The organism is Pseudoxanthomonas sp. 68-E7, from assembly GCF_057773145.1.
This window is the reverse complement of record NZ_JBYMTI010000002.1, coordinates 1-111,010: the sequence shown is the minus strand read 5'-3', so window position 1 is coordinate 111,010 and position 111,010 is coordinate 1. Positions and strand designations below refer to the sequence as shown.

The following is a 111,010-nucleotide window of genomic DNA, read 5'->3' as shown; positions in this document are numbered from 1 at the left end:
GCCGTTCCAGCTCCATGATGTCCTTCTGCGTGGTCATGTCGAATCCCGAAATCAAACGGACTCTCGATCTTTCACGTCGAGCGTTCAGGCGACGTCATCGCGCCGTGAGGCCGGGTTCCACGGCCAAGCCCGGAACCGAACACGTTCAATGCAGCCGAACGCGACCGGCAGAGACGCGGACTCGATCGCAGGCAAGAGCGGTCATGGTGCGCCGGCGCGCAGGGTTGATTTGAACCCGTTCGTGGGCCAGACGAGTTCAGAGACCTGGTGGCGCGGGATCGTGCCGGGAATTTTGCAACGACCGGTCCAGCGCCAGGCGCAGCAGGGACCAGTAGCACCGCCAGACCCTCTGGGCACCGCGATATGCCTTTTCGCATAATGCATAGTTGTTACGGCTTCGCCTAGGAAGGGGTGAGCCGACTGCATGACCTGTGACGCGCCGTTCGCCGCATGCGCAACGCTGGGAAGCGTCGCCAGGACCGCGATGAGGGCAACGCCTACGGACGCGGCCAGCTTGCGCCATACGGCCTTTTCCTCGCGGCTTATCGCGCGTGCTTCGCCAACGATGCCAAGCACGCGGGCGAGCGGAATCCCGGTTAGACCCGCGAGGGTGGCGCACGTCACGGTGTCGGGGAGTGAGACGCCGCGCTTCCAGTTACTGACCGCACCACGGGTGATTCCCAGCTTCTGGGCAAAGGCGTTGTCTGATTCGACGTTCAGGGCCTTCTTCGCGGCTTCGATTACGTCGTGCACGGTTTCCATGTCGAATACCTATTGACATTAATGTCTAAGCCCAATATACATGTGCCCGATGTCGAAGGCTCTTCGACATCACCCCGCCGGGCCGCGAATCCCGCCGGGGTTCCCCTCCCCGGTCGCCCTTGGCCGGGGCAGGGGACTCTCAAGGGCACAAGGGCAGGGGACAAGGGCTATGGGTTGGGTACTCATCGCATGCGCCGGACTGGTGTTGTACGGGCTGCTCCGCGCGCACGAAATTTTCCAGCAGTGGCACCTGCGTAGCGAGCGGGCGCATCAGCAGTTCATTGCCGAGTGCGTCAAGGCGGCCGTGCTGCATCACAAGGGCCAGCCGGAGGACGTGCAATGACCGGCGAGATGACTGCTGACCAGCAATTCATGCTGTTGCTGATTATCGTCGGCGTCGTCGCCGCGTGGTTCTACGTTCGCAGTGACCGGTGGCGCAGATGAGAGAGGACCGCGCCCCCAAGCCGCGCCCGCCGCGCATGCTCACGCCGGTCAATACACCGGTCATCACCGCCTTCGACATCGCCGACCGAATCATCATCGTGGACGGTGAAGAGGTTCGCCTGGGCGACTACTGGACACAGGCGTTCGTCGAGGCCGCCTTCTCGCGCCGAGGTGATGAATGAAGCTGTGGCAACTGTACGCCGCGCGCAAGGTCGCCTTGAAGTGGGGTGCCATGCGTGAGGTCGCCCGCTGGGACGCCGCAATCGCGGCTCGCATCATTGCCATTGGAGCCAAGCCATGAGCGCCGCGACCTTTTCCCCGGTCGGAGCGGTGGGAAGCCAGATTGGCCCGAGGAGTAACACGGGCCAAAAGTCCGCCCTCCCGACCCATGGCGCACTGGTGGACTTTTTGACCGTCGTCTTTTCCCAAGACCGCCTCGCGGAGCGAGGCTTCACCCGCATTTCGCTGCTGCTGCCCGGCATCTTCGGCCTGCGGCCTTCTGACGTGAGGGCAGGGGAACTGCACGCCAAACGTTGGCAGTTCTATCGGTCCAGCGCGGTGATTGTGGATAGCGAAGGTGAGTTGGTGGGACGCATCGGCTGCGAAGGCAACGGCGATACCGTGTGCGTAAGCCTTTCCGGTGCCGCCTGCAAGTTCATCCGCACGAAGGATGAGTGGCGCAGGGTGCGGATGCAGATTGAGGCCTGTGGTGGCCGCATTAGCCGCTGTGACGTCGCCTATGACGATTACGACGGCCTCATGGGCACGGTACGGAAGTTGGAAGCCAAGGCCCGTGAAACGCTCACAGAGAGCGGCGGATGCCTGCTGTTCGCCAACGGCGGAACCCCGCCCAAGACGAAGTTCCTTGACGACCACGGCGGCGGCTCCGGCTGCACGCTGTATGTCGGCCAGAAAGGCCACAAGCAACTATGCGTCTACGAGAAAGGCAAGCAGCTCGGCGTCACCGATTCGCCCTGGACGCGATACGAAGCGCGCCTGTACGGCAAGCACTGTGAAGTGCCGACCGACATTTTGACGGAGCCCATGAAATACCTGCGCGGATCCTACGGCTACATGGAACTGCTGCTAGCAAAGGTGTCTGAGGGCATCGCCTGCGCGATTGAGTATACGAAGCGCGCCGTCGAAGCGACCGGCATTGCGATGAAACGGTGGTCTAAGCGCCAGTGGGGCAAGTCCGCATGGCTCCTGATTCAAGTGTTCGGCGTTGAGGGCTTTGCCCGTTACGTCAACGAGGAAATTGCGCGTGAGGGGATGCCCACGCGCTTCCTGAAAAAAGGTAAGGCATCCGTAATCGTCCAACAATTGAGGGCTGAACTATGTCCATCGTGAGGGTCAAAGATGACCGCGTTATCGAGCGTCAAATCAACGGCAAAAACGGGCCGCAAATCATCCGTGAACAGCGTGCGGTCATCCTGCTGGGTGGCGGGTATGAAACCACCTTCAATGTCGGCCTCGGAACTGGCCCCGTGTATACGGTGGGCGATTACCTGCTCCATCCGGACAGTTACGGGCACAACAACTGGGGCGAGGTTGCGCTGAAGCGCGTGAAGCTGTGGCCGCTCGCGCTGGCGTTCAAGGAAACCGGCGTCACCGTGCCGGTTGCGGCGAAGTAAGGGGTCGCCATGCCAGCTGCATACGTCCTGCTGTGTGATGAGGAAGATTTCTCCATCACCGTCGATGGCAACGGCCAGCAGACCGGGACGTGTGCGGCTCCGTATTACGGACCGTTGCCCACGATGATCCCGGAAATTTCCATCGATGAGGGAATCCAGATTGCTGCGGCGATAGGGGGAGTGTGGTGCATCGGCCTAATCGCGCGACTGCTGATACGCGCGGGTCAACAAGAATATCAGCGCCCATGAAAACCAACGAAAGGAGTATGGCTATGAAGATGTTGAAGAAGTGGAAGGCTGCTGCGGTGGCCGGTGTGACCGCGCTGGTCGCCGCGCCGATGGCGTTCGCCAGCACGGGCGGCGGTCTGGGTGCGCAAATGCTGGCGAAGCTGGCGGGCGTGGAGGCGGACGTTCAGTCCGTCCTGGTGGTGCTGGTCGGCGTCATCGCGCTGTTCATTCTGTACAGCCTCATCAAGCGCGCTCGGGCCTAAGGCCCAACATCGGACGCGGCGCGGCGCGTCCTTCTCGGGAGAATGTCATGGGTGGTTACTTCGCAATCATTGCAATCCTCGGTGCGCTGTGGCTGGCGTTTGACGCCGTATGAACATCGGGCGCATCTTCGCCAATGCCATCGCGCGGCGCGTTGCTTACGTGCTGGTGGCGATGTTATTGGCGTGGTTGGGCATCGGTAGCGCAAGGGCACAACAGAGTTTCCCCGACCAAGGGAGCGCGTACGCGGCATGTCAAGCGGACATGGCGGCTCACCCGTATGAGGTAAGGGATGCGTGCTGGCATCAGCCATGGGGTCAGTACGGTTGGTACTACTGTCGTGGCTTGAATTCCAATGGCGTAAGCATTGTAAATTGCAACGGGGGGCCGGGCTCCTACGTTTACCCGATAGCCAACAACTGTTCGTCTCGACCGAACTATGTGGGGTCTGGGCCGGTGTCTACAGTGCAAAGTACGGCGCGAAACGGAAGTATTTCCTGCGTCAACGGCTGTGATGCGGTCTGGCAAAACAATGGCGATGGCACGTGGACCGGAGATTTTGCGCTGGGGCAGGCGTGCACCGCCGATACGTCCAAGAGTAAGTGTGAGCATACGGCCGGCTATCACTGGAACGCATGGAATCAGACGTGTGAGCCTGATGAGCAGAAGTGCGGCACCAATCAAATTACCGATTCGGCCACGGGTGCATGCAAGGATGCCTGCCCTGCGGGCATGGTGGTAAATCAGCAGGGGCAGTGCGACAAGGCCAAAGAGGAGTGTCCGGCGGGAAACATCAAGTCGCCGGACGGCGCGTGTTTGCCCGGCGAAGGCCAGTGTGCGGCAGGCGAGGCACGGCGCGACAACGGCACTTGCGGCAAGGATTCGGATGGTGACGGCAAGGCCGACGAAGACGACGATGACCCGAACAATGACCCGGACAAGGAATCGGCGTCCGGTGGCGATACCTGCAACGTACCGCCGTCCTGTTCGGGTAGCGCAATCATGTGTATGCAAGTCAAAATCCAATGGCGTATCGACTGCAATACGCGAAAGAACCGCAACATTGCGGGCGGTGCGTGTGCCGCGATGCCGGTGTGTACCGGTGATGGCTGCGATGCGCTTGAATACTCGCAACTGCTGATGCAATGGCGAACGGCCTGCGCGGTGGAGAAGCTCTCAAAGGGCGGAAGCGGCTCTCCTTCGGATGGGCAGCCGGAGTGGACGAAGGTGACCGGCGACGGCACGGAAGGGGCAGGGGAGGAGCCGGAAGGGCCGGTCAAGACGGTTACGGGGGATCCGACCAGTCGCCTGGACCTGAGTGGTTTCGGCGGCGGCGGAAGCTGCCCGCAATTGGGCGTCATCAACCTGCCGTTCGGCGTCGCGTTCGACTTGAACAGTCTGCCCTGGGCCTGTGACCTGTTCTACGTGACGCGTGTCTTTAACCTGTTGCTAGCGGCCTTTCTCGGGACGCTGATTCTCATGGGCAAACTCTGATGGAATCCATCATCCTGAAGTTCGTTGGCAAGCTCATCACCGGGCTAAAGCTGGCGGCATCCTCCATCTTCGGTCGGTTGTTCGCCGGTAGCGCGATGTCGCTGGCCACGTTTCAGTACGTCTACCCCAACATCAGGGGATTCCTGCAGTCGAAGTTCTTGGCGCTGCCGCCCAAGGCGGTTGAGCTGATGACGTACTGCGCCGTGGATGTGCTGATTACCGTCATCGTTTCGGCCTACGTGGCGCAAATGGGCCTGAAGCTGGCGCTGGTCAGTTCCACCGTGCTGCAAAACCAAATCAACGGGGCCAACTGATGTATTTCCAGTTCACCGGCCAGCCGGGGCACGGTAAGTCGGTTCTTGCTATCGAGCGCGCATTGAAAATGCGCGATGACCACGTAAGGCACCAGCAGGAGTGCAGGGCCAAGGGCAAAGAGGTTCCACCGGACCGGACGCTGTATGTCTGCAACGTGCGGGATTTCGACTATGCCGCCGCTGGGGCGGTGCCGCTGACGCCGGATGAACTGCGGACCTGGGCGGACCACCCGGAGTATGTTGCCAAGGTCGAGGAAATAACCCGGCATCTGCGGAGTCAGCCCATGCCTGAGCGCATGTTCGCTGAGCGCCTAGAGGAAGCGCTGGAAGCACCGGAAGTGCAGAAGCTGGCGAACGAGAGGATCAACCCCGCGTTCGAGAATGCCATCATCCTCGTGGATGAGGCGTACGAGCATAAAATGTTCCCGAAGCGCTCGCCCAGCACGAAGGTGCCGCGTCACGTCGAGCGCGTGGCCAAGCACCGGCATTTCGGCATCGACTTCATCATGATTTGCCAGTCGCCCAAGCGCCAGATGGACGACTTCCTGCATGACCTGATTGAGGAGCATTACCACGTGCGGCGGCGTTTCGGCCTGCCGTTCGTCCACGTCAAGCGCTGGGACAAGTTTGAACCGTACCCCGACAAGGCGCTCGCGCTCACGGTGTCGCGTCGGAAGTATCCGACCCATATTTTCAAGCTGTACACGTCCACGAAGTTCGACACCAGTACTTCGCGCGTGCCGTGGTTCTTCCCGGCTGCTGCCGCGTTACTGCTAGCCATTCTCGTGGGCGCTTACTTCACCGCGGCCAGCGTCCGCGCGAAATTCACGCCTGCTGCCCATGCCGCCCCTGCAAAGAGCGCGCCCCCGGCAGGGGCGCCTGCGGCAGCAGGCGCACAGCAGGGGGGCGCGCCGGCCCCCGAGAAGTGGGCAACCGCCACGGATTATGCGCGGGCGCACCTGCCACGGTTCGGTACGATGCCCTGGACGGCCCCCGTCTTTGATCAGCGCTCGGTGACCGCGGACCCGCAGGTGTTCTGCATGTCGTCCAGTCCGGGCCGGGATGCTGGCGGGGAAGAGCAGGACTATTCGTGCACCTGCTACACCGAGCAGGCAACGGTCTATGACATGAGCTCGCCCGAATGCCGCCGTATCGCGCGCCACGGCTCGATATATAACCCGTACCGCCAGCGGGAGGTTCAGCCACCGCGTGAACCGCCACAAGCGCCTGCAGGGGTAGGGCGGGTACAAGCACCGGTCGCCATGACGCTGCCAGGGCAGGTGACGGATGTTGGTGCCGTGAACAATGTCGTCAGGGCTCCTGTGCCTCACTTCTAAGGGCTACGTATGACCGTCCAGGTTGGACACATGGATGATTGCTTCCGATTCCTGCGCTAAAGCAGCAGATCTAAATCTTTCTCCGTCTAGTCTCGACGGAAGTATCTTCCAGTTGATTCGAATGCTTACATCGTACGGCTCCCCGTTGAGGGGCTGAGGCTTATTGAGCGCGTAGTTCCAGACCATCAGCTCAGGCTGGCTTTCATGGTATTGGCCTTCGCGGGCTTCCAACTGTATTTCCGGAACCTCTTTTGTTTCTTCCCGTCGGACTAGCTGGCGCGGGTAAAGATGGAAATGAGGCCTTGCCGGCAGAACTCCGCGCTCCGTGAGAAGTGATATCCAATCACGGATTGCAAAGCAAATAACTTCGTCCGCAAACCATGTTTCTCCATTGAGGAGGTCCACTAAGATAGCCTTCCCCGTTTGATAGTAATCGCCCTGCTTATCTGTGAATTTTGTTATCGTCCATCGCTCTCTAAGTGCAGACGAGTCTTCAAGCAGGCGTCCTTCTCTCGTAATCGCTCCGTGCTTGTATACGTTCGCAATGTCTCTGGTTATTGCGAAATTCTTGCTCATGCTCGTTAAGTGATCGACGTAGCCTTTACTCTTGCGCCCATTTCTCGCGAAGCCTATATCCAAGCTAGGTGTGTTATAGGCGCGCTCCGCGAAATTTAGGCATGCCTCGGCAGCTGCGCCGAGACGCCGGATGTCAGCCTGCGTTTCCACCACCCTGTTTGAAAGGCCGAGGATGAAATCTTCGTAAGTAGAAATGACTGTGTGATTAAAGTATGAGTCTAGTGAATTGCGCGTAGTCACGTTCTAGGCTTCAATGTTGTCAGCAGGGGTCATGAGCTCGCTGTTTCCAGCCATTCTCGATACGCTCGAAACGTTCACCTTTGATGCACCTCTCGCCGGGGCGTAGTGGTGCTCGATAGCGCTCCGCAGGTGGCGATCCGACGCGAATGACGCGTACAGGTGGATTCTCCTTGAGGAATCTCTCGTCCTCGATGCGTTCCATCTCTTGTCGCTTCAGTTCTTGTTGGAGCATAACCTCGGCGTCTTTCCGGTCTTGATGGCGTTCGTAAGCATTGAACAGTAAGAGCGCTGCTAGGACAGCAATGCCTATGCCTAAGCTCAGTTTCCAGACGAGACCATCATGGCTGACGGATGGTCGGGTAGGGCCTCGATAGCCGGTTGGCCTGAATTCCAAGTCTGCCATTTCGGGTTTAGAAATCTTCGGTTCTTCTCTATCCATGAATTCCCCCAGGTGCTTCCCCGGGGCGATGGTATCAGGGCTCGTCCAGTGGGTGCTTTTGCAGATACGCCCGCGTCCACCGCTCTGCGAAGCGTTTCCCCTGGGCAATGCTGGCGGCGCGCCCGGAAAGCCATTTGTACTGGTAGCAGTGCTGTTTGAGCTGTAACCGCACGCCACCGTCGCATTTCATCATGGAAGCGACGCGGTAGATGCCGACGTGGAGCGTCCAGGTCGCGAACGGTTCGCCGGGTGGTGGGTCTCGCCATTCCATGCGCATAGGCTACCGCTAGTCGTCTCCGCAGCTGAGATGACTACAGATGTAGTTATTCCGGTCTTTTGGGGTGTAGGGGCAGCGCCCCTACGGTGGCGCCTTCAACCGGCGCGGGTTCCGAAGCGCTGGGCCTGCCAGTCGGCCAGGTCTACCACGACAACCTTCACCATCTGCTGCCGAACCGCTTTTCGTGACGCGTTACGGCTCCGGGCAGCGGTCAGGCGTTCTTCCTGTTCCAGCCGCCATAGAACGCCTTTCATGCGCTCGGGGCTGATGCGGTCACCGGCTGGCGAGACTAGCCAGCGGCCACGCTGTTTCCAGCCCAGCCAATCGGCGGTCAGGTCGGTGTGGCCGTTCACGACGCGGGCGTAGTGCGCCAGAGCGCAGGGATTGGGTTTGGTGCGGTCCTCGGGCCAGCACGGGGGACGGTTCATAGGCATAGGGCCTCCATGGCTTGGGAATCGTCCCGGTTTCCCTGCAACAGCCGGTCCAGCGCCAGGCGCAGCAGGGACCAGTAATAACGCCAAACCCGGGCCATCCGGAGCCGCGCCCGCCGGATACGCCTTTTCGCATAATGCATATTATGTAAAATTTGGAATAGCGTGAGATGCCTAGCTGTGGGTTTCGGCAATTGCTGTCCCTTTTGTTTTGGATCGTGCTCCTCCTTGATTAGTAAGAGGAATTTCCCAAAGGAAGGACAGCATCTAGCGTGATCCACATCTACGGAGAACGCCGCTTGGGTCTTTTGGACGGTGCTTTTGGGGAGACTACAGTTGGCCCGCTGCGCCGCCATGCCGCTTCCAAGGCTGCCGGTAGATCGTGCAGTTTGGCTAGTTGGACTTCCAAGGCATTGGCACGAGCGCGTTGTATGTCAGCATCCCGTTGGATCTCGTTTGCCTTTAGTCTGAATTCTTCCGCAGCCGCTACCTGTGACTTCTTAAGAAGAACCTGCTCCTTCGCGGCATTAGCGAGATGAACCTCAAGGTCTTTGACCTCCTGGCGCGCGCGGTCGATTTCAGCGTGGGCGCGATCCTCGACGGTTCGTGCATGTTGGATTATGGCGTCGCGTTCTTTGCCGGCGGATTCCAGCAGCTCCTGGATACGCACCTGGGCCGCCTGCCGCTCGTTCTCAACCTGTGTAACCCGCAGGAGCGCCGCATCACGTTGTTGGGCCATTTCCGCAGAATGCTTCTCCAACTGGTTAACCAAGCGCTGCAGCTCAGCGGCTTGGGTCGAAGCGACCCGTTCGGCGTGGATGGCTGCGTCGGTCTGCTTCCGGAGCGACGCAATCTCGGCAGCTAGGCCCTCGCGCTCCCGCTGGAATGCCCGATGTTCTGCGTGCAGGGCGGAACGCTCATTGGCCAAGGCTTCTAATGCTTCGTTTCGGGCATGCTGCAGCGCCAAGGTCCACCACTCTCCTGCCAGAACAGCCACGGCTTCTGGCGCGTCGGGGACATCCAAGCGGGCGCGCTGCGCCTGCAATCGTCCGCCGAGCGTCTTCCACCAAACTGGAAGCGATGCTGGCCACCTGCGACGACGGCCTCGAAGGCCTGCGCGACCGAGCCCTGCTCTGCTTCGGGTTCGCCAGCGGTGGCCGTCGTCGCAGCGAAATCGCCGCGGCGGACCTACGCGATCTGCGCCGGATCGGCGACAGCGGCTATATCTACCGGCTGGAATACAGCAAGACCCAGCAGGCCGGCGTCACCGCTTCTTCCACGCCGGACAAGCCGGTGCTGGATCGGGCTGCCCTCGCCCTCAAGAATTGGCTGGAGGCGTCCGGGATCACCGAAGGTGCGATCTTCCGGCGCCTCTGGAAACAGCGGGTGGGCCCTGCCCTCTCCCCGGCTGCGGTGGGAGAGATCGTCCAGCGGCGGGCGCGCCTGGCGGGATTGGAGGGGGATTTTGGGGGCCACAGCCTGCGGTCCGGGTTCGTGACCGAAGCCAGTCGCCAGGGCGTGGCGCTGCCGGCGATCATGCAGATGACGGAGCACCGATCTGTCAGCAGCGTCATCGGCTACTTCCACACGGGCACGGCTTCTGCCAATCCAGCCGCGCGATTGCTAGAGGACTAGCCGGCCAAGGCGATAGGTGCTGTCGCAGCGGCTGAGACTCGCTCATGCTTTAGTGAGCATTGGGGAAGAGCTCAGACGGGGCCTCGCTCGCCCACGCCTTTCCAAGCGACCAGTGCTAGATTTTGTGGAGCACCAGTCCGGAGCGGCTTCGGTCGCAGGACGCTCGCTCCGCTCCAACTTAATCCGCAGCTTACTCAGGAAGAGCCCGGCCGTGAGACAACTGGAAATTGAGAACGAACTCAGAGATGTAGTCAGTCGAATCATTACGCAGGTTGAGCTGTCGACTAACCAAGGCAGGTTGGACGTCAACTTTTCCCTAGAGGATGCTCTGATTCCGATCCTGCGGGCGGCCTACAACTTGCCAAAGCTCATTAATCTCAATCGGCGGCAGAAAAATTTCCCAGGCATTGATCTGGGTGATGACCATGATCGCGTTGCGTTCCAAGTCACCTCGACGACGTCTTTGGAGAAGGTCAAAAAGACCCTGGCTAGCTTCATGGACAATCAGTTCTTCAACACATTTGACGAGCTGTTTGTGTTGACACTGACCAAGAAGCAGTCTTCGTACAGTCAGGCCTCCTTGGACCAGATCACATGCGACCGGTTTGAATTCATCGCCCAGAAGCATGTTATCGATCTGGGTGATGTACTTGCCAAGGTGGCCGGTCTTAGAATCCCTGCACAAGAACGCGTCTTGAATGATTTCAAGATCATTTTAGGCGACGTCAAGGTATATCAGGATTTTACGTCTAGCGACACGCCACCATCTCATGCACTGACCACGAATCTGATTCGGCTTCGACCGCCCGCAACGGTATACGTCGCAGAGGTTGCGCTGGACGAAAAACAGGTGGTTCGCGAAGCTCGTCAGAGCCTCGGCTTTAAGAAAAACAGCGCTGGAAAATCGCTCTCAGTGAAGCTAGCGCTCCTGTTGAATGGGTGTGAGGATGATGCCTGGATCCGGTTTGAGAATCGGATCTTCGCGTTCGACGATATTGCCCGCAGTGCATTGGTCGGAGTAGTCGACGCCGGATCGATCGAGACGCTCGACTTTGAGGACTTGCTGGCCTCCGGCGTAGAAGACAACATAAACCTCGCCAAACAGCTTCTCGCTGCCTACGTAAGACAGGCGTTGAAGCCGCATGGCGTGTTCTTCTATCGCGAAGACCGGTGTTTCTTCTTTAAGCCGCATAATCCTGATGACCTCCAACGCAGGGAGGTATGGCGTGGGAAAAAGAAGTCCACCCGGCGGGTCTACGAGCGGGTAATCTCACAGAAGGATCCTGCCAAAACGGCCCATCACGTCCACCTCGCCTTTGGACTCTCCTACATCCCCATTGCGGGGGTCTGGCATGCCATGGTGGTCCCAAGCTGGCTCTACACTTACGATGGTCATCGTAAATCGCACTTCCACGACAAGCTACTCTCCAAACAGAAGCGATTGGAATTCAATCAAACTGTTCGCAACATCGTCAGGTTCCTTGCTTACTTCCTCGGCTCGACCGATACCCCTGGCAAGCATGGTCGCTTGTTCGGCGAGCTGATCGAGCTTACCTGCGATGATGCCCTGGTCGAGGGTCATCCACTCGAGGTGGAGCCCCAAGAGGAGGACGACGATGAAGGTTAAGTTACTCAAGGAGCCACTGCTCGAGTTCGGCAACGGAGCGCACATCTGCCCCAGGACAGGCATTGAGACGCTTGGGGTATACGACAAACGCGATGAGTTAAGACGCAGTGAACTCCGAATTGGAATCGTGGGTCGGGGCGAAGGCGTTGACCTTCTTGATGAATGGCTGGATCACTGCAGGCGTGGGATTCCATCTAAGGCCGACAACAAATTTCCAAACTTGTTCAAAGGCTTTGGCGGGATCAGCGAGCACTATGGCTTTTTTACCCGCTTGCTTTCGTCGCCTCAGTACACCAGAACGCTGCAGAAGTCCGAGATCAACAAGATCTCCCAGATCACCTCTCGTGAAGACCGGGTCGTCAAATGCGTAGATTTGTATTACGAGCAAGCCAGATTCATTTCGGAGAACAGGTCAGTCGATGTGATCATTTGTGTGGTTCCCAATGATTTGTTCGATTCGCTTACCAAAGCCAGTGGCACCCAAGATACTGAGCTATTGGATAGTTACATGGAGCACAATTTTCGCCGCTTGCTAAAGGCGCGCTGCATGCATCTTGGGATTCCGCTACAGCTGGTTCGCGAGAAGACGATTCTTTCGCTTAAGCCCTCTATCGACCAGCAAGACTTGGCCACTAAGGCTTGGAATTTCTGCACCGCTTTGTACTACAAGGGAAATCGAACCGTACCTTGGCGTCTCGTGGAAGACAAGTTCAAGCCAAAGACCTGCTACATCGGTATTGGTTTCTACAAAAGCCGTGACGGGGAGACGATTTCAACGAGCTTGGCGCAGGTGTTCGATGAGTTCGGTCACGGTGTGATCCTGCGAGGCGCACCTGTGTCCATTGATAAAGATGACCGACACCCCTACATGGATGAAGGTCAGGCCCACGACCTGCTCCAGAGTGCCTTGGCGGAGTATGAGAACGCGCTCATGCAGAAACCGGCGCGAGTGGTCATTCATAAATCCAGCCGGTTCAGGGCTTCCGAAGTTGCGGGATTCAGCAAGGTGCTGGATTCAAAGGGAATCGCCACTCGAGATTTTGTTTCAATCAGCTCGACGGACATCCGGCTCTTCAGTGCAAAGGAGTATCCACCCGCTCGAGGAACACTCCTCAGTCTGACAGAGCGCGAGGGCGTGCTGTATACCAAAGGGATCGTCGATTTCTATAAAACCTATCCAGGTATGTACATCCCCGGTCCCCTGCGGATTGAGATGTTCGACAGCGACTCGTCCCTAGAGGACATAGCGAAAGAGATCTTGGGGCTAACGAAAATGAACTGGAACAATACCCAGTTAGACGGACGACTGCCCATTACTCTGGAGTGCGCCAACAAAGTCGGCGATATCATGAAGTATGTTGACGCATCAGAGAAGCCGCAGGTCAGCTTTAGCTTCTACATGTAGCGCCACTTCCTGATCGTCCACTGCCACTACTCTCTCTCGGCGTTTGACTGACGAAACGCCTCGACAGCTTCTGCCACGGCTTCTTCAACGTTTCTGGGGATGATGTTCATAGGAATGACCACCTCGCAGTCCACTGGTTCACGTCCATCGATGCTTAGTTCCACCACAGCATTTCCAATCACTCGATGGAACACGGTATAGAACTCACGAACGTCATCCTCGGTCGGTCGATGCTCGTCGTTCTGCAGCAGCCCGCTCTTGTCGAGTTGCGTATGGATCTGTCCCTTCCGGAAATCGATTACGAATGTAAACACCATAGTCATGCGGTCGTTGAAGAGGAGGATCCTAGCGGCTCCTTCATGTACGGCGTCCTCCCTCATTGTGAGCCTGGCGAGGCCTTGCATAGGGTTGTCCGGCCACAAGCTGAGCGCCACGGCTAATCCATCCAGTCCAAGTTGGCCTTCTGGAGTTTCCCCTGCCTTCAATGCATTGAGTGACTGTTCGGAAATCAGCGTCTCCCAAGGCTCAACGCGGTTTCGGGTTCGGTAAAGATCTCGCGCTGTTGGTACCTGCAGTTCCACAGCGATGTAATGTCTGGCCAGCTCCCGCATCAGTACCAAGTCGGCCGCGATCCGCCGGCGATCGGCTGGGATGTCTGGATCTACGATTCCGCCACCGAAGGATGCGTGTGCTACAGCATTGCGACCGCTATCAAATAAATGCCGCCCCACGTCGATGCCGTCCGCACGCAACTGGGCCACTCTGGCTCCTGCTTCACCGGTCATTAGCACCAAGTGGCGAGCAAACCAATCTGCTCTATCGGCACCCTGTTGGTATTGCGATTCGATCACCTTGAAATAGCTTAGGAATGCATAGCTATCATGGACTCTCGTCAGACGTTGCCCTTCACGCCAGAACGCCAAAGCAATGCGCACGTTCTCCGACTCGACTATCGGCATATGGTTGCAGCTAAAGCTTCGATCTCCGAACTGGCCTACTTCGGAATAGGCCTGCCGCATTTGCACGCCAAACCCCATCGGATGGCTGCCTTGGACAGTCTCGACCACATCTACATACCCGTCCAAGAACCACCCAAGAACGGATGTCAGGCGATAGATCTTCGCCAGTCCTTCTTCAACCTGCGGCGAGTCTCCAGGTACAGTGATCGCTGGTGCGGTGGGTAGCTGACCGTTTTCAGTGCCGCGAAGGATGAAGTCGTCTCCGGCGTACTTGATCCAAACGTCCTTTTTTGGCCACGGTATCGAACTTGCCACCGCAGCTGATAGCCACCCTACTCGGCTGCGGAGCCTACGACCCACCTCCTCGCCGAACACGTGGGGCACATACGGAGTGCGCATCGTCTTCCTCCTATTCGGGACCTTTTGGGTAATCTTCCACCCCGTGAGCAAATGCTAGTAGAACTTAGGATTCCGCCCTGGGCGCACGGCCTCTAAAGTTGCCGCACTCTGGCGTTCACGTCGAGATCCAAAATGGCTTGAGCTTGTTTGAAAGCCGCCCTTCCCCTACCCCCGATAAATCAATCTAATCCGCCGTCCCGCCTGCTGGGCGGCACAAGAGAGGTTATGTGTAGAAGGCGAGCTGATCGAGGGTCAAGATCGCCTGCAAGGCTCGCGTCATGGTGTAGCTATCCTGCGTCGCGGCTCCGTGGCCGACAGCATGACGCGACCCTGCACTGCCAGTACCTGTCACGGGATCGAAATTTGCGAACGTATGGGCTACGAGGTAGCGCCCAAAGGCGGCGGGGAAGAGGAGCGTGTCGGACCCTCCTGCGCGTTGCTCCGCGGAAGCCTGGGCGAAGGTCAGCAGGTCTCTGATCTTCGCGCCCTGACCGTTATGTGAGGCCTTGTGGGCATCGTTCAGGATGCCCTCGATCTCGGTCAGGATGATCTTGATGACCGAGGCGGGCTTCTGAGCCGTAAAGGCTTCGATTGCTTCTTTGAGGAGCGCCGCCCTTGCCGCGAAATGCGGCTTGGCGGCCCAGCGCTCAAAGAGATGCCCAAGGCGGGCGGCATCAAACGCAGCAATGATTTTCGGTTCGATTTCGACGATGCTAAACCCGGCCTCAGCTTGTCGGGCGAGGTCGCGAAACTCGGCGGTAATGATCTCGATGAATGGGAACCATCCCGCCGCGACCAACGCGTCGAAGACAGCCGGATCGGCAACTGCCTGGTATAGATGTCGGTAGCGCAGCCTTCGGTGCAGCGTCCCGAGTGTGGTCTGAAAACCTTCAAGGTCGAGCTGGCCCTCAGGGTTGAAGTCAAAAGCAAGCCCGAAGCCCCAGCCTTCCCGGAAGAGGCACAGTACCTTGTCCTGAACATCGATCTGAACACAGGGAAAGCTCATGCCGATGACGTCCGCAATGTCGCCCTCGAAAACGACAGTGCGCGCGTTAATGGCGCGCTTGACGGTGCAGCGTATGGCGACTGCAGCCGTGTCCACCCACAGCTCGGCGCTATTGTCCGGCTTGAGGACGAGCAGGATTGTGCCGGCCCGTCGCAAATTGACCTCCGCGCTAGCTTTTCCGGCCATGTGGCGGATGACCCCTTCCAGGCCGTCAACTAGTCGGTGAAAGAGCGGTTCGTCCGAAGTCAGGGCGAGTCGCGTCCAAACCTTGACGGTCTGGCCAGGCTGTGCCGCTTCGGCACTGACGCCCCCCAACGATTCGACATCCTTGAAACGCAGCGGCTCGCCGAGGTTACTAATGCCTAGCGCAGCCATTGAGACTGGCGATGTTTCATCCATTTGGTCTGCCATTTGCTCCTTTCTGCCTAGCCACTATGTCATATAAGCCGTTGGGACGCTCTTTCGCGTCGAGTGCCGTAAGCTGCGGGACAGCTTTGGGTAAGGAGGTACCCCCCTAACCCCGATAAACATCCCTAATCACGAACTTAGGTATGCCTAGTGGGCACGCCTGATAAAAGGCATTGCTGGCTGATGCTCGTTGGCCGCTACCAATACGAAAGGCTGGCTGGTCCACCAGTCAATCCCTGCCGATCAAATCACGCACGTGCTCAAAGGCTGCTAGGGCGCCTGATTTTCCTTCCGACAGATCGTCAAAGAAGAATTTTTCCAAGAATTCCCTAGGCCACATTAGGACGCTATTAGCATTTCTTTCGACTTGCCAAGTACTCGAAATATTGCTATCGACAATTTCAAAAACATCAATGGGAACAGACACCAGATTCCCGTCATCGTCCACCACTTCACATAAGGTTACGGGCCTTGGATAGATCTCGGAATCCGGATGCCAGCTCAAACCATACACCACGTATTCCTTCTTGCTGCTAAGGAAGAATGTCATCTGCTTTCGATTTTTATGGGCGAGTTCAGCAAGAACATTTCGCCAACCATCGTTCAATTTGACGCGCATCGCGTTATGACCTTTCAGTTCTCAAATTTTGTCTTTGGCTCTACGACTTGGCCTGTGGACTGATTCTGATATGCGTGTGTGGAGAACTTCTGTCCATCAGGAGCGGTATGTGTCGAGCTCGTTACTTTCGTCCAATCCGATTCTTGTCCTCCATGGACTGCGCTTAAGCGTGGTGAGTCTCGGAGTTCCTTTCCGCTAACTCCACCTGCTATGACCGTTCCCTCTCCCGACATCACCTCGGCCAACTGTTGTTCACTGGCCATCTTCTTATTCAGCCCAATAGCATCTGCTACATCGTCGGAACGTTTCAAGCCTTTTCCGACAACGTCTCCAACGGGGCCAGTCAACCCTACTACGGCCGCAGTAACATTTGCTGGGGTGGGAGTGCGGGTTGCCTCAGCGAACGCCGCTCGGTCACCGAAAATTGGACTGAATTCAACCAGCGCCCTAAATATCCGTTCACCTAACCCTCCCGCCGGAGGGCTACTGGCCTCGCTCATTGCCTGTATGTTCTCAATGGTCTTGCCACAATACGGGCTGCCAGGCATCACGCATCTGCCATCGGGATCGGTGAACTTATACGGATTGTTGTTGGCGTACCAATACCGGTTAAAGGCCCCGACCGGATTGCTGTAGGCCATCACCGGGTCCACCGACAGGAACCGCCCGATGAGCGGGTCGTAATACCGCTGCTGCATGTACACAAGGCTGGTGTTGCCATCCTGCATATGCCCAGTGAAACCGATGCCGTCGTAGTTCGGCTTGCCAATGGCCGCGCCATAAGGCTCCCACTTGGTCCGCTCGGTCACCTGCCCTGTTGCATTGGTCACCGCCACCGGGCTGCCTAGCTGGTCGGTGTGGTGATAGCGGGTGACGAAGACATCCGCATTCCAGTCGTACTCATAACTGGCGATGAGGCTGCCGGCCAGATAGACGTTCTCGATGGATTTGGCCTTGTCCTCCGACTCCTGGTACAGCAGCGCCCCGGCCTGGCTGTACATCGAGTAGTCCATCCCCCCGACGTCCTTCCACGCCAGGATGCGACGGCCGTGGCCGTCGTAGTGGTAGCCGCCCTTGCCCGGCACCTCGCGCAGGCGGTTGCCGAAGTCGAACTGGTAGGCCTGCCCGTTCTTGTTGCTGAGATTGCCCTGGACGTCGTAGTCCAGGCCCAGCACCGTCGCCGCGGCGCTGTTCTGGATGGACATCAACCGGTTGCTGGTGTTGTAGACGTAGTTGGCGTAGTCCTTGACGCCGCTCAGCTTCCACGAACGCAAGTTGTCCAGCACGTCGTAGGTGAACTGGTGCGTGCCATTACCACCGAAGTGGGGACTGGCTACGCTGGTCAGACGGTCCAGGCCGTCATACTGCATCTGCCGCTGATGCGTCAGCCCGTTCACCCCGTCATCAATGCGGGTGATGTTGGCGTTGGCGTCGTAGAAGTATTGGTAGTCCGACACCCCCAGACTGTTGAGCGCCCGCGCCGGGAATTGGCGGGCGTTCTGGGTCATCGAGAAGACGACGCCATTGCCGTAGGTGAACCCCTTGATGGAGCCGTTGGGGTAGTAACTAACGTTAGTGGCAAAGTCACCGACCCGACGCGGCTGGCCCAGGGCGTTGACGTCATAGTCCACGTACAGGTCGTTCGGGTACGTCTGTCCGGCAAGCTGCCCCTTGCCGTTGTACTCGTACTCAACGCCCATGCTGTACCAACCCGGCTGACTCAACGTCTCGTGCGTCAGCAGGCGGCGCTTGTTGTAAGTGTACTCGTTGACCGCCGTATCTTCCCCTTCGCTGTTGACGGTGGTGATGCGCTGGGGCAGGCCGTCCGGGGTATAGAGCCACGTCTGGTTCCCGTTGGTGTCCGGGAAGGCCAGGGTTTTGAGGCGGTTGCGCGCGTCGTAGGTCCGGGCCGCCTTGCGCGCCAGCACGGGGGCGCTGGTGCCATTGGTCTCGCAGGCGGTAGTTGCCGGCAGTCCCGATGCGCTCCAGGCCAGATTACCTGCCGCGTCGTACCCCATCAGGGTCGCACCAGTCTCCGGTTCGACCGCCCGGCACAGCTCCTGGTAGCTGTTATAGGTATAGCTACGAGTTACTGCGACGCTACTGGTGCTGTTGCTGCGTTTGATGCTTAGGGGCTTGCCGTACTTGTCCCGGACGATAGTGGTATAGGCCCCTTCCGGGTGGCTGACGCTGACGGGCCAGTCGTAGGTCGGCTGGTCGAAAGCCATGTAACCGGTGATGGTGCTCTGGTTACGCGGGTTGGTGACCTGGGTCAGGAAGCCGGCCAGGTACTGGGTCGTGGTGGTGAGCGGCCCCAGTTCGGAGTCTTGCTTGGTTTGGGTGACCCGGCCCAGTGCGTCATAGGTCGTGGCCGTGCCCCGCATGGGGGTGTTCAACGGCGCGCCCAGTGGGGCTCCCGTGTAATCGGCCCAGCCGTCCACATAGGGGTTACGTGGGTAGGAAGCAAACACCACCCTGCCCTCGTGGTCATAGCGGCGCATGGTCCAGCGCAGCGTTGACACGTCGTCCGTCGTGTCCTCTTCCTGTTCGATGACTGGCCGCCATAGGGCATCAAAATAGGTGACCTTCAGGTAGTCATCGGTAGTCTCGGTCAGCCGCCAATGGCCGGCTGGAATACCGTATTCCTCCTCGTTAACCTGGGTGAACACCCGTGTTGTCGTATCCCAAGCCACGGTGTCGGCGGACGGATAGACGATGCTGGACAGCCGGCCCATGGCATCGTAGCCATATCCGGTGGCAAATCCGTTCTCGTCGGTGACCGCGGTAATCCACCCGTGGTCATTGACCGCGGCGGACTGAGCCTTGCCATCCGCATAGGCAACGGTTTGCGGAATGCCCCGCTTCCAGCTTCCGAACGTGGTGACCTGACTCTTGCCGTCGGTGACGGTTTTCAGCGTCCCCAACTGACCTGTGGTCACTGCCGAGGTGCTGTCGTAGGCCAAGGTCTGCTGCAGCTTGCCAAAGCTGTAGGTTTTCCAGGGCAACGCCTTCCAGCCGTAATCGGTCTTGCTGGTCTCCACCCCGTCGGTGGTCGTGCGCTTGACCTGGCCGAGTACCCACAGCGTGGCGTCATCGTGGTACTCGATGGTCTCGACTTTGCTGAAAGTTTGGGCCTGTGCCGCCAAAGGCAGCGCCAGCAAAACGCTCAATGCCGCCCCTTTTACTCTGTGCTTCCGTATCCGATACATGCGTAATTCCCTGTAATGACGTGCTTGTGATCCGATCAACCAAATCTGGTGCCACGACGCCTCATGGCGTCGGCGCACTACTCTTGGTGACACGAATCGGGCGCGCGTAGGAGTCGAATTCCGAAACCGTCGAACTGAACCTGGTGCCGTCCTGGATGACTACCGAGTTCAAGACCGGTGTCCACGTTCTGTTCTTCCACCCATTGGCCTCGAAGTCGTCCAATGCGGCGCCAAGATCCGCGGGATAGGGCCCATGGTTGGGCGCCGCATACGTAAAGAGTTCAGTCCTTTTCAGGACCCCGCCTTGGGAGCGCTCCACCTTGACGGTCTTGCCTTCCGTGGCTCCCCAGCGCGTGGACAAGGTGTGCCGTTCCTTGCTTCCGTCAGGATTGGTGACCTCCACCCAACGGGTGTCGGCGCAGGTACCATTTTGAGCACACGCATCCTGGGTCGTACTGCCCACTGCAGGAGAATAGGCGTAGTTCCACACCATCTCTGGAACACCAGGGCCACTGAACGTCTTCCGTATCAGAGAGCCCGTCCCGAATAACGGAAAATAGTCCTCAGCGTAGAACCCCGAAAAAACCCTGCACTCGCTGGGAACATAGCTACGGGCGTGATAGGTCCCCGACAGCAAGAATTTACCGGTCAATCCGCTGGGCGTCTTGAGCGTAAATGTACCCTCTGGCCCAAGGATAGAAGCAGATGTGCGGGTCAGACAGGAGTTAGTCAACGTCACGGGCCTGGGAGAATTTGTGATGTTGAACTCCCAGCGCGAGGAATCTGGGAGCGTGACCCCTGTCAATTCGTTACCACTGTATTGATACTGCCATACCCGCGTCGGCCCCGTTGCAGGCTGCACCGTAATTGAACTGATGCGATGCACACCATCCTGCCGCCATTGGATGGTCACTAGCCTGCCATCGCTTGCGCTTATCGAGGCCAGCTTGGTCCCTGTGTAGTTGTAAGTCAGGTAGTTTCCAAATTTGTCCTCAATCCGAGTCACGAGCATGGCCACAGCCATCCGGCGATGCGTGATTGGCCGGTTTACGTCCGGTATCTGCTCATAGACCGAACTCGCAGGGACCCCTGCCAGATGGTCGAGATAGTACTTCGTCCCGTCAGGCGAGACCGCTAGGAACCCCTCCCCAATCTGTCCATTGCTCGTACTTGCCAAGCATCCAATCTGCCAGTTCTGTTGCGTCACGATGGGGAACACGTAGGGTGTTCCATCTGGCTTCAACATACTTGGCTTCAATGTATTTCCGGCAACACGCTTTAGCATCTGTTGCTTCTGGCCACTCTCAGTCGTGAATTCGTAGCCTTCTTTCCACCACACCCAAACGTCTTCATTCGCATCGTACGGCACGCCAAAATTGGTGCATCGGGTGGGACTCCGCGTGCGTTCTCCAGTCGGCGAGTAGACCGCCACTTGCCAATTGACCCCAGGCTCCAAGGACGTCGATTTCACCAATGCTTCAATGCGTGGGATACTAAGACTCCAGCGCCCGAAGGTATCGAGGGGAGACGCGCTATGGTTGAACGCGTCAACAGGCGAAGAAACCATATCTCGTGCCAGGACGATAGCTGGGCCATTCCCTTCCAGCTTGATATCCGTCTGAAGAAACGATAGTTCACCGGTATAGAGGTTGATGTTCTCGCCGAACGGTGTATCACCCAGCGGCTGGATAGTTTCATACATCTTGATACGCTTCGCATAGTCAGCTTGCGCCGCAACCGTGAATGGCATCAAAGTCAGCGCTAGTGAAACTGCTGCCACGATGCGTCGACCAAATCTGCAGCGACCGGCACTCCCCTTGTGCGCCTCTTTTCTTATTCCCTTGAGCATCCTTTCACCTATTTTGTTTTTACGTTGCAAACCATCGCCCAACCCAACGCCGATGCGGCCCTAGAAGCGTTGCACTAGATACGCCCACTGCACCCTGGCAGGAGCCTGATCAACCATTCAGCCATACAACACGCACTTCTTTTGCTTACCGCGGCAGCATGGCCGGACGTGCCTTATAGTTAGAAAGTGTCCAGTACCCAGTCGCTGGAGAAGTCCCGCAGACACAGGCTCGCGCGACTCAATTTTGAAGCGGAGCGTTCCACAGGTAGTGCGTTGTTCCCGCGCAGTCTGACGTCGGTGACGGCGAAGGACAGGCTGCCGGTGTAAAGATTGACCTGTTCGCCGAACAGATCATTGCCCAGCGCGCCCACGGCTTCGGCCGTTTTGATCTGCTTGGCGCACTCTTCGTGAGTTTCCTTCTGCACTTGGGCCGCCACCGGCTCCCAGTAGCGTGCATACGCAACCAGTCCGCCCAGCAACATATGCGCAATGCGACGCTTCGACATCCCTGCCCCCCATTAGAACATCCTGATTCCTATACGGCGGCATCTCCGGTTCACCGTATATCGCCATCTTCCGTTTCCCTTACACAAGAGCATCCTATCCCGGCCAACCGAAGTCAACCGGGCTTCTTTGAGGTCACTAGAAAGCCGCACCTTGCAGCCTATCCGGGAAGTGTGGCGCGCGCTGTTCGGCTTCAGTCCTCTTAACAGAGCGCGAGGTATTGAGAGTTTTTCTGGCAGCTCCAGGTTACTTGGCCCCAGAACACGTTCCTTAACCTAGGATGCGGTACGGCTGGGAGTTGAGCGGGTCGGGCGAATCCCCTGCCGGCCTGCTTTTCGTCGTAGCCTCGCCTGGCATTTTGTTATGAATGGCTTGCATCGTCATCTAGCATCCCCGATGCTTCGAGGCAGGAGTCAGGGCGTGGAGGCACTGCACAAGGTGTCTTCGCAACCGAAGAGGGGAATCGGATGGAAGTCTCCGTCAGGGTCGCGCCGCTGTGCCTGTTGGCCGCGACGATGTATTGCCAGAGCACGCAAGCGCAGGAAGTCCGCCCGCAGGACGAATACATGAAGCGCCTGAAGGTCTATCAGACCATCCAGCCGCTCGGTGATACGCCGTTCGGCGAGAACATCAACCTCTATACCGGCGAACTCAGCTTCAGCCAGACCGATATCGCCCTGGAGGGCGCGGGCCCGGCCATCGTGCTGACCCGCGAGACCACCACGGTCCAGACCCGCGACACGCGCACTCAGCCCAACGCCTTCCACGACTGGACGCTTAGCATTCCCCGCATCGAATCGCTGATGCCCATGCTCACCATTCGCACGACACCCGGCATGGATCCCATCGTTTCAACACCGGGCACCTACTGGAAAACCCAGACCGCCGCCAACGACACGGTGGGCACTGTGGCACGTTGCACCTACTTTGGTTTGCCGGTGAAAAAGGGAACGTTCGTTCTCGATGACTGGTGGCAAGGCTACGAACTGATCACCCCGTCAGGTCGCCAGCAACTGCTCAAGCGGACCGCGGAAAACACGCAGGCGCCCGCGACCGGCGGCCCCTATCCCGCGGTCACCCTGCAGAACTGGCAGCTGGGTTGCCTGCCCGCCACCAGCAATGGTCAGCCCGGCGAGGGCTTCCTGGCCATCTCGCCCTCCGGCGAACGCTACTACCTGGATCATCTGGTCGGCGAGCGGGCGGCCGGCATCGTCCAGGACATCCCGCCGGACGGTAGCTTCTACCTGCAGCGCATGCTGGGCACGCTGTACGTCTCCCGTGTGGAGGATCGCGTCGGCAACTGGGTCAAGTACCACTACTGCCCGCCTCCGGCGTACGGCAACGCCTGCGGTGATCTGTCCGGCAAGCTCTATCGCATTGAAGCCAGCGATGGCCGCCTCGTCGACCTGACCTGGCGCAGCGACGCCCGCGTCATCGACCACATCACCGTGCAGGCCGCCTCGGCCTCGCCGCGTACGTGGCAGTACGAATATGTCAGCGAGACGCTATCCGGCGTGACGCGATACAAGCTCTCCGCCGTAGTGCAACCAGACGCCAGCCGCTGGAGTTTCAATCTAGCCGATCTGGGCGGCAACCCTGCGCCCGAATCCTTCAACGATTGCGCCAGTGGTGGCAGCCACGCCCAGGCGGCCGGCGGCCTGACGACGTCCACGCTGACCCATCCCAGCGGGCTCGTGGGCACCTTCGAGACTACCGCCACCTGGCACGGCAGGAGCTACGTGGAAAGCGCCTGCCTGCAGCAGAGCGCTGAGACCTTGCCCTATGAGGCCATTCCCGCCATCTACGGCACGTTCGCTGTGCGGCAGAAACAGTTCTCAGGCCCTGGCATTCCCACCCGCACCTGGACCTACACCTACCCCGACGCGCAATACAGCACCGTCCAGCACCCCTGCGCGGCAGCGGGCACCTGCGTGGAAACCAAGACGGTGGCGGTGACCGATCCCGAAGGCGACGTCACTCGCTACACCCACAGCACGCGCTGGGGCGCGGGAGAAGGCAAGCTGCTGTCCACGGAAGTGTATGAAGGTTCGACCCAACTGCTCCGTCGCGGCGACCGGTTATACGCGGGCTCATCGGCGGGCCCCTACCCCAGCCGGATTGGCGACTCGATGCAGGGCTGGCGCAGCAATCTCGCCAAATCCGAAACCTGGACGCCATTGCGGCAATCTACCACCACCCAGGAGGCAACGCGCTTCATCTGGCAGGTCGCCGGCAACTGCGTCGCCAATGCCGCCTATTGCTTTGACCAGCAGGCGCGTCCCACCAAGGTGGTCAAGACCAGCGAGGCTGTGCCGTAGTAACCGTGTGTACGGAGTCCGAGGTGTACCAAGCGCCGTGAACGGCCGATAAGGCTTGCGGCCGGAGAAGCCGGAGATTGGACATTCCAGTGGAAGCCTACTAACGCCCTCCCGAACCCTTTGGTGATAAAGCAGCGCATTGAGCTGACTAGGACGCCTTGGCTAGAGGGTGCACGCACGGAGGACAGCGCGCATCTATCATCGTCGAGCGCCTGGACTTGGGTTCCCGCACATGCAAAGGCAGAACCGACCGGTTGCAGCCTTACCCTCGATAACACTGCCTAATCGGCGTCCTGTATTTGAGCGCCAGTCGGTTTGACACAATAACTCTGGCTGAGAAATTGACTTTCGGAGGGCTACTATATGAGTGCGTCCTGCGCTTATCCGGACGACAAAGAATGGGATGCCTTCGTCAAGCTGGCATCTGACGATGACGGTGAGGCTGTGACCTCACATCTCAGGGCGGGGCGGCCTGTTTACTATGCCGAGAGTACGACGACGCCAGGCCTCCTGATTAAAGAGTACCCCTGCGGGCGCCGAGAGCTGGTCCGCTTCGACCCCAAAGGCGATGTGGTCATTGACGTCTTGGAGTAGACGGGAAAAAGGCCGCCAGCATCGATGGACACTGGCGGCCGCCCGTGATGGGCACTACAGAGTACCAAGCGTTAGCGATTACACGTGCGAACCTGAACGGATTTTACCCTTCCGGGCACACACAAGTGGACGAGCTATCGCGCGTAAAAGTCCCACAAAGCTAGGACGGCAGTGCTCGTGCACGTCGCCCCAGCCATGCCCAGGCCTGATTAGGCCAATCTGGGAGGTTCGAGCCGTCGGCGCCGCGAAGCACCTGCCAAGCACGATAGGCACCGAGCAAGGCTGCCGCCCTATCCACCAAGGGCAGCTCTCCAATACGTACGGGACCGAATGGTGGATAGGCACGACGGGATCTCGGTAGTTGCCAGCCCATCCCTTCAATCACCCATGTGAGCTCACTGCTCGCGATGCCGCCCCAGCTGGGATCCCAGTTCCTGCCTGACGCGATGACCAAATCCCGCCGTAACCTGGCATCAGCACGCTCAAGATCTCCATTTCGCCACTGTTCGAGCCATTCAAAGAGCGCCTGCAACTCCGGATTCGATGAGACGGGTAGCGCAGCCCTGGGGACGTATTGGGACAGGAGGAGCTGATGTTCTCGGCAGGCGATTGACCTGACATCTAGCCAGTCCACAAGTACTGGATGTCGCTCACCGGCCTCATCAGAAATACGACAACGTGGGCAGGCAAGTTCCCTCCAAGAGCCTCCGACCCTCCACGCTGCTGGGACTTGTTCAATCCGTCCCAACTCATCCGGGAGTCGCCCCCACTTCTCTCCTGTTGCCTTACGCTCCGGCTCAGAGAGGCAGCACCCACACCATGCCCACCATTCGAACTCCGGTAGCTTAAGAACGCGTCTGGTGGCGTGAAGCCACGAGACGATACTTTCACCGGGATAAGGTCGTGCGATCGCAGGAAGGTCGTCAACCATCATTGGCAGCCTCCATTGAACCGGCCCACCCGATCTTTAATGCTTCATCAAGAATATCGACGGTAATGCGGTCACGTCCCTTGATATGGACCAAGCGGGCTGCCCTTATCAGAAGTTCCACGAGTTGCGAGGTCACACAACAGTCATGAGTTATCAGCCATCGTATGATTGTCTGGCTGTCAAGCTGAGAAGCGGCTGGCAACTTGAGCGCCCCTTCAATCCCCGCCAAGAACTGTCGGAACTCTGTTGTCTCTTTCCACACTGGGATTTCGATGTGCTTGAAGCGCGATGCCAGTTGCTCGTCAGCAGAAAGGACATTCACCATGTTCTTTGTCGTGGCGATACCGACCGTGATTCCCAGGTTGCATATGAACTTGATCATCGCGAGGGTATGCTGCTGCCCCGCTCTGCCTGCGTTAAGTATGTTTCCCGCCTCATCAATAAGAACCTGCTTAACGCCAGATGTCATGAGGATATCTGCAAGCTTCTCATGAACTATTCGAGCATTTCGCAGAGGGAAGCCGGGCAAACAGGCATGGATGATGGCGCCACACAGCTTCATGCAGTTTCCATCGTAAGGGGCCTCGACCAATACGACTTCCCGATGACGAAGCCCGTTCGCCCCTGGATCGCCCACTAGCTGAGACATGTAGTGTCGAAGAAGGCGAGTCTTGCCACTACCAGCGGCGGCGGATATGTGCAAGCACAACGGGCGAACTCTGCGAAATTGACTGGTGCGAAGGCGGCTAAGCGCTCTGAGTATTCCGACAGAGTGAGCACTAAGGACAAATGGGAGATCATTCTCCAGATGCGCGGGAATTGAGACGCTGGCGCCTGCTTGAATACTGTTCATTCCACGCCCCCGCGCTCTTCCGACAATGCAGAAACTGGCTTAGAGTAATCGAGCTCGATAACTGTATTCACCGCAGAATCTGCAGCTGGTAGCCTTGCGACCTTGCGTCTGGCCACCTTTGAATCTGCGGCAGCGCTCCGCAATACATGGCGTTGCTGCTCAATTGCCTTGAATAGTTCGCTCTCGGATGCTGCCTGCTTCCCTTGGTCCCGATAGTGCTGCCTGACGTCGCGCAGCTCCCATAGTGAAAATTTCTCTACGGTTCGATTCAATAAAGGTATTTCTACATATCCGTCAACGGTGTGAAGGTAGATCTTCGTTAGATCGCGCTGACTGTAGTGAATCCGGTGTTCAATTCCGTCGTTAATGAAAGGTGTGAGTGCGGGATCCCAGTAGCGCAAGGAGTTCAACTGGATGCCCGACCTGGCCACTTTCCGATTGACTACGGGCAGGAATCCAAGGGTGAAGTCACGAGGATCGCCGATGATGGGCGGAAACCTGCACTCCCCGTCCTTTGTTTTCCATGATTGCTCCCAGACTTGTCCGGGGGTGCGACCACCAAGGCCTCGATGAGGGCTGTTGTGATAAACGCCAGCTATCTGCAGCGCAAGCCATTGCTCAAACTCAGACAAAGTCAAGGTCGCTTTTTTTTCGGACGGATAGTCCCGGCGTTTGCTCGGATTTGAGAATGTGGTTCCTGGCAGGATGTGAACTGCTCCCATCATCGTGCCGATATAACGCTCGATGTACGCCCCGTAGTGCGGGCGCTTCACGGGGCGTGGTATCACCTCAATCCCGTACCGTTCGCATTGGACCTGGACGGCCCTGGCTCGGAATGTCTTGGCATTGTCCCAGGCTACCCGCGACATTTTTCCGAACATTGGGTACGTAATCTTGGTCTCCAACCCAAGTTCTTTCAGCCATTTGTCCTTAGGTAGACAGCTGTGCTCCATCGTGAGCGCCACAGATGTTTGATCGGGAGGATCAAAGCTCATGTAGTAGCCCACGATACAACGCGTGTACACATCTATAGCCACCGTAATCCATGGCCGCCCAATTACTCGTCTTGTAACAGTGCTCACTATGATTAGGTCTACCAACGCGTGGTCGATCTGGACGATCTCCAGTGGGCGACGTACATCTAAGCCACTAATCGACGGAGCCTGCTGCGCATAAGCCTCATCTGTGCCGCGTCGCTTGATCGCCAATTGCATGGGATCTCGTGCTTTTATCCGCGCAGAGATTGCCGTGTAACTCGGGGCCGTGACCTTTGCCTTGTTCGAAAGCTCGTCACATCTTCTCTTGACTGCTGCAACCGTGCTTGGTTCGCGGGTCAGGTAGACCTCATCTATGGCCGCAGCAATGAGATTCTCCACGGCCGGCGGAAGAAGTCGGGAGTTAGGAATTGGGCCAGGGAGGCTCGGTAGTTGGGCTGCGGGTAGAGGATTCGCTCTGTATAGCCGCCAGCGCCTTCTAACCGTCTTGGTGGATACCTGCATGCGAGCGGCCAGCTCCCGGCATGCATGAGCTGGCAGCCGTCTTCCGTAGGTTCTTGCCGCTGTCGCCAGAGCGTTGGTCCATGTCCTTGCCGATGTCTCTTGCTCGGGATTGCTCTGCGTCACCTGCCTTATTCGGCCTTTTGGCACAGCCCGCACATAAGGAGAGAGCTCTCCCACCCCCACCCAGCGATATTCATGGGTGCCTTCGGCTTTGATTTGAATCCTTTCCGGCGCTTCGCAGCTCATGATCCTTGAGAGCTTTCCCTCGCACATCACCAGTTCACCGCTTCGGACCTTCAGGTCACGAACGGGCCGAAAACTTGCAATTGGGCCATTCATTGTTGGGTCTCCAAGACCCTAGGCAATAGACGCCCGCCCTCCTATTGACGTAGGAGAGAAAACATGAAAGGCTAGTCCCAATCGGCGGATCATCCGATTTCTCTGAAAGGCCTGGGTTGCAGCCCAGGCCTTTCGTCGTTCTAGCCACGGGCATCCAATTGCGTCAGGTCATCATTTAAGTCTGCCGATTGGGAATGTCGCCGGATTGCGACCGCGCAGAATTAGCACGCGGACTGGCATTGCGCAACTGTAACTGATTGAAAATAAAGCGAAAAATATAAGATATAGACCATATCTCGCGATCTGGATCCCAAGGTACATTTACGATCGTGTCCCCAGCCTAGGAAATTTTTCCGGATCGTGTCCCTGCCAGCGACTCACTTGTGCTTTTTTAGACGCTAAGTGCAGCTAGACCTTTGTGAGCGGGGCTTTGCAGAGGGGCAGGAACTTCCAAAACTGACACCGAACTTGGCTACCGTGTTCCGAATTTCTGCCTTCTTTGCCTAGTCCTTGCCAAGGCAGATTTCGAAGAGCACCTCCCGTGTAGCGCATGGGGAAAGGAGACAGTAGTCGAAGCAGCCGCTGGCCCTCTACCATCGCCGACTTCGGACCACCAGCTTGCTGCCGATGCAGAATGACCCGACACGCCGTCGTTTGTGTACCGCACTGCTCGCCGCGGGGGCCGGACTTATCGTGCCTGGCGCCCGAGGAGGCAGCCATCAACCGAAGGAATGCCAATCCCTGGCCGTCCTTCTCGAGGCCGAGCGCCAGCCGGGGATTGCCGCGGTCCTGGTGGAACGGGGGCGGATAGCGGAAATGGCCGCCGCGGGACGGCGCAACGACGCCAGCGATGCGCTGGTCGACCGCCATACGGTGTTCGAACTGGGCTCCATCACCAAGGTATTCACCGCACTTCTGGTATTCCGGCTTCGGCAGCGTGGCCTGCTTGATGTAGATGCTCCCATCGGTCGCTACGTGGACGACCTGCCTGTGGCATGGCAGCCGATTGCACTCTCCATGCTGCTCAGCCACACGTCGGGCATTCCGAACTATCTCAATGAGGGAAACTTCCTTGAACTGATGCCGACGGATCCTGCGCCCAGGGAATTGTTGGCGCTGGTCGCCCAGACGCCACCCGACTTTGCTCCCGGAACAAGACACGCCTATTCCAATACCAACTACATCCTGCTGGGACTCGCCATCGAGCAGGTGACGGGCGCGGACTACTGGCAGTTCCTGCAGGACGAGATCCTGGGTCCACTGGGCATGCGCAATGCCGGGCCGCGTCGTGCCAGCGATCGTCGTCTCATCGCCCAAGGTCATCTTTACCAGGATGGCCGTTGGCTCGACCCACCCATTACCGCCCCCGGCTCGGCCTGGGCCGCCGGAGGACTGCTCGCCAGCATCGACGACATGGCGCGTTTCGCCGTCGCCCTTGACCAGGGCACGCTGCTGCCCGATGCCCTGCTCCACGATATGTGGCGCGACGCACCGCTTGCCGACGGTGGCTCAGCCGGCTGGGGCGCGGGTTGGGAACTGGCTGACGGTGGTCAGGTGGTGGGGCATGGCGGGGGCACGGCGGGATTCACGGGATACCTCCGTCACGTCCCCGCCCTGCGACGTACTGTGGTGGTACTCATCAATCGTGCAGGAGACATTGGCCCGCAGGGCATCGCCGAGCGGTTGGACTCGGACTCGCGCTCATGCAGGCACGGGAATGACGGGCCGGCCAAGTGACCCACTCATCATTCTTGTAGTCCGTGCAGACCTGTCCGCTGGGAACCCTCAAACCGGATCATGGCGTCATGAAACATAGCTGAGCCCAGGGCGACCGGCATCCCGTCAACCGCCGCGGCAGCGCTGCCATCCTCCCGCGCTCGAATGTACCTGTTCCCAGCCATTGGCGAGCCGCTTGAAGGCTTGCCCGCCAATGCATGCATAGCCCAACTGTTTCGCTTCGGGCGAGCCCAGCGCGGGAAGTTCGACAATGCTCTCGGAGGGCCCCGGCCTGCCCGCACGACGTGCTTCATCGGCAAGCAGCGTGTTCTCCATGTTTTGGCAGAAGTCGTACATGCCGGGATGCGGATGGTTGCGGTACTGCTCGCATTTGAACGGCGTCGTGTCGTTGGCCATGGAGTTGTGCGATGCCTTGGGCGTTGACGTCACACGAGGCATGCCTTTGCCGCGCGCGCTCTGGACCTGTCCAAGGGCAGTCATCGAATAGACGGCCAGCATGGCCGCAAAGAATGTCCTTTTCATGCGAAGCTCCCCTTTGCCTGGCGCGGCGTATATCACCGGCCCCTACTCTGCCCGACTTTCGCGGCGAGGCGCGCCATGCGTGGCAGTCAGCCAAAGATGGCGCTGCTCCGCGGGACCATCGGGGGCTCCGGTTTGTCGTCGATGCGGTCAATCACACCGTGTTCCGCGGACGTGGGCATCAAGCTTTCGACATGGCCGCGTGGCAAGGGACAACTGGATTCGATGAAGCAAGGAAACAGAAACCCCATCAAGGCGGCGCGCTTGTTCATTGGTTCCTCCCCAGAACCGAAATTACGCGCGCCATTCTAGGCGCACGGCCAAGCCGGTCCGCAAGTGCCGCACCGACCCCGGGCATCCCGGTCTGTGCCGCCCGGCTGCTGACTGGCCCGCCGCATGTCGGACCGGGGACGACGGCGTCGTTGATCGCGGCGAACGCACCGCGTTGCTTCACTTGCCTGTCGAGACTTCCCGACCGGTCAGGAGCCAGGCGCTTTCAGCATGAAGTCGCCCGCGCGCGGTCCGGGCACCAGCGTCCAGCCTGGCTTCAAGGTCAGCTTCCAGCCCGGGCCACGCGGTTCGGGTCCGGAGACATCCGGGGCCGCGAGGATGACCGCCTTCCAGTCACTGCGCATGACCGCGCCGTCTTCCACTTCCAACCTGCCCCAGTCATCGGTGACACGCATGGTGGGATAGACGGTGCCCAGTCCATCCAGCGACTGCAGGTTGCTGGGATTGAACTGGACGCTCATGTGTTGCAGGTCCAGGGTCAGTACCGGGCCTTTGATGAAACGTGCCTGGTTTCGTTCGAGCTGGGCCAGGCGCTGCTGTTCGCGTCGTGTTTCCACATCGCGCAAGGTGGCGCCATCGTAGCGGGCGGCCGCAGCAGCGAGCCTTGCTTCGCCGGCCGCCACCTCGATGCGTGCCGAATCGCGAAGGCGCGAGCCGAGATCGGTCGGTGTCGTCCCCAGTTGCGTGCGCCACCCCTCGGCGAACTCGTCGAGCAGCATGCCGTAGGCCGGGCCGGTCGCATACGCGAAGGAGCGTACGAAGCTGGCGTCCCCGACATGCGAGCGCAGATCATGAAGCGCCGCCTCCAGGCGTGCCTCCGGCGTCGCATTGCCGATCATCACGCCGCTGTATTCGGCCAGCCCTTCGTTGATTTCCAGCGCGGCCTCGTCCTGGGCGGCATCGGGAAAACGGCGGTAGCGTTCGGCGCGAAAGGCCAGGGCATCGGCCGCCGCGTCGCGCCTGGCGGCGCGGTTATCCGCCTGGAGCGCCATGGCGAGTGCCCGCCACTCCAGTTGCAGCAGGTAGCGTCCTTCCAGGGTATCCAGATGGGGATTCTCGCCACCCTTCGCGGCGGCGATCGGCAAGGCAGGCTGCAGGCGGTGGAACATTTCGTGCGCGATCAGCGTGGCGCGCTTGCCTTCTTCTTCCGGCAATGGCCACAGCATCTGGGTCCAGCGCGTGCCGGACCATTCAACGGCCGTATTGGCCGCAAGTGCGTCCGGCGGCAACTGGCCGACGAAAACGTCGTCCAGCTTGCCCAATGCGCCCTTCGCATCGGCATGGGAGGCAACGATCCGCCGTGTCTTCGGATCAACCAGCATGATCGGGCCGCACAACGACGCACCCCATAGGCGACCGCCATCGGCGTCGCACAGCAATTCCGCCTGGGCAAACACGGCACGCGCGTCGGCAGTCGGAATCGGGGACTCCTGTGCCAGCGCAGGCATCACCAAGCACGGCAAAAGCAATACGAGCCGATGGATTCGAAACGTCATGATTCCCTTCCCCGCCTGGACCGGGCATTGAATACCATCGGACCGAGCTGCGCCCGGAGTGCCATAGGTTGGGCTTCGGGCATCAAGCACCGGCAAAATCTGATCACATTCCGGCAGTGCCGGAGACGCGCCGCTATCGCCAGCTGTTCTTGCGCGCAACCGGCGGAGGCGGCGTATCGTCCAGCACGGGCACCAGTTTGCCCAGTCCAACCCGCCTGAAATCGCCCGTGCCATGGAAATCGAGTTGTCCGAAACTCTGGGCGTTCAAGGATTCACTGCCGAGGAACACTTCCTTTCCTTCGCCCATCGGCCGGGTCGTGCTGCAGACCGACTGCGGCACCCTCAGGACGCTGATGCCGGCCTGTTTCCATTCGACATCGGGCAGCAGCCTGCGCACCACCGAACTGTCGACCCATACCTCGACGGTGCCTTCGGCGATGGAACGAAACTTCCCGATACCTATGTCGAATGCCATGTGGACTCCTCTAGAACGCGGTGTTCGTAAGCGTGAACCGATAGCCTCGCGCCATCAGCAGACTTCGCATCCTGGCTTCGGCGGACTTGCGATCGAAACGCTCGCCCACCCACAACCCATACGATGGAGGGCGCGCTCCGACCATCTTGCGATTGACCCTGATATCCAGTGACTCGCAGGCGGTCGCCCACATGACCCGGAGGTCATCGGGTCCGATCGATTGACCGGTGCCGACGTGAAGAACGAAGACTTGCCGTTGGTTCTTCATGTCTCTCCCGAGGCATTGATGACACGCCGTTGGCCGGGAGGCGCGCCCATGTCCGGGAACGAGCTCAGCTATCGCGCAGTGCATCCACGTATACGCCCTTCCCCTCGTGGAAGCAAGGAAGAAACGTATCCGCACATGCTTGATGACTGCGAAAGCAGGTGATTCCGAGGAACGGTAGCGGCGCTTTCGGCGACCCTGCCGCACAAGGCGCCGACCCTCGCACGCCTTTCACTCCCCCGCCGCTGCCTTGGAGAAGCCATCGCGGCCTGACGAATGGCATGCTGACATTCGGCACTCCGCGCTACTTCACGGAAGCCGCACCATGTGCGGGCTTTGTCCAGGCGGATGGGGAGACTGCTCGAATGCTGGGAAGAACATTGGCGTGGTTGCTGATGACGCTGCTGGCGCTGCTGGTCTCCTGCTATGCGATGGCGCTGCTGGGCGTCCCTGAATTCCGCCCGTCACTCGTCCGCACACTGATGAGCGAGCGCCCGATCGCCGCGGCTGCGCATTTCGGCGGAAGCGCGTTGGCGATGGCCATCGGTGTGTTCCAGATCAACGGCTGGCTGCGTGTCCGCCTTGTCGGCGCGCATCGCTGGATGGGGCGCCTCTATGTCGCGGGCGTCGCCGCCGGCGGCGTGTCCGGATTCCTGCTGGCGGTGCAGTCCTCGGGCGGCGTTGTCGCGCAAGCGGGCTTCGCATGGCTGGCGGTGTGCTGGCTGGCGACGACCTTCCTCGCCTACCGGCATATCCGGGCGGGCAACGTGGCCGCGCATCGCCAATGGATGATCCGCAGTTTCGCGCTCACGTTCGCCGCGGTGACCTTGCGCCTCTATATTCCCGCCAGCCAGATCGCCGGTATTCCGTTTCCCGTCGCCTATGCCTCGATCGCATGGCTGTGCTGGATCCCCAACCTGTTGTTGGCAGAATGGATCATCCGGATCAGCGCCTGGCCAGGGACAGGGCCGGAAAGGCTGCCGGCGACGCGCTCCGCGACGTGAGCCCGATGGACGCCGAATCTGCTGCGCGGCGCGCGGTGGTCAGGAATTTTCCGTGTCCATGGCGCCGACCGCCTTGCGCTCCCCGGTACGCTGGTTGACCTTGACCCGCCAGGGATAGTGGTCCCCTTCCCCGCCGGCGCCGCGTTGCTGGAGATGGTTGGTGACGGCCTTGCGCCAGGCGGGCCCCTGGTTGGCCGTGCTCATGTGGGGCGTCTTGGAATGATGGAACGCCACGTCGCCCCGCTGCATCGGGCAGACCACCGTGCGTGATTCATCCACCGCGCAGGTCAACAGATCGCTCTGCACGCCTTCGACCAGATGGTGCGGCAGGATGCCGATCCGGTGGCCTTCGTCGATGAAATGCATGCAGCCGTTGATCGCGTCGACGTCCTGCAGCGGAATCCAGCCGGTGATGCCGCGATCGGCCAGGTTGCGACCCCAGTAGCCTTCATCCTGGTGCCATTCGGTCACTGCGCCGTGACCGGGCGGTTTGCCCAAGAACTGGTCGTACCAGAAGGCCATGTCCAGCGCCATCAGCTGCGAAGCGAACCGCTCCAGCCATTGCCGGTAGGGCTGTTCGGCGATCTCCGCCCAGACCTTGCTGGGCGAGGACTGCACGATGCGGAAGGTGCGGTTTTCCCTGGACTCACCTTCGCGCCATGCCCAGTCGTTGGCCAGTTCGTGCTTCTGCGCGATCAGGGTGTCGCAGTGTTTTTCGAGTTCGTCCAGATCCTGCTGCGGGATGGCCTGCCTGACCACCAGGTAGCCGTGCGTTCGAAAGAAGGCGATCTGGTCGGCGTCTGCATCGGGATACATGGTGGCCCGCGGGGATGGCTCGGATGTGGCGCCAGTACATGCCTGCGGAGGCGGCGGATCAATGGCGCGCGCTTATATTGAGTCTGTAGAAAATGTTCCGATTTGCCGCCGCGGGATGCGTCAGTCGTCGAACCGTCCGGGGGCCACCGCGGCGATCAGGTAGTCGATGAAGCAAGTGATGCGCGAGGCCAGTGCCGTGTTTCGGTAGTAGACGGCATGGATTGGCTGGCGGACGTCCAGGGTCGCCTTCGGCATCAACGGGAGCAGGCGGCCCGCCTTCTGGTCGTCCCGGGTCATGAAATCGGACAGGCAGACGATGCCTTCGCCGGCGATGGCCAACTGGCGCAGGGTTTCGCCGCTGGATGAAGCGATGGCCGGGCGGATGTGCAGTGGATTGCCGCGCGGGTCGCGGACCGGCCATTGGTTCAGCGATTCCGGTTGGGTGAAGCCGAGCAGCGAATGCGCCGCCAGATCGGCCACCCGGCCGGGCGTGCCGGCGCGTTCCAGATAGGCCGGACTGGCCAGCAGGCGCAGGCGGCTGGTGCCGACGGGGCGTGCATGCAGGGTGGAATCCTTGAGCGGTCCGATGCGGAACGCCACGTCGGTGCGTCGCTCCAGCAGGTCGATGATGCCCTCGTTGCTGTTGAGCTCCAGTTCGACCTTGGGGAAGCGTTCGCGGAAGCCGGCCACCCGCGGAACGATCACGTGCAGCATGAAGGGCGTGGCCGCATCCACCCGCAGGCGTCCCACCGGCTGCTGGCGGCGAATGGCCATCTGCTCCTCGGCTTCCTCGACCGAGTCGAGGATGGCGCGGGCGCGGGCCAGCAGGGCGGCGCCTTCCTCGGTCAGCTCCAGCCGGCGGGTGGTCCGGCGCAGCAGGGTCGTGTCTAGCTTGGCTTCCAGCCGCCCCAGGCTGCGGCTGATGCCGGAGACCGTCTGCTCCAGTTGCTCGGCCGCGGCGGTGATCGAGCCACTGTCGACGACGGTGGCGAAGGCCTGCAGCTCGTCGAGGGTGATTTTCATTGTTGCCGCCAAGTCAAAAGTATTTGGCTTATTAGGGTGTTTTTTCGGGAATGTAAAGCGCCCAGACTGCACGGCGTCCGCTTTGCCTTTCCCGGGAAAGCCCGCTCCGGAGCCCCGCCATGCCCCTTGCCCTGTTCGCCCTGACCCTGGCTGCATTCGCCATCGGCACCACCGAGTTCGTCATCGTCGGCCTGATTCCCACCATCGCCGCCGACCTGGGCGTCTCACTGCCCTCGGCCGGCCTGCTGGTCAGCCTGTATGCCCTGGGCGTGGCGATTGGCGCGCCCATCCTCACCGCGATGACCGCGCGGGTGCCGCGCAAACCGCTGCTGGTGGGCCTGATGGTGCTGTTCACCGTCGGCAACCTGGTGGCCTGGCTGGCGCCCGGCTACACCACGCTGATCGCGGCCCGCCTGCTCACCGGCCTGGCGCATGGCGTGTTCTTCTCGGTCGGCTCGATCGTCGCCACCAGCCTGGTGCCGCGCGAAAAGGCCGCCAGCGCCATCGCCACCATGTTCAGCGGCATGACCGTCGCTTTCGTCACCGGCATTCCGCTGGGCACCTTCATCGGCCAGCACTTCGGCTGGCGCACGACTTTCCTGGCGGTCGCGGTGTTTGGACTGGTGGCGATGATCGGCGCGCAGTTGCTGGTGCCGCGGAACATCACGCATGCCGCGCCCGCGCCGCTGCGCCGCCAGCTCAACGTGCTGCTGCAGCCGCGCCTGCTGCTGGTCTATGCGATGACTGCGGTCGGCTACGGCGGCTCGCTCATCGCCTTCACCTTCCTTGCGCCCATCCTCGAGGACATCGCCGGCTTCAAGCCACAGATGGTCGGGCTGGTGCTGCTGGCCTACGGCGTCTCGGTCGCCATCGGCAATGTCTGGGGCGGTCGCCTGGCCGATCGCCGGGGTCCGGTGAGCGCGCTCAAGATCATCTTCGGCCTGTTGGCGGCGGTGTTGCTGGTGCTCACCTTCACCGCCTCGAACCCGTGGCTGGTCGTGTTGACCGTGCTGGCCTGGGGGGCGGTCGCGTTCGGCAACGTGCCCGGCTTGCAGGTTTACGTGGTGCGCCAGGCCGAACAGGTGGCGCCGGATGCGACCGACGTCGCGGCAGGCTTCAACATCTCGGCGTTCAATCTGGGCGTGGCGGGCGGTTCGTGGGCCGGCGCGCAGGTGGTGGCCCATCTCGGCCTGGCGCACACGCCCTGGATCGCGGCGCTGGTGACGCTTGGCGCCTTCGGCCTCACCGCCCTGTCGGGCCGCCTCGACCGGCGCGCTCCATCCGCCCTGCCCGCCCGGGCCTGATCGTCATCCCCTGTTCCCGAGCACCTTCCATCATCTTCCCCAACCCATCGGAGCCTTCCATGAATCTTCCTTCCTTCGGCGTCGGTACCTTCCGCCTCACCGGCCAGACGGTCATCGATTCGGTGCGCAACGCACTCGACGTCGGTTACCGCGCCATCGACACCGCGCAGATCTACGGCAATGAAGCCGAGGTCGGCAAGGCCATCGCCGAGAGCGGCGTCGCCCGCGACGAGTTGTTCCTCACCACCAAGATCTGGACCGACAACTACGCGCGCGGCCGGCTGATTCCAAGCCTGCGCGAGAGCCTGGACAAGCTGCGAACCGACCGCGTGGACCTGACCCTGATCCATTGGCCGGCGCCCGGCAACGGCGTCGAACTGGCCGAGTACATGGCTGCGCTGGCCGAGGCCAAGGCGCAGGGACTGACCCGCGCGATCGGCATCTCCAACTTCAACATCGAACTGACCCGGCAGGCCATCGAAGTGGTCGGCAAGGGCGAACTCGCCACCAACCAGATCGAGCTGAGTCCCTATCTGCAGAACCGCAGGCTGGCCACGTTCCTCAAGGAACAAGGCATCACCGTCACCTCGTACATGACCCTGGCCTACGGCAAGGTGCTGAAGGATCCGGTGCTGGCGCGGATTGCCGACAAGCACCAGGCCACCGTTGCCCAGGTCGCGCTGGCATGGGCGCTGCAACTGGGCTATGCGGTGATTCCGTCGTCGACCAAGCGCGAGAATCTCGCCAGCAACCTGCTGGCGCGCGATCTGCCGCTGGATGCCGAGGACATGGCCGCGATCGCGGCGCTGGAACGCAACGGCCGCGAAGTGGATCCCGCCGGCCTGGCGCCGGCGTGGGATTGAGGGCCCCATGATGTCCGAACTCCGCGACCCGCTGTTCCAGTCCCATGTCCTGGGCGGTCTCACGCTGCCCAACCGCATCGTGATGCCGCCGATGACCCGCTCCCGCGCCAGCCAGCCCGGTGATATCCCGAACGCGCTGATGGCCGAGTACTACGCCCAGCGCGCCAGCGCCGGGCTGATCGTCAGCGAGGGCACCTGGATTTCGCCGCTCGGCAAGGGCTATGCCTGGACGCCGGGCATCCACACCTGCGCGCAGGTGGAGGGATGGCGCGCCATCACCCGCGCGGTACATGGGGCGGGTGGCCGCATCTTCGCCCAGCTCTGGCATGTCGGGCGCCTGAGCCATGTCCGCCTGCTCGATGGGCAAGCACCGATATCTTCCTCGGCCTTGCAGGCCGAAGGCGTCAAGGTGTACGTGGACGGGGCCGACGGCCAGCCCGGTTTCATCCAGGCATCGGCGCCGCGTGCATTGTCGACCGATGAAGTCCGCGGGATCGTGGAAGAGTTCCGCCAGGCCGCGCGCAATGCGATGGAGGCCGGCTTCGATGGCGTCGAACTGCATGCCGCCAATGGCTACTTGGTCAACCAGTTCATCGACTCCAACGCCAACGACCGCACCGATGCCTACGGCGGCTCGCTGGAGAACCGGCTGCGGTTCCTGGCCGAAGTCACGCAGGCGCTGATCGAGGCCACCGGCGATCCCGCGCGCGTCGGCATCCGGCTGGCGCCGCTGACCACGCTCAACGGCTGCGCCGACGCGGATCCGGAAACGACCTATCTCGCCGCGGCGAGAACGCTGGGCGAAATCGGCGTGGGCTACATCCATATCGCCGAGGCCGACTGGGAAGACGCCCCGCACATGCCCGACACGTTCAAGCAGAAGCTGCGCGCGGCCTTTCCCGGCACCCTGATCTACGCCGGCAAGTACACCGCCGAGCGCGCCCGCGCCGCGCTGGATGCGGGCTGGGCGGATCTGATCGCGTTCGGGCGTCCGTTCGTCGCCAATCCGGACCTGCCGCAACGCCTGCGCATCGGCGCGCCGCTGGCGCCACACGACCGCACCACCCTGTTCGGGGGCGATGCCCGCGGCTTCACCGACTACCCCCGCCTGGCCACGGCCGCGTGAACGGGCACGAGCGCACCATGGACACCACCGTCATGCCGGCGCCCTTCGCCGGCCGCAGTTTCGAGGTCCGGTACGAAGGCCTGACCGCCATCAACCGGTACGATGCCGATGGCCGGACGATGCGCTACCGGATCACCGAAGGTCCGTTGCGCGGTGCCGAGGGCGAGGCCCGCTACCAATGGGCACCCGTGACGGCCGAGGTGTTCGCCATCTCCTGGCAGGAAGCCGATGGTTCGACCGTGGTGCATGTCGACGACTTCGGCCGGGGCACCTCGCTGTCCTTCTTCACCACGCCGGATGGGCAATTCCATCGCCTGAATGGCCAACTACGCGCTCTGGTGGATTGACGCGGATGCGCGGTGGGGACGCAGATGATCCGGACACGGCGCCGCCGTTCCGGACCTCCGCGCGCCGCGTGGCCCGCCCTAGCCGACCAGCTTCACCACCAGCTTGCCGAAGTTGCGGCCCTTGAGCAGGCCGAAGAACGCCTCGGGCGCGTTCTCCAGGCCTTCCACGATGTCTTCGCGGTATTGCACCCGGCCGTCCTTCAGCCATCGCCCCATGTCCTCCAGGAAATCGGGGAACAGGTGGATGAAGTCGCGCTGGATGAAGCCGCGCACGGTCAGCCGCTGGCGCAGGATCCGGTTGACGAAACCCGGCAGGCGATCCGGACCGGGCAGCACCCGATCACGCTCGTTGTAGGTGGCGATGGTGCCGCACACCGGAATGCGGGCGAAATCGTTGAGCAGGGGAACCACCGCGTCGAACACCTTGCCGCCCACGTTCTCGAAGTAGACGTCGATCCCGTCCGGCACCGCCGCGCGCAGCTGTTCGGCGAAATCCCCGGCGCGGTGATCCAGCGCCACGTCGAAGCCCAGCGTCTCCAGGTACTGGCGCTTGGCCTCGCCGCCGGCGATGCCGACGGTGCGCGCGCCTTGCATTTTTGCTATCTGTCCCACCGTCGCGCCGACCGGTCCGCTTGCCGCGGCGACGACCAGGGTTTCGCCTGGCTGCGGCTTGCCTATTTCGTGCAGGCCGGCGTAGGCGGTGAATCCCGGCATGCCGTAGACGCCCAGCGCAGTGCTCAGCGGCAGGTCGAGGCGATTGAGCTTGCGCGTGATCGAATCGCCCTTCACCACCGCCAGGCTCTGCCAGCCGCCGGTGGCGACGACCTTGTCGCCGACGATGAAATCCGGATGCCCGGAGGCCAGCACTTCGGACACCGTCCGGCCTTCCATGACGTCGTTTATGGCGACCGGAGGCGAATAGGAGCGTCCTTCATCCATCCTGCCGCGCATGTACGGATCCAGCGACAGGTAGTGGTTGCGCAACAGCACCTCGCCCGGTCCGGGGGCCGCGATGGGCACGCGTTCCAGACGCAGGTTGGATGCCTCCGGTTCGCCGCGCGGACGCGAGGCCAGGACGATGCGGGTGTTGAGAAGCTCGCTCATGGCGGAACGCTCGCGGACGGCGGGCCAGCATCGCATCCGGTCCCCGGCGCGGACACCGGCCGGGCGCGAAATCTGTGTTCCATCGTTGCGCGGATGCGCCATCAACCGGACGACACATTGTCCACAAGCGGCATCGCCTACCTGCAGGCATTCCAGACCGCGTCATCCAGTCGCCGCAGCAGCTCGAAATTGCGCTTCAGGCCAACCGTTTTCAAGGTCGATTCGCGCTGCCGTTTTGCGGCCTCGCAGGCCGCGGGAGCGCGCGCCGGATACGCCGGCAGGTTGGCCGCCGCGGGGACGGAAATGCGCGACGGGGTTGCAGCCCGTGTCGTGGGTCGGGGGCGAACCGGTGGAGATGGCTCCGGTGTCGTATCCCGGACCCAGGCTTGCTTGTGGCCGGCCTCGCAGGGAGCGGACTGATAGCTGGCGTGTCCATGCGGGTCCACGCACTTGTGCAGTTGCTGCGCGGCGACGGCCGCCGGCAACGCCAGCAGCAACAAGGTGATCATCCTGATCATGAAAGTCTCCTTCTGGAGGCCCAACCCTAGCACGGCCGATCACCCACCGGCATGACGCCGGATGTGCCTCGCTGCGTTTTTCATCGAGACGCCTTGGGCGGAGCCGTTCAATCCGCCGCGGGGTACCGGACAGACAGCTCCGCCACCAGGCGGCCGATGGTTGCGGGGCTGCGGCCGCTGCTGATGGCATCGCGGATCTTGTCCAGCAGCGTGGTGTCGGTCTGCACATGCAGGACACGGCTGCCGGTTTCCCGGCGATGGCGGCGATTGGCCCGGTAGTTGCGCGCGCGTTCGGCGGCGCTCATCGCCACGCCATGCAATGGTGGACGACCGCGGCGACGGGGGAACACCATTTCCAGGGTGCCGGGATCCTTTTCGTCACGCATCACGCCTGCTCCTGTCCGGTTGATGAGGCTAGTTTATGTGACGCGTCACTTATTGGAAATGATCGTTGGTTATGTCGATGGCTTCGACCCATCGGTTCCGATCAGTGCGGCGAATCAGACCCGCCCCGCTCCTTCGAGCGCGGCGTATTCGGCATCAGTGAACAATCGAGAGCGCACCAGGAAGCGCACGCCCTCGCCGTTTTCCAGCGAGAACATTCCGCCCCGGCCAGGCACCACGTCGATGATGAGCTGGGTGTGCTTCCAGTATTCGAACTGGGAGGAACTGATGTAGAAAGCGGCGCCGCCGATCTCGCCCAGGCGCACGTCGCGATCGCCGACGATGAAATCGTCGACCGGGTAGCACATCGGCGAGGAACCGTCGCAGCACCCACCGGACTGGTGGAACAGCACCGGCCCGTGCCGGGCGCGCAGCGTTTCGATCAGCTGCAACGCCGGCAGCGTCGCCATCACCTGCAAGGGAGGGGTATCTGCAGTCGGCGAGGCGTCGGTCACGGGCGGTGCCTTCCAGTGGGTGGAATCGAGGATCAGGCGGCCAGATCCAGCACCACGCGGCCCTCGATCCGGCCCTGGTGCATGCGCTGGAAGACCTGGTTGATGTTCTCCAGGCGATCGGTGGAGACCGTTGCCTTCACCTTGCCAAGCGCGGCGAAGTCCAGCGACTCCTGCAGATCCAGGCGGGTGCCGACGATCGAACCACGCACGGTCACGCCGTTGAGCACCATCCCGAAGATGTCGAGCGGGAACTGGCCCGGCGGCAGGCCGTTGAGCGAGACCGTGCCGCCGCGCCGGACCATGCCGATGGCCTGCTCGAACGCCTTCGGCGATACCGCGGTGACCAGCGCGCCATGCGCGCCGCCGATCTCCTTCTTCAGATAGGCCACCGGATCGAGGTTCTTCGCGTTGACCGTGACCGTGGCGCCAAGACGCCTGGCCAGATCCAGCTTGGCGTCATCCACGTCGACGGCCGCCACGTTCAGTCCCATCGCGCGCGCGTACTGCACCGCCATGTGCCCCAACCCGCCGATACCGGAAATGACCACCCAGTTGCCCGGGCGCGTGTCGGTGACCTTCAGGCCCTTGTAGACGGTCACGCCCGCGCACAGGATGGGCGCGATCTCGACGAAGCCGATCGCCTTCGGCAGATGCCCCACGTAATCGGCGTTGGCCAGCGCGTACTCGGCAAACCCGCCGTTGACCGAGTAGCCGGTGTTCTGCTGCTGCTCGCACAACGTTTCCCAGCCGCCCAGGCAGTGCTCGCAGTGCCCGCAGGCCGAATAGAGCCAGGGAATGCCAACCCGATCGCCCTCCTTCACGTGGGTCACGCCCGCACCGACCGCGACCACGTGGCCGACGCCTTCGTGGCCGGGAATGAACGGGGGGTTGGGTTTGACCGGCCAGTCGCCCTCGGCCGCATGCAGGTCGGTGTGGCAGACGCCACAGGCTTCAATCCTGACCAGCACGTCGCCGGCCGCCGGACGCGGCACGATGGCCTCCTCGATTACCAGCGGCTTGCCGAACTCGCGCACCACCGCGGCCTTCATCGTCTTGTCCATGTGTTCTCTCCTGTCTCTGGACCGGAACCACCGTAGCGCGATGGTTCCCGGCGCTCGTTGATTCCAATCAATCGTTTCCGGTGAGGAGGCGCCGTCCGTCGGACGACGCCCTCCGGGGAGGTCAGAAGAAGCCCAGCGCCTTGGGCGAGTAGCTGACCAGCAGGTTCTTGGTCTGCTGGTAGTGGTCCAGCATCATCCGGTGGTTTTCGCGGCCGATGCCGGATTGCTTGTAGCCGCCGAATGCCGCGTGCGCCGGATAGGCGTGGTAGCAGTTGGTCCACACCCGCCCGGCCTGGATGCCGCGGCCCATCCGGTACAGGCGCGATGCGTCGCGGCTCCAGACGCCGGCGCCAAGCCCATACAGCGTGTCGTTGGCGATGGCCAGGGCTTCGGCCTCGTCCTTGAAGGTGGTGACCGAGACCACCGGGCCGAAGATCTCCTCCTGGAAGATCCGCATCCGGTTGTGCCCCTTGAACACGGTCGGCTGGACGTAGTAACCGCCGGCCAGTTCACCCTCCTGCTGCTTGCGGTTACCGCCGATCAGCAGTTCGGCGCCTTCCTGGCGGCCGATGTCGATGTACGACAGGATCTTCTCCAACTGCTCGCTGGAGGCCTGCGCGCCGACCATCGTGTTGGGATCCAGCGGATTGCCCTGCTGGATCGCGGCCACGCGCTTGAGCGCGCGTTCCATGAACTTCTCGTAGATGGATTCCTGGATCAGCGCGCGCGACGGGCAGGTGCAGACCTCGCCCTGGTTGAAGGCGAACAGCACGAAGCCTTCGATGGCCTTGTCGAGGAAGTCGTCGTCCTCGGCCATCACGTCGGCGAAGAAGACGTTCGGCGACTTGCCGCCCAGTTCCAGGGTCACCGGAATCAGGTTCTGGCTGGCGTACTGCATGATCAGCCGGCCGGTGGTGGTCTCGCCGGTGAACGCGATCTTGGCGATGCGTGGATTGCTCGCCAGCGGCTTGCCCGCCTCCAGTCCGAAGCCATTGACCACGTTGAGCACGCCCGGCGGCAGCAGGTCGCCGATGAGCTCCATCAGCACCAGGATGCTGGCCGGCGTCTGCTCGGCCGGCTTGAGCACCACGCAGTTGCCGGCGGCCAGCGCGGGCGCCAGCTTCCAGCAGGCCATCAGCAGCGGGAAGTTCCACGGAATGATCTGCCCCACCACGCCGAGCGGCTCATGGAAGTGGTAGGCGATGGTGTCGTGGTCGATTTCGCTGATGCCGCCTTCCTGGGCGCGGATGGCGCCGGCGAAGTAGCGGAAGTGATCCACGCACAGCGGGATGTCGGCGTTGAGGGTTTCTCGGATCGGCTTGCCGTTGTCCCAGGTTTCCGCATGCGCGAGCACTTCCAGGTTCTGTTCGATGCGATCGGCGATCCGCAGCAGCACGTTGGCGCGCTCGGTGGTCGAGGTCTTGCCCCATGCCTCGCGCGCGGCGTGCGCGGCGTCCAGCGCGGCCTCGATGTCCTCGGCGTTCGAGCGCGGGACCTGGGTGATCACCTTGCCCGTCACCGGGCTGACGTTGTCGAAGTACTGGCCGGAACGTGGCTCGACCCAGCGGCCGCCGATGAAGTTGGCGTAGCGTTGCTTGAACAGGCTGGACGGATCGACGGCATGGGGACGGGGGGTGGCGACTGCGTTCATCGGAAGCTCCTGGTGGGTCCACGTGGGGGTGCAGGTCCCGACGCAGGCCGCATGCCAGCTTTTGTTGCTGCGCCGCGCCACGCAGCGGGCCCCGGCTGGATGCGGAAACTTCGCCGGAACTTCCGCGACGCAACATCCGTCATGCTTGCGGAGTGTCGCCGGGTGTGCTGTGTATCGGTACAGCGGGCGGTGTGGCTGTCGCAAAATGCGACACATCGTCCGGCGAGGATTCCGGCATGTCCCGTTCACCCGCCGCTCCCGACGAGCAGCGCATCGCCCAGGCCCGCCGCGCCTTCTTCGAATCCGGGCGCGCGCCGGTGGGCCAGGTATCCGCGGCCATCCTGCAATCCTGGCGGCGCAGCCTGGGCTTTGGCCTGGCGGCCAATGCGCGGCCCGCGATCGAACCTGTCGATGCGCCGCGCCTGCGCACGATGCGCGAGCAGCACGAACAGCTCTGGCGACTGGCGCGCGCGGAAGTGGAGATGCTTGCCGCCGATGCCGCCAACACCGGCAGCATCGTCCTGCTCACCGACGCCGAAGGCTGGATCCTGGATGCGGAGGGCAACGCCGACTTCCTCGACAAGGCGGGACGGGTCGCGTTGATGCCCGGTGCGTGCTGGAACGAAGCACGGGTGGGCACCAACGCCATCGGCACCGCCATCGCCGACGCCGTTCCGGTCGAGGTGCGTGGAGCGGAACACTATGCGGCGCCGCACCGCATCCTCAATTGTTCGGCGGCGCCGGTGTTCGATCCGCATGGACGCATGGTCGGAGTGCTGGACATTTCCGGCGATGCCGGGGTCGCTCCGATGCACGCGCTGGGCCTGGCCCAACTGGCGGTCGCCAACATCGAGCACCGCTATTTCGATGAAGGCATCGTCGATGCGGATCTGCTGCGCGTGCACGTCAACCCCGCCCTGCTGGGCAGTGCGCGCGAGGGGCTGCTGGCATTCCGCAACGGCCGGCTGGTGGCGGCCAACCGGGCCGGCCTGGCGCTGTTCGGCCTGGAACGCGGCGACCTGGGGCGCGCCTCCTACGAAGCGCTGTTCGATGGCGCATTGTCGCGACTGCACGACGATGGCGTCCTGCAGGATCGCAGTGGCCGCCTGCTGCACGGCCACGTCGACGGACCAACCCGTTCACGCCGCGCCCGCGCCGCGACGCCGATCACGGTATCGAACTCGACCACCGCCGCAACGGCGGAAGCGCCGCTGTTCGACACCCGGCTGGATACCGAGCTCGCCCGCGCCTGCCGTGTGCTCGATGCGGGCATTCCGGTGCTGGTCCTCGGCGAGACCGGTACCGGCAAGGAAGTGTTCTCGCGCGAGCTGCATCGCCGCAGTGCTCGCGCCGGAAGGCCCTTCGTCGCGGTGAACTGCGCGGCGTTGCCGGAGGGTTTGATCGAGGCCGAACTGTTCGGCTACGAGAGCGGCGCCTTCACCGGCGCGCGCAAGGAAGGCAGCACCGGCCTGCTGCGCCAGGCCGATGGCGGCGTGCTGTTCCTGGACGAGATCGGCGACATGCCGCTGGCCCTGCAGCCGCGCCTGCTGCGGGTCCTGCAGGATCGCGAACTGTCGCCACTGGGCGGCGGCAAGCCGGTGAAGCTGGATTTCGCCCTGGTCTGCGCAACCCACCGCGATCTCGAGGATGCGGTGGCCGAGGGCCGGTTCCGGGCCGACCTCTACTACCGCATCTCCCACCACCGGGTGGCGCTGACGCCGCTGCGCGAAATGCCCGCGCGCGACGAACTCGTTCGTACCCTGTGGCAACGCATCGGCCAGGGCCGTCGCCTCGACGACGACGCGGCCGTGTTGCTGGCGCAGTACGCCTGGCCGGGCAACCTGCGCCAACTGGTGGCGAGCCTGCGCACGCTGGCGGCGTTGAGCGAGCCGGACAGCCGGATCAGCGTGGACGCCCTGCCCGCCTACCTGCAGGCGCGCGTATCGGGCGATGCGATCGCTCGTGCGTCCGCATCCACCGGGGCGGAACCGCTGGATGCGGTCACCCGGATGGCCATGCGCGCGGCGGTGGAGGCCTGCGGAGGCAACTATGCCCGCGCGGCGCGCCAGCTCGGCATCAGCCGGAGCACGTTGTACCGCCGGCTCGGGCAGACGCCACGGCGGAATTGATCACGCCGGGTGACGGGCTTCAGCGTGCCCCCGCTCCTCCGATGAACAATCGCGCCGCGTCGCTGAATTCGCGCCGCAGCGACAGGCCCGGCACGGTCAGCCAGCGCAGCAGCGCGGCCAGGTATAGATGGTGGAACCAGGTGGCCAGTTGCGCCGGTGCGAACGCGGCGTCCAGTTCGCCGGCGTCCTGCGCCGCGGCGATCAACCGCTCCCACAGCGCGACGATGCCGCCATCCTCGATGTCCTCCTGGCCGGGCGCCTCCCCCAGGCTGGTGAAGCGGTAGCGCAGATAGGCCATCAGATGTTCCGGATGCGCGGTGCACCACTCCGCCGAGGCATCCAGGATGCAGGCGGCCCGGGACGCGAAGGTACGGCGCCGGGCGAGGCTGGCCTGGAGATGCGCCAGGTCCTGCGCCAACCGGGCGTCCAGCCATCGGGCCAGGATCGCCTCCTTGGTCGGGAAGTGGTTGTACAGCGTGCGCTTGGCCACGTCGGCTTCGGCCGCGATCCCTTCCATCGTGACCGCCTCGTAGCCCTGCCGCTCGAACAGGCGTGCGGCGGTGTCCACCAGCAGTTCCCGCATCTGCGCCCGCTTGCGCGCCCGCCGCCCGGGCTCACCGGCCTCGGTCATGATCTGCTCCGGAAATTCAAATACGACGTAAATTAATATACGTCGTATACTTTTTCATGTACAGGCCGGCGGCGTGCCGGTTCCCGGAGAAGATCATGAAGCTTGCGGTTGCAACCTACGGTACCGAAGGAGATACCCGCCCACTGGCGGCGTTGTGCATCGCGCTGCGGGCGGCCGGCCATGAGACCTGCCTGCTCGCCGACGCCAATACCCTGGGCAGTGCCAGGGCCGTCGGCATTCCCGCGACGCCGCTGTCCGGCGACATCCGCGGTGCGCTCGCACCGGGACAAGCCCTGGCCACGGCGGTGGATCGCAAGGGCGGTTTCAGCCAGACGGCGCGGGCGCTGGCGGATATCGCCAACGCCAATGTCATGAACTGGATGCAGGAAATCCGTGACGCCGCGGCCGGCAGCGATGCGCTCATCCTCTCCGGCCTGGCCGCGTTCGCCGGGTTCTCGGTGGCCGAAGCGCTGGATATCCCCGTGATCGGTACCGGCCTCATTCCGATCACCCCCACCCAGGCATTCGCCTCGCCATTCCTGGCGCCGGGCGCGGTTCCGCGCCCGCTTCGCAGGTTCAGCCACCAGGCGGTGAACGGGCTTCTGTGGCGGGCGTTCCGCACGACCACCAACGCCGCGCGCGAGCATGTCCTGTCGCTGCCACCGCGCAAGCGTCTGTGGACCGGACATCCGATGCTCTATGGAATCTCCCCCGCCCTGCTGCCGCGTCCACGCGACTGGCCCGACAACGCGCGGATGTGCGGCCAATGGGAACTGCCGGCGCCCGCCTGGACGCCACCTCCCGCGCTCGAGGAATTCCTCGCCGCCGGCGAACCGCCCGTCTACATCGGCTTCGGCAGCATGGCCGGTTTCGATCGGGCGCGGCTGGCGCAGGCGATGATCGAGGCGACCGCCGGGCGTCGCGTCGTGTTCCATCCCGGCTGGAGCGGCGTGGACGCAGGCATGCTGCCGGACAATTTCTTTATCGTCGGCGATACGCCGCACCCCTGGCTGTTCCCGCGCACCGCGATGGCAGTGCATCACGGTGGTTCCGGGACCTCCCATTCGGCGAGCCGCGCCGGCGTGCCTTCGGTGGTCGTGCCGTTCGCCGGCGACCAGCCGTTCTGGGCGGCCCAGTTGCATCGCCTCGGTGTCGCCGACGCCCCGGTGAACGGCAGGCGGCTGGAAGCGCGGGCGCTGGGCCGCGCCATCGCGTTCGCCGATCGCGCCGACACCCGTGCCCGCGCCGCCGAACTGGGCAGGCAAATGGCCGCCGAGGACGGCGCCGGCGAGGCGGTCGCCGCAATCGAGCAACTGCTGTCAACCTGATCCGGGCAAGGTGCCTGCACCGGCGGATTGTCGCCGCATGCGAGGAACTCCGACATGTCCATTGCCCGCGCCGCTTTGCGCTCCCTGCTCGTGCCCTGCCTGCTGATCTCCGCCGCCACGCAGGCGCGCGATGTTCCGGCGACACCGGCCACCTCCTCCGAGGTGCGCGTGCGCGATCTCTATCCACTCATAACCACGCCCGAAATGGCGGCCGCGCGCGATTTCCATGTGCGCCATTTCGGCTTCGAGGTGCTGTTCGAAGCGAGCTGGTTCGTCTACCTGTCCGGGCCGGCCGATGACGGGAGCCGCGGCGCCACGCTGGCGTTCATGACACCGGACCATCCTTCCCGTCCACCGGGGCCCGAAGCCTTCGACGGCGACGGCATGATCCTGACCGTCGAAGTCGCCGATGCGGCCGCCCTGCATGAAAAGCTGCGCGGCGAAGGCGCGCCGATCCTGCATCCCCTGACCGACGAGCCCTGGGGCCAGCGCCGTTTCATGACCCGGGATCCGGCCGGCGTGCGGGTGGACGTGGTGCAGCAGATCGCGCCGGAGGCCGGCTACTGGGAGCGCTTTGCCGCACCCCCGCGCTAAGGATCTGCTTGCCGCGCCGCTCGCACGGGCGGCGGCGGTCTTTGCGCCGCTCCGGCGAGGCTGTCGATGAGAGCGCGCGAGGCCGCCGACAGGCGTCGATGCGGCGCGTAGATGAGGGAGAACGGGCGCGACCGTCCGCGCAGCCTTGGCAAGACTTCGGTCAGGCGCCCCTGCCGCAGGGCGTCGGCCACGATGAAGTCGTAGGTCTGGCAGAGACCCGCGCCGCCGGCCGCGAGCGACACCACGCCGAGCACGTCGTCGGATACCGACAGGCGATCCGGCGGCATCCATTCGATGTCCTCGTCGCCGTCGCGGAACAGCCACGGCGCGATGCGCCCGCTACTGGGCATCACGAACGGAATGCAGGCGTGTCCCGCCAGGTCCTCCAGCCGCACGGGCGTGCCGGCCTGGCGCAGATACGCGGGCGAGGCGACCACGCACAAGGCCGCGTCCTCCAACCGGCGCGCGGCCAGGCCGCTGTCGGGCAGTGCGCCCAGGCGGATGGCCAGATCGAAACCTTCGGCGACCAGATCGACGTTGCGGTTGGAAATGTTGAGCTCGATCCGGACCTGCGGATGCTCGCGTGAGAACCGCGCCAGCATTTCGGGCAGGCGATGGTGGCCATAGGTGGTGGGCACGCTCAGGCGGACCCGGCCGGCGAGCGTGCCGGAGCGTCCCTGCACCGCGCGCTCGGCGTCGTCGAACAATGCGAACGCCGCGCGCGCCTGCTCCAGGTAGAGCTGGCCGGCCTCGGTCAGTCCGAGCCGGCGGGTGGTCCTTCGCAGCAACTGGTTGCCGAGATGGTTTTCCAGGCGCGCGATGGCGCGGCTGATCACCGAGGGAGTCGTGCCCAGCGTGACCGCCGCCGCGGTCAGCGAGCCCTGCTCAACCACGGTCACGAAAGCCTCCGCGTCGCCCAGATGATCGAACCGGCGCGCCATTATTGCTCCTTGAGGAAAAATATATTGCCTTCGCGCGAGTTTATACCCTCGCCGAGGCGGAATAGAGTGCCGGCCACTCCCGCCGCGTCCGCGGCTCCGTGTCGAAGGTCCGCTCCATGAAATCACTCAACGTCCTGGCCGCCGCGCTCGTGCTGGCGCTTCCTGCCGGCCATGCACAGGCAGCCAATGTGCTGGTCATCCTCTCGGATTCGGATCACCTGGATCTCAGGGACGACCGCGTGTTTCCCACCGGTTTCTACCTCAATGAACTGATGCAGCCGGTCAAGCGGTTCATCGACGCCGGCCACCAGGTCACCTTCGCCACGCCATCCGGCCTGGCGCCGACCGTCGATCGCGGGTCACTGGACCCGATGTACTTCGGAGGCGATGCCGGGGCATTGAAGGTGCACCAGGAGCTCCTCGACCGGTTGGCCCTGACCAGGCCGACGCATTCACCGGTGCTCAGCCTGGCGCGGGTGGAACAGATCGGCTACGGCCAGTTCGATGCCGTGTACGTACCCGGTGGCCATGCGCCCATGCAGGATCTGCTGAGCGATCCCGCCCTGGGCGGCCTGCTGGCCGATTTCCACCGCCGCGGCAAGATCACCGCGCTGGTCTGCCACGGCCCGATCGCGCTGCTGTCCACGCTGCCGGCCAATCCCGCATTCATCGCGGCGCTGGCCGATGGCAAGACCCCGCAGCCGCCTTCCGGATGGATTTACGCCGGTTACCGGTTGACCGTCATCAGCAACCAGGAAGAGGAACTGGCCAAGGGCGCGCTGCAGGGAGGACGGATGAAGTTTTATCCGCAGACCGCGCTGGAAGCGGCGGGAGCGCACCATGTGGGCAACGCGACCCCCTGGGCCGCCAACGTGGTGATCGATCGCGAGCTCATCACCGGCCAGAATCCGGCGTCGGCGAACGATGTCGCCGAGGCCATGCTGGAACGGCTCGACTGATGTCGCGATGCGCCATGTCCGGGAACGCGGACGCGGCGTTCCCGACCTCAATGCACGTGCGAACGGCGCCCCGTTTCCGGCGCTGTCCTCACCCGCAGGCTTTCCAGTGGCGCGCCCATGCGCAACCAGACCTCGCGGAGAATGGCCTCGGCTTTCGGCCAGGCCAGCATGTTCCAGCTGTCGAAGCTTTCGACGTATTTGTGGTGAAGGACGTCGAGCACGTCGGCCAGGGGCTGGGCGTGATGGTGCAGATAGGCGTCGTACGCGAACCGCAGCGCCGGCTCGTAGCGCGAGAATGGCGTGCCGGGTTCGTGGAAGTCGTGGGTTACGTATTCCAGCTTCCAGTGGCGCAGTTCGGCCTGGATGTCGACGACTTCGCAGCGGTACCAGCGGCGGGCCGGGGGATGGATGGATCCCATGGTGCGTTCCTCCTCTGACGATGGACATGGAATAGCACCGCCGCTGTATTCAGATCGTCAAATGCGGCCTGAACGGTGCTCCGCGATAACGCTTTCGCGACGCGGGATGCACCTGCTCTTGCCATCGCGCGCGGCATGGTGGACGCGTGGCACCGGCAACCCTCCTTTGACGATACGCCGGCCAGACCGAGATTCAGCAAAGTCCGTTTTCCGCAGTTTCCGGGCTTTTCGACCATCGGTCGCCACAGGAGAACCTCGCCGGACGCCCGCTTCTCGTCCGGTGCGAAGGGGGCCGGTCACGCGTCTGGATGGCCCCCTGGTTCTCCACAGGAGCCTTTCGCAGGGCACATGACAAAGGCGGCGGCCGGAAACGGCCGTCGCCTTTGGTTTGTCCGGGGACCCGCTCCCCGGCCGCGTGATGCGACCGGGGACAGGCGTGCGTCAGTTGCGGTCGAAGTTGTACTGCGCCGACGCGGCGTTGCTGATGATGCCCGACAGCGGCAGCAGCTGGGTCAGGAAGCGGTTCCAGCGGGTGACGCCGGCCGGGCCGACCCAGACCACGTCGCCGGGACGCAGGTGGAAACGATCGCCCAGCGCGAACGCCGCAGGCGAGCTGGCATCCAGGTGATACACGGTGGCCGGCTCGCGCTGCAGATCCTCCATGCCGCGGATCACGTAGACTGCGCTGCCCTTGGCGGTGATCGGATTCAGTCCGCCGGTGCGGCCGAGCGCCTGGGTCAGGCTCATGTCGGTGGTCTTGAAGTTGATTGCCTGCGGGCGCATCACCTCGCCGACCACGTAGACCTCCTTGCGATCGTTGAACGGCAGGTACAGCCGGTCACCGGGCTTGAGGTAGACGTCCGCGGCGACCTTGCCGTCGCGGTTCAGCGCATCCAGGTCCAGCGGATAGTCCTGGCCGTCGCGGGTCAGCACGAAGCCGGCCAGATCGGCTTCCTCCACGTTGATGCGCGCCTTGCCCACCGCCTGCGCCAGGGTCAGCGGCACGGTGGTGAATTCCTGCGGCGATGTATCGACGAATGCGCCCTGCAGCGCCACGCGACCACCATGGCCGACCACGTTGACGTCGATCTGCGGCGAACGCAGGTACTGGCCCAGGCGCGTGGACAGGCTGCTGCGCAGTTCCTCGATGGTCATGCCCTTGACGTTCATCTTGCCGGCATACGGGTAGAAGAACGTGCCGTCCGGCTGCACCAGCCGTCCGTTGGTGACGGCCTGCTGCTGGTTGCCGGCGGGGGTGGTCAGTTCGGGGTGATCCCACACCGTGACCAGGATCGTGTCGCCGGGCTGGATCTGGTAAATCTCGGGCTTGTAGCCGGCGAGCGCGGTCGGCAGCGTGACCGCCTGCCGGGGCGCGGCGACCAGTTCGGGCGTGATCGCGATCATGCGGGCATCGCTGCCCTCGACCGTGCCGTCGGCTGACGCGCTGACGTGGGTCATGCGCTGGCCGGCGCAACCGGCCAACACTGCCGCCAGCAACAACGAAGTGGTTAGGGATTTCACTCGCACACCTCTGTCTGCGGAAAACGATGTGCAACCCCGGCATGGCCGGGTTCGCTCGGTCATGGTGGCAAGCAGTGCGTGAAAAGAACGGCGGCGGGAAGACAATGGCGGATGAACGCGTGTCGCCGATGCGCGCACGCGCGGGGACCGCCTGTTCACAAACGCAGGTGCGCGGCGGTCAGGGCGACGATTTCCTTGAACGCCCGTCCACTCCGCCACAGCGCACGCGGCGACGGCAGCCAGTAACGCCACCAGCGCTTCGGCGCCCTGCCCTCCGGCACCGGCATCGGCATGACCTGCGCACCGGCCTGGCGGAACAACAGCGCCGCGCGCGGCATGTGCAGGGTGGAAGTGACCAGCAGCAGGCGCGGATGCGCGGTGCCGGCCAACGGCAGGCTGTAGCGCGCGTTGTCGCGGGTGTTATGGCTGCGTTCCTCCAGCACCAGCGCCGAACGCGGCACGCCCAGTCGCACGATCGCATCGGCCATCCGGCGCGCCTCGGTGGTATCGCCCTCGCCGCCGCCGCTGAGGATCACGATGGGTGCGCGCCCGGCCTGCCAGGCGCGCGCACCGGCGGCAAGCCGGCTGTAGCGCAGATCCTCCGGACGCACGTCGGGGCGATCCAGCCAGGCGTAGTGGCTGCCGCCGCCCAGCACCACGATGGCGTCGGCCGATGGCAGGAGCGCCGCGTCGCGCACCACCGGGTAGCGGTTTTCCAGCAGCCCGCGCAGGGTGTCGGACGCGAACGGGAACGACCAAAGCGCCGACCAGAACAACGCCGCCATCGCCACGCCCGCACCAAGCCTGCGCCGACGGCACAACCACAGCAGTGCCGCCAGCACCAGCAGCGTGAGTGTCAGCGTGGGTGGATAGGTCAGCGAAACCGCGAAATCCCTGAACATCGACATCGCGCCTCCACTCATATGACGATTCCGCGGCTGACGTAGACGTAGAACACCGCGCACGAGGCCAGCAGGCCGATCCGGATCAGCAACGGATTGCGCAGCGGCGCGATGCGCGCGTGGCACAGCACCGCGGCCAGGATCATCGAGACCGCCAGCCAGGCCGGCAGCAGGTAGCGATTGGAGAAGAAGCCCCAGCCGATGATGAAGAACGGCAGCGACATGACCAGATAGACGGAGGTGCTGTCCATGATGCGCTGGCGCCAGCCGGCCTGGATCAGCGGCGCCAGCAGGTGCGGCAGCAGGTACCAGAAGATGGTGAACACCGCGAAGTCGACCCGCACGCCCGAGCGATACAGCGGATTGGCGGTGTACTCCATCACCACGTCGTAGAAGCCCGGCGTGGCCATGCGCACCGCCAGCATCGACAGTCCGGATACATAGGCCAGGAACGCGCCGGCGGCCAGCACGCGCAGCCAGCGGGTGCTGAGCAGCAGCGCGGGCGCGCATACCAGGTACATCGCGGAGGAAAGGTGCAGGCTGGCCGCTAGCGCGCCGGCCAGGAAGAATCCGCCCCACTGCCGCCGATGGAAGGCCAGCAGCGCCACGAACACCAGTGGCGCCGCCAGCCCTTGCCGGATCGCGTTGATCGAGGCATTGGTGAACATCGGCGAGACGAACAGCAGCAGCAGCGAGGCGCACAGCAGGGTCTGCCAGGTGACCGGCGTTTCCAGGTAGCGCTGATAGCGCCGCACCGCCAGCGCCACCAGCACCAGCAACAGGGCGAACAAGGCGAACTGGTAGCCGGTGACGTCCAGGCCCAGTTGATACAAGGCGTAGCTCAGGTAGACGAAACCCGGCTCCAGCCGGGTCTCCGGCACGCCCTGCACCAGGTTCTCGAAGAAGCCGGCGTAGGTTTCGGTGTCGCTGCCGATGTCGAGCGAGCGCGTACCCACCAGCCAGCAGGCGAACAGTGCCACGCCGACCAGCAGGATCAGGCCCAGCCAGCCGCGCGCCATCGTATCGATCTGGCTGCGCCGGCTGGTCTGCAGATCGCGCGCGAGGACGGTGTTCACGAAGCCACTCCGGTCTGGCGCGAACGCATCGCCAGCAGCAGCCGCCGACGGGTGCGCCGGACGATGCCAACGCCGCGCGCGAACCAGTGTTCGGCCGGGCTGACCAGCCCGCGCCGCAGCAGTTCGTGCCGGACCTCTCGTCCGGCCCGATGCATGGCGTCCAGATCGCCGCTCAGGCCGCCGGCGCCGTAGGTGGGCTTGTGCCAGTACGCCAGCACCTGGTTGAGCTTGGCGCAGCGATAGCCGGAGAAGCCGATCTCCGCCCACAGCAGGAAATCCTCCACCCGCCGGAAGCGTTCGTTGAAACGGAATGGCAGATCCCGGCGCAGGATCACCGAGGCGGTCGGGAAAGGATTGTTGAGCAGGAAGCGGCGCCGGCCGATCGGGATGGTGCGTACCGGCGGGTGCAATGGCAGCGGCCCGGCCCCACGCTCGCGGACCGCCATGCGATGGGCGATCAGGGCCAATCCCGGATCCGCCTCCAGCGCGGCGATCTGCAACGCGATCTTCTGCGGCGCCCAGGTGTCGTCGGCATCGAGGAACGCGAGGTACGGCTGGCGAGCGCGTTCCCAGCCCAGGTTGCGCGCCTGCGACGGGCCGCCGTTGGCGGGCGCGGCGACCACCACCACCCATCCGGGTGGATAGGCGGCGGCGACGCCATGCAGTGCGTCGAGCGTGCCGTCGCCGCTGGCGTCGTCGACCAGGATCACTTCGGCGGGTCGCCGCGTCTGCGCGGCCACCGATGCCACCGAGGCGGCGATCGTATCGGCGCAGCGATAACAGGGAATCACCACGCTGACCGGCGCGGCCGCGGAATCCGGCGAAAGATGCGGGTTCATGCGTATGCGTGCTCCTGCGCCCATGGCGCGCATTTGAATATGTCTTCCGCCCGATCGGCGTATACACCGGGTGAAGAGCACTCCAACCGCCGTTCGGCCAGCAAGGTGGCGACGACATCGCTGAACGGATGGCCCTGCGCGGTGGTGATGCGGCGGCGCTGTGGCAGGCCGATGTCGTCGGCGAAGTCGCGGCACTTGCGGTGGTAGTCGATGATCACGAACGGCACGCCGCACAACCAGGCGACGATCGCCCCGTGCAGCCGCGCGCTGACCATCACGTCGCAACGACCAATCGCGGCCACCATCGCCAACGGATCCGGCTGGGTATAGCGCAGCACCTCTGCCGCCACCCCACCGGCGCGCAGGCGACTGGCCAGTGTCTCGGCCAGGTTGCCGTCGCCGTGCCGGGGATGTTCGTTGAGGCTGAACACATCGACCACCAGCCGGCGCGAGCGCGCTTCGGCCAGGATCGACTCGACGAAGGCGTCCTCCCATGCCCGCATCGCCGGTGCGCCATGCGCGCCGCCCTCGGCATACCGGCACGGCGCCACGCCTACCCGCATCGGCGCCTCCGGCGCCTGCTCCGCGCGCACCGGCATCGCGGCCAGGCGCGGCAGAAGCACCGCCAGATCACAACCGGGATGGGCGCGCGTGGACAGGCCCATGCGCTGGATCCATTCGTACGACCGGCGATCGCGCACGGAGATGTAGCTGAAGCGATCGAGGAAGGAGGCGGAGGCCGCTTCCTGCTGCGGGTTGGCGAACGGGCCGATTGAAACGCCGATCGCCGCCAGCTCCAGGCCGCGCCGGCGCCGTGCCGTCTGCATCATCGGCTTGCGGAAGGATTCGCGCGCGGTGATCACCGAACCGCCGCCCATCACCAGGACATCCGAACCCACCGTGGCGCTGGCGAAGCTGAGCAAGCGGCTGCCCTTGCCCAGCGCGCCCATCGCGCCGTACCAATCGCGGGGATAGAACGCCGGCACGGTGCTGACCCCGGCCATGCCCGCCAATGGCGGGCCGACCAGGCGCGGCGCCGCGTTCCAGTAGCGCTCGGCCGCCCGCGTGCAGATCACGCCGAACAGGTCGTCGCCGAAGTTGCGCATTCCGTAGTAACCGGTGAAGGCGATACGCGGTCTATCCATCAGTCCAGCTCCAGCGCGTCGACCCGACGGGCACCGCGGTACATGAGACCGAGCAGCAAGGCTTCGGCGATGACGGTGGCGATGGCCGCGCCCAGTTCGGCGAACGCGGGAATCAGCGCCAGGTTGAGCAGGACCGCCGCCAGCGCGGCCAGCGCCATCGCGCCGACCCGGTAGCGCATGTGCCCTTCGGTGAGCAGCACCGAACCCACCGCGGTGGACAGGAAACGCAGTGGCACGCACAGCGCCAGCACCTGCAGCAGCGGCACCACGGTGCGATAGCCGGCGCCGAAAATCTGCGGTGCAAGCGCCGCGCCGAACGCCAACGCGACGCCGCCGGCGATGCCGCTGGCCAGCATGGCGATGCCCCCCCAGCGATAGGCCTGGCGGAAGCGGGGCTTGTCGTGGACCGCCCAGCGATGCAGCTTGGACAGCAGGAACTTCTGGTACACGGTGGCCGGGAACAGGTAGATCGCGGTCATCACCGCCAGCGCGATGCCGAAATGGCCCGCCGCCGCATCGCCGGCCAGGTACTTCAACAACACCGTACCGATCTGGAAGAACACCGGGTACAGCACCGCCGCCATGCCGTAGGGCCAGGCCTGCACGCACAGCTCGCGCACCCCGGGAAGCGTCGCGGGCAAGGCCACCTCCTGCTTCGCGCCATGTCCGCGCAGGGTCCAGCGACCCCGCGCCATCGCCCGCCATTGCGGCCACGCGCCGAGGACCGCGAGCACCGCGATGAGGCTGTAGCCCAGCGCCACCATCTCCACCCGCATGCCCGACCAGGCCAGCGCGTAGCCCGCCACCAGCAACCGGCCCAGCGGCATCCATAGTTGCCAGGCGGCCAGCGCGCCGTAGCGTTCCTCCAGCCGCAGCTTGCTTCCAATCTGCTCGACCGCCAGCAATCCCACGACCACCGGCAGGAGCAGCCAGAGCAATTGCCGGGTGCGCGCATCGACCGGGGGGCCCCATTCGGCCCAGGCGGCCACGCCGACCACGGCCAGCGTGGTGCTGGCGGCGATGAAGCGCTCGGAAGCACGACGCCAGCGTTCGGCCTGCCAGCCCTCCGTGCCGAATGCCTTGAGCCGGAACTGGGACAGGCCGAACCCGGCCAGCGGCGCGACCAGGGTGATGGTCGCCAGCGAGGATGCGAACAGGCCGTACTCGGCGGGACCGAAACGGCGCGCGAGCAGCGTCTGCGCCGCGAACACCATCACCGCGCCGACGGCGGTGGCCAACCACAGCAGGGACAGCGCGCTCAGGGCGGGACGCAGCGGCATGGGCAGGATCCTGTGCATCATCCGGCCATCGCTCCCTGCAGCCGCAGCGGCAGCAGTTCGCCATAGACCTCGCAGGTCTTGCGGATCACCACCCGTTCGTCGAAGTCGCTGAGCGCGCGGGCACGGGCGCGCTCGCCCAGTCGCCGCAGCAGGTCGCGGTCATCATCCAGGCGGGCGATCACCTGCGCCAGCGAGGCGGCGCTGCGGGGTTCCACGTGCAGCCCGTCCTCGCCGTCGCGGCTGACCACCTCGCGGCAACCCGGCAGGTTGGTGGTGACCAGCGCGATGCCGCAGGCGCCTGCCTCGATCAGGCTCTTCGGGACGCCTTCCCGGTAATAGCTCGGCAGCGCCATCACGTCGACCGTGCGCAGCAGCGCGGGCATGTCGTCGACATGCCCCAGCCACTCCAGCGTGCCCTGCGCGTGCCAGGCCCGCACTTCCCCGTCGGCCACCGAATGCGGGTTGCCGGTGTCGGGCATGCCGGCGAGCAGGAACCGGATGTCCCTGCCCTGCGCCTTCAATTGCGCGGCGGCGGCGGCGTACTCGTGGATGCCCTTCTCGCGCAGCAGGCGCGCGGCCAGCAACACCCGCAGCGGGCGTCGCGTGGCGCCATCGGGCTCCCGCAGCAGGAACCGGGTGAGGTCCACGCCGGAGCCGCGGATCAGGCGGATGTTGTGCGGTGGCGCCAGGCGCGCATCGGCGAAGGCCTGCGCATCGTCGGGGTTCTGCAGGATCACCCGCGAACGCTCGCCACCCAGCGCGCCGCGCATCAGCAGCGAGACCAGCGGCCGCAGCATCCGCGCCTTGGCGCGATCACTGGAGAACACATAGCCCAGGCCGGTGACCGCGTTGACCACCGCCGGCACCCGCGCCACGCGCGCGGCCAGCGCGCCGTACACCGCGCACTTGAGGGTGAAGCTGTGCAGGAGGTCCGGCTGTTCCTCGCGCAGCAGCTGCACCAACCGCGCCAGGGTGCCGGCCTCGCGCCAGGGATTCAGGCTGGAACGCTGCATCGGCAAGGGCCGCCAGCGGATGCCATGCGTCTGGAAGCGGTCGCCGAAGTCGCCCGGAGGCGACACCATCACCACGTCCATGCCCATCGATCGGAGCTGCAGCGCGGTGGAAAGTCGGAAGTTGTAGAGGTACCAGTCTGTATTCGCGAACAGGATGAACTTCATGCAGGCGCCGTAGGGGAAGCGTCGTGCCGATTCTAGAAAGTCGAGTCCGCAAAACCGTTCACGCGCTCACCACCAAACCGGCGCGTCATGCAACAAACAGGCAATAAAAAGGCGGCCCGGAGGCCGCCTCTGCACGCGCTCGTCATGACGCTGAGCGCCGGCTCACCCGTGGATCATTTGGCGTAGCCGTTGGTGGTCACCCGGATGTCGTAAACGTCGCTGACCCGCGCCACGTGCGCGCCGTTGCCCTTGTTGCCGTCAACGAACCCGGTCATGTAGGTGAGCGGATAAACCGTCTTGTTGACGCCATGCAGGCGGGTGTTGTTGTTGCGCGAAATGTTGCCGCTGTACTGGTAGCTGCGGGTGGCGCTGCCGAACATCATGCCGACCAGGTAGTTGTGGCGGATGGTGTTCTGGGCGATGTAGCCGCTTTCCGGACCGATGGTCAGGATGCCGTGGCCGCCGTTGTACTCGATGGTGCAGCGCTTGATGGTGACGCCCTTGACCCGCTTGTACACCAGGATGCCGTTGCCGGCATTGCCGTGGATGTGGCAGTTCTCGATGTGCACGTTGGAGGTGGTGCGCAGGTCGCCGACGTCGGGTTCGATGTCGATGCCGCAGGCCGGCGCGATGCCGTTGCAGTCGCTGAATTCGCTGTCGTAGACCTTGACCCCGATCGCATGGCCGATGGTCAGGCCCTGGCGACGGTTGCCGGTGCAGACCACGTTGGCGATGACCACGTCGCTGCAGGCGATGGTCGGTGCATTGGTGACCATCGCGCCGCCAATCGAGATGCCGTCGCCCCAGCACTTGGACACATGGATGTCGCGCACGGTGACTTTCGAGGAACCCCGGATCATGATGCCGTGGCCCCATTCACCGGTCGTGCCCAGGTGGGTTTCGCGGTCGCCGATGATCTGGCCGCCGGAAATCTCCACGTTGCTGACCTTGTAGGCCATCAGCACGTAGGCGCGCTCCTTGTCGTTGCGCTTGGCGCGCAGCCGGGCGCCCTCCTGCAACAGCAGGTGCATGTTGCTGCGCAGGCGGACGTTGCGGGTCGGATCGATGACGTAATCGCCCGCCGGCACCACCACCGTGCCGCCGGTGGAGGGCAGCGCATCGATGGCGTACTGGAACGCGGTGGTGTCGTCGGTCGCGCCGTCGCCACGGGCGCCCCAGTCACGCACGCTCAGGGTGGTGCTGCCCCGCACGCGGGCGGGTGGCGAGTAGACCGCCGCCAGCACCTTGGGAACGCCTGTCGCGTAGAGCGCCGCCGGCAGCGCCAGCAGCAAGGATTTGCGCAGAAATTCGCGCCGAGGCGTCCCTGCCTCGCGCACGTCGTGCACGAGTGCATTGTTTTTCACAGCCATGACCCCTGCGGGTCAATTGACCCGTCACTAAAGGAAAACCAAGGAGATGTCGCGGGTACCCGCGACGGTGTGACTATAGGGGTTCCACGCGCGTCGTACAGATGCTGGTTTCGTATCTGTGAGCATGCTCAAAAACCGCGCGCAAAATGATTCAGGTTGAGGGAGGAAACAGCGGGTTTCCTTTACCCGATTCCATGGTCGAGTCCGCTGTTCGCGCGCTTTTTCCAACATGATTCGCCCTGCAGGAACGACGTGAGTCGCGCCCCATCAACCGCAGCGGCGTCGCGACTCACGTCGCTCCTACACAAGGGCTCCACCGATCATCAGCGGCCTGGACGGCTGCTGGCCTCTATGCGGATGCCATCCGCGCCGCGGGCGACGTCCACGTTCATCCAGCCGCGCTCGCCGGCTTCGCGCCTGCGTGCGGCCACCGCGCCGGAGTTGCCGCCGATCCGGTTGTCGCGCAGATGGAAGTCGCGGCTGGCGGCGCGGATCGCGATCCCGCGCAGGCCGTTGCCGCGGATCTCGTTGCCCTCGATGACACCGCCCCGCGCCGCGCGCAGGTGGATGCCGTCGCCGCGGTTGTCGAGGATGCGGCAACGGCGGATGGTGACGTCGTGGACGCGCTCGTACAACTGGATGCCGGCGCCGTGATTGCCCTGGGCCAGGCAGTCCTCGATCACGATGTCGCGCGCGTCGCCCCCCGGATCCGGTTCGATGTCGATGCCGCAACCGGGCAATATCCCGCCGGTATCCACGAACGAACAGCGCCGCACCCGGACCTGGCGGGAACGGCCGATGGTGAGTCCCTGGCGGCGGTTGCCCTGGCAGACCACGTCCTGGATCAGTACGTCGCGGCTGGGCAGTGGCGCGCCCCCCGCCACGCCGGACAGGCCGCCGACGGAAATGCCGTCGCCCCAGCAGCGGGTGATGTGCAGGTCGTGCAGGCGGATCCGCCCGCTGCCGCGCACCATCACCCCGTGGCCCCATTCACCGGTGGTGGCCAGGTGCCGCTCGCGGTCGCCGATGATGCGGCCGCCCGACACTTCGACGTCCTCCACCTGCTGCAGCAGCAGGACATAGGCGCGCGGGGCGGCGTTGCTCATGGCGACCAGCCGGGTGTCGGCCGCCATCGACAGGTGCACGCGGCTGCGCAGTCGCACGCTGCGCAACGGATTGATCAGATAGTTGCCGGCCGGCACGACGACTGTTCCGCCGGCATCCGGCAAGGCGTCGATCGCCGCCTGGAACGCGCGGGTATCGTCCTGGCGGCCGTCGCCGCGGGCGCCGAAGTCGCGCACGTCCAGGCGCGCACCAGCGGGCGCCGACGATTTCGCCAGGCCTGGCCACGCGGTGCCGGCGAGCAGGCCACCCGCCAGCAGGCCGTGCAGGCAGCGGCGTCGATGGCGGTCCACCGTCAGGCCGCTTCCTCGCGTGCGACCGGTGTCGCCGCCGCGCCACGCGCCGCCAGCCACGGCAAGACGATGGCCAGCAGGTAGAACTTGGAGGCGTGGTACTTGTTGTCCAGCCGGCGCCGGTTGCGTTCCAGCCACGGCGCCGCGCCCGGCAACAACTCCGCCAGCGCGCGCGCGTAGTCATGGACCTGGTCGAACCGTTGCGCGGCCAGGCCGCACAGGTCGAAGCGGAAGCTGCCCTTGCGCTGGACGTACGGCAGTTCCGCGAAATGGGTGGCGATATGGCGCCGGATCAGCATCTTGTTGACGCCCGTTTCCGGATCGACCTTCTGCCGCCGCGGCACCTCATGGTGGATCCACTCGCGCAGATCGTAGTCGCAGAACGGATAGGCCGCTTCCAGGCCCAGCGCGTCGGCGGTGTACAGGCCCTTGGCGAAAGCACCCGCCGAACCGGCGATCGACATCGACATGTCGCGCCATTCCCATTCGCTGGTGGCGGTGGCGATCTCTTCCTGGAACAGCGTCATCCGCGCCCGCGATCGACGCGAGATCGGATGCCCGAACAGCGCGTCCACTTCCGCATCGCTGAAGCGCGAGCCCGGGAACACACGTTCGATCGGGGTCATCTGCAGGGTGCCGAGCAGGAAACAGGCCTCGAAGCTGCGGTCCACCCCGGGCAGCGCGGTGAGATCCAGCGGTAGCCGCACGTCGCGCGCCAGCCTGCCCAGGACCTGGTGCTGCCGATCGACCGGAGTGCCGAAGTAGCTGTCGGCACCCAGGCCGTCGATCACGCCGTCGCCGCCGCGCGCACGTACTTCGGTACCGAGGTCGGCGTAAGACAGCAGGGCGAAGTCCGCGGTGAGCAGGGGCATTCGCTCCGCCAGCGCCAGGTAGCGGTCATAGGCACGACCCGGATCGCAGACCAGCGATTCGTGGCGCAGGCCCAGTCGCCGCGCGACCTGGCGGGCGGAATCGACCTCGTTCTCCTCGCGCCCGCCCAGATAGGTGATGCAGGTGGCATCGGGACGGGCGTCGGCCAGGGCGATGGCCAGCGTGGTCGAATCCTTGCCGCCGCTCTGCAGCAGCCAGGGCGAGGCCATCGATGCGCAGGATTTTTCGATCGCCTCGCACAGCTTGCGGTGATAGACGGCGATCCAGTCCTGCGGATGGCTGGCCACCTCGGGCACCTCGCCGGCATTGCGGAACTTGAAGCGGAAGCGCGGCGTGGTGTGCATGTCCTGCTCGGGCGAGAACCCGAACGTGACCAGCTTGATGCCTTCATAGATGGAGTGCGGCGGATAGACGAAGGCATTGCGCAGCAGGTCGGCCACCGACACGGGGTCGATGCGCTGCGCCGGCGCCGCCGCCAGCGGGGAAAAGTCGGGCTTCCCGTAGTACGGGGACATCGTGATCTGCATGGCGCGTCCTTGTGGGGGGATCAGCGGGAACCGGCGGTGCGTGGCGCGGGCAGGTACTCGTAGTAGGTGTAGGCGTACTGCCCTGCCCCGCGCTTCTCGACGCCGTTGAAGATGGCGCCCTTCACCTCGACACCGTTCTGCTCCAGGCGCTGCTTGGCCAGGGCGATCTCGCGCTGCTGGTTCAGGCCCCAGCGCACCACCAGCAGGCAGGTGCCGGCGTGCTGGCCGATCACCGCCGCGTCGGTCACCGCCAGCACCGGCGGGGTATCGATCAGCACGATGTCGTAGTCCTGCGCGACGTCCTTCAGCAACGCGGTGAAGTTCTCGTGCATCAGCAGTTCGGACGGATTGGACGGAATCGCGCCGCGCGAAATGAACGACAGGTTGTCGGCGCCGGCGACCCGGCGCACGGCATCCTCCAGTTCGATCCGGCCCATGATCAGATCGGAAAGTCCGCCCTCCCAGCGCACGCCGACCGCGTCATGCAGCGTGCCGCGACGCATGTCGGCATCGATCAGCAGCACGCGCTGCCCGGTCTGGGCGATGGTCACCGCCAGGTTGGCGCAGACGAAGGTCTTGCCCACGCCCGGGCTGGGCGCGGAAATCATCAGCAGGTTGTTGCGGGTCTTCATCCGGGCGAAGTGCAGGCTGGTGCGCAGCGTGCGCAGCGCCTCCATCGCCAGGTCGGACGGCGCGCTCAGGGCCAGCAGGCGCTGGCGCCGTTCGCGGCGGCGGTTGCCGGTGCGCTGGGTCAGCTCGTGGCCCTTCTCGCTGAAGGGAATCGACGCATACACCGGCAGGCCCAGCAACTCGATGTCCACCGGATCCTCGACCCCGCGGCGGAACAGCTGGCGCATCAGCACGAAGGCGATCATCAGCACCGCGCCCAGCGCGGTGCCGGCGGCCAGCACCGGCAGCGGCTTGGGCCAGGCCGGGCTGTTGAGGTTGACCGCGGCCGGATCGATCACGCGTGCGTTGCCGACCGCGCTGGCGCGGGCGATGTTCAGCTGCTGCGCCTGATCCAGCAGGTTGGCGTAGGTCTGGTTGGTGACTTCTACGTCGCGATTCAGGCGGAACAGGCCCTGCTGGGTATCCGGCAGGTTGTGGATCTTGCCCTGCAGGGCCGCGCGCTCGCCTTCGAACTGGCTGATCTGCTTCTGCAGGGTCTGGTAGGTCGGATGCGAGGGCGTGAAGCGGTTGGCGACCTCGGTCATCTGGATGCGCAGCTGCTGGATGCTCGAATCCAGCGCGATGGTCTGGTCCAGCAGCGCACGGTTCTGCACCGCCACGTCCAGGGTCTGGGTGCGCGACTGGAAATTGCGCAGCGCGGCCTGCGCCTTGTCCAGCTCCTCGCGCACGTTGGGCAGTTGCTCGGTCACGAACTTCAACCGGCTCGCGGCCTCGGCGGAGGTGCGGGCGACGTTCTGGTGCACGTACTCGCGGGTGACCTCGTCCAGCACCGCGCGGGCACGCTCGGGGTCGGCGTTGGCATAGGTCAGCGCGATGACGCCGGAGTTGCGGCCCTGCTCGGTGGCGGTGATGTCCTGTTTCAGCGCCGCCATCACCGTGGACGGATCGCGCCGGGTCACGTCGAAACGCATGCCCGGATTGGCGACCAGCCGCTGTACCTGCATGACGATGCCGCCGGACTGCGCCACCGCGCCGGCGCGGCCGCGCAGCAGCACATCGCCGCCCGAGGAAGCCAGCACGTACTGGCCGTTCTCGCCGGCGATCACTTGCAGGCGCGTGCCGGTCATCCCGCGCGGCACTTCCATCCGGCCGATGTCCAGCACCTCGCCACCCCAGCCATAGCGGTCGAGGCCGAGCCAGGGCGTGGCCAGCGTGCCGGGATGCGACTTCTGGTAGCGACGGGCGATGAAGTCGCCCAGCAACGGCAGCCGCGCCGGCTGCACGTCCACGTCCAGATCCAGCCGGCTCATTGCCTCGCCAATCACCCGGCGCGAAGTCAGCAACTGCACTTCGGTCGCGCCCGGCGAGGTGGAGATCGGGGGCGGGCCCTGCATGGCGGCATTGGGATTCACGCCCGGCGGAATCGCGGGCCGGTTCTCGACCTGGACCACGGCGTTGGCCTCGTAGGTCGGGGTGACGATGGCCAGGTACAGCAGGCTGGCGAGGAAGAACACCGCCGTGCCGAACAGGATCACGCGCTTGTTCTCGTTGAGCGTCGCCACCAGGGTCGGCAGATCGACGTCACCCTCGCGGGGCGCGGGCGTCAGCTCGGGGCCGGGCGGAAACGTTCGGGTGATGAGTTGAGTGGCCATGGGGGAAGTCACCTCGTTGCCAAAGGGAAATCACGCACGCCGATCAGGACGCCTCGCGCACGCCATAGGCGTAGCGGACGTCGTCGGCTTCGCGCGGTTGGGATTCGTGCTTGCCCGCGCGCAGGCGGATCAGCGCGTCCGGAACCTCGTCGCCGGGCAATCCGGCGCGCGGGTCGTTGGTGGTCGCGGTGGCCAGCGACTGGTAGACGGCGGGCTCGCTGAGCAGGGTCAGCACCCGTCCGGCGATGGCCAGCGCGGTGGTACCGATGGCGATGCCGTCGCTGCCCGGCGTATCGCACACCCGCAGGACCGGCTTGCCGGGCAGTTGTCCGGGGAATGTGCTGCCCTGCCCCGCCAGCACCAGTTGCGCGCGCTCCAGCAGGTGCAGCCACGCCAGGTAGTCGGACAGCTCCAGCATGTGCACGTTGTTGAAGGCGTGCAGCGCGCCGGATGCCTCGTTCGCCTCGGCGGCTTCGCGCGGCCAGACGATGTCCACGTCGGGACGGCGTCGGGCGATCATCTCCAATGCCTCGACCAGCGGCGCGGCGTCGGCGCGGTCGGCGGTGCAGGCCACCATCAGCAGCGGGCTGTCCGGGCGCAGGAACGGGAATCGCCAGGCGATCGCGCTGCCCAAGCGCGGTTCGCCGCGCAGGGTGTCCAGGCCGGTGCGCAGGCTTTCGGCGACGATGCCGTCCTGCACCAGCACGCGGTCTTCCGGCACGCCTTCCAGCAGCAGGCGCTGGCCGGCGTCCTCGCTGGCGGCCACGTGCAGTGCCGCCAGCGACTGGACGATGCGGCGGCTGGCCTCGTTGGGCCAGTGCGACGGCGTGGCCACGCTGGCATCGCCGTCCACGCAGACCACCGGTACTTCATCGGCATGCGCGGCCAGGCTCAGGGCGAAGGTGGCCGGACCGTTGCCGGGCACCAGCACCACATCCGGGCGCAACTGATCGAGCAGCTCGCGCACGCCGTTGACCAGCGCGTCGGTGCCATCGTCGCCGGCCAGGCGTTCCTGGGCCTCCAGGCCGAACAGCCGCAGCGCGGCCTCGCCGTCGGTGCCGGGTACCTCGGCCAGGCAGACGCTGGTCTGGAAGCGGCCGTCATCGGCCAGGCGCTGCGCGATCGGCGCCACGCCCATCGCTTCCGGCGTCGCCGCGACCACGCACAGGGCCCGCAGGGGTTCGTTGCCATCGGCGTCCCGGGCCAGCGGGTACGGCTCGTGATCCTCGCTGCTGGCGGGCGCCGACATCGCCCGCGCCGCGTTGCGCGCCGGCACGAACCGCGCCAGCCCGGTGGACGGGCGCCAGCGCCAGCGGAAACCGCGCTTGCGCGTTTCCAGCAGGCGCGGCAGGCCCACGACATACATCACCGTGGCGGCGATGAAGCACGCCAGGTTGAGCAGGTCGGGGGCGGCGCGCAGCACGAAGCCCAGCAGCGCCAGGCCAATGCCGGCGGCAACCATCAGGGCCAGGGTCGTGCGTGCCGAGAAGCCCTCGTCCATCAGCAGGTGATGCAAGTGCTGGCGATCGGCGCCGAATGGCGAACGCCCCACGCGGATGCGCCGGTACATCACCGCCAGCGTATCCATCACCGGCAGCGCCACGCACCACAGCACGTCCACCGGCGCCAGCCGGCCGACCCGCGAATGGCTCAGGTAGATCAGGCTCCAGCCCAGCAGGAAGCCGATCGCCATGCTGCCGGCGTCCCCCATGAAGATCTTGCGCCCGTCCGGCCAGCCCAGGTTGGCGAAGATGTACGGAATCAGGGCGGCGAACAGCACCTGCAGCATCAGCATGGCGCCCACCGCGGTCCAGCCGGCGCGGTCGTACATCAGCACCGAGCCGATGCAGACCAGCGCCACGGAGGCGGCCAGGCCATCGATGCCGTCCAGCATGTTGAAGGCGTTGATCAGCCCGATGACCGCGAAGATGGTCAGCGGGATGCCCCAGATGCCCAGGCGGATGTCGCCCGGCAACAGGCCGCCCAAATTGTCGACGTAGTAGCCGGTGCTCAGGATCACCAGCGCGACGATCGCCGATTCGATCAGCAGCCGCGATTGCACCGTCAGGTGGACCACGTCATCGGCCACGCCCATCGCCACGATCAGTGCGGCGCCCATCATCACGCTCATGACGAAGCGGTCGATGAAGCCCAGGTAGGCCAGTCCCACCAGCAGCCCGATGAAGAAGCAGATGCCGCCAATCAGCGGCACGCGGCCGTTGTGGTGCTTGCGGTCGTCGTCGGGGCGGTCCACCAGGCCGACCCGGCGCGCCCACGGTCGCATCGAGAAGATGGCGAACAATGTCACCGCCAGCGCGATCGCGCTGGCGGCGATGATCCTCGGATGCTCCATCCAGAATTCCTCGTTTGTCCGTGATGGCATCCTGTCCAACCGGTCATCCCTGGCAAAACCACCGTCCCACGTGATACGCGTGTTAGTGGTTCGTTCCGTTGCGAATCTACGGACAGCATCTTGATGAGCGCATGAAAGCGCGACGTGCGCACGGGCAATCGCTCAGCTGTGTGCAGGCACCGCGCACATTCGTGAACTGGCGTTCATCGGCATGCGTTCGCACCACGCGCGTGCGCACGAATCGATGAGTTCGAAGGTGCGGATGAACTCCTCGCGCGGCCGTCCGCAGGGATCGCGTATCTCGCGCATCCCCTTCCACCGCCCCAGCAGGTGCATGCGCGTGCGCAGCGGTGGCGCGATCGCCGCGAGTGCGCGGAGCTGGCGATTCTCCATCGCCAGGATCAGATCCGCCTCGGCCAGCATCTGCAGATCGATCTGGCGCGCGGCATGGTGATCCAATCCCAGACCATTTTCCTTCAACAACTCGGCGGCCATCGGATACACGCCATCACCGATCCGCGCCGCCAGGCCGGCGGATCGTACATGGACGTCGCCGCCCAGCCGCGCGCTCAGGATGGCTTCGGCCATCGGACTTCGGCAGATATTGCCGACGCAGACAATCAGGACCCGGTACATCGCCACTTCGAGGATGAGATGACGCGCAGCCTGCCAGTACGGGCGTGTCGAGCGTGTATGTGGATATTCTTCACGCGCTCGTCAGCGCATCCGCTTTAAGAGGTGGACAGCTGGATGAATGCCCGGGATTCCGGAGTCGCGGTCCCGGCTCATGCGGGATGCCGAAAGTCCTTCCTCACACATTCCAGCGAAAACGTGAATCCGTCGCGCGGACAGCATCCGCAACGAAACCCGGCCCGTCCCCGATTCATCGGGTACTCCCCCATTCCCCCAACCCGAGATCTCCCCATGCCCGTGCTGAGAGTTCGCCTGACCGGAAGTGAAGCCGATGCCGCCACGGTGATCAGCGTGGTGCACGGCGTGGACGGCGTCGAACGGGTGGAGGAAGTGGCGGACCTGATGCCGCACATGGACGACGATGATTCCAGTTCCGCGGGACTGGTCGATGATCAGGGCAGCGGCGGCATTCACGCCCTGGAGATAGAAGTGCCCGGGCCGCGTGCGGGCGACGAGGTCCGCGAACTGATCATCCGCAGCGCGGAGAGCCTGGGCATGGCGGTCGAGTTCGTCGACGAGTTCTGAGCGGCCAAGCCGCAGACGGCGGCGGTACCCGCGGCTTTCACCATGGGGGGCACCGCCGCATCCCGGCGCCAACCGGAATGCGACGGAAGGGTGCCGCGGATGGCCTCAGCGGCGGCGGTCGCCGCGGTCGCCCTGCCCCGGTCTGGCCGGATGCGTCGCGTGGGTCCGGACGTCCCTGGACAGGGAACGGCCCAGATCGTCACTTTCTTCGAAACGGCCACGCTCATCCCGGCGAACCAGGCGTTTGTCGCCATTCGGCGCGATGAGCTCGCGCTTGCCGCCTCCGGCCGGCTTGCGAACGGTACCCATGGTCATCTCCTACATCATCTTGTCGCGCGATTGCTCGGCACGCGCGGCGCCGATTGCGGTTTCGACGTTGCGTTCCTCTTCCGGCGGAGGCAATACCGCGGGCAAGCCAAGCGACTGGATCCACAGTTCACGCGCCCAGCCGCGGGTGTGGTAGAGGTGATGATCCTCTTCCTTTTCCACCTGGTCGTGCGCTGCCTTGAGGATCTTGCCTTCCTGCTTGCCCGCCTTCTCGGCGACCCGGCCGATCAGCTCCCAGTTCTGGTGATCCTTGGTTTCGGCCAGTACCACGCATTCGGCCGCCACCAGTTCCGCCGCCGCGGGATCGGCGCTGGCCATCGCCATCCGGATCGCCTTCACCAGTGAGCGGCCATGATGGGCGACGACTTCGCGACCGGGACTGGCCGCTTCCGGGTCCTTGCCCAGCTGTTCGAACACGTCCAGCAGGATCTGCTCGTGCTGGCGGGTTTCGTCCAGGTACTTCTGCCATTCTTCCTTCAGGTCCTCGTTCTGCGCCGCCTCGATCGCCGCGGTATAGACCTGGATGCCGCCGCGCTCGGTTTCCAGCGCCTGCAGCAGCAGTTCGTTCACCTGGGTCTGGTCGGTCATGGATGAGCGTGCCATCGGATACTCCTTGCCGTCGGGTGGGGAGAAAATCGCGCGGCCAAGCCGCGCTGGTGATGTTCTAGCGTTCCGTGTGCAAACATGCCGTGACAGCCGCGCGCGAATGCGTGCATCACCCCTTAACGGAAACCACCGCGGATGCATACACGCTCTTGCCGGCCTCGGGAGTAGAAGCGACTTTCCCTGTCATCGCGTGCGCGGCACGCAGGAGACCACATGAGTCCGCTTGCGGATTCCCCGTGCTGTTACCTGCCCGAACGCGCGCCGCCGGTGAACGTGCCGCTGGCCATCTACGCCTGTTCCATCGACGACATCACCGGTTGGTTCAACGGCCGCTACGACGGCCGGGCCTGGCATGCCGATTTTCCCGCCGAGGACGATGAAGGCTGGTACGTGCTGGGCTGGCGCCAGCCGCTGGCGCCCCTGGATGACGCCTGCGTGGATTGCAGCGGCTTGACGACGCATCCGCTGGGCCATGAACCGCGCCTGTTGCGTGCCGCGCCCATCAACTGAACTCCCCGAACGGCCCTATTGCGTGATGAACGCGCGCGGCCGTGCCTGCTTGTTAACGAAGCATGGACCGCTCCTGCACCCCAGGTTTCCCCCGCCAGGCGCAGACTTTCCCGCGTGGATACCGGAGAACATCCCGGCCGGCTGCGCATTCAGTGGAAACGACTCTTCGCGAGTCCAGCCTTGACCGGCAGCCCCACAAGGAGAACCGGCCTCAGGCCATCCCGGCCGCGAGGAATGGCGGGTCAACCCTCGTCTGGATCGCCATCCGGTTCTCCGCTTTCCGCTGCACACGTTCTCTTGATGCCCGCACCGCAAAGTGGAGTCCTGCCAAGCCAAGCAGGAGAGGTGCATGGACAAGCGTTCGATCGAAACCCGGCTGGCCGAACTGGAGGTGGCCTGCCGTCGGCTGGAGCCGGCGATGGAGCAGCGTATCCAGCGACAGGACCAGCTCGTGGCGAACATGCTGGAACACTTCGGCAGGCTGCAGGGCCAGTTGGCGGTGATGGGCTACGTGGCCTCCACCGTCATGCAGTCGGTGGATGAACCCGTGCAGACGCGCCTGATCGCCTGCCTGCAGGTGGCCGCGGAGAACTTCCCGCTTGGCCTGCCGCCACACTTCGAGGATGGCTTCCGCGAATCGGCCGAAGCGCTGATACCGGACATCTGGAGCCTGCACTGAACCCGACGGCCCGGCGTCCATTCAGCGGCCCTGGCGCCGCTCCGGGAGTTCCGTCGATGCCAGGTGTTCCAGGGTAAGGGCCAGGTCCATCGGCCGCGCCAGCAGATACCCCTGCACCTGATCGCAGTGGTGGCGATGCAGCCAGTCCAGTTGCGCCTGGGTCTCCACCCCTTCGGCGACCAGGGTCAGGCCCAGGCTGTGCCCGAGCGAGATCATCGCATGGCAGATCGCCGCGCTGCGGTCGTCGTCGGCGACGTTGCGCACGAACGCCTGGTCGATCTTCAGCGCGTCCAGCGGCAACTGGTGCAGGTAGGACATGCTGGAGAAACCCGTTCCGAAGTCGTCCAGCGACGTGCAGATGCCGTGCTTCTGCAAGGTCCGCAGCGTACGCATGGTGCTTTCCGGGCTGTCGAGCAGCATGCTCTCGGTGACTTCGATGTGCAGCGCGCCGCGCGGCAGGCCGAAGCGTTCGTGCAGCCTGATCAGGCGGTCGGCGAAATCCGCGCGGCGCAGTTGCGCCGGCGACACGTTGACCGCGATGGGCAGGTTGCCCCAGCCCGCTTCGACCAGCTTGCGGTGGCAACGCGCCGCCTCTTCCATCACCCAGTCGCCCAGCGCGGGGATCAGGCCGGCGTCCTCGGACAGGGGAATGAACTGCGACGGCGGCACGAAGCTGCCATCGGCCTGCGGCCAGCGCAGCAGCGCCTCCAGGCAGACCGGATAGCGGTCCTGCAGCCGGTAAATGGGCTGGAAGTACAGCATGAAGTCGCGCTGTTCCAGCGAGACGTGGATGCGCCCGATCATGCGCAGGCGTTCACTGGCCGCCTGCGCCATCCGCGCGTCGAAGGTGCAATGGGGAATGCCCTGCGCGCGTGCCACGTGCGCCGCCAGCGCGGCATGGCTGATCGCGTTCTCGAATCCCGCGCCGTCGAAATGGGCGACGCCGACCCAGGCTTCCAGGGTACGCCGCGATCCGCCCTGCTCGACCGGCAGGGTCATCGCGCGGTGCAGCGCATCAACGGCGGCGCCCACGTCCACGTCGGGGCGCAACGCCACCACGAAGGCTTCCGAGGGCACGAACGCGGTCTCGCCCCAGGGATCGGCGAGCGTCTCCAGGCGGTTGGCCAGGGTATCCAGCAATCGGGTCGCCACCGCCTGGCCCAGGCTGTCGGTGACCAGTTCCAGTCCCCGCAGCTGCAGATAGGCCAGTGCGTACGGCCCCTTCGCTTCCGCGGCCAGCCGGGTCTTGAGTCCCGGCAGGTTGAGCAGGCCGGTGGCGGCGTCGTGACTGGCCCGGTAGTTGAGTTCGCGCTCGTAGGCCAGCGTTTCGCTGATGTCCTCGGCCAGCACCAGCCGCGCCGGCCGCCCGTTGTAATTGATGGTTTCGGTACGCACGTGCACGTCGATGACGCTGCCGTCCTTCTTCAGGTGCTTCCACAGCTCGCCCTCCGGCGAGGGCGCCGGTTCGCTCAACGACTGCAGGACATCCACCGAATCGCGCGGCGGACGGATATCCAGCACGGTCATCGCCAGGAATTCCTCGCGGCTGTAGCCGTAGCGCCGGACCGCGGCGTCGTTGACCTCCAGGAATCGCAGTGTCTCCAGGTCGAAAACCCAGAACGGCATCGGGTTGCGCTCGAACAGCAGGCGGTACTGGCGCTCGGTTTCCAGCGCCCGCGCCTGTGCGCTGCGTTCGTTGGTGATGTCCAGCAGGGTGCCGGCCATGCCGGTGACCTCGCCGGCCTGCTCGACCGTGCCGCCCCGGGTCAGCAGCCAGCGCACCTGCCCGTCGGGACGGACCACCCGGTATTCGGCGACGAACGGCTCGCGGCTCTGCCAGGCCTGGGCGAAACGCGCCCGCAGGGGCTCGCGGTCCTCCGGATGCACCAGCGCGTAGAACTCCTCGCTGCAGGCGCTGTTGCGTTCCGGCCCCAGCCCGAAGATTTCCGATACCTGTTCGGACCATTCGACCCGCGGCGGCGAACGATGCACCCTCCAGCTGCCGGTCCGGCCGATGCGCTGGGCCAGCCGCAATCCTTCCGCGGCACGCCCGACTTCGGACAGGAGCCTGTTCTGCGCGCGCGCGGCCTGGCGGATGTGGCGCAACAGGTACAGGAAGCCGGCCCAGTACAACGCGTACACCGCCAGTGAACCGAACAGCAGCAGATACCAGTCGCGCAGGATTTCGCTGCGCCCCAGGCCCGCGCTGACGAACACGCCGTAGTCGTCCAGGTGCATGCGCGAGGTGATCCTGACCACCCCGTCCACGCCGCTCCGCCGGCTCATCACGCTCGCGGCGTAGGGCGGACCGGACGGGAGGATTTCCGGATAGCGATGGCCGATGTAGCGCGCCGCGTCACGGCTGCGCGCCAGCACCGTGCCCGCGTGATCCATCACCGTCACCACGCCGTCCCGGCCGGTATCCAGGCCCGCGAGCAGGCGCTGGATTTCCGCCACCCGCAGCCGGGTCACGATCCAGCGTCCGTCTTCCATCGCCATCAGCAGCGGCAGCACCCATTCGCCGTCCACCTGCTGCAGTGCACCGAACCGCAGTGCGCGCGACGGGGCGGCGCCGGACAGGGGCGGTGGCGGGATCGGCAATCCGCTGCCCCGCGTGATCGCCTGGCCACGTCCATCCACGATGACGATGCTGTGCAGTTCCTGGTGGCGCTGCACCACCCCGGCCACGGCTTCGCCCAGCAGGACGGGTGCCGATTCGGGCACGGTGCGGAAAGCCTGCTGGGCATCGCCGGCGATGCCGGCCATGGCGCGTTCGAGATTGCGCAGTTCAAGCCGCAGCAGGCGTTCGGTGCCTTCGGCCAGCGCCATGCTTTGGCGCTCGGCGGCGTCCAGGCGCAATTGGTGATCCCGGTAGACGAGATAGCCAAGCAGGTACGCGAGCACGAGCGCCAGCACGACGCCCGACCAGGCGACTGAGCGGGTGGAGCGAACTATAGGCAAATCCTTGCGCGTATCCGTCATGGCAACGGTGAGTGGCCAGGCAGCGGAAATGGTCAAACGTCCCCCAGCCCCGGAAGATACCCCCGATGGCGCTCAAGCGGAAGCCCGCGGAGGCGAACCGCCGCCCGGCGGCCGGCGCCGGGCGATCAGGCGTTCGATCCAGGCCAGCAGCACCAGCACCGACAGGGTCGCGGCGGTGACGAGGAAGGCCAGCAGGTTGTAGTCGAAGCCGACCGCCACGCCAATCACCGCGACCATCAGCAGCGAGGCGGCGGTGGTGATGCCCACCACGGTCCCTGCCCCGCGCTGGGCGAAGATGGTTCCGGCGCCGATGAAGGACACGCCCGCGATCACCGCCTCCACCAGGCGGAACGGATCCACCACCAGGGTCGGACTTGCCTCGCGCATGCTCTCGCTCATCACCATGCCGCCGATGCCGACCAGAAAGGCGGCCGCGCCACCGACCAGCATGTGGGTGCGGAATCCGGCGGGCCGGTTCTTGATCTCGCGCTCCACCCCGATGCTGCCGGCCAGCGCCATCGCGTACAGCACCTCCAGCAAAACGTTCAGCTGCCCACCCAGTTCAGATGACATGTCGTCGTTCCGCCACGCTGCGTCGTCGCAGCCTCGCGCGGACGCGGTAAACGAGCCGTGCGCGAAATGTTGCCGATGGATGAAGGTCCATCCACGCGACGCTCACGCCACGATACCTAGGATGAAAACATGGAAAGCGAAAGTACCCTGGCAGCGGAACCACCGCTGATCGAGGATGACTGGGCGCTGTTCCTGGATGTCGACGGTTCGCTCGCCGAACATGCGCCCACGCCGGATGCGGTGCGGATTGACCCCGCGATCAAACAGGCCCTGCCCGTGCTGTCACGCAGATGTGGCGGTGCGTTGGCGCTGGTCAGCGGGCGCACGGTCGCGGCGCTGGATGCGTTGTTCGCGCCGACCGGCATCGCGGTGGCCGCCGGCCTGCACGGGTTGGAACGGCGCACGCCGGGCGGTTGGGAGCCCGCGCCCGCCATGGATGCGGCCTTCCTCGCCCTGGCGGCGGAAGCGGAGGACATCGCCAATCGCTATCCGGGCGCGCTGGTGGAGTGTCGTGGCGGTTGCCTGTTCCTGCATTGGCGCGCGGCGCCGGAAGCGGCAACGGCGCTCGGCGCCTTCGCCGACAGCGTGCGATCGCGGTTGCCGCGGCACCGGCTGCATCCCGGCGCGCATGGCATCGAGATACGGCCACTGGGCATGGACAAGGGCGAAGCCATCGCCGCGTTCATGGCCATCCCGCCGTTCCAGGGCCGGCGGCCCGCCTTCATCGGCGACGACCCGGCCGATGAACCCGGATTCGCGCAGGTCAATGCACTGGGCGGCATCAGCGTACTGGTCGGCGCCAGGCGTCCCACCGTCGCGCGCTACCGGCTGGCGAACCCGGGTGACGTCCGGCGCTGGCTGCTCGACTCATTGAACAACGAGGTAATCGCATGAACATCGATGCACGACCCCGGCCATCGCTTCGCGAACGCGGCGATAGGGGACGTATCGTGCTGGTCTCCAATCGCGTGGCGCTGCCGGGGGAAACCCAGACCGGCGGCCTGGCGGTGGCGCTGGCGGCGGCGATGGACGATGGTCCGGCGCTCTGGCTGGGCTGGAGCGGGCGCATGGCCAGCGACGCGCGGCGACCGCTGGAGTCGGTGCGTGATGGACGCCTGGAGTACGCGCTCCTGGATCTGCCCGCCGATGACTTCGACGCGTACTACCACGGCTTCGCCAATCGCGTGCTCTGGCCGTTGTTCCACTACCGGATCGACCTGGTCGACTACCACCGCGAGCACCACGAGGCCTGGCTGCGGGTGAACCGCCGTTTCGCCGAGGCATTGGCCGGCCAGCTGCGCGCGGACGACACGGTGTGGATCCACGACTACCACCTGATTCCATTGGCGCGCTGCCTGCGCGAGCTCGGGGTGTCCAACCGGATCGGCTTCTTCCTGCATATCCCGATGCCTCCGCCGGACGTGCTGCATGCCCTGCCCGTCCACCGCGATCTGCTGGATGCACTGGCTTGCCACGACCTCACCGGATTCCAGACCCGCACCGATCTCGACAACTATCGCCATGCGCTGCGCCAGCACGGCATCGCCAGCCGTGGCCACAGCGGCGCCTTCCCGATCGGCATCGATGTCGAGGCGCTGGTGTCCCATGCGCGAAGCGAACAGGCGCAGCGAGCCGAGCGCGAACTGCGCGCCAGCCTGTCCGGACGCCGGCTGGCGATCGGCGTGGACCGGCTGGACTATTCGAAGGGCCTGCCGGAACGCTTCCGCGCGTTCGAGCGGCACCTGGAAAGCGGTGCGCCATCGGCGGGCCAGCTGACCTACCTGCAGATCGCGCCGCCCAGCCGCACCCGTGTCCCCGAATACCAGGACGTGCGTCGCGAACTCGAAGGCCTGGCCGGTCATATCAATGGTCGCCATGCCAAGCCGGAATGGACGCCAATCCGCTACATCAACGACAGCTTTCCGCAGCCGGTGCTGGCGGGTTTCCACCGCGCCGCCGCCGTCGGCCTGGTCACGCCGCTGCGCGACGGCATGAACCTGGTCGCCAAGGAATACCTGGCCGCGCAAGCACCACAGGATCCCGGCGTGCTCGTGCTGTCGCGCTTCGCCGGCGCCGCCGAGGAACTGACCGAGGCGCTGATCGTCAACCCGCACGATCTGGATGCGGTCGCCGAAGCCATCGACATCGCCGCGGGCATGCCGCTGCGCGAACGCCAGGACCGCTGGCATGCGTTGATGGCGCGCCTGCGCGGCAACGATGTCGGCCACTGGGCACGCCATTTCCTCGACACCCTGCGCAGCGGCCCGCGGCTTCGCGGCGGCGCGGGCGCCATCACCCCCGCGCCGCCCGGACCACGCGTCGGCGCGCTAGCCGGAGCAACGCCGCAATGAGGATCGCGCAGATTTCCCCCCTGCTGGAAGCGGTGCCACCGCGCCTGTATGGCGGCACGGAACGGGTGGTTTCCTATCTGACCGAGGCACTGGTGGCCGCTGGCCATGAGGTGACGCTGTTCGCTTCCGGCGACTCGCGCACGTCGGCCATCCTCGCACCGGGGCGCGAGTGCGCGATCCGGCTGGACGAGTCGCCGTTGAAGTCACCGGTCGCCGCCCACCTGGCGATGCTGGCCGACGTGGCCCGGCGCGCCGACGAATTCGACATCCTGCACTTCCATATCGACCTGCTTCCGTTCCCGCTGTTCGAATCCCATGCCGCGCATACCGTGAGCACCCTGCACGGACGCCAGGACAAGAAGGACCTGCCGGCCTACTACCGGCGCTGGCCGGAGTTTCCGCTGGTGTCCATTTCCGAGAGCCAGCGCCGGCCGATCCCCTGGGCCAACTGGCTGGGCACGGTCTATCACGGCCTGCCCGAGGACCTGTACGCGCCGGCGCCGGCACCCAGCGGCGACTACCTCGCGTTCCTGGGCCGCGTGTCGCGCGAGAAGCGGCTGGATCGCGCCATCGCGATCGCGCGCCGGGTCGGCCTGCCGCTGCGCATCGCGGCCAAGGTGGATACCCATGACCGGGTGTACTTCCGCGAGACCATCCGTCCGCTGCTCGAACAGGACGGCGTGGAATTCATCGGCGAAATCAGCGACAGCGAGAAACCGGCGTTCCTGGGCAACGCGCGTGCGCTGCTGTTCCCGATCGACTGGCCCGAACCTTTCGGGCTGGTGATGATCGAGGCCATGGCCTGCGGCACGCCGGTGATCGGATGGCGTTGCGGCGCCGTTCCGGAAGTGGTGGAGGAAGGCGTCACCGGCCATATCGTCGACTCGATCGCGACGGCGGTCACGGCGGTGGAACAGGTGGACCGGCTGCCGCGCGCGCGCATCCGCGAGACTTTCGAGCGGCGCTTCTCGGCGACCGCGATGGCGAACGACTACGTCGCGCTGTACCAGACCCTGCTCGCGCGTCCGGATCTGCGCATGGCCAAGGCCTGAAAGATGGATTCAGCCGCCGACGCCGCCCTGTACACCCGCTACGTGCTGAAGGACGGTGACAGCTTCCTGGTCGCCAACAGCTATGGCGACATCGCCGGTCCGGCCGAAGGTCTGTTCATCAGCGATACCCGCCTGCTGTCCGGTTACCAACTGCAACTGGGCGACGAGGCGCCGACGCTGTTGAGCGCTGCGGTCACCCAGGACAACGTGTTCTTCGTTGCCCACCTCACCAATCGCGCCCTGTCGCCGCTGGACGAGGCGGGCACGCCGCAGGGCCTGATCCACATCAGCCGCAACCGCTTCCTGTGCCAGGAGCGGATGTATGAACGCATCACCTGCGTCAACTACGGCGAACAGCGGGTCACCCTGCCGCTGCGGTTCCGACTGGCGGCGGATTTCTGGGACATGTTCGAGGTCCGCGGCAGCCGGCGTCCGGCCCGCGGACGCCTGATGGAACCCGAACCCGGTGAAATCGGCTACGGCTTCCGCTATGTGGGCCTGGACAACGTGGAGCGCGCGTCCTTCATCCGGTTTTCCATGGCGCCCCGCTTCGTCGGCCACGGCGAACTGGAGTTCCCACTGGTGCTGGAGTCGGACGAGGTACGCGAGTTCTACGTCGAGGCGGGCGCCGACGCGGGCGAGCCGCCCTCGCGCGAACGCTATCGCTACCAGGCCGCCCTCGCCCGCCGCCGCATGCGTTCGCGCCAGCGGCGCGGCGCGCGCATCGTCAGCAGCGGACCGCTGTTCGACCAGTGGATGCGCCAGTCGCGTTCCGACCTCGCGCTGCTGACCAGCGACCTGGAGACGGGCCCCTATCCGTATGCCGGCATTCCCTGGTTTTCCACGCCTTTCGGGCGCGATGCGGTCATCACCGCGTTGCAGACCCTGTGGGTGGATCCCGGGCTGGCGAGCGGCGTATTGCGCTTCCTCGCCGAACACCAGGCCAAGGAGGATGCGCCGTTCCTGGACGCCTCGCCCGGCAAGATCATGCACGAGACCCGCAAGGGCGAGATGTCCAGCCTGCGCGAGCTGCCGTTCGGGCTGTACTACGGCGGTGTCGATACCACGCCGCTGTTCGTGATGCTCGCGCATGCGTACTGGCGCCGCACCGGCGACGATGCCTTCATCCGCGGGCTGTGGCCCTCGCTCACCGCCGCCATCGGCTGGGTCGAGCGCGTCTGCGATGCCAACCCGCTGGGCCTGCTGGACTACGCGCGCGGCGAAAGCAGCGGCCTGAGCAACCAGGGCTGGAAGGACAGCGGCGATTCGGTCTTCCATGCCGACGGCCGGCTCGCGCCGGGTCCGATCGCGCTGGTCGAGGTACAGGGCTATGCGTACTCGGCGCTGTGCGGGATGGCGGCGCTGGCGGCGCGCGTGGATGATGCCAACGCGCGCGACGCCGAGGAATGGACGGCGCGCGCCGAGCGCCTGCGCCAGACCGTGGAAGCGCGCTTCTGGGACGAGGATTTGAAGTTCTACGGCCTGGCGATCGATGGCGAAGGCCAGCTCTGCAGGGTGCGCACCAGCAACCCCGGCCACCTGCTCTACACCGGCCTGGCCACGCCCGAACGCGCCGCCGGCACCGCCGCGCAGTTGCTGTCGTCCTCCTTTTTCACCGGCTGGGGCATGCGTACCGTCGCCCGCGGCGAGGCGCGCTACAACCCCATCTCCTACCACAACGGATCGGTGTGGCCCCATGACAACGCGATCTGCGCGGCCGGCATCGCGCGCACCGGATTCCGGGGCGGTGCGCCGCGGCTGCTGCGCGGCGCGTTCGAGGCCGCCGTGCACTTCGACATGCGCCTGCCGGAACTGTTCTGTGGTTTCTCGCGCACCCAGGGCGCGCCACCGGTGGCCTACCCGGTCGCCTGCCTGCCGCAGGCGTGGGCGGCCGGTTCGGCGCTGATGCTGCTGCAGGCCTGCCTGGGCATCGAGATCGACGGTCGCCGGCAGATGGTGGAGATCAACCAGCCCGAACTGCCGCCGGGCATCGAGGACGTGACCGTCAGCGATCTCCGGTTGGGCGAACGGCGCTTCGACCTGGCGTTCCGCAAGGTCGGCGAGCGCATCAGCGTGTTCGCCGAGGGCGAAGGTGCGCCCGGCCTGGCGGTGTGCATCCGCCAGTAGCGCTCAGGCCAGCGGCACTCCCGCCGCCGGCAACCGGCGCAGCAGTTCGTACAGCAGCGCGCCGCGCACCGCCGCGACCCGGCGCGGCCCCTCCACGTAGACCGACAGGTTGAAGAAGATCTTGTTGTCCTTGACCTCTTCCACCAGCACCAGCGGTTCCGGGCGCGGCAGCACGTCCGGGTTGGCGTCGATCACCTCGCGCGCCACCCCGACCGCCTTCTCGACATCGGTGGTCGCGGCGGGCAACGGCAGCAGGATCTTCACCAGTCCCTCGGCGCGGGTCAGCGTGCGGTTGCGCACCACCTTGGTGATCAGTTCCGAATTGGGCACCAGCACGGTGGTGCGATCGGCCATGGTGATTTCGGTGGCGCGCACGTTGATGCGGCGCACGTCGCCTTCGGCGTCGCCGACCACCACCCAGTCGCCGACCCGCACCGGCCGTTCGGCCAGCAGGATCAGGCCCGAAATGAAGTTCTGCACGATCGCCTGCAGGCCGAAACCAATCCCCACCGTCAGCGCGCTGGCAATCCAGGTGATCTTGTCCAGGCCCACGCCCATCGCCGCCAGCGCCATCGACAATGCGATCACCACGCCGGCGTAGCGGATCACCGACACCAGCGAGGCGCGCATGCCCGGGTCCAGCCGGGTGGTCGGCAGGTAGCGGCCATTGAACCAGTGACCGAACAGGCGCGTGGCCAGGATGACCACGGCGAACACCGACAACGCGCGCACCAGATCGCCCGCGCCCAGCCTCAACTGGCCCATCACCAGCACCGCCGAGCCCGGATGCACGCGGCCGAACAGCTCCGATGGTCCCAGTCCATAGGGTGCGGCAAGCAACACCAGCGCGCCCAGCACCAGCAACAGCCGGACCGCGCCATACACCAGCGCGCCGAACTGGTCGACCTTGCGCGGTTCCAGTCCCAACCGCCACGCCAGCACCCGGCCCGCCTTGCCACTGGCGCCCAGATAGGCATCGACGACATCGCCCGTGGCGACCGCCAGCAGGTAGATGAACACCACCACCACGCCGCCCCACAGGGTCTGCTTGATCAGGAATCCACCGGCCGCGTAGTAACCGAGAACGGTGGCGACGAGGCTGCCGACAATGAGCAGCCAGCCCAGCAGGACCACCAGCCGCAGCAGCACCCGGTGCCGCCCCTGCGGCGAACCGGCCGGATCCGCGCGCAGGGCCAGCCCCAGCCGCGACCACACGCTGGCCATCGCGGCGGCGAGGAACAGGGTCAGCATCGCGGTGGACAGCTGCATGGCCTGGCCACGCGCGGGCAGCCAGCGCACCAGCAGGATTTCCGCCCCGGTCGCCAGCGCGACCGCGCCGGCCAGCAGCCAGGGCACATGGCGCATGCGCGCGGCCACCTCGTCGGGGATGTCCGGCAGGCGCAGGCCGGCATCGCCGCAGGACAGCACGTTGCGGCCCAGGCTGGCCATGAACACCGCGAACACGGATACGCCGATGAGCGGACCCAACAGGCCCGGGATCGGCGAGCGCGCGGGCGCGCCCCACGCCAGGATCTGCAGCAGCGCGGTGACCGCGATCGCGCTGGCCAGGGTGGCCCCGGCCACCCGCAGCAATGCCGTCAGGGAGCGGCGAATGCGTCCTTCCGGCAAGCGCGGGCGCAAGCGCGCCGCCAGTCGCGGGATGCCCCACAACGCGCCGGCCCACAGCACCAGTACGAGCAGCGCCAGGCTCCAGGTGCGCGGACCCGACTGGGCGCGGAGATCGTCCCGCGCGGCGGCGACATCGCGTCGGATCGCCGGTGCCGCCCGGTTCCAGTCATGCAACGCGCCCCGCCACAGGCGACGGCTGTACAGCGGCGCGCTGTCGCGCTCGCCCACCTCTTCCAGCACCTCGCGCGCGGTGCCCTGCACGCGATCGGCCGCGTCGGGCGCAGGCTTCGCCGGACTGGCAGTGGCAGTGGCGGTCGCAGCAAGCACCAACATCGCCAGCAGCGCCGCGACGCGGCATCGGCACCCGCCCTGGCGCACGCCGCGGCGCGGTCCCGGAATGGAAGGATTCAGGCGGTTTGATGCGTCGAACGCGCGCATGGTGGGCCGGAGATGGAGGATTCCGACCCTAACCGAGCCCACCGGCCGGTCATGTGAAGAGTCGCCGATTCCACGCCGTCTTCGCGTGGCCCGTCCGAACATCGAGGCAGCGACGAGGAGGAACACCCATGTCGAACGACACCATCCCCGCCTTCGTGATGGTGGAAGACACCGCCATCACCGGTGTGTTTCCCGCCAGCGAACGGCCCGGCCGCTGGACCTCCGGGCAACAACCGGTGATCTACGCCGCGCGCGCGGCGGCGGCGGCGATGCTGGAGTACCGCGCGCACCTGGAAAGCACACCGGTCAACGAACTGAAGTTGATCGAAGCCAGGCTGCCGGCCGATTCATTGCATGTCATCGAAGTCGGCGAGGACCTGCCGTGGCGCGAACGTCCTTATCGCGGCGAGGTACAGGCGCTCGGCGATGCCTGGCTGGCCACCGGCAACACCCTGCTCGCGCAGGTGCCGAGCGCGCTGTGTCCCTGCGAGCACAACCTGCTGATCAATCCGCGGCACCCGCTGTTCGCGCGGATCCGGTATCTGGCGGCGCACCGCTTCCGGGTGGATCAGCGGCTGGGCTGATTCCCGCCGGTATCGGTGCTCACGCGGGTCGCAGCGGGCCATCGCGTTCCAGCTCGATCCGCGTGTGTTCACGTGTCGGCCACGCCGCGACCGCGAGGCTGCGCGCATGGACATGCTGGACTGCGCCATCGTCGGTGCCGGCCCCGCCGGGCTGACCGCGGCCACCTACCTGGCCCGCTACCATCGCCGCGTGCTGGTCTTCGACGGTGGCGACAGCCGTGCGCGCTGGATTCCACGCACGCACAACTGTCCCGGCTATCCGCATGGCATCAGCGGGCACGACCTGCTGCAACGCCTGCGCGACCAGGCTACTGCCCACGGAGTGAAGTTCGAGCGTACCCGCATCCACCGCGTCCACCGGGACCACGCGGGGTTCAGCCTGCTCGACGATCACCGGCAATGGCGCGCGCAAACCGTGCTGCTCGCCACCGGCGTCAACGACGTGATGCCGGAGATGGAGGCCCTGGAGCCGGCCATCGCCTGCGGCGCGATCCGCCTGTGCGCGATCTGCGATGCCTACGAGGTCACGGACGGCCACATCGCGGTGCTGGGGCCGGTGGCGCGGGCGCTGGAACACGCCATCTTCCTGCGGGCCTATTCGGCGTCGGTCGGTCTCATCCCGGTGTCCGCGGCCGAGCAGGCCAGCGAGGACGATGGATGGCTTGCGCGCGCGCGCAGCCACGGCATCCAGGCATGGCCGTCACTGAAGCGCCTGCAGCTTCGCGATGGGCGCTGCGTCGCGGTGTTCAGCGATGGCGGCCAGGCGTGGTTCGACGCGGTCTACCCGGTGCTGGGCGCCCTGCCCGAGGCCAGCCTGGGAGCCGACCTGGGCGCGGCGCTGAGCGAAAGCGGCGAGTTGCGGGTGGATGCGCACGGCGAAACCGGCGTGCGCGGGCTGTACGCGGCCGGCGACGTGGTCAGCGACCTCAACCAGATCGCGGTGGCGATGGGCCATGCGGCGATCGCGGCCACCGCGATCCATCGCCGCCTGCCCGACAGCCCGCGCGCGGGCACGTCCTAGCGCGCCGGAGAATCGCCGGCCTGCTGGCGCGCCAGGTGCCAATGCCCCCATTTGTCGCGTACGCCCTCGCCCGAGGTGCGGCCCGGGCCCTGGTCGCCGGCATAGCGATAGAGCGCGAGCCCGTCGTGGGTCACGTGGAAACCGCCCGCCACCCGCGGAAGGGTGCCGAGCCGGCTGCCGTCCACGCCATCGCCCGCCTGCGCCTGGCCTTCGCTGGCGACCACCGGCGGCCATGCGCGCTCGCAGGCGTCGTCGCAACGGCTTCCATCGCGGTTGTCTTCCATGTAGTACAACGCCGCGCCCGCCTGATCGGCCAGGTAGGGCTTCGGCGCCCCGGCCCGGGTTACCTGGATCGCGGCACCCGGCGATGCCTGTCCCGGCGCGTGTTCCAGCGCGGTGCCTTCGACGGGATCCGGTTGCGCCTGCGCCGCGGGCGTTGCCGGTGCCGCGCCAGCCGTGCGCGCGACGGCGCCGGTGTCGGCGTCCGCGGTCGTCGTTCCCGCGTCCCCGCGGCGTTCGCATCCCGCCCCCAGGGACACCAGCAATGCAACAGCCAACATCGTCATGCGGTTCATCGCGCGCTCCCGGGGATTTGGATGCGCATGCCACGCAAGCGACATGCCACTTTCATTTCGCATCACCTTCATGAACATCAACAGCGCATGCATGCGCATCCAGCATGTGGCCGGGTCCGCTTCGCGTTGCACTAACAGCCTTTCCGCGATGCTTCCGGCTTGATGATGCACGAGAGTGAACATGGCGAACCCCTGCTTTGCCATCGTCGACGATGACACCGAGTTCGCGTCGATGACCCTGGACCTGGCGCGACGACGCGGATTCACCGCGCATGCGTTCCATCGCGTCGCCGACGCCGCGCCCTGGCTGGCCCACCATGATCCCGATCTGACCCTGCTGGACATGCATTTGCCGGACGGCACCGGATTTGACGTGCTCGACCGCATTCCCGTCCAGCACCAGGGCCAGATCGTGTTCGTCAGCGGCAGCAGCGACATCGAGCATGCGCGCCGCGCTGTGGCTTCCAGCGCTTCGGCCTATCTGCCAAAGCCGCTCCCGCCCAATCGGCTGATGGGCCTGCTCGACGACGTGCGCCAGTCCCATCACGCGCGCGAAGCCGCCTTGCGCGAGGATGGCGCGGACGGGCTGCTCGGCGAAAGCGCGCCGATGCAATCGCTGCGCCAGGAAATTGGCCGCGCCGCGCCGCATGATGTCAGCGTGCTGCTGTTCGGCGAGACCGGCAGCGGCAAGGAACTGGCGGCGCGGGCGCTGCATGCGCAGAGCGGTCGCGGCGGACGCTTCGTCGCGGTCAACTGCGGCGCGCTACCCGGCGAACTGCTGGCCAGCGAACTGTTCGGCCATGAACGCGGCAGCTTCACCGGAGCGGCGGCCCGCCACCTCGGGTTCTTCGAACAGGCCCAGGGAGGCACCCTGTTCCTCGACGAGATCGGCGACATGCCGCCCGCGCTGCAGGTCTATCTGCTGCGCACCCTGGAAACCGGCGTGGTCCAGCGCATCGGTGGCCAGGGCGAAGTGCCCGTGGACGTGCGGGTGGTGGCCGCCACCCATCGTTTCTCCGGCAGCGGCTGCGCCGATCTGCGTCCCGATCTCTATTTCCGCCTCGCCCGCTATCCGATCGAGGTGCCGCCGCTGCGCGCGCGCAAGCCGGACATCCCGTTGCTGGCCAACGCCTTCGTCGATCGCCTCAACCGCCGTACCGGCCAGGCCAAGCGGCTGGAGGAACGCTGCCTGCCCACGCTGCTGGCCCATGCCTGGCCCGGCAACGTGCGCGAACTTGCCAGCGCGGTGGAACTGGCCTACCTGCGCAGTCCCGATGAAAGCGTGCGCGCCGCGCCGCTGCAGGCCGTCCACCACGGGATGGCCGGCGATGACGATCCGGCGGGCGTGCGTTTCCAGGTGGGCATGACGTTCGCCCAGATGGAAGCGGAGATGTTGCGCAAGACCCTCGCCTTCCATGGCGGCGACAAGACCGCCACCGCGCGCAGCCTGGGCATCAGCGTGCGCACGGTGCACAACCACCTGACCAGGAAGCGTGGCGATGTCTGATTGGCAGCACGATCTGCGCAACGAACTCAACCTGATCCTGTACGCCAACTCCATCGCGCGCGAGGCCCTCGCCCAGGGCCACGCCGAGGATGTGCGTGCAGGGCTGGACCGCATCGACGCGGCGGTCGTGCAATGCGGCGCCCTGCTGGATCGAGCGACGACGGGAGCGCCGGCCCAGCCACGGAGCCCCGCCATCACCTCCCGGGAGCGCTGACGACCGCGGACGGTCTCAGTGACGCCGGGTGGAGGGCATGCCGGCGTCGTCGGGTTCCGCAGCGGCGTCGCCGTCTTCGCGGTTTTCCGTGCGCGCCTGCTGCCGGCGGTTGGCACCGCGGGCCTCGCCGCCACGCGCGCCGATGCGCGCCATGTGCGTGCGATCCTGGCTGACCACTTCGCCACCCTTGCGGCCGGCCTCGCGGGCTTCTTCGGAATCGAACTGATGGGCATTGCCGCTGCGGTGCGCCGCACGTCCGCCCTTGCGCGCGATCTCGCGCTGGCGTTCCGGGTCCATCGCGGCGAAGCCACGCGGCTCGCGGCGATCGCGCGCCTGGGCGCGCGGCGGGGAGGAAGCGTTCATGGCGTTTGCGTTCATCGCGGAGGGGCTCAATGACAACGGGGAACGGGACATGGGGTCGCCTTCTGTTGGAAATGGAATGGCGCGCGGCAAGCGCCTGCGCCACAGCGTGTTCCGCAATGTCCGTGCCAACGGTGGAGCCCGCGCAGGGCGCGTCCAACGCGGGCCCTTGGCGGGCACAAGCTGCAGCCCGTGAAATATGTGCGTCAGGGCGGCGGCGCCTCGCCGCGTTCGCGCTGGCCGCGATCGCGGATGCAATCCGCCAGTTCATCCCCCACCTTGCCGTCGCAATCCGTCGCCGCGGGCGGTGGCTGGGTCAGGTGGACCGGTTCGTCGCCCGTGGCGGCCTTGTCGTCGGCACCGGCATCCACCGCCTCGCCGGGCGGCGTACTGCTGCCCGTGCTGGAAGCAGGCACACCGGGATCGTCTCGGCGGTCGCATGCCGCCACGGCCAGCAGCAGGCAGGCCAGCAGTCCCCAATGTTTCATCTCGCACCTCGTTCGTGGTGATTTCCCTGATCCCGCGCAAACGGCGTGCCAGCCTGCGCAGGCACAAACTTCGCGGCGGGGCAAAAGCTGCCTGCGCCACCGGATACGGGCATGCAAACGGGCTCGTGCCAGCGCCCTCGCCGATGGCATGCCGTTTGCGTGAAGCAAGCGAAGGAGCCCAGTCAAGGCGCCGTGTGCGCGGTGCGGCTCCGAATCCGCAAGGGAGCAGGCAGATGGAAGACAACAGGCACGTGGGTACCGAATTGAAAGCCGCGATAGGCGAACTGCGGCAACTGGCAACGCAACTGGCGGACGCCAGTCGCGAATGGTGGCAGAACCGGAGACAGGACATGAACCAGTACAACCGGCAATACGGGCGGCAACATGAAGAGCGGCATCCGCAGGACGAGCGCAACACGCGCGGTTACGGCGAGGGCTACGCCACCGCCGGCGTGCAGCCGCGCCCGCGCGCGCGCGACTGGGAAGAAGGCCGATTCCGCGAGGACGAGTACGAACGTTGGGGGCGTGGACGCGAGACCGACGAGGACGTGCGCGGCCAGTACGGCAGCGGGCGCGGCGGCGATTGGCGCAGCACCGGCCAGGGCCGCTCGGGCTTCAGCGACTACGGCGTCGCCGGCCAGCGCGAATACGGGCGCGGATTCGACGAGAGCGATTTTGCCGGCGGTTATCGCGAGGGCGATACCGAAAGCGGCTACTACGCCAACCGCGGCGAGTACAGCCAGGGCTATGGACGCGAACGCGATCCCGGACGGGTCTATGGGCCCGAGGACTTCAGCCAGCGCTACGCGCAGGGCGACGTGTTCGCCGGCGGCGGTTACGGGCGCGGCGGCCGCTACGCGCGCGAGCCCGGCCTCGGCGACAGCACCCTGGGCCGCTCCGGTGGCATGGGGCGCGGGACGTCCTCCTGGCGCGACGACAGCCAGGCCGGTGGTTCCGCCGGTTTCGGCGACTCCAGCCGCGCCCAGGGTTTCCGTGGCCGTGGCCCGCGTGGTTACACCCGTTCGGACGAACGCATCACCGAGGATCTCAACGAGCGCTTCACCGACGATCCGTACCTGGACGCGGACGATGTGCAGGTCAGCGTCAGCGGCGGCGTCGCGACCCTGACCGGGACCGTCGAGCATCGCTGGATGAAGCATCGCGCCGAGGACATCACCGATGCCTGCAGCGGGGTGAAGGACGTGCGCAACGAGATCCGGGTCTCGCCCGCGCTCGGGAGGATGTCGGACATGGGGGCGGAAACCTCGGCCACCACCGGTGAATCGGCCGCCCGCCGGGGCACCACCACGACCCAGCGTCCCGCCGGCAGCCCCACCTCGCCGGCCGGAGGCAGCACCCACTGACCGCCCCCGGGCGGCACACCCGGCACGGCCGCCCACCCGGGCGGCCGTGCGGAGGCATCCGGCATGAAGCACCGTACTTCGATGATCGCGTGGCTGGCGCTGGTGGCCGGCGCGGTGATGCTGTTGCGCCACCTGCCCTCGCGGCGAAGCAGTGAATCCGCCTCGTCCGCCGACTTCGACGATGACGCCTTCGTCGAGGCCGCATTGGCGCTGGGCCTGCGCGAACGTCGCCTCGCCGCGGGCATCCTCGAGCACGCCAGCGATGAATCGCTGCGCGCGCTGGCACGCATGATCCTGGCGCAGCACCAGAACCCGGACGGCGTATGGGCCGGATTCGGTACCGCCCGCGCCGGCGACGATGCATCGACCCGGCTGATGGGCTTCGATCCGCAGGCCTACGAGCATCACGCCGCGCTGGCGCTGCAATCGGTACTCGACGAAGCCTGGCCCTTGTTCGACCAGGCATCGCAGCACTGCGCCCGCGACGACCTGCGCGACTGGGCCCTGCGCATGCTGGCGTGGCTGGAAGAATCCGAGCAGATCCTCGCGCCCATCCTGGAACAGTTGCCGCCCGAACCGCCGGGCCGCCCGCAGCCCAGCCCCGAAGGCGTCTATTGACGCGGCGACCAGGCGACGGGTCCGCGCCACCCATGGGCCCATTCCCTTCCCGAAACGACGAGAGGTATCCCATGGCCCGCTGCGACGTCTGTGGCAACGATTACGACAAGAGCTTCACCGTCACCCAGCAGGGACGCACCGGCACCTTCGATGCGTTCGAATGCGCCATCCACGCCTTCGCGCCGCGCTGCGCGCATTGCGGCTGCATGGTCATCGGCCACGGGGTCGAGAGCGACGGCACCATCTACTGCTGCGCGCACTGCGCCAAGCAGTCCGGCGAAAGCGGACTGCGGGATCGCGCCTGACGGTTTCGTTGTCCGCCTATCCGTAGGGTCCCCCCATCACCGGCAGCACCGCGCCGTTGATGTAGGAGGCGGTGATCGGCGAGGCCAGGAACACGTAAGCCGGCGACAGTTCCTCGGGCTGGGCCGGGCGTCCCATGTCGCTGTCCTTGCCGAAGGTGGCGACCTTCCCGGCTTCCCGGTCCGCCGGATTGAGCGGCGTCCAGACCGGTCCCGGCGCCACCGCGTTCACGCGGATGCCGCGTGGCAGCAGGTTGCTGGCCAGCGATTTGGTGAAGGCATGGATCGCGCCCTTGGTCGCCGCGTAATCGAGTAGTTCCTTGCTGCCGAACAGGCCGGTTTCCGAGCCGCTGTTGATGATGCAGGCGCCTTCGCGCAGATGCGGCAATGCCGCGCGGGTCATGTTGAAGTAACCGCCGATATTGGTCTGGAGGGTTTCGGCCAGTTGTGCGTCGCTGAGGTCCTCCAGCCGCTTGACGTGCTGCTGGAAGGCCGCATTGTTGACCAGGATGTCGAGCCCGCCGAATGCCTCCAGCGTGCGCGCCACCGCCTGTCCGCAGAAATCCGGATCGCGCACGTCGCCGCTGATCAGCAGGCAGCGGCGCCCTTCCGCCTCGACATGGCGCGCGGTCTCGCGCGCATCCTCGTGTTCGTCCAGGTAGACGATCGCCACGTCCGCGCCTTCCCGCGCGAACAGCACCGCCACCGCCCGGCCGATGCCGGAGTCGCCGCCGGTGATGATCGCGCGGCGCTCCTGCAACTTGCCGCTGCCCCGGTAGTCCCGGGCGAGGAAGCGCGGCGGCACGTCGAGTTCGGACTCGTTGCCCGGCTTGGCCAGGTGCTGGCGGCTCAGCGGCGGCTCCGGCTGCCGGCGGCTGCCGGCCTGCACCGGTTTCTTCTTCGGCGAAGGCGCGCGCGCGTTCTTCTCCATCGCATCGTCCTGCAGTTGCCGCTGGCGCTGCGCCGTCGAGGATGCCTTCCCGGACGGACGGGAAGCGGAAGCGCGCCGATTCCCGGAAGGGGATTTCGTGGTGGTGGATGGCTTGCCGCTGCGTTTCATGTTCACTCCCGGTTACGCCGGCGCAAGATCGAACCTGGCGTTTCAGCTGAACAAGCACGTTAGGGAAACGCTCGTGAGCATGATGCCAAGGCACGCTCTTCACGCGCTTTCCACTTCGAGGGAAATTTTTTCAGGCACATGGAAACGCCTGCGTCCATGCGCTCCGCAACCGCGATCCAGGATGCTGTTTCCAGTCAGTTTGCGATGGCATGTGATCTGCTATGTAACCGCATCCCCCCCAAACAGGATGCATGCCATGACCAAAGCCGTGCCGATGAAGCTTCCTTCGGATTTCACCTGGGTGGAAGCCACATCCGACGATGCATGGACTGGCGCGCGCCTGCTGCTCGATGGCTGCAACGTGCTGGAGATCCATCCCCTGCGCGATGGCTGGCTGGTGAGCGTGCAGTTGCACGACCCGCTCAATCCGCAGGCCAATGTCGCGGTGCGCTCGGTGGCGGCCGGCATGCGCTGGTCCGCCCGCTGGGCGCGCAGCCGGATCGCGCGCCTGCGTGTGTTGGCCGTGGCCGAACGCCGGCGGGTGGCGATGCCGATGGCGCCCATCGCGCCACTGCCGCGCCCTCATCGCGAAGCGCCGGCGGTGGTTTCCCAGGCCGCCCGACCCGCCGTGCATGAGCTGGCCGATGCCTGAGTCGCGTCCGTGGCGCGAGTGCTGAGCCGATGCCGCGCGCCGCGCCGCCGCGGGTGCCGTTGCCCAAGCCGGTGGATACCGTTCCCGCCGGCACGCTGCGCCAACTGCGCCTGCGTGCGGCGGATTGCCGGGCGTGTCCGTTGTGGCGGGACGCGACGCAAACGGTGTTCGGCGCCGGTCCCGCGCGTGCCGCGGTGATGCTCATCGGCGAACAGCCCGGCGACCAGGAAGATCGGCAGGGCGAGCCCTTCGTGGGACCGGCCGGACAACTGCTGCGCGACCTGCTCGCCGAATGCGGCCTGGCCGCCGATGCGGTGTACCTGACCAACACGGTGAAGCACTTCAAGTTCCATCCGCGCGGCAAGCGGCGCCTGCATCAGCGCGCCAACGCCGCCGAACAGGCCGCATGCCGGCCATGGCTGGCGGCGGAGCTGCTGCGGCTGCGCCCGCGCTGGGTGGTCGCGCTCGGCGCGATGGCCGCGCAGACGCTGTTCGGCAACGCATTCCGCCTGACCCGTGAACGCGGCCGCTGGCGCGCGCTCGACGAACGCACCGACGCCATCGCCAGCTGGCACCCTTCCGCCATCCTGCGCATGCGTGGCGAACCACGCGAACACGCGCTGCGCGATCTGCGCCGCGACCTGCGCAAGGTGGCGGCGCGGGTGGCTGGCGATGTACCCCCAACCCCACCGGGAGACGCTCCATGAAACGAAACCCCGATCCACCGTCGCCGCGCGGGAATCCCGAGGGCGACCAGCAGAAGGCGCACACCCCCGACCGCCTGCGCAATGATCGTGCGCGCTGGAAGGACCATGACCAGCCGGATGTCCCGCGCGGCACCGGTCGCCGTGATCCGGAACGCGATTATCCCGATCCGCTGGGGACCGGTGATCGCAACCGACGCTGAATCCGCGCACGCGCACGCGCCGGGTTCACGCCGGTACCACCTGCCCGGTACCACACTGGCGCGGTCCTCCCACCGGAGACCGCCATGAACCGCGATCGCAAGGATCCACCCGCGCCGGAAGAAGACCGCGACGCGCCCGAGACACCGCACCAGGAACGCAAGCGCAAGCATCACGAAAGCGAGAACCAGGACGAGGCGTTGGAGGAGACCTTCCCGGCCAGCGATCCGGTATCGCCGTTCGTCCCGGCCAAGGCGCCGGACTGACCCGTTCAACCGCGCACGTCGCGATACCAGCGCACCACATCCGCCGGCAGCCGGTCCTCCACCCCCAGCGCGAATGCGGCCTGTTCGTCGCAGGCGTCGCGCAGCGAAGGCGCGAGCGGATGCAGCGAGGGATCGATGCCGCTATCGAGCATGGATTGCCAGAGCGCATCGGCCCAGCCGTACAGGGAATCGCTGCCACGCGCCAGCGCCTGGCCCAGCCAGGGCCGGGCCGGATGCAGTGCGAACCCCTGCCTGGCCATCGCTTCCATGTGATCCAGCACGGCGCCGTGCGCGCCACGGAACCATTCGCTGAAACCGCCGGCGGCGCGCACCGACAGCAGCGGCGCCGGCGCATTGTGCGGCTTGAGCGAACGCTTGAGCGCGGTTTCCCACGCCTGCGCCTCGGCGAGGCGATCGGCCTGCAGCAGCCAGGCGCGATCCAGATCGAAGAACTCGAACCAGCGCGGCGCCAGGCTGCGCGCGCGCGCCAGCGGATCCCGGGAGATGCCCAGCTTGATCAGATTCTCGCCGGCACAGGGCAACAGGTACAGGAAAGCGGTCATGGCAACGTCAGCGCGGCGCGCGCTCCTCGCGCGAACGCGCGGTGCGGTCGCGCCGCAGCGCGCTGATCACGATGCCCACGCCCAGCCCCGCCCCCAGCAGGAACAGCAGCAGCGCCACGGTCGGATAACCCCACAGGGTGCTGCGGGTTTCCACCCGCATCATCAGCGAGGACGCGACGATCAGGGCCGCGGTGACCAGCCCGGCGGCGATCCGGTTGGCGATCTTCTGCAGGTTTTCCATCAACCGCGATTCCTCCAGCCCGGCCACCCGCAGCTGCAGCTTGTTCTCGGCAATCAGCGACAGCGCATCGGACAGCTTGCGCGGTCCTTCACGCAACAGGGTCTGGATCTCGATCAACTCGCTGGCGATGTTCGGCGAGGACAGGGACTGCCGCAGCCGCGCCCGGATCACGTGCTGGAGATGCCGCTCGACGATGGCCTTGGGATCCATGTCCGGCGCCAGGTGCCGGCAGACCGCGTCCAGGTTGAGCAACGCCTTGCCCAGCAGGCTCAGCTCCGGTGGCGTGCGCAGGCCGCTGGCGGTGGCCACCCGCACCAGTTCCAGCACCACCCGCCCGGACGAGGTGGTGCGCGCATGCGCGGTGTAGTGGCTGACCAGGTGGCCGACCTCGCGCACGAAGCGCTCCTCGTCATAGTCCTCCAGCCGCGTGCCCATCGCGATGGCCTCGTCCGCGGCCTGCTCGCCGCGGCCGTCGACCGCGGCGAACAGCAGCTTGAGCAGGCAGTCGCGCCGCTTGGGCGGAATGTTGGCGACCATGCCCAGATCGAACACCGCCAGGCGCCCGTCGCGGGTCACCCGCAGGTTGCCCGGGTGGGGATCGGCGTGGATTTCACCGTGCACGAAGATCTGGTCGAGATAGCCGCGCAGCAGCGCCGAGGCCAGTGTGTCCATGGCCTGCTCGGTGCGGCGCACGCCGGGAATCTGATCCACCCGGATACCGTCCACCAGTTCCATCGTCAGCACCCGCCGCCGGCTCAGGTCGGCCACCGGCGCGGGCACCCACAATTCCGGGAACGGCGCCAGGTGCAGGCGGAACCGGACCAGGTTCTCCGCCTCGGCCTGGTAGTCCAGTTCGGCCAGCAGGGTGCGGCTGAATTCCTCCAGCCAATCGGCGAAGCGCACCCGCCGGCCGACATCGGTGAAGCGATCGGCGTTGCGGGCGAAGCCGCGCAGCAGATCCAGATCGCCGAGCAGTTGCTGGGCGATGCCCGGCTTCTGCACCTTCACCGCCACCGGCCTGCCGTCGCGCAACCAGGCCCGGTGCACCTGCGCCAGCGACGCCGAGCCCAGCGGTTTGGCCTCGAAATCGGCGAAGGCATGGCTGAGCCGTACGCCGAGCTCGGCTTCCACCACTTCGCGAACGGCTTCGAACGGCACCGGTTCGACGTGCTCCTGCATGCGCTCGAAGGAACTGGCAAAGGCCGGCGGCACGATGTCGGGGCGGGTGGACAGCATCTGGCCGATCTTCACGAACGCCGGGCCCAGCGCCTCGAGATCCTGCGCCAGTTCCTGCGGCGTGCCTTCGGCCACGGTCAGGTCGGCATCCTCCAGGCTGGTGTCCAGCCCGGAGAACAATCCCGAATTCCGGTAACGGAACAGGAAGCGCAGGATCTGTCCGCGCCGCCTGCCGGCGCCCTGCGAGGATTCCAATGGCTTGGCCTGGGGTTCCATGGGCGGATTCCTTGAACGGGACTCCATTGTCCCGTCGCGATGGCTACGACGGGTGAAAGCCGCCCGGCGCGTCGCCCCGTCGCTCATCCCGTGCCCAGGTACTCGGCCATCAGGCGCCGCAGTGTCGCCACTTCCACCGGCTTGGCCAGGTGCACGTCGAAACCCGCTTCACGCGAACGGCGCTTGTCGTCCTCGTGGGTCCAGCCGCTCAGCGCCACCAGGGTCAGCGGCGCGTCCTTCCGCAATGCGCGCATGCGCGCGGCCGTTTCATAGCCGCTGAGCCCGGGCATGCCCAGGTCCATCAGCACCATTTCCGGCGCAAAGCCGGCGAAACGGGCCAAGGCCGATTCGCCATCGTAGGCGACCGCCACTTCGTGCCCGGCGAACTCCAGATATTCGGCCACCGCGTCGGCGGCGTCGCGATTGTCGTCCACCACCATCAGCCGATGCCGGCTGCCTGTCGTCGTCCGCGGTTCCATCATGTCGTCGTCTCCCGATCCGTCCACGGGGATGAGGGGCAGTTCGACTTCGAACCGGCTGCCCTGCCCGATGCCGTCGCTGTGCGCCGTGACCTTGCCGCCGTGCAGTTCGACGATGCTGCGGACCAGGGTCAGGCCGATGCCCAGGCCGCTGAGCATCTGCTGTTTTTCCTGCCGGATCTGCGCGAACAGATCGAATATCTCGCCGATGCGCTCCGCCGGCATGCCGACGCCGTTGTCGCTCACCGTGACCCGCACCCGCTCACCCACCCGCGTCGATGCCAGCGAGATGCGCCCGGGCGCGTGGGTGAACTTGGCGGCGTTGTTCAGCAGGTTGGAGAACACCTGCGCCAGCCGTACCGGATCCCCGTCCACCCTGCAGCAGGGAGGTGGCGCCAGTTCGATGTCGAGTACGTGCCCGGCCTGTTCTATCCAGGGACGGCTGGTGTCGACGGCGACATTGAGCACCTCGTTGAGATCCAGCGGCTCGCGCCGCAGTTCGATGGTGCCGCGGGTGATCCGCGACACCTCCAGCAGGTCCTCCACCAGGCGCACCATGTGATCGACCTGCCGTTGCATGCGGGTGAGCGAGCGCGCGAACGGCGCGTCGCCCGCTTCCACCAGCAACTCCAGGGTGGTCCGCAGCGGCGCCAGCGGATTGCGCAGCTCGTGGGCCAGGATCGCCAGGAACTCGTCCTTGCGCCGGTTCTGCCCGGCCTGCTGCTCCAGCAATTCGCGCTGGCGCGCCTGCAGTTCCTTGAACTGCTGGATGTCGGTGGTCGTGCCCAGCCATTCGACGATGTGGCCCCGCATGTCCCGCAACGGCCGCGAGCGGGTGGAATGCCAGACGTAGCTGCCGCTTCCGGCATGGCGCACGCGATGCTCCACCGCCATGACTTCGCCTTCGTCCGCCTGCGCACAGGCCTCCAGGGTCGCGGCGCGATCGTCCGGATGGATCGCCTCCAGCCAGCCGCGTCCGACCGCCGCCACCGCATCCTGGCCGGTGAACTGCTCCCATTGCGGGCTGGCCCAGGTCCAGTGGCCGCGATCCGAGGATCGCCACACCAGTTGCGGAATGCCCTCGATGAGGGTGGACAGCCGCCACTCGCTTTCGCGCAGCGCGCTTTCCACCCGCCGGCGCTCGGTGATGTCCTGCGCCACCGAGATGCCGCCGATGACGACGCCATCGCGCCACAGCGGCACCGCGCCGAACACGATCCAGCGTTCCTTGCCATCCAGGTAGATGTGGAAATCCACCGTTGGCGGCACCGTCTCGCCGCGCAGGGCGCGCGAACTCGGGTATTCGGACGGCGACAGCAGGCGGCCGTCGGCATCGTAGGCGCGCCAGCGCGAGCGCGATTCCCGCGAAGGCAGCGTGTCGCCGACCAGTTCCTGCAGGCGCGGATTGATCATCAGGTAGTGCCCTTCGGTGTCGAACAGGCCGATGCCCACCGGCACGTGCTCGATTACCGCCGCCAGTTGGACCTGGCTTTCGCGCACCGCATCGCTGATCCGGCGCCGTTCGCTGATGTCGCTGAAGAGCACGCCGACCTGGTGGCCGATGCCCTCCAATGGAAAGGCATACACCTCGAACCAGCGCCCGCCCAGGCCCACGGCCTGCTTCTCGAATCGCTGGGGCCGCCCGCTGCGGGCGACTTCCCCGTAGACCTCGTACCAGGACGCCTCCAGATCGACGGCCACCTCGCGCATGCTGCGGCCGGTCACTTCGCCCAGGCCGGTATGCCGGGCGAAAGCCGCATTGACCTCGATGAAGCGGTAGTCGTAGGCATGGCCGTCGACGCCGAAGGCGATGTCGATGATGCAGAAGCCCTGGTCGATGGATTCGAACAGTTGCCGGAAGCGCGCCTCGCTGCGCCGCAGTTCCACCGCGATCCGGGTCCGCAGCACCGCTTCCCAGGTGCGATCGCCGACATCCCGCACCAGCGCCTGTTCCTCGGCCGTCCACGCGCGCGGTTCGGCGTGGTGCACGGCCAGGATCGCCTTGAAGTCGCCCTCCCGCACCAGCGGCATGCTGATATGGGCGCGGATGCCGCTGTCGCGGTAGGTTCGCCGCTGCACCTCGTTCAGCCCCGCCAGCGCCTGGGTGTCGGCGCAGCTGAGCGGCTCGCCGCGGCGCATCGACTCGCCGACCGAATCACCGAACGCGTCCAGCCGGTGCTGGCCGCCCAGCGGCGGCAGGCGGCCGCTGGTGTATTCGACCTGCAGCGCGAAACGCTCGCCGGCCCGGTCCATTTCCGCATAACAGACGCGATCCACGCCGAGATGGCGGGCCAGGTGCTCGGCGGCGAAGGCCATCACCTGGCGTGCGTCGCGGATGCGCCGGATGCCGTCCTCCAGCGCCAGCAGAACGGTTTGGCTGCCTGCGTCGGGGCTGTGCGGATCCGGCATGGAACGGTCCCTGTGGCGATCCGCTCCAAGCTGTGGCAAGCGTGGTGAAGGCGATGTCGAGGTCGCTTGCGCTCAGGCGCGTTCGGCCAGGCCCGGCCAGTCCGGATGCCCGCTGGAGTCGTACCACTGCTGGGCGCGGCGCAGCGCCTCGGGTTTGCTGAGGGACGGTTCGGCGTAGAAATACCAGCGCGATCCGGTGGTCTTCTGCAATTGTTCGTGGACCAGCCGGAAGCCGGTCCCGAGATCGGCGCCGACATCGCCCTGCACCAGTTCGGCGTGCTCGGGCGAGATGAGAAGCGAATAGGTACCGGTCATGGGGCGTTCCTCCGGCGCTCCTTATCGCATACCGCCGCCGGATTCCCGTGCACGCGCTCTTCGCGCGGCGCATCGACCGGGCGCCATTGATTCAAGTCAATGCCGCGCCCCGCCGCCGCGCTAACCTGCCCCCAGTCCATCCAGGGAAACGCCACATGCATCCGATCCTTCGCGAAATCCTGCTGGAGCCGGTCGGCTGGCTGGCCATCGGCGGCAGCCTCGTCATGTTCGGCATCGGCATCTGGGTCAGCCTGTTCCTGCGCAAGAAGATGCGCGAGGAAGAGCGCCGCCGCGGCGGCAAGTGAACCGCGCGAACACGCACGGCTCGGCGGGGCTCCAGGCAGGGTTTTGGGGAAGCCGCAGCGGCTGGGGAGTTCAGCCCTGCGGCACTCCGGTCATGTCCGGAAGATGGTGGGCCACGCCCTTGTGGCAATCGATGCAGGTCTTCTTTCGCGTGCCCAGCCACAGCTTGTGGGTCTGGGCCGCCCGCGATCCCTGCCGGGTCAGATCCATCGACGAGTAGTCATGGCAGTTCCGGCATTCCAGCGAATCGTTGGCCTTCAGCCGGTCCCACTCGTGCATCGCCAGCTCCAGCCGGTGATCGAGGAACTTCTCGCGGGTGTCGATGGTGCCGAACACCTTGCCCCAGACTTCCTTCGAGGCCTGCATCTTGCGGGCGATCTTGTTGGTCCAGTTGTGCGGCACGTGGCAGTCCGGGCAGGTCGCGCGCACGCCGGAGCGATTGCTGTAGTGGATGGTCGTCTTCAGTTCCTGGAAGACGTTGTCGCGCATCTCATGGCAGCCGGTGCAGAAGGTCTCGGTGTTGGTGGCCTCCAGCGCGGTGTTGAAGCCGCCCCAGAACACGATGCCGGCGACGAAACCGGCCACGGTCAGGAACCCCAGGCTGTAATGCCGGCTCGGTGAGCGCAGGGTGCGCCAAATGGGCAGCAGGCGATGCTTGATCCGTTCCCACATGGCTCATTCGCTCCCCTGCGTGGCCGGCGCGGCGGGCGTGGCCGGAGTGGTCGCGATCACGCTGTCGATGTCCTGGAAGTTGTTCGCCACCAGCGGCTTGGCGTCGGTCTGGACCACGTGGCACTGGTTGCAGAAGTAGCGGCGCGGCGAGATGGTCGCCAGGAACTGGTCGTCCCGATCCATGTAGTGGGTCACGCTTACCGGTGGCGCCTGGAAGGTGGCGGCGTTGGCGCGGGCGTGGCACAGCATGCAGCGGTTGCTGTTCTTGTCGACCTGGTAGCCGTCGATCGCGTGCGGGATGGTCGGCGGCTGCATCGGATACGCGCGCACCCGCTTGATGTCGGCATTCTCGACCCGCGCCATCGGCGGCGGTGCGCCTTCCTGGTCGATCGGCACGCCGCGGCGGATGGCATCGATCTGGCCACCGGGCAACGGCGCATCGATGCCCGGGCCGGCCACGCCGGCCGATGCGGTCGCCACCGGCGCTTCGGCGGCGCGGTGGCGGCCGAACATCCAGCCGGCCGCGAACACCAGCACCGCCAGGACCACCGTCAATCCCAGGGCAATCAGCAATGGCTTGTTGCGCATGGCGAATCTCCTAGACGGCCAGCACCTTGACGGCGCACTTCTTGTAGTCGGTCTGCTTGGAAATCGGATCGGTCGCGTCCAGGGTGACCTTGTTGATCAACTGGCCGGCGTCGAACCACGGCACGAAGATGACGCCGGGCGGCATCCGGTTGCGCCCGCGCGTTTCCACCCGCGACAGCATCTCGCCGCGCCGCGACACCACCTTCACCTCGTCGCCGCGCTTGAGCCCGCGCTCGCGCGCATCGTCGGGATTCATGAACACCACCGCGGCCGGGAAGCTGCGGTACAGCTCGGGCACGCGCATGGTCATCGAACCGGAGTGCCAGTGTTCCAGCACGCGGCCGGTGACCAGCCACAGGTTGTAGTCCTCGTCCGGCGATTCGGCCGGCGGCTCGTAGGGCAAGGCCCAGATCACCGCCTTGCCGTCCGGATTGCCGTAGAACTGGAAGCCGGTGCCGGCCTTGACGTAGGGATCGGCGCCCTCGCGGTAGCGCCAGCGGGTCTCCTTGCCGTCGACCACCGGCCAGCGCAGGCCGCGCGCCTTGTGGTAGGCGTCGAACGGAGCCAGATCGTGGCCATGGCCGCGCCCGAACGCGGCGTACTCCTCGAACAGGCCCTTCTGCACGTAGAAGCTGAAAGCGGCTGATTCGTCGTTGGCGTAGCCCGCCTCGATGTCGGTGATGGGGAAGCGATCGACATTGCCGTTGCGGTACAGCACGTCGAACAGGGTCTTGCCCTTGAACTGCGGGTTGGCCGCCAGCAGTTCGGCCGGCCAGCACTCGTCGGTGGTGAAGCGCTTGGAGAACTCCATCAGCTGCCACAGGTCCGAACGCGCCTGCCCCGGCGCCTTCACCAACTGGTGCCAGAACTGGGTGCGGCGCTCGGCATTGCCGTAGGCGCCCTCCTTCTCCACCCACATCGCCGCCGGCAGGATCAGGTCCGCCGCCTGCGCGGTGACGGTGGGATACGCGTCGGAGACGACGATGAAATTCTGCGGATTGCGGTAGCCGGGCCAGGTCTCCTCGCGCAGGTTGGCCGCCGCCTGCATGTTGTTGTTGACCATCACCCAATAGGCGTTGAGCTTGCCGTCCTTCAGGGCCCGGTTCTGTTCGACCGCGTGGTAGCCGGGCTTGGGCTTGATGGTGCCGTGCGGGACCTTCCAGATTTCCTCGGCATGCCTGCGGTGCTCGGGATTGGTCACCACCATGTCCGCCGGCAGGCGGTGGCTGAAGGTGCCGACCTCGCGCGCGGTGCCGCAGGCCGACGGCTGGCCGGTCAGCGAGAACGGGCTGTTGCCCGGGGTGGCGATCTTGCCGGTCAGCAGGTGCAGGTTGTAGACCATGTTGTTGGCCCACACGCCGCGGGTGTGCTGGTTGAAGCCCATGGTCCAGAACGAGGTGACCTTGATCTTCGGATCCGCGTACAACTCGGCCAGGTGTTCCAGCCAGCCGCGCTCGACCCCGGTCATCTCCACCGCCTTGTCCAGCGTGTACGGCGCGACGAAGCGGGCAAACGCCTCGAAATCGATGGCCTCGCCGCCGTTCGGGTCCTTGGCGTTCTTCGCCTTGACCTCCAGCGGGTTGTCCGGGCGCAGGCCGTAACCGATGTCGTCGTTGCCGCGCTTGAACGTGGTGTGCTTGTTGACGAAGTCCTTGTTGACCTTGCCGGTGCGGATGATGTGGTTGGCGATGTAGTTCAGGATGACCAGATCGGTCTGCGGCTTGAACACGATCGGGATGTCGGCCAGCTCGAAACTGCGGTGCTCGAAGGTCGACAGCACCGCCACCTTCACGTGCGGATGCGACAGCCGGCGATCGGTCACCCGGGTCCACAGGATCGGATGCATCTCGGCCATGTTCGAGCCCCACAGCACGAACGCGTCGGCGGCCTCGATGTCGTCGTAGCAACCCATCGGCTCGTCCATGCCGAAGGTGCGCATGAAACCCATCACCGCCGAGGCCATGCAATGCCGCGCGTTGGGGTCGATGTGGTTGCTGCGGAATCCCGCCTTCCACAGCTTGTTGGCCGCATAGCCCTCGAAGATGGTCCATTGCCCGGAACCGAACATGCCGACCGCGTCGGAGCCCTTTTCCTTGAGCACGCGCTTGAACTGCGCGGCCATCACGTCGAAAGCCTCGTCCCAGCCGACCTGTTCGAACTCGCCGTCCTTGGCGTAGACACCGTTCTTCTTGCGCAGCAGCGGCATGGTCAGGCGGTCCTGGCCGTACAGGATCTTGGACAGGAAGTAGCCCTTGACGCAGTTGATGCCGCGATTGACCTCGGCGTGGACGTCGCCATGGGTGGCCACCACCCGGCCGTTCTTGACCGCCACGTTGACGCCGCAACCGGTACCGCAGTAGCGGCACGGCGCCTTGTCCCACTTCAGGGTGGTCAGGTCGCCCTCGGTCACCAGGTTGCTGCCGCCGCCGGACAGCGGCAGGCCCGCGGCCGCGGCGGCGGTGGCGACGGCGCTGTTGCGGATGAATTCCCGGCGAGTGCTCATGACTGGACTCCGGCAAGGTTCGAATCGGAACGGGCGCCCACCTCGGCCTCCAGTGCTTGGCGCGGTTCGGCATGGTGGTACACCAGCAATACATTGAGCACGCCGGGCACCGCGCGCAGCTGATCGACGCGATCCATCACCGCGTAGCGGTCGGCGGATTCGCACAGCACCACGCTGCGGGTTTCGCCCGGAATGGCGAGCTCGAGTTCGGCGTGTTCGCCGATCGCGGCCGTCAGCGCCGGCATGGCGTCCTGCCGATGCTGGATCACGAAGCTGGCGATATGCAGTTCGTCGTCGCCGGGCTTGCTCATGCGACGCTCTCCTGGGGAAGGTGCAGGTGGATGGCCCCGGTCGGACACACCGCCACGCAGGCGCCGCAGCCGCTGCAGGCCTCCGCGTCGACGCGCGCGCCACCGCGCGCGGCCGGCGGAATCAGGATGGCGGATTGCGGGCAGGCGTCGCGGCAGCTTGCGCAGACCACGCCGCGGGCGGCCAGGCAGGCATCGCCCACGGCGGCGAGATAGGCCCACGGCGCGCCCTCCTCGCGGTCGCGCAGCGCGCCGGGCGCGCAGGCATCGACGCAGGCGTGGCAGAACGTGCATTCGCCGCGCTCGGGCTCGAACACCGCCTTGCCCTTGCGCAGCACCAGGACCTGCTCGGGGCAGGCATCGACGCAGGCCACGCATCCGGTGCAGGCAGCCGTGAACGCGCCGCCGGGCAACGCCCACGGCGGCCGCAGTACCGGCGGGGCGGGCGACGGGCCGGGGATCGGCGAAGCGCCGGCGCGATCCGTCGCGGACTGGCCGAACAGGAGCGCGCGTCGGGAAATCGTCCGTGCGGAACCCATGGCTCAAGGCCCCGACGGCGGGCCGGCGAACATCTGGTAGATCCAGACCAGGAACCCGTAACCGGCGACGACCAGGACCGCGGTCAGCGGAAAAACGACCACGGTCAGCAACAGGAAGGCAAGGCGCTCGCGGGCCTTGCTTGCGACGTCCTGGCGGGGTGGATGCTCCATGATGCTCACCTGGCGGTTGATGGCTGGGCGAACTGCGCAGCGAGCCTAGCACAAACCTTTACATGCGAACGTGTCAGCGGTCGGTGCCCGCGTTCAAGGCCTCCCACTCCGCCGGCGTGTTGCAGTTGGCCAACTGCGCCCGCCTTCCGTCCGTCGCGATCAACACGCCATCGAGGGCTTCATGGATCGCGCGCAGCGAACGCCGCGGCGCCGGTGCGTCCACCATCGCCGCCAGTGCCGTCCGGCTGCGCGGTCCCAGCACGATCCGCATCGGCAGTGGATGGCCGGCGAAAATCGCGCAGTCGGCGCGTGCGCCCGCCAGCCTGCCCAGCATCGCGACGTCCAGCAGCGGCATGTCCACCGGCACCAGCAGCCACACGCCATCGGCGAGCTTCGGCGCGAGTTGCGCGAACGCGGCGGCGGGACCGCCATCGCCGATCGGATCCGGGATGGCATCGGGGTCCGGATAGGCGCCGCTGATCACCACCCGCGTCGCGCCGGCCTCGCGCAGGCGCACGCGCATGTGATCCAGCAGCGTGCGTCCGTGCCATGGCAGCATCGCCTTGTCCCGGCCCATGCGCGAGGATCGCCCGCCGGCCAGCACGACACCACTCCAGGAAGGAATCGTCACGCCCATGCGCGGCTCATCCGTCCAGGCGCCAGGGCCACGCATCGAGGTGCCCGTGCGGATACACCTCCACGCGATCTCCCGCGGCCAGGTTGCCGTTTCCGGCCTCCGCCGGCGGCAACACCAGCCACGCGTGCGATGCCAGGAAGGGTTGCAGGCGGAAGGATTCCTGCCGTGGCAATGGCCGCACCCCCAGTTGTCCGCCCGCATCGCAGGCCAGGCGGGCGTGCAGATGGGTGCGCAGCCCCGGGCGCCGCCAGGCCGGTTCGGCCAACGGCAGCCGCAGCGGTTGTTCCGCGGGCATGCCCAGCATCGCGCGCAGCACCGGTTCGACGAAAAAGCGCAGGCCCACCGCGCACGACGCCGGATTTCCGGGCAGGCCGACATGCAGACTGCCCTCCGCCAGCCTCGCGGCCAGCAACGGCTTGCCAGGGCGGATGCCAACCCCGTGGAACAGGACCTCGGCGCCGCGCGCCCGCAGGCTCGCGGGAACGAAATCGAAACGTCCTTTCGATACCGCGCCGGTGCTGATCACCAGATCCACATCGCGTTCCCGGATTCGATCGAGCGCGGCGGCGAATGCGGCCGGTTCGTCCGCCACGCGTTCCTCGACGATCACTTCGGCGCCGGCCGCGCGCAGGCGCAGGCGCAGGAACGGCGTATTGCTGTCATGGATGCGGGGGCCTTCCGCGATGTCGCCATCATCAACCAGTTCCCGGCCGGTCGCGATGAGTGCCACGCGTGGCCGCCGCGCCACCGCCACGCGGGCAACTCCCAGTGCGGCCAGCAGCATGACATGGGCGGATGTCGCCCTTTCGGACGCCGCCATCACCCGCTCGCCCTCGCCGACATCCTCGCCCCGGCGGCGGACGTTGGCGCCGGGCGCGGGGACTTCGCGCAGCCGAATCTGGCTCGGGATCGCCTGTGCGTCCTCGCCAGCGAGGATCTCCACGCGCTCCACCGGGACCACCGTGTCCATGCCCGCCGGCAACGCCGCGCCGGTCATGATTTCCCACGCGCCCCCGCCCGCCGCGCCGGCCCGCATGCCCGCGGCGACCGAACCGCACACGGACAACGCCTGCCCGGGCGCGAAGGGTGCGCGCCCCCGCAGGGCCAATGCGAATCCGTCCATCGCCGCGTTGTCGAACCGGGGCAACGCCACCGGACTGACGACATCCGCGGCCAGTACCCGATCGACGGCATCGGCGGATGCCACCGTTTCGCTTTCCCGCCTCGCCACCCCTTCCAGCAGCAGGGCCAGGGCCTGTTCGTATCCGATCACGCATGCTCCCGGAAAAGACTTCCACCCCGGGGCTCCGGCGGCCAGCGAGGCCAACGGGAATCCGCGGGTGCGGACGCCGCATCCTCACATAGCTGAAGCCTTCCGGCCAACTGGCGCGGGGTTGATTCAGGTCAAGGCAACGGCCATCGCCACTGACTAGCCTTTGTCCATGCCAGCCCTTTCCGCCCTCTTCGACCCCGAACTGCTCCGCCGCTATGACAAGCCGGGGCCGCGCTACACCTCCTATCCGACCGCGCCGCAATTCTCGGCGCAGTTCCAGGAGACCGAGCTCCGCGAGGTGGCGGCGATCACCAATGGCGACCCGATTCCGCGCCCGCTGTCGCTGTACCTGCACATCCCGTTCTGCACCAGCCCGTGCTTCTACTGCGGCTGCAATCGCATCATCACCCGCGAGAAGGCGCGCGGCGACGCCTACCTGACCCGGCTGTACCGCGAAATCGCGCTGGTCTCGCCGCTGTTCGATCGCGACCGCGACGTCAACCAGGTGCACTTCGGCGGCGGCACGCCCAACTTTCTGTCGCCCGACCAGATCACCGAGGTCGTCGACGTCCTGCGCCGCCATTTTTCGTTCGCTTCGGGCACGGGCTTCGACTGCTCGATCGAACTGGATCCGCGCTTCATCAGCCCGGACGAGGTCGGTCAACTGGCCCGCGCCGGCTTCAACCGCGCCAGCCTGGGCGTGCAGGACTTCGACCCCGACGTGCAGCAGGCGGTCAACCGCGTGCAGGGCGTCGACGACACCCTGGCGATCATCGACGCCTGCCGCACCCACGGCATGCGCTCGGTGAATGTCGATCTGATCTACGGCCTGCCCCGGCAGACCCTGGCCGGGTTCTCCCGCACCCTCGACATCACCCTGAAGGCGCGCCCGGACCGGCTGGCGATCTACAGCTATGCACACCTGCCGGCGCTGTTCCGCCCGCAGCAGCGCATCAACGCCGAGGAGCTGCCCTCCCCCGAACAGAAGCTGGACCTGCTGCGTTGCGCGATCGACAAGCTGGGCGAAGCCGGCTACGTCTACATCGGCATGGATCACTTCGCCCTGCCCGGCGACGATCTGGCGCAGGCGCAGCAGCGCGGCGACCTGCACCGCAATTTCATGGGCTATTCGACCCACGCCGAGAGCGACCTGATCGGCCTGGGCGTGAGCGCGATCAGCCACGTGGGCGCCAGCTTCAGCCAGAACCCGCGCGACATCGGCAGCTGGGAACAGGCGATCGACAGCGGCCGCCTGCCGGTCTGGCGCGGCATGCGCCTGGACGAGGACGATCTGCTTCGCGCGGACGTGATCCAGCAGCTGATGTGCCACGGGCGGATCGATTTCGACGCGGTCGAACGCCGCCACGTCATCGACTTCCGCGATTATTTCGCCGACGCCCTGGCCCGCCTGGAGCCGTTGCAGGTCGACGGGCTGGTCGAGGTCGGTCCCCGGGAAGTGTGCGCCACCTCGCGTGGACGCCTGCTGTTGCGTATCATCGCCATGTGCTTCGACCGATACCTGCCCGCCGCCGCGGACACCGCGACCACGCGGTTCTCGCGAACCATCTGACCTCATCCGGGGCGTCCGCATGAGCTCGCCGGTCGTTTTCCCACGCACCGACGCCACCATCCTCTCCGACGACGGCGATTCGCTGACGTTCTGTTCCACCTGCGCGTTCTCCCAGGCCTGCCTCAGCGAGGGCATGGACAAGCGTGCGCTGATGGATCTGCATGTCCTGGTGGAGCATGTCGGCCCGCTGCAACCGGGCGAACACGTATTCCGCGAAGGCGACAGTTTCAGCGCCATCGCCGCGGTACGCGCCGGCACGGTCAAGACCTACCAGGTGGATCGCGATGGCCACGAGCAGGTCCTGGGCTTCCACCTGCCCGGCGAGGTGATCGGTCTCAACGCCATCCACGGCGATCGCTATCCTTGCAACGCGGTGGCGCTGGACACGGTGATGCTGTGCCGGTTCTCGTTTCCCAAGATCGCCCTGCTCGCCACCCGCCTGCCCAACCTGCAGCAGCACCTGTTCCGGCTGATGAGCCATGACATCGGCGTGGCCTCGCTGTTCGCCCGCGACAACAGCGCCGACGAGCGCATGGCCGCGTTTCTCATCGGCCTGTCGCGGCGGCTGGCCGCGCGCGGTTATTCCTCGCGCCGCTTCCAGCTGACCATGTCGCGCACCGATATCGCCAATTACCTGCGCCAGGCGCCGGAAACGGTGAGCCGGGTGCTGCGCCGCTTCGAGCGCGAAGGGCTGGTCCACATCAAGCAGCGCGACGTCGAGATCCTCGACATGGATCGCCTGCACGCACTCGCCGCCACGGTGCTGCGCGACTGATGCCGGCCGCGGCGCGAGCCGCATGCCCGGAAAGAAGTCGGCTGGCAGCGCGATGGACGGAAGGCGCCTGCCGAAAGCCGCGGCCTGCAATGCCCGTCCGCATCCAACCCACACGCGCGCACGCGAATGAACATCGGCTTGACGTAGGTCATGGAGGGGATCCGGACGCGGGCGGAACATGCCTGCGGTTCCCACGGAGTCCCGCATCATGAATTCCACACGCAAGCTGTGGGCAGGGTTGGCCGCCCTGCTCATCGCCTCGTTCGCCGTCCTGCTCTGGGTCGGCAGCGAGGTCCACCGACAGGCGCCACCCCTGCCCGAACAGGTGGTCGATGCCGATGGCCAGGTTCTCTACACCCGCCAGGACATCGAGACCGGCCGCCAGGTCTGGCAGTCCATCGGCGGCCAGCAACTGGGCTCCATCTGGGGCCACGGCGGCTACGTCGCTCCCGACTGGGGCGCGGACTGGCTGCATCGCGAAGCCGAAGCCATCCTCGACATCTGGGCCAAGCGCGAAGCCGGCGTCGCCAGCTACAAGGACCTGGACGCGCCCACCCAGGCCGCTTACGCCAAGCGCGTGCAGGCGCTGATGCGTCCGAACACCTACGACGCCGCCAACGGCACGGTGAAGGTGGACGCGGATCGCGCGGCCGCCATCCGCACCGTCGCCGCGCACTACGAGCAGTTGTTCGGCAAGGACCCGGCGATGGCCAATCTGCGCGAGGCCTACGCCATGCGCAACGACACCGTGCCCGACGCCGGCCATCGCCATCAGCTCACCGGGTTCTACTGGTGGGCCGCCTGGTCGTCGGTGACCCTGCGCCCGGGCGCCGAGATCACCTACACCGCCAACTGGCCGGCCGACGAACTGGTCGGTAACACACCGCCGCCCAGCGCGTTCCTGTGGACGGTGTTCAGCGTGCTGTTCCTGATCGCCGGTGTGGCCCTGCTCGGCTGGCACTATGCGGTCAACCACGGCGACGAACTGGCGCACGTGCTGCCCAAGCGGGATCCGCTGGCCGACATCAAGATCACCCCGTCGATGCGCGCCACCGCCAAGTATTTCTGGGTGGTGATCGCGTTGTTCCTGGTCCAGATCCTGCTCGGCGCGATCACCGCGCACTACCAGGTCGAAGGCCAGGAAGCCTACGGTTTCGCCCTGGCCGACGTGCTGCCCTACTCGCTCACCCGCACCTGGCATACCCAGTTGGCGGTGCTGTGGATCGCCACCGCCTGGCTGGGCATGGGCCTGTACATCGGTCCGGCGATTTCCGGGCATGAGCCGAAGTTCCAGCGCCTGGGCGTGAACCTGCTATGGGTCTGCCTCTTGATCATCGTGGTGGGCGCATTCACCGGCCAGTGGTTCGCGGTGATGCAGAAGCTTGGCCTGAAGCACAACTTCTGGTTCGGTCACCAGGGCTGGGAGTACGTCGATCTCGGCCGGTTCTGGCAGTGGTTCCTGTTCATCGGCCTGGCCCTGTGGCTGGTGCTGGTGGGCCGCGCCCTGTGGCCGGCGATGCGCAACGGCGGCGATTCGCGCTCCATCGTCTCCCTGCTGTTCCTGTCCACCGTGGCCATCGGCGTGTTCTACGCGGCCGGCCTGATGTGGGGCGAACACACGCACCTGTCGATGGTCGAATATTGGCGCTGGTGGGTCGTGCACCTGTGGGTGGAAGGCTTCTTCGAGGTGTTCGCGGTGGCGGTCATCGCCTTCCTGTTCACCCGCCTGGGCCTGCTGCAGGTCAAGTCGGCCACGGTGGCGGTGCTGTTCGCGACCATCGTGTTCATGGCCGGCGGCGTGCTCGGCACCCTGCACCATCTGTACTTCACCGGTACCCCGACCGCGGTCATCGCCATCGGCGCCAGCTTCTCGGCGCTGGAAGTGGTGCCGCTGGCCTACGTCGGCTTCGAGGCGTACCACAGCTACCGGATGGGCAAGGCCACGCCGTGGATGCAGCGTTATCGCTGGCCGATCCTGTTCTTCATCGCGGTCGCGTTCTGGAACCTCGTCGGCGCCGGCCTGTTCGGCTTCCTGATCAACCCGCCGCTGCCGCTGTACTACATGCAGGGCCTGAACCTGACGCCGACCCACGGCCACACCGCGCTGTTCGGCGTGTACGGCATGCTCGGCATCGGCCTGATGCTGTTCTGCCTGCGCGGCCTCAAGCCGGAAGTGCAGTGGAACGAGAAGGTGCTGAAGACCGCGTTCTGGTCGCTCAACATCGGTCTGGCGGGCATGGCCGCGCTCACCCTGCTGCCATTGGGCATCCTGCAGTTGAACGCCGCGCTCAAGCACGGTTACTGGTATGCCCGCTCGGCCGAGTTCATGCAGCAGCCGATCGTGGACATGCTGGTGTGGATGCGTGTTCCGGCCGACACGCTGTTCAGCGTCGGCGCGGTCGCCCTGGCCTGGTTCGTGTTCCGCCTGTGGGTGGCGCCGCGCCGGGAGGCACTGCCGGCGGCGGTGCCGGCGGAGGGCTGACTCACGGCGGTTTCCAAGCGCAATGAAAAAGAGCCGCGAAAGCGGCTCTTTTTTGTTCGCGCATCCGGTGCGACGCGCGGAGGACGGGGACGCGGACGGGGATTCAGCCCGAACAGCCGCACCCGCCGCAGCCGCAACCACCCCGGCGCGCCTCTTGCGGGACGTCCTCGACCTGCTCGCCGACGATGGAAAGGATCTCGCGCACGCGCTCGGGCGAGAGCGTGGTCAGGATCGCCAGGCGCCCGCTGGCGGACTCGAACTGGACCTCCGCATCGGGATCCCATTCGCGCAGGGCGTGGGTCATGGCGCGGGTGCGCTGCTGGAATGGCTCGTCAGTGGGTTCGGGAGTGGACATCGGTTTTTCCTTGCAATGTGTGGGCCGGGGCGAGCGCCCCGGTGTCGGCAAGGTAAGCAGCGCCGGCGAGCCCGGCATTGACCCGCATCAAGCCGCG

At 65.5% G+C, this 111,010-nt stretch carries 111 protein-coding genes (1 of these 111 cut by a window edge); 47 read left to right on the top strand and 64 right to left on the bottom strand.

Features of this window, described 5'->3' with window-relative positions:
• Positions 1 to 37: the start of a nuclear transport factor 2 family protein gene (locus AC3DE2_RS05155; protein WP_488425343.1), read on the bottom strand. It extends 344 nt beyond the left edge of the window; 37 of the gene's 381 nt are visible here — the first part of the coding sequence; it begins with the start codon at positions 35 to 37; the stop codon falls past the left edge of the window.
• Positions 38 to 201: 164 nt separating this feature from the next.
• Positions 202 to 762 carry a helix-turn-helix domain-containing protein gene (locus tag AC3DE2_RS05150; RefSeq protein WP_488425342.1) on the bottom strand — a complete coding sequence of 187 codons (561 nt, stop codon included), beginning with the start codon at positions 760 to 762 and terminating at the stop codon, positions 202 to 204.
• 169 nt (positions 763 to 931) lie between these two features.
• On the opposite strand from AC3DE2_RS05150, the gene AC3DE2_RS05145 reads away from it, so the two are divergent.
• From AC3DE2_RS05145 to AC3DE2_RS05100, 10 genes are all read left to right on the top strand, one after another.
• Positions 932 to 1,105, top strand: a complete 174-nt coding sequence (locus AC3DE2_RS05145) for a hypothetical protein (protein WP_488425341.1) — start codon at positions 932 to 934, stop codon at positions 1,103 to 1,105.
• A 97-nt stretch (positions 1,106 to 1,202) separates the two neighbouring features.
• A complete protein-coding gene (locus AC3DE2_RS05140; protein WP_488389229.1) occupies positions 1,203 to 1,388 on the top strand; it encodes a hypothetical protein in 186 nt (61 codons plus the stop codon).
• Entirely contained in the window at positions 1,385 to 1,507 is a 123-nt protein-coding gene (locus tag AC3DE2_RS05135; RefSeq protein ID WP_488425340.1) for a hypothetical protein, read from the top strand. The genes AC3DE2_RS05140 and AC3DE2_RS05135 overlap by 4 nt, the downstream gene beginning before the upstream one ends.
• Positions 1,504 to 2,556 carry a replication initiation factor domain-containing protein gene (locus AC3DE2_RS05130; RefSeq protein ID WP_488425339.1) on the top strand — a complete coding sequence of 351 codons (1,053 nt, stop codon included), beginning with the start codon at positions 1,504 to 1,506 and terminating at the stop codon, positions 2,554 to 2,556. The genes AC3DE2_RS05135 and AC3DE2_RS05130 overlap by 4 nt, the downstream gene beginning before the upstream one ends.
• Entirely contained in the window at positions 2,544 to 2,840 is a 297-nt protein-coding gene (locus AC3DE2_RS05125; protein ID WP_295382486.1) for a single-stranded DNA-binding protein, read from the top strand. Before AC3DE2_RS05130 ends, AC3DE2_RS05125 begins: the two co-directional genes overlap by 13 nt.
• 9 nt (positions 2,841 to 2,849) lie before the next feature.
• A complete protein-coding gene (locus tag AC3DE2_RS05120; protein WP_295382487.1) occupies positions 2,850 to 3,089 on the top strand; it encodes a hypothetical protein in 240 nt (79 codons plus the stop codon).
• A gap of 23 nt (positions 3,090 to 3,112) precedes the next feature.
• Entirely contained in the window at positions 3,113 to 3,331 is a 219-nt protein-coding gene (locus AC3DE2_RS05115; protein WP_295382488.1) for a hypothetical protein, read from the top strand.
• Positions 3,332 to 3,794: 463 nt separating this feature from the next.
• The gene (locus tag AC3DE2_RS05110) at positions 3,795 to 4,823 is read left to right on the top strand and encodes a hypothetical protein (RefSeq protein ID WP_488425338.1); all 1,029 of its coding nucleotides are present in this window, start codon (positions 3,795 to 3,797) and stop codon (positions 4,821 to 4,823) included.
• A complete protein-coding gene (locus AC3DE2_RS05105) occupies positions 4,823 to 5,137 on the top strand; it encodes a hypothetical protein (protein WP_295382490.1) in 315 nt (104 codons plus the stop codon). Before AC3DE2_RS05110 ends, AC3DE2_RS05105 begins: the two co-directional genes overlap by 1 nt.
• Positions 5,137 to 6,474 carry a zonular occludens toxin domain-containing protein gene (locus tag AC3DE2_RS05100; RefSeq protein WP_488425337.1) on the top strand — a complete coding sequence of 446 codons (1,338 nt, stop codon included), beginning with the start codon at positions 5,137 to 5,139 and terminating at the stop codon, positions 6,472 to 6,474. The genes AC3DE2_RS05105 and AC3DE2_RS05100 overlap by 1 nt, the downstream gene beginning before the upstream one ends.
• Before the next feature lie 3 nt (positions 6,475 to 6,477).
• Here AC3DE2_RS05100 and AC3DE2_RS05095 read toward each other — a convergent pair whose 3' ends face one another.
• The 4 genes from AC3DE2_RS05095 to AC3DE2_RS05080 form a co-directional block, all read right to left on the bottom strand.
• Entirely contained in the window at positions 6,478 to 7,290 is an 813-nt protein-coding gene (locus AC3DE2_RS05095) for a hypothetical protein (protein ID WP_488425336.1), read from the bottom strand.
• Positions 7,291 to 7,309: 19 nt separating this feature from the next.
• Positions 7,310 to 7,729 carry a hypothetical protein gene (locus AC3DE2_RS05090; protein ID WP_488425335.1) on the bottom strand — a complete coding sequence of 140 codons (420 nt, stop codon included), beginning with the start codon at positions 7,727 to 7,729 and terminating at the stop codon, positions 7,310 to 7,312.
• A gap of 34 nt (positions 7,730 to 7,763) precedes the next feature.
• On the bottom strand, positions 7,764 to 8,000 hold the full coding sequence (locus AC3DE2_RS05085; protein WP_488425334.1) for a hypothetical protein: 237 nt from the start codon (positions 7,998 to 8,000) through the stop codon (positions 7,764 to 7,766).
• A 101-nt stretch (positions 8,001 to 8,101) separates the two neighbouring features.
• Complete coding sequence (locus AC3DE2_RS05080) at positions 8,102 to 8,434, bottom strand: DUF3653 domain-containing protein (protein ID WP_488425333.1); 333 nt, start codon at positions 8,432 to 8,434, stop codon at positions 8,102 to 8,104.
• Between the two features lie 538 nt (positions 8,435 to 8,972).
• Between AC3DE2_RS05080 and AC3DE2_RS05075 the strand changes: the two genes are divergently transcribed.
• The 4 genes from AC3DE2_RS05075 to AC3DE2_RS05060 all read left to right on the top strand — a co-directional run bounded on the left by AC3DE2_RS05075 (position 8,973) and on the right by AC3DE2_RS05060 (position 13,104).
• Complete coding sequence (locus AC3DE2_RS05075) at positions 8,973 to 9,302, top strand: hypothetical protein (protein WP_488425332.1); 330 nt, start codon at positions 8,973 to 8,975, stop codon at positions 9,300 to 9,302.
• A complete protein-coding gene (locus AC3DE2_RS05070; protein WP_488425750.1) occupies positions 9,260 to 10,072 on the top strand; it encodes a site-specific integrase in 813 nt (270 codons plus the stop codon). Before AC3DE2_RS05075 ends, AC3DE2_RS05070 begins: the two co-directional genes overlap by 43 nt.
• Positions 10,073 to 10,283: 211 nt before the next feature.
• Entirely contained in the window at positions 10,284 to 11,699 is a 1,416-nt protein-coding gene (locus AC3DE2_RS05065) for an SMEK domain-containing protein (protein ID WP_488425331.1), read from the top strand.
• Complete coding sequence (locus AC3DE2_RS05060) at positions 11,689 to 13,104, top strand: argonaute/piwi family protein (RefSeq protein WP_488425329.1); 1,416 nt, start codon at positions 11,689 to 11,691, stop codon at positions 13,102 to 13,104. Before AC3DE2_RS05065 ends, AC3DE2_RS05060 begins: the two co-directional genes overlap by 11 nt.
• Before the next feature lie 26 nt (positions 13,105 to 13,130).
• Here AC3DE2_RS05060 and mauJ read toward each other — a convergent pair whose 3' ends face one another.
• The 6 genes from mauJ to AC3DE2_RS05030 form a co-directional block, all read right to left on the bottom strand.
• The gene (gene mauJ / locus AC3DE2_RS05055) at positions 13,131 to 14,462 is read right to left on the bottom strand and encodes a methylamine utilization protein MauJ (RefSeq protein WP_488425327.1); all 1,332 of its coding nucleotides are present in this window, start codon (positions 14,460 to 14,462) and stop codon (positions 13,131 to 13,133) included.
• A 223-nt stretch (positions 14,463 to 14,685) separates the two neighbouring features.
• A complete protein-coding gene (locus AC3DE2_RS05050; protein ID WP_488425325.1) occupies positions 14,686 to 15,879 on the bottom strand; it encodes a hypothetical protein in 1,194 nt (397 codons plus the stop codon).
• A 226-nt stretch (positions 15,880 to 16,105) separates the two neighbouring features.
• Positions 16,106 to 16,495, bottom strand: coding sequence for a hypothetical protein (locus tag AC3DE2_RS05045; protein ID WP_488425323.1), 390 nt, complete (start codon positions 16,493 to 16,495; stop codon positions 16,106 to 16,108).
• A 14-nt stretch (positions 16,496 to 16,509) separates the two neighbouring features.
• Entirely contained in the window at positions 16,510 to 19,665 is a 3,156-nt protein-coding gene (locus AC3DE2_RS05040) for an RHS repeat domain-containing protein (protein WP_488425322.1), read from the bottom strand.
• A gap of 100 nt (positions 19,666 to 19,765) precedes the next feature.
• Entirely contained in the window at positions 19,766 to 21,595 is a 1,830-nt protein-coding gene (locus AC3DE2_RS05035; RefSeq protein ID WP_488425320.1) for a hypothetical protein, read from the bottom strand.
• A 137-nt stretch (positions 21,596 to 21,732) separates the two neighbouring features.
• Positions 21,733 to 22,059, bottom strand: coding sequence for a hypothetical protein (locus AC3DE2_RS05030; protein WP_488425319.1), 327 nt, complete (start codon positions 22,057 to 22,059; stop codon positions 21,733 to 21,735).
• Positions 22,060 to 22,524: 465 nt separating this feature from the next.
• Here AC3DE2_RS05030 and AC3DE2_RS05025 point away from each other — a divergent pair, with 465 nt between their 5' ends.
• A complete protein-coding gene (locus tag AC3DE2_RS05025) occupies positions 22,525 to 24,375 on the top strand; it encodes a hypothetical protein (protein ID WP_488425317.1) in 1,851 nt (616 codons plus the stop codon).
• A 1,517-nt stretch (positions 24,376 to 25,892) separates the two neighbouring features.
• Here AC3DE2_RS05025 and AC3DE2_RS05020 read toward each other — a convergent pair.
• Together AC3DE2_RS05020 and AC3DE2_RS05015 are read right to left on the bottom strand one after the other, a co-directional pair.
• Positions 25,893 to 26,753 carry a TniB family NTP-binding protein gene (locus AC3DE2_RS05020; RefSeq protein ID WP_488425315.1) on the bottom strand — a complete coding sequence of 287 codons (861 nt, stop codon included), beginning with the start codon at positions 26,751 to 26,753 and terminating at the stop codon, positions 25,893 to 25,895.
• Positions 26,750 to 27,967: a transposase gene (locus AC3DE2_RS05015; protein ID WP_488425313.1), complete on the bottom strand. Its 1,218-nt coding sequence runs from the start codon at positions 27,965 to 27,967 to the stop codon at positions 26,750 to 26,752. Before AC3DE2_RS05015 ends, AC3DE2_RS05020 begins: the two co-directional genes overlap by 4 nt.
• Positions 27,968 to 29,218: 1,251 nt before the next feature.
• Here AC3DE2_RS05015 and AC3DE2_RS05010 point away from each other — a divergent pair.
• A complete protein-coding gene (locus AC3DE2_RS05010) occupies positions 29,219 to 30,328 on the top strand; it encodes a serine hydrolase domain-containing protein (protein WP_488425749.1) in 1,110 nt (369 codons plus the stop codon).
• 105 nt (positions 30,329 to 30,433) lie between these two features.
• Here AC3DE2_RS05010 and AC3DE2_RS05005 read toward each other — a convergent pair whose 3' ends face one another.
• The 4 genes from AC3DE2_RS05005 to AC3DE2_RS04990 form a co-directional block, all read right to left on the bottom strand.
• Positions 30,434 to 30,850: a hypothetical protein gene (locus AC3DE2_RS05005; protein WP_488425311.1), complete on the bottom strand. Its 417-nt coding sequence runs from the start codon at positions 30,848 to 30,850 to the stop codon at positions 30,434 to 30,436.
• Between the two features lie 86 nt (positions 30,851 to 30,936).
• Positions 30,937 to 31,119 carry a hypothetical protein gene (locus AC3DE2_RS05000; RefSeq protein WP_295382495.1) on the bottom strand — a complete coding sequence of 61 codons (183 nt, stop codon included), beginning with the start codon at positions 31,117 to 31,119 and terminating at the stop codon, positions 30,937 to 30,939.
• A 207-nt stretch (positions 31,120 to 31,326) separates the two neighbouring features.
• Positions 31,327 to 32,724, bottom strand: a complete 1,398-nt coding sequence (locus AC3DE2_RS04995; RefSeq protein ID WP_295382503.1) for a hypothetical protein — start codon at positions 32,722 to 32,724, stop codon at positions 31,327 to 31,329.
• 43 nt (positions 32,725 to 32,767) lie between these two features.
• Positions 32,768 to 33,109 (bottom strand): hypothetical protein, encoded by a 342-nt coding sequence (locus AC3DE2_RS04990; RefSeq protein ID WP_295382496.1) that lies wholly within the window; start codon positions 33,107 to 33,109, stop codon positions 32,768 to 32,770.
• Positions 33,110 to 33,655: 546 nt separating this feature from the next.
• Between AC3DE2_RS04990 and AC3DE2_RS04985 the strand changes: the two genes are divergently transcribed.
• Complete coding sequence (locus AC3DE2_RS04985) at positions 33,656 to 34,378, top strand: DUF2306 domain-containing protein (protein ID WP_488425309.1); 723 nt, start codon at positions 33,656 to 33,658, stop codon at positions 34,376 to 34,378.
• A 39-nt stretch (positions 34,379 to 34,417) separates the two neighbouring features.
• Here AC3DE2_RS04985 and AC3DE2_RS04980 read toward each other — a convergent pair whose 3' ends face one another.
• Both AC3DE2_RS04980 and AC3DE2_RS04975 read right to left on the bottom strand, forming a co-directional pair.
• Entirely contained in the window at positions 34,418 to 35,194 is a 777-nt protein-coding gene (locus AC3DE2_RS04980; protein WP_488425307.1) for a phytanoyl-CoA dioxygenase family protein, read from the bottom strand.
• A gap of 120 nt (positions 35,195 to 35,314) precedes the next feature.
• On the bottom strand, positions 35,315 to 36,217 hold the full coding sequence (locus AC3DE2_RS04975; protein WP_488425305.1) for a LysR substrate-binding domain-containing protein: 903 nt from the start codon (positions 36,215 to 36,217) through the stop codon (positions 35,315 to 35,317).
• Between the two features lie 119 nt (positions 36,218 to 36,336).
• Between AC3DE2_RS04975 and AC3DE2_RS04970 the strand changes: the two genes are divergently transcribed.
• From AC3DE2_RS04970 to AC3DE2_RS04955, 4 genes are read left to right on the top strand one after another with little or no spacing between them, the layout of a single operon-like run.
• Positions 36,337 to 37,521, top strand: coding sequence for an MFS transporter (locus AC3DE2_RS04970; protein WP_488425303.1), 1,185 nt, complete (start codon positions 36,337 to 36,339; stop codon positions 37,519 to 37,521).
• 59 nt (positions 37,522 to 37,580) lie between these two features.
• A complete protein-coding gene (gene dkgB / locus AC3DE2_RS04965; RefSeq protein WP_488425301.1) occupies positions 37,581 to 38,384 on the top strand; it encodes a 2,5-didehydrogluconate reductase DkgB in 804 nt (267 codons plus the stop codon).
• 10 nt (positions 38,385 to 38,394) lie between these two features.
• A complete protein-coding gene (locus tag AC3DE2_RS04960) occupies positions 38,395 to 39,510 on the top strand; it encodes an alkene reductase (protein ID WP_488425748.1) in 1,116 nt (371 codons plus the stop codon).
• A gap of 17 nt (positions 39,511 to 39,527) precedes the next feature.
• A complete protein-coding gene (locus AC3DE2_RS04955) occupies positions 39,528 to 39,857 on the top strand; it encodes a MoaF-related domain-containing protein (protein WP_488425299.1) in 330 nt (109 codons plus the stop codon).
• Positions 39,858 to 39,935: 78 nt separating this feature from the next.
• On the opposite strand, the gene AC3DE2_RS04950 is transcribed toward AC3DE2_RS04955, so the two are convergent.
• The 6 genes from AC3DE2_RS04950 to adh all read right to left on the bottom strand — a co-directional run bounded on the left by AC3DE2_RS04950 (position 39,936) and on the right by adh (position 45,090).
• On the bottom strand, positions 39,936 to 40,961 hold the full coding sequence (locus AC3DE2_RS04950) for an NADP-dependent oxidoreductase (RefSeq protein ID WP_488425297.1): 1,026 nt from the start codon (positions 40,959 to 40,961) through the stop codon (positions 39,936 to 39,938).
• A gap of 137 nt (positions 40,962 to 41,098) precedes the next feature.
• Complete coding sequence (locus AC3DE2_RS04945; RefSeq protein WP_488425295.1) at positions 41,099 to 41,479, bottom strand: DUF4124 domain-containing protein; 381 nt, start codon at positions 41,477 to 41,479, stop codon at positions 41,099 to 41,101.
• A gap of 107 nt (positions 41,480 to 41,586) precedes the next feature.
• Positions 41,587 to 41,865 carry a hypothetical protein gene (locus AC3DE2_RS04940; RefSeq protein WP_295375884.1) on the bottom strand — a complete coding sequence of 93 codons (279 nt, stop codon included), beginning with the start codon at positions 41,863 to 41,865 and terminating at the stop codon, positions 41,587 to 41,589.
• Between the two features lie 114 nt (positions 41,866 to 41,979).
• Entirely contained in the window at positions 41,980 to 42,333 is a 354-nt protein-coding gene (locus AC3DE2_RS04935; protein WP_295375890.1) for a DUF779 domain-containing protein, read from the bottom strand.
• Between the two features lie 77 nt (positions 42,334 to 42,410).
• Positions 42,411 to 43,439: an alcohol dehydrogenase AdhP gene (gene adhP, locus AC3DE2_RS04930; protein WP_295375886.1), complete on the bottom strand. Its 1,029-nt coding sequence runs from the start codon at positions 43,437 to 43,439 to the stop codon at positions 42,411 to 42,413.
• Positions 43,440 to 43,560: 121 nt separating this feature from the next.
• Entirely contained in the window at positions 43,561 to 45,090 is a 1,530-nt protein-coding gene (gene adh / locus AC3DE2_RS04925; RefSeq protein WP_488425293.1) for an aldehyde dehydrogenase, read from the bottom strand.
• Between the two features lie 236 nt (positions 45,091 to 45,326).
• On the opposite strand from adh, the gene AC3DE2_RS04920 reads away from it, so the two are divergent.
• A complete protein-coding gene (locus tag AC3DE2_RS04920; RefSeq protein ID WP_488425291.1) occupies positions 45,327 to 47,219 on the top strand; it encodes a sigma-54-dependent Fis family transcriptional regulator in 1,893 nt (630 codons plus the stop codon).
• 19 nt (positions 47,220 to 47,238) lie between these two features.
• On the opposite strand, the gene AC3DE2_RS04915 is transcribed toward AC3DE2_RS04920, so the two are convergent.
• Positions 47,239 to 47,850 carry a TetR/AcrR family transcriptional regulator gene (locus AC3DE2_RS04915; RefSeq protein ID WP_488425290.1) on the bottom strand — a complete coding sequence of 204 codons (612 nt, stop codon included), beginning with the start codon at positions 47,848 to 47,850 and terminating at the stop codon, positions 47,239 to 47,241.
• Between the two features lie 95 nt (positions 47,851 to 47,945).
• On the opposite strand from AC3DE2_RS04915, the gene AC3DE2_RS04910 reads away from it, so the two are divergent.
• Positions 47,946 to 49,178, top strand: a complete 1,233-nt coding sequence (locus AC3DE2_RS04910) for a glycosyltransferase (RefSeq protein ID WP_488425289.1) — start codon at positions 47,946 to 47,948, stop codon at positions 49,176 to 49,178.
• Between the two features lie 54 nt (positions 49,179 to 49,232).
• Positions 49,233 to 49,772: a VOC family protein gene (locus tag AC3DE2_RS04905; RefSeq protein ID WP_488425288.1), complete on the top strand. Its 540-nt coding sequence runs from the start codon at positions 49,233 to 49,235 to the stop codon at positions 49,770 to 49,772.
• Here AC3DE2_RS04905 and AC3DE2_RS04900 read toward each other — a convergent pair.
• Entirely contained in the window at positions 49,769 to 50,713 is a 945-nt protein-coding gene (locus AC3DE2_RS04900; RefSeq protein WP_488425287.1) for a LysR family transcriptional regulator, read from the bottom strand. The two genes, AC3DE2_RS04905 and AC3DE2_RS04900, sit on opposite strands and share 4 nt — an antisense overlap.
• A gap of 116 nt (positions 50,714 to 50,829) precedes the next feature.
• Here AC3DE2_RS04900 and AC3DE2_RS04895 point away from each other — a divergent pair, with 116 nt between their 5' ends.
• A complete protein-coding gene (locus AC3DE2_RS04895; RefSeq protein WP_488425286.1) occupies positions 50,830 to 51,672 on the top strand; it encodes a type 1 glutamine amidotransferase domain-containing protein in 843 nt (280 codons plus the stop codon).
• A gap of 47 nt (positions 51,673 to 51,719) precedes the next feature.
• Here the strand turns inward: AC3DE2_RS04895 and AC3DE2_RS04890 are convergent, their stop codons facing one another.
• The 14 genes from AC3DE2_RS04890 to AC3DE2_RS04825 all read right to left on the bottom strand — a co-directional run bounded on the left by AC3DE2_RS04890 (position 51,720) and on the right by AC3DE2_RS04825 (position 69,506).
• Positions 51,720 to 52,091 (bottom strand): hypothetical protein, encoded by a 372-nt coding sequence (locus tag AC3DE2_RS04890; protein ID WP_488425285.1) that lies wholly within the window; start codon positions 52,089 to 52,091, stop codon positions 51,720 to 51,722.
• A gap of 441 nt (positions 52,092 to 52,532) precedes the next feature.
• Positions 52,533 to 53,612, bottom strand: a complete 1,080-nt coding sequence (locus AC3DE2_RS04885; protein ID WP_295379777.1) for a polysaccharide biosynthesis/export family protein — start codon at positions 53,610 to 53,612, stop codon at positions 52,533 to 52,535.
• Positions 53,613 to 53,767: 155 nt separating this feature from the next.
• Entirely contained in the window at positions 53,768 to 54,520 is a 753-nt protein-coding gene (locus tag AC3DE2_RS04880; RefSeq protein ID WP_295379775.1) for a YdcF family protein, read from the bottom strand.
• 11 nt (positions 54,521 to 54,531) lie between these two features.
• Complete coding sequence (locus AC3DE2_RS04875; protein WP_295379772.1) at positions 54,532 to 55,590, bottom strand: EpsG family protein; 1,059 nt, start codon at positions 55,588 to 55,590, stop codon at positions 54,532 to 54,534.
• On the bottom strand, positions 55,587 to 56,429 hold the full coding sequence (locus AC3DE2_RS04870) for a glycosyltransferase family 2 protein (protein ID WP_295379771.1): 843 nt from the start codon (positions 56,427 to 56,429) through the stop codon (positions 55,587 to 55,589). The genes AC3DE2_RS04875 and AC3DE2_RS04870 overlap by 4 nt, the downstream gene beginning before the upstream one ends.
• The gene (locus tag AC3DE2_RS04865) at positions 56,426 to 57,574 is read right to left on the bottom strand and encodes a polysaccharide pyruvyl transferase family protein (RefSeq protein WP_295379769.1); all 1,149 of its coding nucleotides are present in this window, start codon (positions 57,572 to 57,574) and stop codon (positions 56,426 to 56,428) included. Before AC3DE2_RS04865 ends, AC3DE2_RS04870 begins: the two co-directional genes overlap by 4 nt.
• Positions 57,574 to 58,854: a lipopolysaccharide biosynthesis protein gene (locus tag AC3DE2_RS04860; protein ID WP_295379767.1), complete on the bottom strand. Its 1,281-nt coding sequence runs from the start codon at positions 58,852 to 58,854 to the stop codon at positions 57,574 to 57,576. Before AC3DE2_RS04860 ends, AC3DE2_RS04865 begins: the two co-directional genes overlap by 1 nt.
• A 17-nt stretch (positions 58,855 to 58,871) precedes the next feature.
• Complete coding sequence (locus tag AC3DE2_RS04855; protein WP_295379765.1) at positions 58,872 to 60,032, bottom strand: glycosyltransferase family 4 protein; 1,161 nt, start codon at positions 60,030 to 60,032, stop codon at positions 58,872 to 58,874.
• A gap of 173 nt (positions 60,033 to 60,205) precedes the next feature.
• The gene (locus AC3DE2_RS04850) at positions 60,206 to 61,402 is read right to left on the bottom strand and encodes a right-handed parallel beta-helix repeat-containing protein (RefSeq protein ID WP_488425284.1); all 1,197 of its coding nucleotides are present in this window, start codon (positions 61,400 to 61,402) and stop codon (positions 60,206 to 60,208) included.
• A 323-nt stretch (positions 61,403 to 61,725) separates the two neighbouring features.
• Positions 61,726 to 62,817 (bottom strand): right-handed parallel beta-helix repeat-containing protein, encoded by a 1,092-nt coding sequence (locus AC3DE2_RS04845; RefSeq protein WP_295379761.1) that lies wholly within the window; start codon positions 62,815 to 62,817, stop codon positions 61,726 to 61,728.
• A gap of 2 nt (positions 62,818 to 62,819) precedes the next feature.
• Positions 62,820 to 64,235, bottom strand: a complete 1,416-nt coding sequence (locus AC3DE2_RS04840) for an asparagine synthase-related protein (RefSeq protein ID WP_295379758.1) — start codon at positions 64,233 to 64,235, stop codon at positions 62,820 to 62,822.
• Between the two features lie 20 nt (positions 64,236 to 64,255).
• A complete protein-coding gene (locus AC3DE2_RS04835) occupies positions 64,256 to 66,517 on the bottom strand; it encodes a polysaccharide biosynthesis tyrosine autokinase (protein ID WP_295379756.1) in 2,262 nt (753 codons plus the stop codon).
• Positions 66,518 to 66,560: 43 nt separating this feature from the next.
• Positions 66,561 to 68,870, bottom strand: coding sequence for a UDP-N-acetylglucosamine 2-epimerase (locus AC3DE2_RS04830; RefSeq protein ID WP_295379754.1), 2,310 nt, complete (start codon positions 68,868 to 68,870; stop codon positions 66,561 to 66,563).
• 162 nt (positions 68,871 to 69,032) lie between these two features.
• Entirely contained in the window at positions 69,033 to 69,506 is a 474-nt protein-coding gene (locus AC3DE2_RS04825) for a low molecular weight protein-tyrosine-phosphatase (protein ID WP_488425282.1), read from the bottom strand.
• A 288-nt stretch (positions 69,507 to 69,794) separates the two neighbouring features.
• Here AC3DE2_RS04825 and AC3DE2_RS04820 point away from each other — a divergent pair, with 288 nt between their 5' ends.
• Entirely contained in the window at positions 69,795 to 70,088 is a 294-nt protein-coding gene (locus AC3DE2_RS04820; RefSeq protein ID WP_488425281.1) for a hypothetical protein, read from the top strand.
• Positions 70,089 to 70,193: 105 nt separating this feature from the next.
• Here AC3DE2_RS04820 and AC3DE2_RS04815 read toward each other — a convergent pair whose 3' ends face one another.
• Positions 70,194 to 70,403, bottom strand: a complete 210-nt coding sequence (locus AC3DE2_RS04815; RefSeq protein WP_488425279.1) for a hypothetical protein — start codon at positions 70,401 to 70,403, stop codon at positions 70,194 to 70,196.
• 3 nt (positions 70,404 to 70,406) lie between these two features.
• Positions 70,407 to 71,018, bottom strand: a complete 612-nt coding sequence (locus tag AC3DE2_RS04810) for a ferritin-like domain-containing protein (protein WP_295379744.1) — start codon at positions 71,016 to 71,018, stop codon at positions 70,407 to 70,409.
• A gap of 216 nt (positions 71,019 to 71,234) precedes the next feature.
• Between AC3DE2_RS04810 and AC3DE2_RS04805 the strand changes: the two genes are divergently transcribed.
• Both AC3DE2_RS04805 and AC3DE2_RS04800 read left to right on the top strand, forming a co-directional pair.
• The gene (locus AC3DE2_RS04805) at positions 71,235 to 71,531 is read left to right on the top strand and encodes a hypothetical protein (protein WP_295379741.1); all 297 of its coding nucleotides are present in this window, start codon (positions 71,235 to 71,237) and stop codon (positions 71,529 to 71,531) included.
• Between the two features lie 349 nt (positions 71,532 to 71,880).
• The gene (locus AC3DE2_RS04800; RefSeq protein ID WP_295379739.1) at positions 71,881 to 72,210 is read left to right on the top strand and encodes a hypothetical protein; all 330 of its coding nucleotides are present in this window, start codon (positions 71,881 to 71,883) and stop codon (positions 72,208 to 72,210) included.
• A 21-nt stretch (positions 72,211 to 72,231) separates the two neighbouring features.
• Here the strand turns inward: AC3DE2_RS04800 and AC3DE2_RS04795 are convergent, their stop codons facing one another.
• Together AC3DE2_RS04795 and AC3DE2_RS04790 are read right to left on the bottom strand one after the other, a co-directional pair.
• Positions 72,232 to 75,192, bottom strand: a complete 2,961-nt coding sequence (locus AC3DE2_RS04795; RefSeq protein ID WP_488425278.1) for a bifunctional diguanylate cyclase/phosphodiesterase — start codon at positions 75,190 to 75,192, stop codon at positions 72,232 to 72,234.
• Positions 75,193 to 75,264: 72 nt separating this feature from the next.
• A complete protein-coding gene (locus tag AC3DE2_RS04790; protein WP_295379734.1) occupies positions 75,265 to 75,765 on the bottom strand; it encodes an MgtC/SapB family protein in 501 nt (166 codons plus the stop codon).
• Positions 75,766 to 75,894: 129 nt separating this feature from the next.
• Between AC3DE2_RS04790 and otsB the strand changes: the two genes are divergently transcribed.
• The 4 genes from otsB to AC3DE2_RS04770 are packed head-to-tail and all read left to right on the top strand — an operon-like array spanning position 75,895 to position 81,295.
• The gene (gene otsB / locus AC3DE2_RS04785) at positions 75,895 to 76,659 is read left to right on the top strand and encodes a trehalose-phosphatase (RefSeq protein WP_295379732.1); all 765 of its coding nucleotides are present in this window, start codon (positions 75,895 to 75,897) and stop codon (positions 76,657 to 76,659) included.
• Positions 76,656 to 78,116 carry an alpha,alpha-trehalose-phosphate synthase (UDP-forming) gene (locus AC3DE2_RS04780; protein ID WP_488425277.1) on the top strand — a complete coding sequence of 487 codons (1,461 nt, stop codon included), beginning with the start codon at positions 76,656 to 76,658 and terminating at the stop codon, positions 78,114 to 78,116. Before otsB ends, AC3DE2_RS04780 begins: the two co-directional genes overlap by 4 nt.
• Positions 78,113 to 79,168, top strand: a complete 1,056-nt coding sequence (locus AC3DE2_RS04775; protein ID WP_488425276.1) for a glycosyltransferase family 4 protein — start codon at positions 78,113 to 78,115, stop codon at positions 79,166 to 79,168. Before AC3DE2_RS04780 ends, AC3DE2_RS04775 begins: the two co-directional genes overlap by 4 nt.
• Before the next feature lie 3 nt (positions 79,169 to 79,171).
• The gene (locus AC3DE2_RS04770) at positions 79,172 to 81,295 is read left to right on the top strand and encodes an amylo-alpha-1,6-glucosidase (protein WP_488425275.1); all 2,124 of its coding nucleotides are present in this window, start codon (positions 79,172 to 79,174) and stop codon (positions 81,293 to 81,295) included.
• 3 nt (positions 81,296 to 81,298) lie between these two features.
• On the opposite strand, the gene AC3DE2_RS04765 is transcribed toward AC3DE2_RS04770, so the two are convergent.
• On the bottom strand, positions 81,299 to 83,257 hold the full coding sequence (locus AC3DE2_RS04765) for a mechanosensitive ion channel family protein (RefSeq protein WP_488425274.1): 1,959 nt from the start codon (positions 83,255 to 83,257) through the stop codon (positions 81,299 to 81,301).
• A gap of 233 nt (positions 83,258 to 83,490) precedes the next feature.
• On the opposite strand from AC3DE2_RS04765, the gene AC3DE2_RS04760 reads away from it, so the two are divergent.
• Both AC3DE2_RS04760 and AC3DE2_RS04755 read left to right on the top strand, forming a co-directional pair.
• A complete protein-coding gene (locus AC3DE2_RS04760) occupies positions 83,491 to 83,946 on the top strand; it encodes an RES family NAD+ phosphorylase (protein WP_488425273.1) in 456 nt (151 codons plus the stop codon).
• 106 nt (positions 83,947 to 84,052) lie between these two features.
• The gene (locus tag AC3DE2_RS04755; protein ID WP_488425272.1) at positions 84,053 to 84,967 is read left to right on the top strand and encodes an NAD(P)/FAD-dependent oxidoreductase; all 915 of its coding nucleotides are present in this window, start codon (positions 84,053 to 84,055) and stop codon (positions 84,965 to 84,967) included.
• On the opposite strand, the gene AC3DE2_RS04750 is transcribed toward AC3DE2_RS04755, so the two are convergent.
• Complete coding sequence (locus tag AC3DE2_RS04750; RefSeq protein ID WP_488425271.1) at positions 84,964 to 85,533, bottom strand: COG4315 family predicted lipoprotein; 570 nt, start codon at positions 85,531 to 85,533, stop codon at positions 84,964 to 84,966. The genes AC3DE2_RS04755 and AC3DE2_RS04750 overlap by 4 nt on opposite strands.
• 190 nt (positions 85,534 to 85,723) lie before the next feature.
• Here AC3DE2_RS04750 and AC3DE2_RS04745 point away from each other — a divergent pair, with 190 nt between their 5' ends.
• Complete coding sequence (locus AC3DE2_RS04745; RefSeq protein WP_488425270.1) at positions 85,724 to 87,049, top strand: sigma-54-dependent transcriptional regulator; 1,326 nt, start codon at positions 85,724 to 85,726, stop codon at positions 87,047 to 87,049.
• Positions 87,042 to 87,263, top strand: a complete 222-nt coding sequence (locus AC3DE2_RS04740) for a hypothetical protein (protein ID WP_295374812.1) — start codon at positions 87,042 to 87,044, stop codon at positions 87,261 to 87,263. The genes AC3DE2_RS04745 and AC3DE2_RS04740 overlap by 8 nt, the downstream gene beginning before the upstream one ends.
• Positions 87,264 to 87,278: 15 nt before the next feature.
• On the opposite strand, the gene AC3DE2_RS04735 is transcribed toward AC3DE2_RS04740, so the two are convergent.
• Complete coding sequence (locus AC3DE2_RS04735; protein ID WP_488425269.1) at positions 87,279 to 87,626, bottom strand: KGG domain-containing protein; 348 nt, start codon at positions 87,624 to 87,626, stop codon at positions 87,279 to 87,281.
• Positions 87,627 to 87,829: 203 nt separating this feature from the next.
• The gene (locus AC3DE2_RS04730) at positions 87,830 to 88,111 is read right to left on the bottom strand and encodes a hypothetical protein (RefSeq protein ID WP_488425268.1); all 282 of its coding nucleotides are present in this window, start codon (positions 88,109 to 88,111) and stop codon (positions 87,830 to 87,832) included.
• A gap of 233 nt (positions 88,112 to 88,344) precedes the next feature.
• Here AC3DE2_RS04730 and AC3DE2_RS04725 point away from each other — a divergent pair, with 233 nt between their 5' ends.
• From AC3DE2_RS04725 to AC3DE2_RS04715, 3 genes are all read left to right on the top strand, one after another.
• Positions 88,345 to 89,475, top strand: coding sequence for a BON domain-containing protein (locus AC3DE2_RS04725; RefSeq protein ID WP_488425267.1), 1,131 nt, complete (start codon positions 88,345 to 88,347; stop codon positions 89,473 to 89,475).
• A 63-nt stretch (positions 89,476 to 89,538) separates the two neighbouring features.
• Entirely contained in the window at positions 89,539 to 90,093 is a 555-nt protein-coding gene (locus tag AC3DE2_RS04720) for a hypothetical protein (protein ID WP_295374801.1), read from the top strand.
• 71 nt (positions 90,094 to 90,164) lie between these two features.
• Entirely contained in the window at positions 90,165 to 90,398 is a 234-nt protein-coding gene (locus tag AC3DE2_RS04715) for a hypothetical protein (protein WP_295374798.1), read from the top strand.
• A 16-nt stretch (positions 90,399 to 90,414) separates the two neighbouring features.
• Here the strand turns inward: AC3DE2_RS04715 and AC3DE2_RS04710 are convergent, their stop codons facing one another.
• Positions 90,415 to 91,455: an SDR family oxidoreductase gene (locus AC3DE2_RS04710; protein ID WP_488425265.1), complete on the bottom strand. Its 1,041-nt coding sequence runs from the start codon at positions 91,453 to 91,455 to the stop codon at positions 90,415 to 90,417.
• A 256-nt stretch (positions 91,456 to 91,711) separates the two neighbouring features.
• On the opposite strand from AC3DE2_RS04710, the gene AC3DE2_RS04705 reads away from it, so the two are divergent.
• The 4 genes from AC3DE2_RS04705 to AC3DE2_RS04690 all read left to right on the top strand — a co-directional run bounded on the left by AC3DE2_RS04705 (position 91,712) and on the right by AC3DE2_RS04690 (position 93,278).
• Positions 91,712 to 92,107 carry a hypothetical protein gene (locus tag AC3DE2_RS04705; protein ID WP_295374793.1) on the top strand — a complete coding sequence of 132 codons (396 nt, stop codon included), beginning with the start codon at positions 91,712 to 91,714 and terminating at the stop codon, positions 92,105 to 92,107.
• A 29-nt stretch (positions 92,108 to 92,136) separates the two neighbouring features.
• Entirely contained in the window at positions 92,137 to 92,814 is a 678-nt protein-coding gene (locus tag AC3DE2_RS04700; protein WP_488425263.1) for a UdgX family uracil-DNA binding protein, read from the top strand.
• The gene (locus tag AC3DE2_RS04695; protein ID WP_295374789.1) at positions 92,811 to 93,014 is read left to right on the top strand and encodes a hypothetical protein; all 204 of its coding nucleotides are present in this window, start codon (positions 92,811 to 92,813) and stop codon (positions 93,012 to 93,014) included. The genes AC3DE2_RS04700 and AC3DE2_RS04695 overlap by 4 nt, the downstream gene beginning before the upstream one ends.
• An 84-nt stretch (positions 93,015 to 93,098) precedes the next feature.
• Entirely contained in the window at positions 93,099 to 93,278 is a 180-nt protein-coding gene (locus tag AC3DE2_RS04690; protein ID WP_295374787.1) for a hypothetical protein, read from the top strand.
• A gap of 5 nt (positions 93,279 to 93,283) precedes the next feature.
• Here the strand turns inward: AC3DE2_RS04690 and AC3DE2_RS04685 are convergent, their stop codons facing one another.
• From AC3DE2_RS04685 to AC3DE2_RS04670, 4 genes are all read right to left on the bottom strand, one after another.
• Positions 93,284 to 93,841, bottom strand: a complete 558-nt coding sequence (locus tag AC3DE2_RS04685) for a GIY-YIG nuclease family protein (RefSeq protein WP_295374784.1) — start codon at positions 93,839 to 93,841, stop codon at positions 93,284 to 93,286.
• 7 nt (positions 93,842 to 93,848) lie between these two features.
• Positions 93,849 to 95,534 (bottom strand): ABC1 kinase family protein, encoded by a 1,686-nt coding sequence (locus AC3DE2_RS04680; protein WP_295374781.1) that lies wholly within the window; start codon positions 95,532 to 95,534, stop codon positions 93,849 to 93,851.
• Between the two features lie 83 nt (positions 95,535 to 95,617).
• Entirely contained in the window at positions 95,618 to 98,422 is a 2,805-nt protein-coding gene (locus AC3DE2_RS04675; RefSeq protein WP_295374778.1) for a PAS domain S-box protein, read from the bottom strand.
• Positions 98,423 to 98,494: 72 nt separating this feature from the next.
• On the bottom strand, positions 98,495 to 98,737 hold the full coding sequence (locus AC3DE2_RS04670; RefSeq protein ID WP_295374775.1) for a hypothetical protein: 243 nt from the start codon (positions 98,735 to 98,737) through the stop codon (positions 98,495 to 98,497).
• A 155-nt stretch (positions 98,738 to 98,892) separates the two neighbouring features.
• On the opposite strand from AC3DE2_RS04670, the gene AC3DE2_RS04665 reads away from it, so the two are divergent.
• Positions 98,893 to 99,042 carry a DUF3149 domain-containing protein gene (locus tag AC3DE2_RS04665; RefSeq protein ID WP_141452787.1) on the top strand — a complete coding sequence of 50 codons (150 nt, stop codon included), beginning with the start codon at positions 98,893 to 98,895 and terminating at the stop codon, positions 99,040 to 99,042.
• 70 nt (positions 99,043 to 99,112) lie between these two features.
• On the opposite strand, the gene AC3DE2_RS04660 is transcribed toward AC3DE2_RS04665, so the two are convergent.
• From AC3DE2_RS04660 to AC3DE2_RS04625, 8 genes are all read right to left on the bottom strand, one after another.
• Positions 99,113 to 99,712: a NapC/NirT family cytochrome c gene (locus tag AC3DE2_RS04660; protein WP_295374768.1), complete on the bottom strand. Its 600-nt coding sequence runs from the start codon at positions 99,710 to 99,712 to the stop codon at positions 99,113 to 99,115.
• Positions 99,713 to 99,715: 3 nt separating this feature from the next.
• A complete protein-coding gene (locus AC3DE2_RS04655; protein ID WP_488425262.1) occupies positions 99,716 to 100,300 on the bottom strand; it encodes a nitrate reductase cytochrome c-type subunit in 585 nt (194 codons plus the stop codon).
• A gap of 10 nt (positions 100,301 to 100,310) precedes the next feature.
• Positions 100,311 to 102,803, bottom strand: coding sequence for a periplasmic nitrate reductase subunit alpha (gene napA, locus AC3DE2_RS04650; protein ID WP_488425260.1), 2,493 nt, complete (start codon positions 102,801 to 102,803; stop codon positions 100,311 to 100,313).
• A complete protein-coding gene (locus AC3DE2_RS04645) occupies positions 102,800 to 103,114 on the bottom strand; it encodes a chaperone NapD (RefSeq protein WP_488425259.1) in 315 nt (104 codons plus the stop codon). Before AC3DE2_RS04645 ends, napA begins: the two co-directional genes overlap by 4 nt.
• Entirely contained in the window at positions 103,111 to 103,650 is a 540-nt protein-coding gene (locus AC3DE2_RS04640) for a ferredoxin-type protein NapF (RefSeq protein ID WP_295374756.1), read from the bottom strand. Before AC3DE2_RS04640 ends, AC3DE2_RS04645 begins: the two co-directional genes overlap by 4 nt.
• Before the next feature lie 3 nt (positions 103,651 to 103,653).
• On the bottom strand, positions 103,654 to 103,821 hold the full coding sequence (gene napE / locus AC3DE2_RS04635; RefSeq protein ID WP_295374753.1) for a periplasmic nitrate reductase, NapE protein: 168 nt from the start codon (positions 103,819 to 103,821) through the stop codon (positions 103,654 to 103,656).
• A 73-nt stretch (positions 103,822 to 103,894) separates the two neighbouring features.
• Positions 103,895 to 104,452, bottom strand: a complete 558-nt coding sequence (gene mobA, locus AC3DE2_RS04630) for a molybdenum cofactor guanylyltransferase (RefSeq protein ID WP_488425258.1) — start codon at positions 104,450 to 104,452, stop codon at positions 103,895 to 103,897.
• A gap of 13 nt (positions 104,453 to 104,465) precedes the next feature.
• Complete coding sequence (locus AC3DE2_RS04625) at positions 104,466 to 105,731, bottom strand: molybdopterin molybdotransferase MoeA (RefSeq protein WP_488425256.1); 1,266 nt, start codon at positions 105,729 to 105,731, stop codon at positions 104,466 to 104,468.
• Between the two features lie 169 nt (positions 105,732 to 105,900).
• On the opposite strand from AC3DE2_RS04625, the gene hemN reads away from it, so the two are divergent.
• From hemN to AC3DE2_RS04610, 3 genes are all read left to right on the top strand, one after another.
• A complete protein-coding gene (gene hemN, locus AC3DE2_RS04620; RefSeq protein WP_295378454.1) occupies positions 105,901 to 107,301 on the top strand; it encodes an oxygen-independent coproporphyrinogen III oxidase in 1,401 nt (466 codons plus the stop codon).
• Between the two features lie 19 nt (positions 107,302 to 107,320).
• On the top strand, positions 107,321 to 108,076 hold the full coding sequence (locus AC3DE2_RS04615; RefSeq protein ID WP_295378456.1) for a helix-turn-helix domain-containing protein: 756 nt from the start codon (positions 107,321 to 107,323) through the stop codon (positions 108,074 to 108,076).
• A 208-nt stretch (positions 108,077 to 108,284) separates the two neighbouring features.
• Positions 108,285 to 110,558 (top strand): nitric-oxide reductase large subunit, encoded by a 2,274-nt coding sequence (locus AC3DE2_RS04610; protein WP_488425255.1) that lies wholly within the window; start codon positions 108,285 to 108,287, stop codon positions 110,556 to 110,558.
• Positions 110,559 to 110,661: 103 nt separating this feature from the next.
• Here AC3DE2_RS04610 and AC3DE2_RS04605 read toward each other — a convergent pair whose 3' ends face one another.
• The gene (locus AC3DE2_RS04605; RefSeq protein ID WP_295378460.1) at positions 110,662 to 110,913 is read right to left on the bottom strand and encodes a hypothetical protein; all 252 of its coding nucleotides are present in this window, start codon (positions 110,911 to 110,913) and stop codon (positions 110,662 to 110,664) included.
• Positions 110,914 to 111,010: the final 97 nt, after the last annotated feature.

Bases quoted from the DNA above. Each gene is read 5' to 3' on its own strand.
- AC3DE2_RS05150 (WP_488425342.1), bottom strand. From the start codon at position 762: ATGGAAACCGTGCACGACGTAATCGAAGCCGCGAAGAAGGCCCTGAAC.
- AC3DE2_RS05145 (WP_488425341.1), top strand. From the start codon at position 932: ATGGGTTGGGTACTCATCGCATGCGCCGGACTGGTGTTGTACGGGCTG.
- AC3DE2_RS05140 (WP_488389229.1), top strand. From the start codon at position 1,203: ATGAGAGAGGACCGCGCCCCCAAGCCGCGCCCGCCGCGCATGCTCACG.
- AC3DE2_RS05135 (WP_488425340.1), top strand. From the start codon at position 1,385: ATGAAGCTGTGGCAACTGTACGCCGCGCGCAAGGTCGCCTTGAAGTGG.
- AC3DE2_RS05130 (WP_488425339.1), top strand. From the start codon at position 1,504: ATGAGCGCCGCGACCTTTTCCCCGGTCGGAGCGGTGGGAAGCCAGATT.
- AC3DE2_RS05125 (WP_295382486.1), top strand. From the start codon at position 2,544: ATGTCCATCGTGAGGGTCAAAGATGACCGCGTTATCGAGCGTCAAATC.
- AC3DE2_RS05120 (WP_295382487.1), top strand. From the start codon at position 2,850: ATGCCAGCTGCATACGTCCTGCTGTGTGATGAGGAAGATTTCTCCATC.
- AC3DE2_RS05115 (WP_295382488.1), top strand. From the start codon at position 3,113: ATGAAGATGTTGAAGAAGTGGAAGGCTGCTGCGGTGGCCGGTGTGACC.
- AC3DE2_RS05105 (WP_295382490.1), top strand. From the start codon at position 4,823: ATGGAATCCATCATCCTGAAGTTCGTTGGCAAGCTCATCACCGGGCTA.
- AC3DE2_RS05100 (WP_488425337.1), top strand. From the start codon at position 5,137: ATGTATTTCCAGTTCACCGGCCAGCCGGGGCACGGTAAGTCGGTTCTT.
- AC3DE2_RS05090 (WP_488425335.1), bottom strand. From the start codon at position 7,729: ATGGATAGAGAAGAACCGAAGATTTCTAAACCCGAAATGGCAGACTTG.
- AC3DE2_RS05085 (WP_488425334.1), bottom strand. From the start codon at position 8,000: ATGGAATGGCGAGACCCACCACCCGGCGAACCGTTCGCGACCTGGACG.
- AC3DE2_RS05080 (WP_488425333.1), bottom strand. From the start codon at position 8,434: ATGAACCGTCCCCCGTGCTGGCCCGAGGACCGCACCAAACCCAATCCC.
- AC3DE2_RS05075 (WP_488425332.1), top strand. From the start codon at position 8,973: ATGAACCTCAAGGTCTTTGACCTCCTGGCGCGCGCGGTCGATTTCAGC.
- AC3DE2_RS05060 (WP_488425329.1), top strand. From the start codon at position 11,689: ATGAAGGTTAAGTTACTCAAGGAGCCACTGCTCGAGTTCGGCAACGGA.
- mauJ (WP_488425327.1), bottom strand. From the start codon at position 14,462: ATGCGCACTCCGTATGTGCCCCACGTGTTCGGCGAGGAGGTGGGTCGT.
- AC3DE2_RS05050 (WP_488425325.1), bottom strand. From the start codon at position 15,879: ATGGCAGACCAAATGGATGAAACATCGCCAGTCTCAATGGCTGCGCTA.
- AC3DE2_RS05045 (WP_488425323.1), bottom strand. From the start codon at position 16,495: ATGCGCGTCAAATTGAACGATGGTTGGCGAAATGTTCTTGCTGAACTC.
- AC3DE2_RS05030 (WP_488425319.1), bottom strand. From the start codon at position 22,059: ATGTCGAAGCGTCGCATTGCGCATATGTTGCTGGGCGGACTGGTTGCG.
- AC3DE2_RS05025 (WP_488425317.1), top strand. From the start codon at position 22,525: ATGGAAGTCTCCGTCAGGGTCGCGCCGCTGTGCCTGTTGGCCGCGACG.
- AC3DE2_RS05020 (WP_488425315.1), bottom strand. From the start codon at position 26,753: ATGAACAGTATTCAAGCAGGCGCCAGCGTCTCAATTCCCGCGCATCTG.
- AC3DE2_RS05015 (WP_488425313.1), bottom strand. From the start codon at position 27,967: ATGCAATTGGCGATCAAGCGACGCGGCACAGATGAGGCTTATGCGCAG.
- AC3DE2_RS05010 (WP_488425749.1), top strand. From the start codon at position 29,219: ATGCAGAATGACCCGACACGCCGTCGTTTGTGTACCGCACTGCTCGCC.
- AC3DE2_RS05005 (WP_488425311.1), bottom strand. From the start codon at position 30,850: ATGAAAAGGACATTCTTTGCGGCCATGCTGGCCGTCTATTCGATGACT.
- AC3DE2_RS05000 (WP_295382495.1), bottom strand. From the start codon at position 31,119: ATGAACAAGCGCGCCGCCTTGATGGGGTTTCTGTTTCCTTGCTTCATC.
- AC3DE2_RS04990 (WP_295382496.1), bottom strand. From the start codon at position 33,109: ATGGCATTCGACATAGGTATCGGGAAGTTTCGTTCCATCGCCGAAGGC.
- AC3DE2_RS04985 (WP_488425309.1), top strand. From the start codon at position 33,656: ATGCTGACATTCGGCACTCCGCGCTACTTCACGGAAGCCGCACCATGT.
- AC3DE2_RS04980 (WP_488425307.1), bottom strand. From the start codon at position 35,194: ATGTATCCCGATGCAGACGCCGACCAGATCGCCTTCTTTCGAACGCAC.
- AC3DE2_RS04975 (WP_488425305.1), bottom strand. From the start codon at position 36,217: ATGAAAATCACCCTCGACGAGCTGCAGGCCTTCGCCACCGTCGTCGAC.
- AC3DE2_RS04970 (WP_488425303.1), top strand. From the start codon at position 36,337: ATGCCCCTTGCCCTGTTCGCCCTGACCCTGGCTGCATTCGCCATCGGC.
- dkgB (WP_488425301.1), top strand. From the start codon at position 37,581: ATGAATCTTCCTTCCTTCGGCGTCGGTACCTTCCGCCTCACCGGCCAG.
- AC3DE2_RS04960 (WP_488425748.1), top strand. From the start codon at position 38,395: ATGTCCGAACTCCGCGACCCGCTGTTCCAGTCCCATGTCCTGGGCGGT.
- AC3DE2_RS04955 (WP_488425299.1), top strand. From the start codon at position 39,528: ATGGACACCACCGTCATGCCGGCGCCCTTCGCCGGCCGCAGTTTCGAG.
- AC3DE2_RS04950 (WP_488425297.1), bottom strand. From the start codon at position 40,961: ATGAGCGAGCTTCTCAACACCCGCATCGTCCTGGCCTCGCGTCCGCGC.
- AC3DE2_RS04945 (WP_488425295.1), bottom strand. From the start codon at position 41,479: ATGATCAGGATGATCACCTTGTTGCTGCTGGCGTTGCCGGCGGCCGTC.
- AC3DE2_RS04940 (WP_295375884.1), bottom strand. From the start codon at position 41,865: ATGCGTGACGAAAAGGATCCCGGCACCCTGGAAATGGTGTTCCCCCGT.
- AC3DE2_RS04935 (WP_295375890.1), bottom strand. From the start codon at position 42,333: ATGGCGACGCTGCCGGCGTTGCAGCTGATCGAAACGCTGCGCGCCCGG.
- adhP (WP_295375886.1), bottom strand. From the start codon at position 43,439: ATGGACAAGACGATGAAGGCCGCGGTGGTGCGCGAGTTCGGCAAGCCG.
- adh (WP_488425293.1), bottom strand. From the start codon at position 45,090: ATGAACGCAGTCGCCACCCCCCGTCCCCATGCCGTCGATCCGTCCAGC.
- AC3DE2_RS04920 (WP_488425291.1), top strand. From the start codon at position 45,327: ATGTCCCGTTCACCCGCCGCTCCCGACGAGCAGCGCATCGCCCAGGCC.
- AC3DE2_RS04915 (WP_488425290.1), bottom strand. From the start codon at position 47,850: ATGACCGAGGCCGGTGAGCCCGGGCGGCGGGCGCGCAAGCGGGCGCAG.
- AC3DE2_RS04910 (WP_488425289.1), top strand. From the start codon at position 47,946: ATGAAGCTTGCGGTTGCAACCTACGGTACCGAAGGAGATACCCGCCCA.
- AC3DE2_RS04905 (WP_488425288.1), top strand. From the start codon at position 49,233: ATGTCCATTGCCCGCGCCGCTTTGCGCTCCCTGCTCGTGCCCTGCCTG.
- AC3DE2_RS04900 (WP_488425287.1), bottom strand. From the start codon at position 50,713: ATGGCGCGCCGGTTCGATCATCTGGGCGACGCGGAGGCTTTCGTGACC.
- AC3DE2_RS04895 (WP_488425286.1), top strand. From the start codon at position 50,830: ATGAAATCACTCAACGTCCTGGCCGCCGCGCTCGTGCTGGCGCTTCCT.
- AC3DE2_RS04890 (WP_488425285.1), bottom strand. From the start codon at position 52,091: ATGGGATCCATCCATCCCCCGGCCCGCCGCTGGTACCGCTGCGAAGTC.
- AC3DE2_RS04880 (WP_295379775.1), bottom strand. From the start codon at position 54,520: ATGTCGATGTTCAGGGATTTCGCGGTTTCGCTGACCTATCCACCCACG.
- AC3DE2_RS04870 (WP_295379771.1), bottom strand. From the start codon at position 56,429: ATGAACCCGCATCTTTCGCCGGATTCCGCGGCCGCGCCGGTCAGCGTG.
- AC3DE2_RS04865 (WP_295379769.1), bottom strand. From the start codon at position 57,574: ATGGATAGACCGCGTATCGCCTTCACCGGTTACTACGGAATGCGCAAC.
- AC3DE2_RS04860 (WP_295379767.1), bottom strand. From the start codon at position 58,854: ATGCCGCTGCGTCCCGCCCTGAGCGCGCTGTCCCTGCTGTGGTTGGCC.
- AC3DE2_RS04855 (WP_295379765.1), bottom strand. From the start codon at position 60,032: ATGAAGTTCATCCTGTTCGCGAATACAGACTGGTACCTCTACAACTTC.
- AC3DE2_RS04850 (WP_488425284.1), bottom strand. From the start codon at position 61,402: ATGGCTGTGAAAAACAATGCACTCGTGCACGACGTGCGCGAGGCAGGG.
- AC3DE2_RS04840 (WP_295379758.1), bottom strand. From the start codon at position 64,235: ATGCAGATCACGATGTCCCCGTACTACGGGAAGCCCGACTTTTCCCCG.
- AC3DE2_RS04835 (WP_295379756.1), bottom strand. From the start codon at position 66,517: ATGGCCACTCAACTCATCACCCGAACGTTTCCGCCCGGCCCCGAGCTG.
- AC3DE2_RS04830 (WP_295379754.1), bottom strand. From the start codon at position 68,870: ATGGAGCATCCGAGGATCATCGCCGCCAGCGCGATCGCGCTGGCGGTG.
- AC3DE2_RS04825 (WP_488425282.1), bottom strand. From the start codon at position 69,506: ATGTACCGGGTCCTGATTGTCTGCGTCGGCAATATCTGCCGAAGTCCG.
- AC3DE2_RS04820 (WP_488425281.1), top strand. From the start codon at position 69,795: ATGCCCGTGCTGAGAGTTCGCCTGACCGGAAGTGAAGCCGATGCCGCC.
- AC3DE2_RS04815 (WP_488425279.1), bottom strand. From the start codon at position 70,403: ATGACCATGGGTACCGTTCGCAAGCCGGCCGGAGGCGGCAAGCGCGAG.
- AC3DE2_RS04810 (WP_295379744.1), bottom strand. From the start codon at position 71,018: ATGGCACGCTCATCCATGACCGACCAGACCCAGGTGAACGAACTGCTG.
- AC3DE2_RS04805 (WP_295379741.1), top strand. From the start codon at position 71,235: ATGAGTCCGCTTGCGGATTCCCCGTGCTGTTACCTGCCCGAACGCGCG.
- AC3DE2_RS04800 (WP_295379739.1), top strand. From the start codon at position 71,881: ATGGACAAGCGTTCGATCGAAACCCGGCTGGCCGAACTGGAGGTGGCC.
- AC3DE2_RS04795 (WP_488425278.1), bottom strand. From the start codon at position 75,192: ATGACGGATACGCGCAAGGATTTGCCTATAGTTCGCTCCACCCGCTCA.
- AC3DE2_RS04790 (WP_295379734.1), bottom strand. From the start codon at position 75,765: ATGTCATCTGAACTGGGTGGGCAGCTGAACGTTTTGCTGGAGGTGCTG.
- otsB (WP_295379732.1), top strand. From the start codon at position 75,895: ATGGAAAGCGAAAGTACCCTGGCAGCGGAACCACCGCTGATCGAGGAT.
- AC3DE2_RS04780 (WP_488425277.1), top strand. From the start codon at position 76,656: ATGAACATCGATGCACGACCCCGGCCATCGCTTCGCGAACGCGGCGAT.
- AC3DE2_RS04775 (WP_488425276.1), top strand. From the start codon at position 78,113: ATGAGGATCGCGCAGATTTCCCCCCTGCTGGAAGCGGTGCCACCGCGC.
- AC3DE2_RS04770 (WP_488425275.1), top strand. From the start codon at position 79,172: ATGGATTCAGCCGCCGACGCCGCCCTGTACACCCGCTACGTGCTGAAG.
- AC3DE2_RS04765 (WP_488425274.1), bottom strand. From the start codon at position 83,257: ATGTTGGTGCTTGCTGCGACCGCCACTGCCACTGCCAGTCCGGCGAAG.
- AC3DE2_RS04760 (WP_488425273.1), top strand. From the start codon at position 83,491: ATGTCGAACGACACCATCCCCGCCTTCGTGATGGTGGAAGACACCGCC.
- AC3DE2_RS04755 (WP_488425272.1), top strand. From the start codon at position 84,053: ATGGACATGCTGGACTGCGCCATCGTCGGTGCCGGCCCCGCCGGGCTG.
- AC3DE2_RS04750 (WP_488425271.1), bottom strand. From the start codon at position 85,533: ATGACGATGTTGGCTGTTGCATTGCTGGTGTCCCTGGGGGCGGGATGC.
- AC3DE2_RS04745 (WP_488425270.1), top strand. From the start codon at position 85,724: ATGGCGAACCCCTGCTTTGCCATCGTCGACGATGACACCGAGTTCGCG.
- AC3DE2_RS04740 (WP_295374812.1), top strand. From the start codon at position 87,042: ATGTCTGATTGGCAGCACGATCTGCGCAACGAACTCAACCTGATCCTG.
- AC3DE2_RS04735 (WP_488425269.1), bottom strand. From the start codon at position 87,626: ATGAACGCTTCCTCCCCGCCGCGCGCCCAGGCGCGCGATCGCCGCGAG.
- AC3DE2_RS04730 (WP_488425268.1), bottom strand. From the start codon at position 88,111: ATGAAACATTGGGGACTGCTGGCCTGCCTGCTGCTGGCCGTGGCGGCA.
- AC3DE2_RS04725 (WP_488425267.1), top strand. From the start codon at position 88,345: ATGGAAGACAACAGGCACGTGGGTACCGAATTGAAAGCCGCGATAGGC.
- AC3DE2_RS04720 (WP_295374801.1), top strand. From the start codon at position 89,539: ATGAAGCACCGTACTTCGATGATCGCGTGGCTGGCGCTGGTGGCCGGC.
- AC3DE2_RS04715 (WP_295374798.1), top strand. From the start codon at position 90,165: ATGGCCCGCTGCGACGTCTGTGGCAACGATTACGACAAGAGCTTCACC.
- AC3DE2_RS04710 (WP_488425265.1), bottom strand. From the start codon at position 91,455: ATGAAACGCAGCGGCAAGCCATCCACCACCACGAAATCCCCTTCCGGG.
- AC3DE2_RS04705 (WP_295374793.1), top strand. From the start codon at position 91,712: ATGACCAAAGCCGTGCCGATGAAGCTTCCTTCGGATTTCACCTGGGTG.
- AC3DE2_RS04700 (WP_488425263.1), top strand. From the start codon at position 92,137: ATGCCGCGCGCCGCGCCGCCGCGGGTGCCGTTGCCCAAGCCGGTGGAT.
- AC3DE2_RS04695 (WP_295374789.1), top strand. From the start codon at position 92,811: ATGAAACGAAACCCCGATCCACCGTCGCCGCGCGGGAATCCCGAGGGC.
- AC3DE2_RS04690 (WP_295374787.1), top strand. From the start codon at position 93,099: ATGAACCGCGATCGCAAGGATCCACCCGCGCCGGAAGAAGACCGCGAC.
- AC3DE2_RS04685 (WP_295374784.1), bottom strand. From the start codon at position 93,841: ATGACCGCTTTCCTGTACCTGTTGCCCTGTGCCGGCGAGAATCTGATC.
- AC3DE2_RS04680 (WP_295374781.1), bottom strand. From the start codon at position 95,534: ATGGAACCCCAGGCCAAGCCATTGGAATCCTCGCAGGGCGCCGGCAGG.
- AC3DE2_RS04675 (WP_295374778.1), bottom strand. From the start codon at position 98,422: ATGCCGGATCCGCACAGCCCCGACGCAGGCAGCCAAACCGTTCTGCTG.
- AC3DE2_RS04670 (WP_295374775.1), bottom strand. From the start codon at position 98,737: ATGACCGGTACCTATTCGCTTCTCATCTCGCCCGAGCACGCCGAACTG.
- AC3DE2_RS04665 (WP_141452787.1), top strand. From the start codon at position 98,893: ATGCATCCGATCCTTCGCGAAATCCTGCTGGAGCCGGTCGGCTGGCTG.
- AC3DE2_RS04660 (WP_295374768.1), bottom strand. From the start codon at position 99,712: ATGTGGGAACGGATCAAGCATCGCCTGCTGCCCATTTGGCGCACCCTG.
- AC3DE2_RS04655 (WP_488425262.1), bottom strand. From the start codon at position 100,300: ATGCGCAACAAGCCATTGCTGATTGCCCTGGGATTGACGGTGGTCCTG.
- napA (WP_488425260.1), bottom strand. From the start codon at position 102,803: ATGAGCACTCGCCGGGAATTCATCCGCAACAGCGCCGTCGCCACCGCC.
- AC3DE2_RS04645 (WP_488425259.1), bottom strand. From the start codon at position 103,114: ATGAGCAAGCCCGGCGACGACGAACTGCATATCGCCAGCTTCGTGATC.
- AC3DE2_RS04640 (WP_295374756.1), bottom strand. From the start codon at position 103,650: ATGGGTTCCGCACGGACGATTTCCCGACGCGCGCTCCTGTTCGGCCAG.
- napE (WP_295374753.1), bottom strand. From the start codon at position 103,821: ATGGAGCATCCACCCCGCCAGGACGTCGCAAGCAAGGCCCGCGAGCGC.
- hemN (WP_295378454.1), top strand. From the start codon at position 105,901: ATGCCAGCCCTTTCCGCCCTCTTCGACCCCGAACTGCTCCGCCGCTAT.
- AC3DE2_RS04615 (WP_295378456.1), top strand. From the start codon at position 107,321: ATGAGCTCGCCGGTCGTTTTCCCACGCACCGACGCCACCATCCTCTCC.
- AC3DE2_RS04610 (WP_488425255.1), top strand. From the start codon at position 108,285: ATGAATTCCACACGCAAGCTGTGGGCAGGGTTGGCCGCCCTGCTCATC.
- AC3DE2_RS04605 (WP_295378460.1), bottom strand. From the start codon at position 110,913: ATGTCCACTCCCGAACCCACTGACGAGCCATTCCAGCAGCGCACCCGC.